This window comes from Microbispora sp. H10670 (genome assembly GCF_014161385.1).
Taxonomy (GTDB): Bacteria; Actinomycetota; Actinomycetes; order Streptosporangiales; family Streptosporangiaceae; genus Microbispora; species Microbispora triticiradicis.
This window is the reverse complement of record NZ_JABBWW010000009.1, coordinates 1-115,343: the sequence shown is the minus strand read 5'-3', so window position 1 is coordinate 115,343 and position 115,343 is coordinate 1. Positions and strand designations below refer to the sequence as shown.

Here is a 115,343-nt window from a genome sequence, read left to right as displayed (position 1 = left end):
GGCGCGGTGTTCGCGCAGCAGGTGGAGGTGGCCACCGTGCCGTCGTCCATGAGCCGCTGGTAGTAGCCGGGGACCACGCGGTCGAGCACGCTGCCCGGGTCCTGCCCGGCGGCGTGCGTGTGGTTGTAGACCACGTCCATGACCACCCGCAGCCCCGCGCCGTTCAGCCCCGCGACCATCTCGCGGAACTCCCTGATCCGCCGGTCCGGGTGGGTCGCGTACGACCCCTCCGGCACCGTGTAGTGCAGGGGGTCGTACCCCCAGTTGAAGGAGTCCTTGGCGGCCGTCTCCGCGACGCACGCCTGCTGGCGGTCGGAGTCCGGCGGCAGCGCTGCGAGGTCGCAGCCCGGCTCGGCGCGGTCCGCCGCCAGGTCGGGCACGGTCGCGAAGTCGAAGACCGGCAGCAGGTGGACGTGGGTCAGCCCGTCCTTCGCCAGGCTCCGCAACTCGGTCATCCCCGCGCTGCCCGTCTCGGTGAACGCCTTGTACGTGCCGCGCTCGGCGGCCGGCACGGTGGCGTCGGAGGCGGAGAAGTCGCGCACGTGCAGTTCGTAGATCGACGCCCGGTCCTGCCGCACCGCCGGGGGCTTGCGCAGCGCCGTCCAGCCGTCCGGCCGCAGCGCCCGGTCGTCCAGGTCCACGATCTGGCTGCGCCCCGACCCGGCCGACACCGACAGGCTGTAGGGGTCGGTCACCTCGTTCGTCACGATCTTCCCGGCGGCCGGGGCGTAGACGGTGACGAGATAGGTGTAGTACCTGCCCCGCCAGGACGGCGGGCCGGCGACGGACCACACGCCCGTGGCGTCGTCCCTGCGCATCGGGTGAACCGTCCGGCGGCCGGCCGCCGGGGCGTCGTAGAGGGCCAGTTCGACCGTCCGGGCCGTCGGCGCCCACACCGACAGCGCGCCGCCGCCGGTCGGCCCCAGAGGGGCCCTGGCGGCCGCGGCGTACAGGTCGTCGAGCACGCCGGGGATCTGCACGCCGGTGGCGGTCAGCAGCGCGCCCGAGGGCCCGCGCTCGACCGCCACGACCTGGCCGCGCAGCGCGTCGCGTACGAGACCGGCGTCGCGCGGGTCCACCTTCAGCGCGCCGTACGCCGCCAGATGCGGCCAGGCGGCCTTCTGCGCGTCGCTGAACTGCCCGGGAGCCAGCCGGATCAGGTGGACGTCGCCGGTGAGATCACCCTTCTCGTACGCGATGTCGCCCTTGGGGGAGTAGGCCAGCGCGTAGTGGTTCGCCGCCGCGACCTCGCCCTTCCAGGCCACCGTGTCGCGGTCGATCCACTGGGCCGTGGCCTTCGACAGGTCGGCGTCCGCTCCGGAGGCCGGCGGTTGCGGCAGTAGGTATCCGTCCACACCTGACAGTTTCCACGCCTCGTTGCCGGTTATCGCGAGGTCGAGCGACTGGTCGGCCTGCTGGTCCTTGACGTCGCCCTTGTGGACGATCCAGCCGAGCGACCGCGCGCCCTCCTTGAGCGGCACCTCGAAGTACACTCCGAAGAGGTCCTTCCCGGCCGGTTTCAGCGGGTCGCCCCACTCGACCGACCCGGCCGCGTCGCCCCAGAAGTGCAGGCCCCAGCCGTCGTAGTCGCCGTCGGCCCGGTGATAGTGCAGCACCGCGACGTGCCGGGCCGCCGCCGCGCTCGCGTGGACCGCGTTCTCGCCCGCGTTGACGTACGCCTCGGGCTGCCGGGCGGGGACGAAGGACTGGTCCGGCCCGGGGTCCTTCGTGTCGCCCCTGTGCACGATGTAGTTCAGCGGCGCGTCCGCGTCCTTCAGCGGCACCCGCCAGAAGGCACCGAAGGCGTCTGTGCCGTCCGGTGGGCGCGGCGAGGCCCACTCGGTGCCCGCGCCGTCGGCGAGCGCGTCGCCCCACAGGTGCAGGCCCCAGCCGTCGTACGCGCCGTCGGGGCGGTGGTAGTGGATCGTGGCGTAGCCCTGGGCGGCGGCCCGGGAGGCGTACACCCCGGGCTTCCCCTCGGTGAGCCACACCTCGCCCGTACGGGCCGGATCGACCGTCCGATCGCCCTGGTCCTTGGTGTCGCCCTTGTGGGTGATCAGGCCGACCTCGGTGGCCCCCGGCTTCAGCTTGAGCCAGGCGAAGCGGCCGAAGGCGTCCTCGCCCTCGAAGGCGACCGGCGAGCCCCACTCGACCGTCTGGTCGATGTCGCCCCAGGCGTGCAGGCCCCAGCCGTCGTAGTCGCCGCCGTCGCGCCGGTAGTGGACCACCAGGTGGTCACGCTTCACCGCGCCCGGCTCCTCCCCGGCCGGCTCCGGCCCGGCGGTCGCGGCCGCCGTGGCGCCCGCGTACCGGCCCGCCGCGTCCTTCACCACGGCCCGGTACGTGAGAGGGGTGCCCTCCGGCACGCCGGTCAGGTCGTGGAACACCCGGTAGACGCGGCCGTTGGGCGCGTCGTCGGTGCCGAGCACCCGCCACGGCGCGTCGCCCGCCTTGACGGCGAACGTGACCTGGGCGAAGCCGCCGCCGGGTACCTCCGCCGAGATCGGCACGCGGCCGTCGCCGGCGGTTCCGCGCAGTGCCGTCCCCGGCAGCGTGAGCGAGATCCGCGGAGCCGCCGACGGGGTGGCGAGGGCCCTGTCGGCGCGGTAGACGACGGCCGTCAGCGGCGGCACGGTCACGGCCAGCCTCCCGTCCGCCGCGCTCGTGAGCGTCTGCGTGCCCCCGTACACCTGGGTGAAGGAGGCCCCGGCCGAGTACGTGGGGATCTGGACGGCTCTGGCGGCCGTGCCGCTGTTGAGCGCCACCACGAACTCGACCCGTTCCCTGGCGCCGAGCCGGGAGAACGCGTACACACCGCCGTCGGCCAGCCGTTCGATCTGCGCGCCGTCCGCCAGCGCGGGATAGCGGTCGCGGAGCCGGGCCAGTTCGGCGATCGAGGTGTAGAGCGGGTGGGTGGTGACGTAGTTGTCCGCGGCGTGGGTGGCGGTGGTGCCGATGAGGTCGTCATCGAGGTAGTCGGCGGTCCTGGAGGCGAACATGGTCTGCCGGGCGTCCTTGTCGCCGCCGTCGCCGGTGAAGCCCTGCTCGTCGCCGTAGTAGACCACCGGCTGGCCGCGGGTGAGATACATGAGCTGGTGGGCCAGGCGGTCGCGGGCGAGCAGGGCGGCGTCCCCGGCCGACGGGGCGGCCTGCTTCAGAAAGTAGCCGATGCGGCCCATGTCGTGGTTGCCGAGGAACGTCGGCAGCGACGCGGCGTTGGAGTCGGCGTCGGTGAAGTAGTCGTCGGCCGCGTACAGCCTGCTCAGGCCCGCGGCGTCGCCGCCGGCCGCGTAGGAGCGGGCCGCCTCCTGGAAGCCGAAGTCGAGCGTGGCGTCGAGCGTGCCCGTGGTCGAGTAGCGGCTCTCCACGGCGGGGTCGGACGTGTAGACCTCGCCGAACATGAAGAACCTGTCGTTGCCGAGCCTGGCCGCGTACGTGTGCAGCGCGGGCGCGAAGCGCTGCCAGAACTCCAGGTTCACCTGCTTGGCGGTGTCGATGCGGAAACCGTCGATCCCGGTCTCCTTCACCCACGTCCGGTAGATGTCCGTCATGCCCTTGACGACCTCGGGACGCTCGGTCCACAGGTCGTCGAGGCCGGAGAAGTCGCCGTACTCGGAGCTCTCGCCGGAGAAGGTCGAGTCGCCCCGGTTGTGGTACATCGTCGGGTCGTTCAGCCAGGACGGCACCTTCGACCTCGCCCGCACCACCGGCGTGTACGGGAAGGACTTCGCGGTGACCTTGGGGAAGTCGTCGCGCAGGGCGTAGTCGCGGTCGTCGAAGACCCGGCCGGAGGCGTCCACGTAGGGATAGGCGGCCTTGCCGCGATAGCCGTACGTCTTCTCGGCGTAGTCGACGAGGTCGGCGGTGTGGTTGGTGATGATGTCGAAGAACACCTTCATGCCGCGCTTGTGCGCCTCCTTGACGAGGCTCTTCATCTGCGCGTTGGTGCCGAGGTGCGGGTCGATCGCGGTGAAGTCGGTGATCCAGTAGCCGTGGTAGCCGGCGCTGGCCTCCGCCCCGGTGCCCTGCACGGGACGGTTCTTGAACGACGGCGTGAGCCAGATGGCCGTGCTGCCGAGGCCCTTGACGTAGTCGAGCCTGGAGATCAGCCCGGCGAGGTCGCCGCCCTGGTAGAAGCCCTTGTCCGCGGGATCGAACCCGGTCGTCAGCCGGTCGCCGGTCAGCCCGCCGCGGTCGTTGGAGGCGTCGCCGTCGGCGAACCGGTCGGTCATCACGAAGTAGAGGCGCTCGCGGGACAGGTCCACGCGGAGCGCGTCCCGGGCGAGCTCGGCGTCCGGCGGCGCGGCGGGCGGCCCGGCGTGGCTCGTGGCCGTCCCGGCGCCGGTGTTCACGGTGGTCTTCGCGGTGGTCCCGGCGGCTGTCCCGCCGGCCGTAGGGACGGCGATCCGCGCGGTGGTGGGGGATGTGGTGAGGGACGTGGTGGCGGAGGCGGTGGCGGGAGGGGCGGCGAGGAGCGCGGCGGCCAGTGCCGTGGCCGAGAGTGCCGCGAGGGGCGCGCGCCCGCGCCGGTGCTGGGGGGTCACCATGGCCCGGAAGCTACTGTCCTGACCACGTTGGTGCAAGCATTTGCTGAAATTTCCAGAAACATTCCAGTCGCCTCGTGACCCGCCGCCGTAACAGGCGTGAAACCTGTGTCCGACACTGTTGGTGTCGCGTCGCCCGGCGCGGATGGAGGAGGAGGTGGTGGGGATGTTGCTGCGGCTGAGGGTCTCGCTCCCCGACCGGCCGGGGGTGCTCGGCCAGGTGGCGCGGGCGTTCGGGGTCATGGGCGCCGACATCCTGCAGGTCACCGTGCTGGAACGGGAGGCGGGCCGGGCCGTGGACGACTTCACCGTCTCCTGGTCGGGGGTGTTCGAGCCCGCCGAACTGCGCGACCGCATCGGAGTGGTGCCCGGCACGCGGGTGGAGGGCGTGTGGCCGACCCGGGAGGTGCCCGGCGCGAGCCTCGACTACGACCTCCTCGGCCACGTCGCCGGCGACCCCGACCGCGCGTACGTCACCCTCGTGGACGCGGTGGCCGACCTGGTCAGCGCGGAGTGGGCGGTGACCGTCGACTCGACCGGCGGCGCGGTCGTCCACGGAAGCTGGCAGGCGCCCGAGTCGGTGCCCGCGGCCGAGTTGATCCCGCTGCGCGCCACGGCGTTCGAGGAGGGCGACCTGCACCTGGTCAGCGTGCCGATGGACGGCGTCCACCTCGTGGTGGCCCGATCCCAGGGCCCGGCCTTCCACCGGGCGGAGGTCGACAAGATCGTCCGGCTGGTGGGGATCGTCTCGGTGCTGGCCGGCGGCGTCAGCCGTACGGTGTGAGCCCTGGCCCGCGGGCCGGGACGGCGGGTGGCGTCAGCGGCGGGGCGGGTCGATGCGGTTGCCGTCCATGGTGAAGAGCATGAGGCGGGAGACGTCGACGGCGACCCGGCCGTGCTCGCCCGCGCGCCACACCGGCCGGTTGCCCAGCCGGACGATGAGGTCGGCGCGCCGGTGCGTGCCCGACGTCGAGACCGGAGGCGGTTCCTCCTGCTCCTCCGGCACCGGCGATCCGTTCAGCAGGCGGCGCATCATCGACCGCGCCCTGCCGCCGCCGTTGGTGCCGTTCATCTGGCGGCGGTCCGGCGGCTCCGGCGCGGTGACGGCGGGGATCCCGGCCTCCAGGTAGGCCAGCCACTCGTGGCCGTGGTACTCCAGCGTCCTGACCCGGCCGAAGAAGGTCGGGCCCTCGGTCTTCTCCGGCACCGGGACGAGCCCGTCCGGCCGGATGCCCACGATGATCTGCATGCCGGTGTGCTGCGAGACCGCGTACGCGCGTGGATCGGTCCATGGCATGGTGATCTGATGGGGGCCGAAGTCGAGCATGATGAACTTGTTCTGCGGGGTGCGCACGGTCGCCGCCAGCAGGTTGAGCTGCTGGGAGTTGAGGAACGCGGCGGTGAAGGCGGTCGCCGGGTCGTTGTAGACCTGGGCGGGGGTGCCGAGGTCCTGCAGCACGCCCCTGTTCATGATCGCGATACGGTCGGCCAGGGTCAGCGCCTCGACCTGGTCGTGCGTCACGTAGATGGTGGTGACCCCGAGCGCTCGCACCAGTGACGAGATCTCCATGCGCAACTCGGTGCGCATGCCGGCGTCGAGGTTGGACAGCGGCTCGTCCATCAGGAAGAGGGAGGGCTGGCGCACGATCGCGCGGCCCATGGCGACGCGCTGGCGCTGGCCGCCGGACAGCGTGCCCGGACGCCGGTCCAGCGTCTCGTCGATGTGCAGCGCCCGCGACAGCTCGACGACCCGCTGTTTGGCCGCGGCGGGGTCGGCTTTGGCGATCTCCAACGGGAACGACAGGTTGCCGCGCACCGTCCGGTGCGGATAGAGGGCGCCGTTCTGGAACACCATCGCCACGTCCCGGTCCCGGGGAGCGAGGTGGTTCGCGAGCTGCCCGCCCAGCCACAGGTCGCCGGAGGTGATCTCCTCCAGTCCCGCGATCATGCGCAGCAGCGTGGACTTCCCGCAGCCCGACGGGCCGAGCAGGACGAGAAGCTCGCCCTCGTCCGCACGCAGGTTCATGCGGTCGACCGCGAGGTACCCCCCCGGGTAGATCTTCGTCACGTTGTCGAGGACGACGGTGCTCATTGCAAGCTCGTTCCTCCCGGGCAGGAGAGCCCGGATCCCCAGCCGCCGATGTAAATGATGAGGTAGTACATCGCGTCGCGGGCACTCATGTCCATACGTGTCGTGAAAGATCCGGCATCTGCCTGCAACTTGCCGTTACTCCAAACTTTCCCCTTGCTAAAGCCGCGTGTCAGGGTTATGCCGTGACCTCCCTGACGCACTCCGGGAGGGGTCAAAGGTAACGAAATTGCTGAAACTTTCTGTAAGGCCTTTCATCGCCGGTGGCCCCCTGTTACCTTCCGGTCAAATCCCCTGACCAAGGAGTGCGACACAGATGAGGCGAGTCCTCACGTCCGCGGTGGTCGCCGCGGCGCTGGCTTTGGCGGTCACGGCCTGTGGCGGCGACTCGGGCGGCGACTCGGGCGGCGCCGGATCGGCGCCCGCCGGGAGCGCCGCTCCCGCCGAGGTGTCCGGCACGGTCACCTGGTGGGACACCTCGGACGCCACGACCGAGGGTCCGGTCTTCCAGGAGCTCATCAAGGACTTCGAGGCCAAGTACCCGAAGATCAAGGTCGAGTACGTCAACGTGCCGTTCGCGGACGCGCGGGACAAGTTCAAGACCGCCGCGCAGTCGGGGTCGGGCGCCCCCGACGTCCTGCGCACCGACGTCGGCTGGGTCGCGGAGTTCGCCTCCCTCGGCTACCTCGCGCCGCTCGACGGCACGGCGGCCGTCGACAAGCCCGAGGAGTTCCTGCCGGTCCCGGCCGCGAGCGGCAAGTACAACGGCAAGACGTACGGCGTGCCGCAGGTGACCGACACCCTCGGCCTGCTGTACAACAAGGAACTGCTGAAGAAGGCGGGTTACGACGAGCCTCCGGCCACGATGGCCGACCTCAAGAAGGCGGCGCTCGACGTCAAGTCGAAGACCGGCGCGGGCGGGCTCGCCCTGAACGTGGACGCCTACTTCCTCCTCCCGTTCATCTACGGCGAGGGCGGCGACTTCGTCGACGTACCGAACAAGAAGATCACGATCTCGTCCCCGCAGAGCGTGGCGGGAGTGAAGATCGTCGAGGACCTGATCACGTCCGGCGCCGCCGTCAAGCCCGCGCTGCAGGACAGCTACACGAACGCGGAGACCGCGTTCAAGGACGGCAAGGTCGCGATGATCTTCAACGGCCCGTGGTCGAACGCCGACAACCTCGGTGGCAAGGTGTTCAAGGACGACCCGGACAACTTCGGCGTCGCTCCGGTCCCGGCCGGCTCGGCGAAGGCGGGCGCGCCGCTGGGCGGCCACGACTACACCGTCTACGCGGGTTCGAAGAACCTCGACGCGTCCTACCTGTTCGTCCAGTTCATGGACAGCGCGGAGAGCCAGGCGAAGATCGCCGGCAAGCTCGGCCTGCTGCCGACCCGCCAGTCCGCCTACAGCGCCTCCGAGGCGACGGCCAACCCGAAGATCGCCCAGTGGCAGAAGCCGATGGAGTCGGCCGTCGAGCGCCCCTGGATCCCCGAGGCCGCCTCGCTGTTCCAGCCGCTGGTCGAGGGCTACCAGAAGCTCGCGGGCGGCCAGACGACCACCGAGCCCATGCTCAAGGACGTCGCCACCGCATACCAGGGCATCCTCAAGGGCTGGAGCCTGTAGGCGATGACGGCTGACGTCGTCGCGACGAGAAGGGCCGCGCCCCGTAACGGGGCGCGGCGCCTCCTGTCGCGTCACTGGTACGCCTGGGCGATGACGGCGCCGGTCGTCATCGTGACGCTGGTGCTGGTCGGCTATCCCCTCGCCCGTGGCGTCTACCTGTCGCTGACCGACGCGACCGAGGCCAACATGGGCCGCACGATCGGGATGAACGTCATCCCGTCCACGTACGAGTTCGTGGGCCTGAAGAACTACGCCGCCATCCTCACCTCGCCCGAGTTCCTCGGCCGGCTCGCCTGGACGATCGTGTGGACGGTCGTCTGCGTCGCCCTGCACGTGGGCATCGGCCTCGGTCTCGCGCTGCTGCTCAACCGCCCGCTGCGGCTGCGGTCGCTCTACCGGATGCTGCTCGTGCTGCCCTGGGCGGTGCCGGCCTTCGTGTCCGCGTTCATCTGGCGCTACCTGCTGAACGGCGAGTTCGGGGTGGTCAACGCCATGCTGCGGGCCGCCGGGTTCGCCGGGATCGCCTGGCTCGACGACCCGTTCTGGGCGAAGGTCTCGGTGATCGCCTGCAACGTCTGGCTCGGCGTGCCCTTCATGATGCTCGCGCTGCTCGGCGGTCTGCAGGCCATCCCGCGCGAACTGTACGAGGCGGCCGAGGTCGACGGCGCCAGCCCGTGGCAGCGGTTCCGGCACATCACGCTGCCGGGCCTGCGCCCGGTGTCGAGCACGGTCGTGCTGCTCGGCACGATCTGGACGTTCAACCAGTTCCCGGTCATCTTCCTGCTGACCCGCGGAGGACCGGGCGGATCCACGGAGATCCTCGTGACGTACGCCTACCGCCAGGCGTTCGAGGGCATCAGGAACTACTCCGGCTCCGCCGCCTGGGGCCTGGTGATCCTCGCGCTGCTCGTCGTCCTGGCCACCGTCTACAAGCGCGCGCTGCGGCGGCAGGGGGAGGCGTGGTGAGCCCCGCCGCCCCCGCACCCGCCCCTGAGCCGAGCCCCGTGCCGAGCCCTGTGCCCGGCTCCGCTTCCGCCGCGCCGGCTCCCGCGCCGGCTCCCGCGCCGGCTCCCGCGCCGGCTCCCGCGCCGGCTCCCGCTCCCGCCGGGGCGTGGAGCCGCGACCGGCGCACCCCGGCCAGGTCGGCCGCCCTGCACCTCACGCTGATCGCGGCGAGCATCGTGTCGGTGTTCCCGGTCGCGTGGCTGGTGCTGACCTCGCTCAAGCCGAGGAGCGTCATCGAGACGGCCTCGGTCGCGCCGGTCGACCACCCCACCCTCGCCAACTACGCCCAGGTCCTGGGGGAGACCAGGTTCCTCACCTGGGCCGCCAACTCCGTGATCGTGTCGCTCGTCACGGCCGCGCTCGGCGTGCTGCTGTCGGCCACCACCGGCTACGCCGTCAGCCGGTTCCGCTTCCCCGGGTTCCGGTCGGTGATGTGGATGCTGCTCATCACGCAGATGTTCCCGGTGGCGATCCTCATCGTGCCGATCTACAACCTGATGGCCGGGCTCGGGCTGATCAACCAGTTCCCGTCGCTGGTCGTCGCGTACCTCACCTCCACCGTGCCGTTCTGCGCGTGGATGATGAAGGGCTACTTCGACACGGTTCCCGTGTCGATCGACGAGGCGGGCCGGGTGGACGGCCTGACCCCCTTCGGCACGTTCTGGCGGCTGATCCTGCCGCTGGCCAAGCCCGGCCTGGCGGTGGCCGCGTTCTACTCGTTCCTCACCGCGTGGGCGGAGGTCGCGTACGCGACCGCGTTCATGACGGGCGACGACAAGTACACGCTCGCGGTCGGGCTGAGCCAGTTCGTCGGCCAGCACAAGGCGGAGTGGGGCCTGCTCACGGCCGCGTCGGTGCTGATCGCGATCCCGGCGGCCGCCGTCTTCCTGCTCGTCCAGCGTCACCTCGTCACCGGCCTGACGGCCGGCGCGACGAAGGCGTGACCCAACATGAGAATCGGGGGATCCCCATGACAGAACTCGCCGTCCCGCCGCCGGTGGTCACCACCCGGTGGTGGCGCGACGCGGTGATCTACCAGGTGTACGTCCGCAGCTTCGCGGACGGCAACGGCGACGGCGTCGGCGACCTGCTCGGCGTACGCAGCCGCCTGGGCTATCTGTCCGACCTCGGCGTGGACGCGATCTGGCTGACGCCGTTCTATCCCTCGCCGATGGCCGACTTCGGCTACGACGTGGCCGACTACCGGGACGTCGACCCGATCTTCGGCTCGCTCGCCGACGCGCGGGCGCTGATCGAGGACGCCCACGGGCTCGGCCTGCGGATCATCGTGGACGTGGTGCCCAACCACACCTCCGACCGGCACCCCTGGTTCGAGGCGGCGCTGCGGGCCGAGCCCGGCAGCCCCGAGCGGGCCCGCTACATCTTCCGCGAGGGCAAGGGCGTCGCCGGCGAACTGCCGCCCAACGACTGGGAGTCGATCTTCGGCGGGCCCGCCTGGACACGGGTCGGGGACGGGCAGTGGTACCTCCACCTGTTCGCCCCCGAACAGCCCGACCTCAACTGGGAGCACCCGGAGGTGCACGAGGAGTTCGCCGACGTGCTGCGCTTCTGGCTCGACCTCGGGGTGGACGGCTTCCGGATCGACGTGGCGCACGGGATGGTCAAGGCCCCCGGTCTGCCCGACGTGGGCGCCGCCGGGCAGGCCGAGATGATCGGCGCCCAGGTCGTGCCGTTCTTCGACCAGGACGGCGTCCACGAGATCCACCGGGCCTGGCGCCGCATCCTCGACTCCTATGAAGGAGAGCGGATCGGCGTCGCGGAGGCGTGGGCGCCCTCGCCCGAGCGGCTGGCCAACTACGTCCGCCCGGACGAACTGCACCAGGCGTTCAACTTCCACTTCCTCAAGGCGCCGTGGGACGCCGTGCGCTTCCGCGAGGTCATCGACGAGTCCGTCCGCACGTCGGCGCTGGTGGGCGCGCCGCCGACCTGGGTGCTGTCCAACCACGACGTCAAGCGGCACGTCACCCGGTACGGCGGCGGCGAGCGGGGCCTGCGCAGGGCGCGCGCGGCGGCGCTGCTCATGCTCGCGCTGCCCGGCTCCGCCTACGTCTACCAGGGGGAGGAACTGGGACTGCCCGAGGTGCTCGACCTGCCGGAGCGGTACCTCCAGGACCCCCAGCGGCTGCGCGACCCCGACAGCGGCCGGGACGGCTGCCGGGTCCCGCTGCCGTGGACCGACGCGGGCGAGCCGCCGTACGGGTTCAGCCCGCCGGGCATCACGGAGAGCTGGCTGCCGGTGCCGGCCGGCTGGCGCGACCTGTCGGTGGAGGCCCAGGTCAGGGATGGCGCGTCGATGCTCAGCCTCTACCGGGCCGCCCTCGCCCTCAGGCGGGAGCGCCCGGAGCTGGGCGACGGCACGCTGACCTGGCTCGACAGCCCGTCCGGCACCCTCGCGTTCCGGCGCGGCGACACGTTCGCCTGCGTCCTGAACATGACGTCCGGATGGGTGGAGATCCCGCCCGACCGCGCCGCGGAGTACGGAGAGCCGCTGCTGGCCAGCAGCGGGCCGGAGTCCTCCGGCGGCGTGGTCCGGCTGGCCCCCGACTCCGCCACCTGGTGGACCAGGGACAATGTCTAAAGTGGTGGCCATGCACAACACGCGCCTCGCTGACATCGCTGCTCAAGCCGGAGTCAGCGAGGCGACGGTGAGCCGCGTGCTCAACGGCAAGGCGGGGGTCGCCCCGGCCACCCGCCAGGCCGTGCTCACCGCCCTCGACCTCATGGGCTACGAGCGGCCCCAGCGGCTGCGCCAGCGCAGCAACGGCCTGGTCGGCCTGGTGATCCCCGAGCTCGGCAACCCGATCTTCCCGGCCTTCGCCCAGGCGATGGAGAAGTCGCTGATCCAGCACGGCTACACGCCGATCCTGTGCACGCAGGAGCCCGGCGGCGCGCCCGAGGACGAGTTCACCGAGATGCTCCTCGACCGGGGCGTCTCCGGCATCGTCTTCGTCTCCGGCCTGCACGCCGACACGACCGCCCGGATGGACCGCTACACCCGGCTCACCGACCGCGGGCTTCCGATCGTGCTGGTCGACGGGTACAGCGACGCCATCCCGGCGCCGTTCATCTCGCCGGACGACCGGCTCGCCGTACAGCACCTGGTGGACCTCGGCCACGAGCGGATCGGGCTCGCGCTGGGGCAGCGGCGCTTCGTCCCGGTGATCCGCAAGATCGAGGGCTTCCGCCAGGCGATGGCCCAGCTGCTCGGCCTCACCGACGTCGAGAACCTCGTGCAGCACTCGCTGTTCTCGGTCGAGGGCGGGCAGGCCGCGGCGGGCGCGCTGATCGAGCGGGGCTGCACCGGCATCTTCTGCGCCAGCGACCTGATGGCCCTCGGCGCGATCCGCGCCGCCCGCGAGCGCGGGCTGTCGGTGCCGGGGGACGTGTCGGTCGTCGGGTTCGACGACTCGCCGCTGATGGCGTTCACCGACCCGCCGCTGACGACCGTGCGCAAGCCGATCGGCGCCATGGCCGCGGCCGCGGTGCAGACGCTCCTGGAGGAGATCGGCGGCACCCCGGCCAAGCACGTCGAGCTCGTCTACCAGCCGGAGCTCGTCGTCCGCGGCTCCACCAGCTCCGGCCCCCTCGTCAACCGCTGACGCCGTGCTCCCGCCTCCCGGGGCGTCCTTCCGAAGGCGAGAGGGGTGCGGGGGCGCGGCGCGGAACGCGATCTGTCCGGGCGGACGGCGGCGCGGTATGCGTATCGCGCCTCACGTGTGCTAAGTTAGACGTAGTTGCAGTTGTGGTACCCATGATGAACTTGTGTGCACCTGACGGTATGTAGCCTCAGGTGCATTTTTGTTTGCCCGGTCTACTCCGGGTGTGGGCCTATCGCGGCAACGCGGAATTCGTGACGACGCGGATTCCGGCCACACCTGTCAAGAGGAGATCGACATGGCTACCGGTACCGTCAAGTGGTTCAACGCGGAAAAGGGCTTCGGCTTCATCGAGCAGGACGGCGGCGGCGCCGACGTCTTCGCGCACTACTCCAACATCGTCTCTCAGGGCGGCTACCGCGAGCTGCGCGAGGGCCAGAAGGTGGCCTTTGATGTCACCCAGGGCCAGAAGGGCCCTCAGGCCGAGAACATCGTCGCCGCCTGACGAAACAGCGTCACGTATCAGGGCTCGCACCTTCACGGGTGCGAGCCCTCATTCGTCTCCGGCCGCCGCACGCGAGTCCGCGGCGCGGAACGCCGATCACGGCCGCGCGGCTTCTCCGGGCGGGCGGTCGCGCGCGTCGTTGACACGCAGCGCTTCGGCTAGCTGGTCTTCCAAGATGATGATCCGGCAGGCGGCTTCCACAGGAGTGCCCTGATCGACGAGTTCCCGGGCGCGCGCGGCCAGCCGCAACTGGTAGCGGGAGTAGCGGCGATGGCCGCCGCTGGAGCGTTTCGGCTCGATCAGTTTCGCGGCGCCCAGAGCCCGCAGGAACGCGGGGCTGACACCGAGCATCTCCGCGGCCGCGCCCATGCTGTAGGCGGGGTAGTCCTCATCGTCGAACCGGTCTTCGGCCCTGGGTCCGGCCGAGTCCGCAATGCTGCCGTGAGCGTGTGTGGCACCCTCGGCAGCCGAATGAGGTTGAACCATACGTTCCTTTCATCACGCGTCAGGGGGCCCCGGCACCTGTCGTGCCGGGGCCCCGAAGAGTTCAACACCATCTACCGGCCATATCCGGCCGGCCAACTGTTTTCCGCGACCGCCGTACTGGGCGGCGGCGTTGCGGGGATCGCGGATGCGTGACCGTAGACCACCTGCTTCCTGTGGAACTGCGGTACCCGAGCGGCGAGACTCAGCCGGCAACGGGCGATCCTGATGGCGTCAGCACTCCCTTCATCTCTTCTTCCCGGACCATCGTCCGGCTTCACCTGCGGCAGCGCGCCGACGATCAGGGCCTCAACCACTGCACCGGCCCGTCACACCCGGCCTTCTGCCATCGACTTCCGACTTCGTCGTACTCCGGGCAGTTCGTCGTGATGCAGATACTTCCGCTGCCCGGTCCAACCGTTCCTTACGATGCGAGAAACACTAGCCCCAGCGGGCCCAAATGTCTACTACGGCGAGCGCAGATTTTCGGTGCCGGGCGCGGCAGTCTTTCGTCGGCCTCGGTGATCTGGCAGCGTCGTACCGCTTGATCCCGCGCCGCGACCGTCCGGAGCCGACGTGACCCGTGATGATGCCGACGACCGCGTCGTCGCCGACCGCCCGCTCGACGTCCTCGTCGTCGGCGGCGCCGGCGTCGACACCACCGTCTACGTGCCCGAGCTGCCCCTGCCGTACGCCGACACCTACACCGTGCCGCCCGTCGTGGACCGGATCGGCAACACCGGCGCCGGAGTGGCGCTCGGCTGCCGCGCGCTCGGCCTGCGGGTGACGCTCGTCGACCTGATCGGCGACGACCCGCAGGGCGCGCTGATCCGCGCCCACCTCGCCGGCCGTGGCGTGGACGTCGCCTTCGCGGAGACGGCGGCGGGCACCCGGCGCAGCGTGCTGCTCGTCGGCCCCGACGGGCGGCGCACCTCGCTGTTCGACCCCCGGGCGGTGCCCGGGGAGCGGCTGCCCCGGGACCTCTACCTGCCCGCGCTCCGCGCGGCGCGGCACGTCCACCTGTCCATCACGGACTTCTCCCGGCACGTGTACGCCGACGTCCCCGCAGGCACGACGACCTCGACCGACCTGCACGACTGGGACGGGGAGGCCGAGCACCACCGCGACTTCGCGCTCTTCTCCGACATCGTCTTCCTGTCCGCCGCCAGGCTCGGCGACCGGCGCGAGACGGTCATGCGGTCGATCGCGGAGCGGGGTCGCGCGTCGCTGGTCGTCTGCACCGACGGCGCGGCGGGCTGCCATGTGCTGTCCGCAGGCGACCTGCGGCACTTCCCGGCCCGGCCGCTCCCGGCGCCGGTGGCCGACACCAACGGCGCCGGCGACGCGTTCGTCTCGGGCTTCCTGTACGGCCGCCTGGACGGCCGGCCCTTGGAGGAGTGCGTACGACTGGGCGCCGTGGCGGGGGCGCACGCGTGCACGGTGCCGGGCACCCACGAGGACCCGATCGGCCTTGACGCGCTGCTCAGCGCCTGAGAGGGCGATTCGCGAGGGTATGGCCGAGTTGCGTAGTGTAGTTGCGTGAATTTATAGCGTTACGACTGATCCGCGGGCTTGGGGCATGCTGTGATGGCGGCGTGACTGAGCGCAAGCCGTACCCAAGCGACTTATCCGACGAACGGTGGGCCCTGATCGAGCCTGTGATCACCGCGTGGAAGGCCGCGCACCCCTCGGTCAGCGGCCACCAGGGCAGATACGACCTGCGGGAGATCGTCAACGCGATCCTCTACCAGAGCCGGACCGGCTGCCAGTGGGACTACCTGCCCCACGACCTGCCGCCCCGCAGCGCGGTGTACTACTACTTCGCCAAGTGGCGCGATGACGGCACCGACCAGACGATCCACGACCTGCTGCGCTGGCAGGCGCGCGAGAAGCGGGGACGATTAGCCGACCCGAGCCTGGTGGTGCTCGACACCCAGAGTGTGCACGCGGCGGCCGGCGTCCCGTCCGACACCACGGGCCGGGACGCGGGCAAGAAGGTGCCCGGGCGCAAACGCGGCCTGGCCGTGGACGTGCTGGGCCTGGTCATCGCGGTCGTGGTACTGGCCGCCTCGGCGCACGACAACGCCGCCGGGATCGCCCTGCTGGACCGGGTCGCCGCCGCCACACCGCCCGGCAGTGTGCGTACGGCGATGGCCGACCAGGGGTTCAAGAACACGGTCGCCGACCACGGCGCCGCGCTCGGCATCGACGTTCGGGTCGTCGAGCGCAACCCCACGGACAAGGGGTTCGTCCCGCAGCCCAAGCGGTGGGTGGTGGAGCAGACCTACGGCATCCTCGCCTGGCACCGCCGGCTGGTCCGCGACTACGAACACCGCCCTGCAAGCTCCGAGTCGCGGGTGTACTCGGCGATGAGCGACGTGATGGTCCGCCGGTTGACCGGCACCTTGAGCATCTCCTGGCGCGGCGCATGACCGGCCATGAGGCGAGCAGAGTGCTGCTGGACAAGATCGACGCACGTGAGGCCGCTCTGGCCGGCGAGGCCGAGCAGACGCGCGCCCACATCGCCGAGCTCACCGCGAGACTGCGTGAGCTCGACGAGGCGATCGGTCATCTGCGGATCACCCGCAAGACCCTCCTGTCGCTCGCCGACGTCGACGACGCCGAGCCAGCCGCACCACCGTGCCAGGCCCTGGACCTGCCCATCGTGTCCAAGAACACCGAGAACATCCGCTCCAAACTCAAACGCCTGGTCAGCCGCGGCATCCTCAGGTCGCGAGCGCGTAAGGGCCGGCCGGTGTCGGCGAAGACGGTCAGGATCTGCTGGTAGGCGGGGTGATTGGGAACCGCGGCCGGCGCGGCGCATAACCCGAAGCAAACGGAACACGCGGGATCAAACGCCCTCTGAGACAGGGCAGACCGGCTGTGGGCGGCCACTCGCACGCGAGGCCGATTGACCGGTGCGGGCCGCGCGGGGTTTCCTGCACGGCCCGCCGGTAGGCCTTGGCAGATCCGCGGGCTGTGCGCAACACGATCGGGAGGAGCGGTCAGCTCGATGAGCTTCTCGGCCGCCGCCCGGTCGACGGCGAAGTCGGTCTTGCCGCCGAGGAGGTGGCCGTAGATCCGGGCGACGCTGGAGACCGTCACGTCGATTCCTCCGCCGCCTGGGAAAGCGGCCCCGGTCCCCAGCGCTCATCCCTGGGGGTGCCGGCGACCAGGATGTCGACCGGGCCGGTGGTCGCGGGGCGGGCGGTGACGGGGGTGGTGACGACCGGGTCGGCGATGAAGTCCCGCATCCAGCGGAAGCTGGCCTTCGGCGTGCGCGCCTGGGTGTCGTAGTCGACGTGCACGAGGCCGAACCTCGCCGAATACCCCCGCGCCCACTCGAAGTTGTCCAGCAACGACCAGCAGAAGTACCCGCGCACGTCGGCGCCCGCCGTCATCGCCTCACGGGTCGCGGTCAGGTGGTCGCGCAGGTAGTCGATGCGCCCGGTGTCCTCCAGCGCGCCGTCGTCGCCGTACCCGTTCTCGGTGATGTAGACGGGCGGCAGGTCGGGATAGCGGGAGGTCAGGTCGACCAGGGTCTCGTACAGGCCCTCGGGCTCCACCACCCAGCCCAGCCCGCTGGTGCGCGCGTCCTCGGGCGTGACGGTGCGCACGCCCAAATCGAACGCCAAGCGCCGGATGGGATCGGCCTCCTCGTACGGCGCCGCCTCCACGTGTAGGCGGTAGTAGTAGTTCACCCCGAGGAAGTCCACCGGCCTGCCGACGATCTCCAAATCGCCGTCCCGGCGGAAGGAGAAGCCGCTGATCCGGCCGAACGTCTCGGCCATGTCGGCGGCGTAGGCACCGCCGAAGAGAGGTTCGGTGAACTGCCGGTTGACCAGCAGGTCCATCCGGCGCGCGGCCTGGACGTCCTGCGGCGACGAGGTGACGGGAACCGTGGGCGACATGTTGAGCGTCACCCCGATCTGCTGACCGGACCTGGCCATCTCCCGCAGGCGCCCCACGGCGAGGCCGTGCCCGAGCAGCAGGTGGTGGGCCGAGGCGAGCGCGCCGTGCCCCTCCTTGGCGCCGGGCGCGTGCCGGCCCTCGCCGTAGCCGACGATGGCCGAGCAGTACGGCTCGTTGAGCGTGATCCAGTTCGACACCGACTCGCCGAGGGCGTCGTACATCACCTCGGCGTAGTCGGCGAAACGCTCGGCGGTGTCGCGGATCCGCCAGCCCCCGAGGTCCTCGAGCGCTTGCGGCAGGTCCCAGTGGTACAGCGTGACGTACGGCTCGATGCCGCCCTCCCGCAGGGCGTCCACCAGCCGCCGGTAGAAGTCCAGCCCGCGCCGGTTCACCGGCCCGCGCCCGTCGGGCAGCACCCGCGGCCAGGCAACGGAGAATCGGTAGGCCCCCGCCCCCAGGTCTTTCATGAGGCCGACATCCTCTTGCCAGCGGTGGTAGTGGTCGCAGGCGAACTCACCCGATTCGCCCCGTGCCACCGCGCCGGGCACCCGGCAGAAGGTGTCCCAGATCGAGGGCCCCCGGCCGTCGGTGTCGACGGCCCCCTCGATCTGGTACGCCGCGGTGGCCGTGCCCCACACGAAGCCGGCGGGAAAGGTCCGCGGCCGGGTGCGACTTTCCTCGATCGCCGTCATCCCTTGATCGCTCCTGACATGATTCCTCCGATGATCTGCCGGCCCAGGGCCGCGAAGACGGCCACGACGGGCACTGTCGCCAGCACCGTGCCGGTGAGCACGAGCGCGTAGTCGGTCGTGTAGCCGCTGGCCAGCGAGGAGAGCGCGACCTGCACGGTCGGGTTCTCCGGGGTGAGGACCACCAGCGGCCAGAAGAAGTCGTTCCATGCCTGCATGAACGTGAACAGCCCGAGCACGGCCGCGGCCGGCCGCGCCGCGGGCACCACCACGTGCCAGAACAGGCGCAAGGTGGAGCAGCCGTCGATCCGTCCGGCCTCCAGGAGTTCGTCCGGCACCGCGCTCGACAGGTACTGCGTCATGAAGAAGACACCGAACGCCGTGACCAGGCCGGGCACGATCACCGCCTCCAGCCGGCCGGTCCAGCCGAGCTCCGCCATGAGGATGTAGAGCGGGATGATCCCGAGCTGGTGCGGCACGGTGGTGGTCGCGATGGCCACGACCAGCAGCGACGTCCGGCCCCGGAAGCGGAGCTTGGCGAAGGCGAACCCGGCCAGCGTGGAGAACAGCACGACCGAGACGGTGACCGAGCCGGAGACGATGAAGGAGTTGAGCATCGCCTTACCGAACGCGGTCGTGTCGAAGACCCGCGCGATGTTCTCGAACAGGTGCCCGCCGGGCGTCAGGACGGGAGGCACGCGGGCGATGGCGTCGTTGTCGTGCGACGCCACGATGAGCGACCAGTAGACGGGGAACAGGGAGCCGAGCAGGACGGCGACCAGCGCCGCATAGGTCCAGAACCCGGCCGAGCGGCGCCCGCCGGGGGAGCGGGCCGCCCGCGAGCGGGGCACGCGCGCCTGCCGGGGCGCCTCGGTGATGATCGTCGTCACGTCAGCTTCTCCTGATCCGGCGGGTGACCGAGTAGTTGACCAGAGCCATGACCACGATGATCAGGCACAGGGTCCATGCGATGGCCGAGGCGTAGCCGAACTTGTACAGGCTGAACCCCTGCTCGTAGAGGTAGAGGCCGACGGTCTGGAACTGTCGGTCCGAGCCTCCCGTCGGGTTGCCCGTGCCGGCTTGGAACAGCAGCGGCTCGGCGATGATCTGGAAGCCGCCGATGGTGGACACGACGGCGGTGAAGATGATCGTCGGCCGCAGCATCGGGATCGTGATCTTCCGGAACTGGGTGAACTGGCCGGCCCCGTCCAGCGTCGCGGCCTCGTACAGATGCTCGGGGATCGTCTGCATGGCGGCCAGGTAGATCAGCGCGTTGTAGCCGGTCCACCGCCAGATGACGATGAGCGAGATGGCGATGTGCGAGGACAGGGTGCCCGCCTGCCAGTCCACCGGGTCGAGCCCCACCAGATCGAGCGCCCAGTTGACCATGCCGAAGTCGCGGCCGAAGAGCTGGGCGAAGATGATCGTGACGGCGACGATGGACGTCACGTTGGGCAGCAGCACGCCCATCCGGAAGAACGTGCGGGCACGCAGGCTGCGGTTGAGCATGTGCGCGATGAACAGGGCCGCGAGCAGCTGCGGCACGGTGGACAGCAGCCAGATGCTGACGGTGTTGAACAGCGCGTTCCAGAAGTAGTCGTCGGTCAGCAGTTCGGCGTAGTTCGCCAGCCCCACCCAGTGCCGGGTGGGCTCCAGCAGGTTCCAGTTCGTGAGCGAGACGTACGCGGTGTACAGCAGCGGGAACATCCCCACCGCGCCGAACAGCAGGAAGAACGGGGCGATGTAGAAGTACGGCGAGCCCTTGACGTCGAGCTGGTAGGCCCAGCGGCGCCGTGGCCCGGATCGTGCGAGGGTCATGGGTCCATCCCGGGGAAGGGGTGACGGCGGGCCCTTACCTCCCGCCGTCACCCGGCTTGGCTGGGCGGCTACTGCTCGATGCGCTCGACGTCCTTGAGCATCTGCTCCCAGGCCTGCGGGCCGTCCTGCTTGCCCTCCTCCACTCGGTTGATCGCGTCGCGGATGGCGGTCTGGATGTCGCCGGCCCGCGGCCCTTGGTACTGCGGCTTCAGGTTCAGCGCGGCGGTGGTGAAGACCTGCCCGACCGGGGCGTCGTTGAAGAAGGCGTTCTTCAGGTTCTTGACCTCGGGCTTCTCGTACGTCGCCACTGTTGAAGGCAGGATGCCGTGCGCCTTGAACACCTCGATCTGCTGCTCGGGAGCCGTCAGCCAGGTGATCAGGTCTACCGCCTCCTTCACGTGCTTGCTCTGCGCCGGAACCGTCAGGTAGGAGCCGCCCCAGTTGCCGCCGCCGCCGGGGATGGCCGCGATGTCCCACTTGCCGGCGAATGCCTTGGCCTGGTCCTGGATCTTCGCGAGCATCCAGGCGGGGCAGGCGATGGTGGCGAACTGACTCTTGGCGAAGCCGGTGTTCCACGCCGGGGAGCTGCCCACCAGCTTGGCCGACTCGCCGTCGGCTACGGCCTTGAGCACCTCGTCGTACGCCGAGCGGACCACCGGGTTGGTGGCGACGACCACGTGGTCGGAGGCGTCGTAGTAGCCGGTCTCGGCCTGCCCGATCATCGCGTTGAAGATCTGTGCGCCGCCGTCGAAGAAGCTGGCGCCCTCCGGCTTGTTCGCGGTGTACTTCCTGCCGGCCTCGAAGTACGACGCCCAGTCCGGCCAGAGCTTGCTCACCTCGTCGCGCTCGGTGGGCAGGCCGGCCTTCTCGAACAGGTCGCGCCGGTAGCACATGGCCAGGCCGCCGACGTCCGTCCCGTATCCGATCTGGGCCCCGTTCTTGGCCACCGACGCCTGCCACTTCCATGGCAACCACCGGTCCTTGAGCCCGTCGGCGCCGTGCTTGCGCAGGTCGACGAAGCGCTCCGGCTGCGCCCTGAACTGGGCGATGAAGCCGGTGTCGATGCCCTCCACGTCCGCCGCGCCGCTGCCCGTCGCCAGATGGGCGGCCAGGTTGCGATGGTGGTCGTTGTACGCCGACGTACGCTCGACGATCTTGATGTTCGGGTGGGCGGCCTCGTACTTGGCGTACAGGTCCTTGAACCCCATGTTCCCGAACAGGTTGAGAGTGAGGGTGACGGGGCCGTCGCCGGACGAGCCGGTCGAGCCGCCGCAGCCGGCGGTGAGCACGCCGACGGCGAGCACACCCACGAGCAGACGAAGTTTCGCAGCAGACACCGTGAACTCCTTGGCAGGGAGAAGGGGCGTGGCTGCGAGATGCGACGGTCGAGCCGCGGCAACGAAAAGCATCGACCGATACGCCCGCCATGAGACATAACAGCGGCACGCGATGTCAAATCACGAAAACGTAACGCCGATGAAATTACCGGTAACCTTGACAGACTTCCCACGATTGCGTAATTTCCTCGAAACCGGTTACATGAAACCGGTTGCAGCGAGATGTGACAGCGTTCGATCCGTGGCAACGATCAGAGAGCTGGCACGCCTGTGCGGCGTGTCCCCGGCAACCGTCTCCCGCGATTTCAACAATCCGGAGGTAGCGAACGCGAAGACCAGGACGCAGGTTCTGCGGGCGGCGCGTCAGATCGGCTACCTGCCCAACGAGTCGGCCCGCACGCTGGCCACCAAGAAGTCCTTCATGGTCGGCCTCGTGCGGGACACCGACCACCGCCGCCCCGGCTGGCGGCACCCGTTTTTCCAGGAAATCCTCGTCGGCCTGAAGACCGCGCTCAGCGGGCGCGGATATCACCTCCTCATGCTCGCCACCAGCGGGGAGAGGAACGGTGAGCGGACCGACGACGCCTTCGTGCGGGCCGTGCACAGGCACAACCTGGACGGCGTGGTGATGATCGACAGCGGCACGTGGGACCCCTCACCGCGACGGCCGGCCGGTCGGAGGGAGGCGGGCGGGCCGCCGCCGCTAGCGGCGGGGCGTACGGCGGGGCCCGGCGCGGGCGGCGGCTCGGTGACCGGCGCTCTTGCGAGGGGCGAGCGCGGCGAGTAGGTTCCGGGTACGCCGTCGAGCCCGGAAGGAGGTCAGAACAATGTCCGATGTTCTGCGCCCCGTCCGCGTTCCGGCGTCCGCGCGGATCTGATCGGGGGCGTTCCGCCTTCCCGGAGGATCATTCATGACCGATGCGGTCATCCGCCCGCTGGTCGCGGGCGAGAAAAGCCTGTTCGACTCCATGCCCGACCCGTTGCCTCAACTGCGCCAGGTCGGGCACGCCGAGGGTATCGCCGGCGGCGGCTACCGGCCCGGGAACACCTGGGTCGCCATCCGGGCCGGGCGAGTCGTCGGCCGGGCGGCCTGGCTCCTGCCGCCGGGTGCCACCTGCGCTCCCTGGCTCGAACGGTTCGACCTGAACGCCGAGCCGGAGGTGGGCGCCGCTCTGCTGCGGACCGCGCACGAGGCACTCGGCGGGCCGGGGTCGTACTACGCCTCCCTGCCGCCGCACTGGCGGAGCAGGCCGGACATCCTCACCGCGGTGCGGGCGCCGATGGCCGCGGCCCGCCTCGCCGACCTGGCCGAGCGCGGTGAGCGGCTGAGATACGCCTGGACGGGCTCGCCTCCGCCGGCGACCCCCGGGAGGTACGCCTTCCGGCCGGCCGCCGACGCGGCGGAGGTCCACGCTTTGGTGGCACGGATCGCGGAGCCCGACCTGCTGACGGGCGCCGAGATCGCGCGGGCGGTGGGCGGTGTGGACACGGCCGCCGATCCGCTGGCCTGGTGGACCGGGCCGATCGACAATTGGCGTGTGGCGCTGGACGCGGGAGAGCCGGTCGGCCTGGTCGGAACGGCCGGTGACGCCGTAGCGCCGCCGCCTGTGAGCCAGATACGGCGCGCAAGCGCGAGCGAAGAGGCGAAGGTGAGCTCGGGCCACGGCACTCCCACGTCATAACGCGCCCGCCGACGCCAGCGTCTACTGGTCGACCAGTTCCTACATGGTCATCTCCGTTTGATCGACCGATACCGAACGCCGGAATCGCGGACAGTACGAGCCGGCGCCTTCGTGCGTGGGGGAGCCGTGGCGGGCGGCGCGCGTAGTGTGGACTGGTCGTGGGATGCGAGGGCGGCGGCGTCGGACGTCTTTGTCGGACCCTCCAGGCACGATGGCCGCATGACTGAAGCACCCCCGATCGACGCGATCCCCGACGAGACCGCCTACGCCGAGGCGGTCCAGCTGGCGGCCGACGCGGCCGTGGCCTACTACGGTGACGGCACCTCCCCGCTGGACGACGACGCCTATGACCGGCTCGTCCGGGGGATCGCCGCCTATGAGAAGGCCCACCCCGGCCAGGTGCTGGAGGACTCGCCGACGGGCAAGGTCGCCGGAGTCGTGGGTGATGTCCCGCACACCGTGCCCATGCTCAGCCTGGACAACGTGTTCGGGCCCGAGGAGCTGGCCGGCTGGGCCGCCTCGCTGGAGCGCCGGCTCGGCCGTCCGGTGACCGCGTGGTCCGTGGAGCCGAAGTTGGACGGGTTGGCGGTCGCCGCCCGCTACCGTCACGGCCGCCTCGTCCAGTTGGTCACCCGCGGCGACGGGAGCGCGGGCGAGGACGTCTCACATGCGATCGGCACGATCGTCGGCCTCCCCGGGCGGCTCGCCGACCCGGTCACCGTGGAGCTGCGTGGCGAGGTGATGATGACCGCCCGGCAGTTCGAGGAGGCGTGCGCGAAACGGCAGGCGCATGACGGGACCACGTTCGCGAACCCGCGCAGCGCCGCCGCGGGCACGCTGAGGGCGCAGGACCGGCCGTACGTGTGCGAGCTGACGTTCTTCGGGTACGGCGCGCTGCCGCTGCCCGACGACACCTCCGGCCTCGCCACGCGGCTCCGGGAGTCGCCGCACAGCCAGGTGATGGACTGGGTCGCCGGGCAGGGCGTGCAGACCACGGCCGGGACCGCGGTCGCCGGGATCGTCGCGACGACGGTGGAGCAGGCGCAGCGGCGGGTCGAGGAGATCGCGGTCGCGCGGCCGGAGCTGCCGTTCGGGATCGACGGCATCGTGATCAAGGCGGATGACGCGGCGGATCAGGCGCAGGCCGGGTTCGGTTCCCGGGCGCCGCGGTGGGCGATCGCTTACAAGCTGCCGGCCGTGCAGAAGATCACGAAGCTGCTCATGGTGGAGTGGAACACGGGCCGGACCGGGGTGATCGCCCCGCGGGCGGTTCTGGAGCCGGTGGAGCTGGACGGGTCCGTCGTGACGTACGCCACGCTGCACAATCCCTCCGACATCACGCGCCGTGGGCTGATGCTGGGGGACAGCGTCGTCGTCTACAAGGCCGGTGACGTTATTCCGAGGGTGGAGTCACCGGTGGTGCATCTGCGTACCGGCGCTGAGCGGCCGATCGTGTTCCCGGAGGTGTGCCCGACCTGCGGTGGTGAGATCGACACCTCCCAGGAGCGGTGGAGGTGCGTGCGAGGCCGGAACTGCCGGGCGATCGCCTCGATCCGGTACGCGGTCGGCCGGGACCAGCTGGACGTGGAAGGGCTGGCCGACAACCGTGTCCAGCAGATGCTGGACGCCGGGCTGATCGCTGACTTCGGCGACCTGTTCTTCCTCACCCGCGAGCAGCTGCTGGGTCTGGAGCGGATGGGGGAGGCGTCCACCGACAACCTCCTGGCCGCCATCGGCAGGGCCAGGACCAGACCGCTGAGCCGGGTGTTCTGCGCGCTCGGCGTCCGGGGGACGGGGCGCTCGATGAGCCGCCGCATCGCCCGGCACTTCGGCACGATGGAGGCCGTCCGTGCGGCCGACGCCGAGGGGTTCCAGAAGGTGGACGGCATCGGCGCGGAGAAGGCGCCGGTGATCGTCGCCGACCTGGCCGAGCTGAGCGACCTCATCGACAAGCTCGTCCGGGCCGGGGTGAACATGGTGGAGCCCGATGCGGCGGCGCCCGCCGGTGACGAGGTCGGCATGACCACCCTGACGTCGGGTGAGGACGGGCCGGGTGCGCTGCCGCTGACCGGGATGACGGTCGTGGTCACGGGCGCGATGAGCGGGCAGTTGGCGGCACTGTCTCGCAACCAGATGAACGAGCTCATCGAGCGGGCCGGAGGCCGGGCGTCCTCCAGCGTCTCGGCGAAGACCTCGCTGGTCGTCGCAGGAGACGCCGCGGGGTCCAAGCGGGCGAAGGCCGAGTCTCTGGGTGTGCGGATCGCTTCCCCCGAGGAGTTCGCCGAGATGGTCGCGCAGCTGTTGTAAGCGACCCTGCTCGTCCGCCGGTGCCCCGGGGCTCGGGCTGGGATCACCGTACGGTTGTCGCACGTCGGCGCCGCCGTACCACTGACCGGACCCTTCGCTCGCGGCCCGGAAACATCACATCCACAGATAGTTGATCTTCGGCACGCCTTCGACTGGCAGGTGATCACGTAGCGCCATCACGGGACAGAACCCGTGCACTGGACAGACCTGGGCGCACCTGCTGTACCCATCAAAGTGTCTTCACGGCCAGAGCGTGGGCCTGACGAATGGCGTCCTCAAGCGCGACCTGCTGGTTGGCCAGATCGTCAGACAGCGGGAGCACGACGAGGCGGACCTCGATGAGGTAAGCACCGTGACGGGCAAGGGCGACCCACGTAGTCGGATTGGACCCTGACTCGTCCACCAGGCGGTAGGCCACGGCCTGTTCACTCGGCGGATGGGACAACGCGGTGCGCTGATATCGCGCGGACCATGTGGTTCGTCCGTCACTGAGTCGCAGGGTGTGGCATTCCGCGGGTGGATCGGCGGACAGGTGGCGCAGGGTGGAGTCGGAGGCGTACACGATCGCCTCGCTCAGGATCGGCCCTCCGAATGCGCCTTTCGTCGTGTCGACCAGGAAAGCACCGCCAAGAACGCCGTCGAGCCCCTCATGGAGCGAGTCGGTGACGCTCCAGATGCCCTGCGTCCACTGACGGCACTCGCGTTGATTCACGGGCGGGGCACCTACCTGGGTCTCCCCGATGGTGGCGATCCGCCCGGAGGTGAACGGCGCGGCCTCCGGAGGCAGTTGCTGCATGGTCTTCGCGTCGCGGAATCGGCGTAACAGCGCCCGTCGCACGAGGCCGCCGCGGCTACCCGTCGGCAACGTCACGCTGGCGGGCGGCGGAGTCTTGGGGATCTGTGGATGAAGCGACAGGCTACTTGGCCACACACGGGGGGCTGAGGATGTTGCCGGGTGGGTGCCGTCAGGAGTTTCCCCGCCACAGGCCATGACTGTGAGGCCGAGTGCGATCGCAGCGACCCTTACGCACCACCAGCCGTGCAAGGGCGCTGCGAGCTTGTGCGGCCTCATCGCAGGTTCCTTCCGTCGAGCAGACCGTACCGAGCTACACGGACCATGCGTTTGCCCTTTGCCCTTTTCGTTTGCTGAAGCGGCACGGGCCAGAGGGTGAGCGCCGTGGCACCCGCCCTCCGGTGCCCGGCACCTGACCACCACCCCAGAGCGATACCGGCAACACTTCTCGACCAGCGCCGCAACGTGACCGTCGCCGACAATCAGAACTCCCGCCGGCTCTTCTGCGGCCGCCGCAGCGACCTGCATGACCAACAATGCGATCGAGCGGCAACTCCGCACGCATCGCCACAGGTGCCATCGGTCGGCCACGGTATCTATCCGAGCCCGGCATGTGTCTTTTCGCAGGCCGGGTGAGGGCGTACCGGTTTTGTCGGGACCGGCCAGTACCTTCCGGATCATGAATGACCGTTCCCCCGACGGCGAAGCCGTGTGGGCGCATCGCAGCAGGCTGCGTGTGATACCGCGGTCCAGCCCCGCAAGCTGGCGAAGGTCCCCTTCGTCGAGCTGGCGGACGGCCGGCTGCAGGGCGTGGTGTCGAGCGGCTCGGACATCAGCCGGGTCTACGTCTCCTCCATCGCCGCGGGCACCCACAACTACAACTGCAGCACCAACAACAACCGCCCCTGCGGCGGCCTGTACGGCTCGCCTTGCAAACACCTGCAGGCCCTCACAGCCGAGGCCCTGCTGCAGTACGGCCTCGATCGCGTGGCCACGTACCTGCGGGTAGAGGTTCCGGAGGGCGCCGACCTGATCGCTTGTCTGAGCGGTGGGCACGAGCCCGCCCCCGCCGCCATGGTGTTCAGCCGCTTCCTGCGCCACCTGGCCTATCTGGAGGTGCCGGCGACCACCGTGCCGATCCCCGAGATGCACTGGTTTCCGTCCGAGGGGGCGGTGCACTGATGCTCGCCGTACAACTGGCCGGGCTGCTCGACGGCGACCCGGAGGGCACGGGGGAGGCGCTCGCCCTGGTCGACGGGTTCGACGACGCCCTGGTGCACGGCCTCGCCCGGCTCTCCGAGGAGCGGGCCGAGGCGCCGGCCGCCCTGGCCGGGACGTTCAGCGCGACCCCGATCGGCGACCGGCTGGCGGAGGCGGCGGCCAAGGTCGCCTCGGGCTCGATCACCGAGGCGCACCTGATCGCGCTCGCGGGTGGCCGGGCCGCGCTCTTCGGAGCCGTCCACGACGCCCTGCTCGCCGATCTCGACGCGGCGCTCGGACGCGAGCGTGCGCCCTGGTACCCGGCGCCGCGGTCCGAGCAGGACACAGCCGCCAACCTGCTCGGCGGAGCCCGATCCTGGCTGCGCGAACTGGCCATCACCGGCTGGCGCGGCGTCGACCACGACCTCGTCTCCGCCGTCGACCAGATCACCGAAGGGCTGACGGTCGTGCCGGGACTGCGCAGGCTCGCCGTGCTCTTGGACGGTTTCGCGGCCGAGCTGCGCGCCTCCTGCCCCATCGGCACGATGGAGCACCTGCCGGTGCGGCGCTGGGCCGACCTGTGGACCCGCGCCCTGCTGCTGGCTCAGGACGGCGTCCTGCCCGGCGAGCCCCGGCCCGTGGCCACGGTGTCCGGCCGGCTGCTGATCCTCGGCGTCGACGTGCACGAGCACGGAACCGCGGTCCAGTTCCAGGTCCACGCCGTGCTGGAACCCGCGGACGGTGGTCAGGCCCGGCTGGTGCGCACGAGTGTCACGGCGGCCAAGGTCGACACCATCGTCGGGCCCGCGCTGTGGAAACTGGCACACGATCACAATGTCCTGCTGGCCGCCCTGGCCGGCCACCTGTCCCTGGAGGTCACGGACCTGCCCCTGCTCGACGGCGGCGACGTGATCTGGCATGACGACCGGGCGTCCCTGGGCAAGCCGGCCGATCCGTTCACCACCGCGCGGCTGCACCTCGCCGGGGTGCTCGCCCCCGCGGTGCCGCCGCTGGAGCGGGTCCCGGTACGCATCGCCGAACCTGTGCTGATCGAGGGCTACGAGGTGACCGGCGACGGCTCGTTCGACCTGGGCGGATCAGTGCTCGCGGTGGATACCGCCCGGCTGCCAGGCTGCGGCCCGCTCACCCCGAAGCTGGTCGCGGGCTCCTCCGCGTGCGTCGGCCTGGTCCGCTGGGACGGCGGGCGCTGGCTGCTGCAGCCGCTGGCCGTTCAGGCGAAGGTCAAACGGGAGACCGTCGCCGTGGGCACGGGCGACTGGGCGCAGGGCCCGACCGACCCCAAGGTGGTCAAGGCCGAGGCCAGGTCGGGAGACGCGGTCGCCGTGCTGCGCGAGCGGGCCGGACGGTTGCTGCGGCAATGAACGACCACAATCCTATCGGCGACGATCTTCCCGTGCGGAATCCGGGTGAGCCGGACATAGCGGGCATCGAGGCGCCGGGCGACGACCGCGCGGCGAGTGGAGGTGTCATGACCGGTGACCGCGCTTCTCAGCAGATCGCGGCCGAGGGCGGTACCACGAGCGGCCGTGCCGTGATCGCCGGTAGCACGACGGACCGGAACCGGCGTCAGGTGCTGTACTGGCGGTTGCTCGCGCGCCTCTTCGCCCCCGAGGAGCAGCCGGCGTTGGAGACGGCGAGCATGGCGATCGCCGGGGATCTCGGGCTGCCCGCCGCGGTGCTCGATCCCTCCGTCTCGATCGAATCGCTGGTGCAGCGGTTTCCGGAGCTGGCCGCCGAGTTCCAGAACCTGCTCGCGCCGGGGGAGGACGCCCCCGGTGACGAGGTGCGCAGTGCCGCGCTGATCTCGAAGCTGCTGCTCAACGTCTTCGCCACCGGTACGGGCGACGTCACCGCCACGCAGCTCGCGACCTGGCAGCAGGACGCCGCCTGGTTCAAGCAGGCCATGTGCGGCGGACAGGGACCAGGCGCGGGGACCGGGCAAGGGACGGGCTCCGCGGCGGGACCTGGCGCGGGGGCCGGCGCCGCGTCCGGAGCGGGCCCCGGATTCGGGGCCGGTTCGGGGTCCGGGGTGGGAGCTGGTGGCGGACCCGGGGCGGGATTTGGGGCGGGCGACGGGCTCGACCCCGGGCTGGCCCGCGCACTGGCCGACCTGGAGGGCGACCTCGTCCGCCGGATGCAGCTGCGCGAGGTTCTGGCCGACCCGGCCCTGGCCAAGCGGCTCACACCGAGCATGTCACTCGTCGAGCAGCTCCTGCGAGACAAGTCGAACCTGTCCGGTGTGGCTCTGGCCAACGCCAAGGCGTTGATCCGCAGATTCGTCGACGAGGTCGCCCAGGTCCTGCGCACGCAGGTCGAGAAGGCCAGCGTGGGAGAGATCGACCGCTCGGTGCCGCCCAAACGGGTGTTCCGCAACCTCGACCTCGAACGGACGATCTGGAAGAACCTCACCAACTACAACCCCGAGGATCGTCGGCTCTACGTCGACCGGCTGTACTACCGGCGCACGGCGCGGCGTACCACTCCGGCCCGCATGATCGTGGTCGTCGACCAGTCCGGCTCCATGGTCGACGCGATGGTCAACTGCACGATTCTCGCGTCGATCTTCGCCGGGCTACCCAAGGTCGACGTTCACCTGATCGCGTACGACACGCGGGCGCTCGACCTCACCCCGTGGGTGCACGATCCGTTCGAGGTGCTGCTGCGCACCCAGCTCGGCGGCGGCACCGACGGCACGGCCGCCCTGGCCGTCGCCCACCCGAAGGTCACCGATCCCCGCAACACGGTGGTCGTGTGGATCTCGGACTTCTACGAATGGAACTGCGACGGCGTCTACGCCGGAATGGAGGCGCTGCACCGATCCGGCGTACGGCTCATTCCGGTGGGCTCGGTGAGCAGTGGCGGCCAGCAGAGCGTGAACCCGTGGTTCCGGCAGAAGCTCAAGGACCTAGGCACGCCCGTCATCTCCGGCCACATCCGCAAACTCGTGCTCGAACTGAAGAACTTCCTCGCCTAAGGAGACTTTGATGACCAATGAGATGCTCCGTGCGCCTGCCGAGGTGAAGTACGCCGAGGAGCTCGACTGGCTGGAGTCGATCGACGACGGCCCCAAGCCGTTCTCCTGGCGGCTCAGCCCGCGGATGGTCCGGCTGTTCGTGCTCGGTTCCGAGCGTTCCGACGGCCTGGACAGGGAGATCCCGCAGAAGTGGTTCGGCGACCGCAGCTTCGTCGAGCGCAGCATCGTCACACTCGCCTCCGACCGCGGCCTGCTGCTGATCGGCGACCCCGGGACCGGCAAGAGCTGGCTGGCCGAGCTGCTCGCCGCCGCGATCTGCCGCAACTCCACCCTGGTCGTGCAGGGTACGGCGGGCACCACCGAGGACCACATCAAGTATTCGTGGAACGTCTCGATGGTGATCGCCAAGGGCCAGTCGCGGGAGTCGATGATCCCCTCGCCGATCATGACGGCGATGGAACAGGGCGTGATCGGCCGGTTCGAGGAGCTGACCCGCTCAACCAGCGACGTGCAGGACGCGCTGATCTCGATCCTGTCCGAGAAGTACGTCTCCATCCCCGAGCTGGACACCGACAACACCGTGTTCGCCAGGCCCGGGTTCTCGATCATCGCCACGGCCAACAGCCGGGACCGCGGGGTGAACGACCTTTCCTCGGCGCTGAAGCGGCGGTTCAACTTCGTCCGCATCCCGGTGGTGACCAGCAAGACCAGCGAGGCGGAGATCGTCCGCTTCCGTACGACGGAGCTGCTGCGCCGGCACCGGATCGAGCTGGACGTCCCGCCCACGCTGCTGGACATCCTGCTGCAGAGCTTCGCCGACCTGCGCGCAGCCGCCGCGTCGGCCACCAGTGAGGACGAGAAGCTGGAGTCGGCCCTGTCCACCGCCGAGCAGATCGGCGTGCTGGAGGACGCCATCCTGCACAGTCACTTCTTCGGTGACCGCACGCTGCGTGCCGAGACTCTGGGCGGCTCCCTGGTGGGCTCGCTGGCCCGGCGGGCACCGGAGGACCTGGCGATCCTCAACAAGTACTGGCACGGTGTGGTCGAACCACGCAGCAAGAAGGACGGCGGCGAGTGGACGAGCTTCCTCGAGGGCGGCCGTCAGACCATCTCCACGCTGTCATGAGTACGTTCGACGCCCTGCGCGGGCAACTCCTCGCCGCCGCCGAGACGTTCTCCGGCGGCGCGGGCGCCCTGTCGGACATCCTGACCGGCATGGTCGACGACGTCGACCGGATGCTGCGGGAGGACCTCGAGATTTTCCCGGTGTGTCACCACTCGCCGGCCTCCGCGCTGGCGATGGCTCTGCGGCTGCGGGACAAGCGGCCCAAGGTCGTCTACCTGGAGCTGTGCGAGGACCTGCGCCCGCTGCTGGAGGAACTGCGCAACTGCCGGCTGCCCGTGGCGCTACAGGCGTTCGCCACTCAGCTCGACGGCTTCCCGGCCGGCTCTGGACCGCTCAGCGTCGTGGCGCCGGTCACCGAGGCGTCCGCCGAATACCAGGCGATCGCGTACGCGCTCGACACTCCGGACGTGGAGCTGGTGCTGGTCGATCGCTCGGTGGACCACGTATTCCAGTGGGAGCCCGGCGCCTCGGACGGCCCGGCCAAGTCCGGGAACGACGCCGGGAGCGAACCGGAGGACCTCGACGAGCACGGTGAAGAAGCGGCGCTGCACGGGGACTCCGTCGGCGTCGAGATCGGCGACCTGCGCCCCCGCTTCGCCGAGTTGGAGGCCCACCTGCTGCATCACGGCAAGGTCCGGCACTGGTCGGAATGGTGGGACCAGTACGTCGAGCAGCCGCTGACCGGTGCGGACTACGACACCTACCGGCAGGCTATGGCGTTGATCGGCAGCCTGTTCCGGCGGCTGCGCCCCGCACAGGACGACCGGCTGGCGATCGACGAGGAACGCGAACGCTACATGTGGACGCGGATCCGCGAGCATCTCGCCATCTCCGGAGCCGACCCGGCCGACTGCCTGTACGTATGCGGGGCCTTCCACGCCGTCAGCGAAATCACCGAGTTCGGTCTGACATCCGACGCGGCCCCCTACACGATCACGCCGCGCACCGGCACCCGCTGGCTGTACGGGCTCATCCCCTCCAGCCACTCGGCGATCGAGGCCCAGTTCGGCCTGGCCCAGGGATCGGTGTCGATCGCCGCCGCCACCTGGGCCAAGGCGATTCGGCGGGCCGGTGCCACGCCGTACCGGCTGAAGGGGCAGCAGGACAGGCGCGCCCGCGCCAAGGCGGTCAAGGCCGCGCCGCCCGCCGTCGCCGGGCCGGCCCGCGACCGGCTCGCCGGGTTCCTGGCCACCCCGCCCGTGCTGGACGACCTGGACGAGGACGAGCTGCGTGGGTGGTGCGTCGACATCGTGCGGCTGGCCCGACGCAACGGCTACCTGGCCAGCACGGCCGACGCCATCGCCGTGTTCGAGACGTCGATCTTGCTCGCCGGTCTGCGTGGCCGGGCCAGGCCCGCGCCGTACGACTTCGCGGACGCGGCGGTGACCTGCATCGAGAAGGACGCCGTGCCGGGCCGCCGGGACGTCCGCCGCCTGTGCGAGATCCTGCTGGGCGGTGACCGGATCGGCGTGGTCGGCTACGAGGCGCTGCCGCCGCTCGCCCGCGACGTGTACGACCGGCTGGAGCCGCTAGGGCTGGACCTGAGCCGGCGCACCCAGCAGCGGGTGCTGCTCGACCTGAAGGCGGACCCGGAGCTGGAGCCGTGCTCGGACGTGCTGTGGAAGCTGCGCTACCTGCTGCCCGACGACGCGGTACGGCCGATCATGGGGGCCAGGCGGCTCGGCGAGCGGCCGATTCAGGAAAGCTGGGATCTGGCGATCGGCCGGCACCAGCGGTCGATCATCGAGCTGGGCTACGAGGGCGTCACTGTCGAGCAGGTGCTGGAGCAGCGGCTACGCCGCAAGGTCTGGGAGCCCCGTGCCACCGCCGGAGACGCACTCGCGGCCGTGGAGGACGCCATCCTCTACCTCGGCAGCCGCCGGTTCGCCGACGAGCTCGGTAACCGCGCGGTCGAGTTGCTGGCCGCAGAGCGCACGGTCGACGACGCGCCCGAGGTGCTGCGCCGGATCCGGCGGCTGCTGGCCCACTTCCGGGCCACGCAACCGGAACTGCCGACTTGGTGCGAGGCGTTCGTCACGGCCGGATACGCGCACTACTGCACGCTGCTGCCCACCGCCTTCGCCGACGACGACACCGGCCTACGGCAGGTCGGTGCCATGCTCGGCTTCCTGTTCACGCTGGAGAGCCTCGCGCTGGCGCTGGGCTGCGACCGGGCCCAGCTCGAACTCGCCATACGGCAGTCACACCCGGAGGCCCCCGCCAAAGTAGCCCTGCTGTGGGCGGCCAAGACGCAGCTGGGCCTGCTGCCGCGGGACGAGTTGCGCGCCAGGTGTGATGAACTGCTGGCCAACCCGCTTGTCGTTCCCGCCTTCCCGCTCTACCTGAGCGGGTTCGTCCAGGCGCTCGAACCGGTCCCGGCCCTCGCGCCGTTCGTGGTGGAGGCGCTGTCCAAGGCGTTCGCGCGGCTGCCCGACTCCGTTCTGCTGCCGTGGCTGCCGACGCTGATCACGACGCTGCGCAGGCACGCGCAGGAGCTGGTGCCGGTGCTCGTCCGGGAGGCGGGCCGCACCTTCCCCGGTAACCTCGCCGAGCTGGACGGGTGGACGCCGCCGTGGGAACGGCCGGCCGTACCGGCCAGGCGGGCCCGCCCTGCCGCCGTACTGAGCGGGCCGGTCGCCGCACTGCTGGCCCGGCACCCGCAGGCGTGCGACACCGTGGCGGCCCTGCTCGCTTGCCCAGCCGAATGGCCCGACGTCGACGGCCCGGAGCTGGGAGGCGCCGAGGTGCGGGAGCTGCTCGCCCGTCACCACGCCACGACCGACGCGATCGCCGCCCTGCTCTGCGACTGAGTCCCCCTGTGCCGAGCCGCCGCCTCTCGATCTTATGAAGCAGGGCTTGGAGGGCTCTGCCCTTGGCAGGATCGTAGGCGGCGGCGTCCTGCCAGCAGTACCCGATTACATGTAGCCAGGCGTCGGCGAGGATGCGGGTGACGTGCGGGTGGTCCTTGCTGCGGGTGACGGCATCGGCGTAGAGCTTGGCCGCCCAGGGGCCGGCGGGAAGGGAATCGGCGGCGAAGTCGCCGACGGCACTACGGAGTTGGGCCTTCGAGGAGGCGGAGTGCAGAAATCAGGGGTAGCGACCTGCGGCTTCTTCGCCTGTTAGCGGTCCGTGACGGCCCGGAACTCCTTTTGTCCCGAATCGAGGTCTGGTTCCCGATAACCCGGACAGGCGTCAGTGCGCGCCGTCCGGGATCAGCGACGGCCTGGCCTCGACGGACCGGAGCGGGGCCGAGCCGTACCGCCGCCGCAGCTGCGCCGAGGCGCGGGCCACGGAAGTGGTGCCGACCTCCACGGCGGTGCCGTCGTGACGCGCGGTCACCGACGTGATGGGCACCCCGCGCCGGCCCCAGTAGGCGATGTCGCGGCGCACCCGCGCGGCCAGGGCGTCCAGCTCCCGCGCCGCATGGGGCGCGTAGCGCGTCTTGATCGGCGCTTTCGGGAAACGGGCGCGCAGCGCCGCGTCGAGGGCGGGCGACGGGCGCCGGTAGACGATCAGGCCGCCTCCCGTGGGCGCCAGGGCGACCCCGGCGTACTGACGGGGGAAGTCGCGCCGCAGGGCCGCGTCGACGCGGTCGGCCAGCCTCGCGAGCTCCACCTGACCGGGGTGCGGCGCACCGGAGGCGGACGGGACGTCACCCGCGGCGGCGGGGCCCGTCGACGCGCAGGCCACCGCCGTGACAGCACCGAGGGCCAGGGCCCCGAGCAGGGCGACTGCGATCCTGCGGGCTGCCTTCGCGCCGCGCCGCGCGGCCCGCGGCGCTTCACCGGCCCGGGAAGGCGCCGCGGCTTCGTCCGGCAGGCGGCCCCGCCGCTCATACAGGTCCATGTCCCCGCGCTCCTTCCCGGGCGGGCCGTCCTGCCCGCCTGTCGTCGTCAGCGTACGAGTGCGGATTGGGCGGGGCCGGCGAAACGCGCCGGCCCCGCCCCGTGCCGAGTTCCGTGCCGAACGGCTCGTACGGTCAGCCGATCTTGATCGCGATGCCCGGGAACGCGGTGGTCGCGTTGGCCCACGGCGCGTAGTAGAACCGCCAGGAGCAGATCCGGCCGCTGGTCACGTAGCCGGTGCACGGGACGGCGGCGCTGGTGTCGATGGCGGTGATGACGCCGGTCGCGTAGACCTGGGTCGTGTTGGAGGGGTTGACGAGCTCCACCGGGCCGCCGCTGTCGCCCTGGCCGGCGGCGTTGGTGTGGGCGGTCTGCTCCGCGCGGACCAAGTTGTAAATCGTGTAGCCCGTGATGATCGTGACCCCGGTCGCCGTGACCTGGCTGTTGCAGACGGTGCCGGAGTAGGCGCCCGAGGTGCACAGGTACATGCCGACGTAGCTGCTCGCGGTGCCGATGACGAGGGAGCTGAACTCGGTGGAGATGTTGCCGACGGAATTGTTGTAGACGTATCCCTGGGTGCCGGCGTTGATCAGCGCGACGTCGTAGCTGTTGTTGTCCTGGCTGATGCCGCCGATGACCTCACCGGTGGGGTCGGTGGCCGTCTGGCCGACGTCGCCACAGTGCCCGGCGGTCAGCATCTTGGTGGCTCCGCCGTAGGTCACGGCGAAGCCGGTGGAGCAGCCGCTGCCGAGGTTGGCGTTCCTCCAGGCCGCGCCGCCCCACCAGGGCGGCGAGTCGTTCCAGCGGGTGGCCAGGGCCGGGCGCTCGCCCGTCTGTACGGCGACCGGGACGCTCTCCTCCGAGATCGCCGAGCGGGCCTTGGCCGCAGTGAGCCCGCTGAGCGTCAGGCCCGAGCCGTCCACGTTGGGCGTGATCGAGGTGATCGCGCTGCCGCCCCTCTTGGCGATCCGGGCTGAGGCGGCGGCCAGCTGCTTGGCGGTGAAACGCGCGGGAAGGACGCTCAGCTTCAGGTCGCTGCCGAGCTCACCGGAGATTTCGTCGATCGACTTGGGGGTTTGGCCCTTCCAGTACAGGCGCAGCTCGCGGTTCTCGGCGGATACCACGATGCCGGCGAGGCCGCCGCCGCCCTGCTCCTGCACCGCGGCGGTGATGTGGTCGGCGGCCTGGACGAGCCGCTGCTGGGTGGCCAGCAGGTCCTTCCACGAGGCGTATCCGCCGGGCACCGCGCCCGTGGGCTCGATGGCCTGGGTATGGACTTCCTTGGCCGGGGCCGGGTCCTGGGCGACGGCCGCCTGGGTCCCGGCGATGGTCACCAGGGCGAGTCCGGCGGCGGCCGCCGCCGCGAAGCGGCTTGTGCGGGTGACCGGGGGGGACAGTTTCACGAAGGATTTCCTCCTTGTCGTTTTGTTAGGCGAATCCGGTATTTCATGAAATGAAGACCCGATCAACGCCTTGACTGGAGGGTTAACCCTTGGTACGGAGTTGACTCAACAATCCGGATATCCGGATTTTGGGCAAGTGTTATCGGAGGTGTCGATGCTGGTCATCGCTGTGGCAGCGGCGGTGCCTGGGGGAATTTACGGCTCGCTCGAAATGGCGTCTTCCGGGATGGATTTTCACGTCGAAAGCGGTGTCACCATAAAGGGGTGATCAGGAAAGGCTTCATGACATATCGGTCGATGTCGGCTGTGTTAACACGCGACCACCGGGCGATAGCGAAAAGTTATGGCCGCCAGGGGGGCGGCCCAGGGCCTGTGGCTACCTGCGGGGCTGTGGGGGACGCCCGGGTTCCCGTGGCCGTGCCGCGGTGGCGTGCCGCATGGAATCTCTGGCCTGCCGCAGTGGTGCGCCGTGCAAAGTCGACGGTGTGCCGGGTGAGTTTGCGCCCGCCGCCAGCGCTGTTCGGCGGTTGTCGCGTGCCGGGCGCCGACGCCCGCGATGGGTGGCACAGACGGTGAGCGCGGGTGTCGGGCGGCAGGTCGCGGGTGGTTCTTCCGGGCACCGTAGTTCCTGATCCGGGCTCGTAAAGAGCTTGTCGCCGGTAATGGCTGACCCGGGCACGGGCTTGATGATGTCGCCGCCAGCGGGACCAGCGGAGTAGGTCAGTCATGCTGTGGGCGGTCTGCATGAGCAGCCGGACGAGTAGGCGCCGGGTCTCGCCGAGCGTCAATGGCGCCAGCTCGGGTCCAGCCGACTGGTCGGCTCGTTGGTGGGCGGTAACCGCGGCGAGGAAGGCGTGGGCGAGCATCGCCAACGCCGAGATCAATGTCCTTGACCTGGCCGAGCTGAGCGACCTCATCGACAAGCTCGTCCGGGCCGGGGTGAACATGGTGGAGCCTGATGCGGCGGCGCCCGCCGGTGACGAGGTCGGCACGACCACCCCGGCGTCGGGTGAGGACGGGCCGGGTGCGCTGCCGCTGACCGGGATGACGGTCGTGGTCACGGGCGCGATGAGCGGGCAGTTGGCGGCACTGTCTCGCAACCAGATGAACGAGCTCATCGAGCGGGCCGGAGGCCGGGCGTCCTCCAGCGTCTCGGCGAAGACCTCGCTGGTCGTCGCAGGAGACGCCGCGGGGTCCAAGCGGGCGAAGGCCGAATCTCTGGGTGTGCGGATCGCTTCCCCCGAGGAGTTCGCCGAGATGGTCGCGCACCTGTTGTAAGCGACCCTGCTCGTCCGCCGGTGCCCCGGGGCTCGGGCTGAGATCACCGTACGGTTGTCGCACGTCGGCGCCGCCGTACCACTGACCGGACCCTTGGCTCGCGGCATGCGACCTCGTGTCGCACCTTGTCACAGCGGGCGGCGCAGCCCGTCCAGCACGAGGGTGATGACATCGTCGGCCTCGGCCCGCCATGCGGGGCGGTCATGGGCCGCACCGATGCCGTGCAGCGCCATCATCACGGCACCGGCATCCACGTCGTCGCGAACGGAGCCGTCCCGCACGGCGGCGGCCATCAGGTCGGTGACAGCCTGCTCCAGCGCCAGGCTGCCCTCGGCGAGGGCACCCGAGCGATCGGCCATGAGCGTGGCCAGCGTCCGGGCCAGGCCCTTGTGGGCAGCTATGTGGTCGACCATGCCGCGCAGGAAGGTCGCCAGAGCCTCCGCCGCGGGCAGCGTGGCCTGTAGCCGGCGGGCGCGGTCGCACAGCGCGGCGACTTCCCCGTGGTAGACCGCCTCGGCCAGCGCCTCCCGGGTGGGGAAGTGGCGGTACAACGTGCCGGTGCCCACCCCGGCCAGGCGTGCGAAGTCATCGAAGCGCAGGTCGAAGAACTCGCCTGCGTCGAAGATCTCTCGTGCCTTGGCGATCAGGACATCGCGGTTGCGTTGGGCGTCGGCCCGCAGTGGCTTGCCTGCGGTCATGAGCTACCTCGCGTTGACAAGTGGAGATGGCCTCCATATTTTGCAAAGTGGAGATTGTCTCCGAATCGATCGTACCCCACGAGGTGCAGTGTGAAGATCCTGATGTTCGGCCGAGGCGTGATCGCCACCGTCTACGGCTGGGCCCTGCGACAGGCGGGACATGACGTCGAGTTCTACGTCCGGCCGGGCCGCGCGGCGACGTACGGAGACGCGGTGGACCTCGACCTGATCGATATGCGGCGCCGGCTGTGGGGGCGGCGCGTCGTCGAGAGGTGGCCGGTGCGCTGCCGCGAGGCGCTGGAGCCGGACCACGACTTCGACCTGATCGTGCTCAGCGTGCCGCACCACCGCCTCCCGGAGGCGACGGCCTTCCTGTCCCCGCGTGTCGGCCAGGCCACGGTGCTGGTCTTCGGCAACCTCTGGACCGAGCCGCCGGCCGCGATCGGCGCTCTCCCCGTCGACCGGATCGCCTGGGGCTTTCCCCAGGCCGGTGGCGGTTTCGGCGCGGACGGCGTGCTCCGTGGGGCGCTGCTGCCGTCGGTCGTCTTCGGCACTCTCGGCCGGCCCCCGACCGGCCGTGAACGGGCCGTGCGCCAGGCGTTTCGCGAGGCCGGGCTCCGGCTCAAGGAGCGGCCTGACTTCCGCGGCTGGCTGTGGGTCCATTTTGCGTCGGACGCCGCCCTGTTCTCGCAGGGCCTGCGGCTGGGCTCCCTGTCGAAGCTGGCCGGGGCGACGGGCGACCTGCGCGAGGCGCTGCTGGCCGGCCGCGAGCTTCTGCCGCTCCTCGAGGCGCGCGGCGTCGACCTGCGCCGTCACCGGGGCGGTGTGCTGCTGTTCCGTGCGCCCACCTGGCTGACGGCCCCCGTGCTCGCCTGGCTGACCGCTCATGTCGCGTTCGCGCGCGTGAGTTTCGCGGCGCACTCCGACCCCGACGCCGAGGAGCCGCGTGAGGTCTGCCGGGACACCCTGGCCGAAGCACGACGGCTGGGCATCTCGGTGCCGCGCCTGGAAGCGGCGGAACCGAACTTCGCCCGTGAGGGGACGAGTCGAGCCTGAAGGCCCACGCGAGGTCCTAGCCGTCGTAGCGGAAGACGACGTGGCCCTGGGGAGGCCGCCGGTTGAAACCCGCGGCCAGCACCGAACCGGTGCCCGGGACGGCGACGAGGTCCGACCACTCGAAGCCGTTCGACGCGGGAGTGACGGTCTGGCGGGTCAGTTTCCGGCCGGTGTGGCGGAGGAGGTCGACGGACAAGGTGGTGTAGGCATAGGGATCCTGCCCGTCAGGCGTCGCGGTGGTCGACTGCCGGTACGAGGCCGCGAGCACACCGCCCCGGCCGTCGGGGGAGAGATCCTTGACGACGTCGCCGGGCAGGCGGATCTGCTGCCACTTCGCGCCGTCTCGGCTACCAGTGTGCCAGTGCAGTGGGACCCGCGGGGTTCGCGGCCGTCGCCCACCTGCGCCCGTCCCAGTGTTCGATCAGGGGAGCCGTGAAGTAGGAGCCGTTCCTCGGATCCAGCGTCCCGGTCCTGCGCGCGCCCACGGCCCACGCGTCGGCGGGCCCGGTGGCGGCGAGGTCGTCGACGGACGAACCGGCCCCGCCGCGCAGGCTCACCTGCCATCCCGACGCCGGATCGGCCGCCGCCGAAGCGACCGGAGCGAGGCCGACGCCGGCCGCCAGCACGAGGGCCAAAAGGGTGCGATAACCGTCCACACCAAGGAGACGGCGATCGTCGGCCCCCGGTTGCGCCTCCGAAGGTGAACAGTAGGCGTCGAGCGCCCTCGGATACGAGCCAGGCCCCACTCGACAGGAGACGCGCCGGCCGGTGCCCTCGTGAGTGAACACGGTGAGCACGCGCCGATCGTAGGCGGCGTGGAACGCTCGCCGCACGGGACCTCAAGCCGGCGACGTCCCGGCGAGGGTCACGGGGCGTTGACTTTGTCTCAAGGCATGTCTCATGATGTTGCTACAAACCTTGCGACAAAGGGGGGGGTCATGGCCCATGAACCTTTATCGGACACCGGCCCGTCGGCGCCTGCGACCGACCTGCGATTGGCGGACGCATGGCTGGCCCGGCACGGCCTGTCCGGTGCCCGCCCGACCCCGCTGCTGGCCGGCCGGCTGTCGGTCCGGAGACGCGCCCGCCTCGCCGCTCACCTCATCCTGGCCGTGCTGATCATCGCGAGCGCGCTCGCCGCGGCCTACGACCGGCTCGCCAGTTCCGCCTTCGGCGGCTTCCAGCCGCATCGACCGCTGCCGCTGCTGGTCCTGACCGCGCTGGTGGCCGTGCTGCTGCTCGCACAGTCGCTGCTCGACTGGTGGGTGCGACGCGTCGATCAGCGGGCGGGCGCGACGCTGTCCCGCAGGGCCGCCCATCCGATCCAGCCCAGCTGGCGGGCCGTGCTCGGCCTGCCGTACGCCGTCTTCGCGGTCGCCACGTTCGCCGGTGCGATGGTGCTGGCCTGGAGCGCCCTGGCCGTTCCCGACCCCACCGTGCGGCAGCCGGCCGTCGTCCTGCTGATCGGCCTGCTCGGCGTGACGGCCATCACCGCCGTGCAACTGCGCCACCTGCTGCGGCGCCCGGTCGTGGCGGAGGACGAGGAGTCGCTGACCGCCGACGTCATCATGCGCGTCGAGGACGCCCGCGATCTCACCACGCCGAGCGTGCAGTGGTCGCTGCCCATGGTGCTGCTGTTCGGCACCGCGCCCGGCTGGTGGAGCGCCGCTGCGGTCGTCAACGTGATCTTGGGCATGGTCGTGTGCGTCGCGCTCCGTGTCAGGACGCCGTCGAGCGCGACGGTGGCCCGGCGGGTGATGAGCGTCCGATGATCGTCATCGATGCGGCCTCGCCGGTGCCGCCGTTCGAGCAGCTGCGGGCCCAGCTCGCCCGGCAGATTCAGGATCGCACGCTTGCCGTGGGCACCCGCCTTCCGACCATCCGCCAGCTCGCGGCCAACCTTGGCCTGGCCGTGAACACGGTCGGCCGGGCGTACCGGGAGCTGGAGGAGGCAGGACTCATCGAAACGCGCGGGCGGGCGGGTTCGTTCGTGTCGGCCGCCGGCGAGGACGGCCTGGAGCGGGCCCGCCGGGCCGCCGCCGACTACGCGGCCGTGGTCGCCGGCGTCGGCATCGACACGGGCGAGGCGATCCGCATCGTGCAGGCGGCGCTGACCTCTGGGACGGTGACACCGGCCTCGTCATGACCGCGACCCGGCCCTGAACGGAGAGGGCCCGCACGCCGCGGGTGAGCGGCGCACGGGCCCGGAGTCCATGAACGTGTGGCCGGGTCACGGTCCACGAGCATGGCCACCGGCGTCACCGAGGGAGGGTGGCTCGGCCGGCGAGCTTGTGCGGTCGGGCGCGGGAAGGCCCCGGGCCCCGCGGCCCGCTAGGGGTCCCGGCGTGGCCGGAGGGCCGGTCGGGGATTTCCGTGCGGGCGAAAGGGGCTCAGGGACGCAGCGCCGCGGCCTCGGCGGCGAGCTTCTCGATCCTCGCGAAGTCGCCTGCGGACACCAGGCTACGCGGTGTCAGCCAGCTTCCGCCCACGCACCCCACGTTGGACAGGGCCAGATAGGACAGCGCGCTCGCGGGGGTGATCCCGCCGGTGGGGCAGAAGCGGACGTCGGGCAGCGGGCCGCTCAGCGCCTTGAGATAGGAGACGCCGCCGGCCGGCTCCGCCGGGAAGAACTTCAGCTCACGCACGCCGCGCTCGGCCAGCGTCATCGCCTCGGTGGCCGTGGCCACGCCCGGCAGGAACGGCACGCCCGAGGCGAGCATGGCCGCGAGCAGCCCGGGGGTGGTGCCGGGGGAGACGAGGAACCGGGAACCCGCCGCGACCGCGGACTCCACGTCCTCCGGCGACCGTACGGTGCCCGCACCGATCACGGCCTCCGGCACCTCGGCGGCGATCCGCCGGATCGCGTCGAGGGCGGCCGGGGTGCGCAGAGTCACCTCGATGACCGGCAGGCCGCCCGCCACCAGCGCCCGGGCGAGGGGGACGGCGCTCTCCGCGTCGTCGAGGACGACCACCGGGACGACCGGCGCGAGGTCGAGAAGGTTGCTCATCACAGCTCCACTTCGGGGAATCGTTGGGCGAGCCAGGCGGCCGCACCCGTCAGCGCCGGCTGCTCGGCGACGATCAGCGAGGTCGGGATCGCGGCGGCGTAGTCCGTCAGCGCCGGAGCGGTCGTCTCGAACCGGGCCCGGAACGCGCTGCCCGGGATGCGCGCGGCCAGCCGGGGCAGCACGCCGCCGCCCAGGTAGACCCCGCCCCGCGCGCCGAACGTCAGGGCCACGCCGCCGGCGAACCCGCCGAGCAGCGCGAGGAAGACCTCCACGGTCTCGACGCACAGCGGGTCGTCCGACGAGGTGATCTGCGCCGCCGTCAACCCGGTAGCCGCCGTCAACCCGGGCGTCGCGGCCCCGGCCGCCGTCGCCCGGGCTCCCGTCGTCACGGTACCCGCCGTCCGGGACGTCTCCCGGGCCGTCTCCTGGGGAGCCGTCCGCGCGTCCGGCGCGACGCCGCGTACGAGCGCGAGGCCGCGGTGCAGGCGCGGCAGCCCGGTGCCCGACAGCAGGTGCTCGGCGTCCACGTACGGCAGGCCGTCGGCGCGCAGCGCCCGCACGATCTCCATCTCCAGGTCCGTCACGACCGGGACCGCCACGTGCCCGCCCTCGCCGGCCACGGGCAGCCAGCCCTCTCGTACGGGGACCAGCCCCGCCACCCCGAGCCCGGTGCCCGGGCCCAGCACGGCCTTCGTCAGGCCGGGCGACGGCGGGGGGCCGCCGAGCGACACGAGATCATTGCCCGCGAGGTGGGGCAGTGAGATCGCGAGGGCCTCGAAGTCGTTGAGGAGCACCGTACGCGGGATGCCCAGGTCGTTCACGGAACCCGACCATCCCGCGTTCGTCAGCCGGTACCGGTCTCTGTCGACCGGACCGGCGATCGCCAGGCACGCGGCCCCCGGCCGAACTCCGCCCGCATGGTCTGCGAGATAGGCGGCTACGGCATCGGCAAGGCCGAGATGCTGGGAAACGTCGAGTACGGTTACCGCCTCCGGCTGCCCTCCGCGCCGGGTCACCAAACCGAACCGGGCGTTGGTGCCGCCCACGTCGGCGACCAGCCAGGGCAGGCTCACGCGGTGCCCCCGAAGACACTCGCGCCGCGCTCGGCGGGGCCGACCGTACGGCGGAAGGAGGCGAACAGGTCGCGGCCGGTGCCGGTCCACTGCTCGTCGGTCAGGGGCGCGCCCTCGGGCGTGCGTCCGGTGAGGTCGGCGAGCACGGTGAGCGTCCCGGCGGCGGAGTCGAGGCGGATCACGTCGCCGTCGCGCAGCAGCGCGATCGGCCCGCCGTCGGCGGCCTCGGGGGAGAGGTGGATCGCCGCGGGGACCTTCCCCGAGGCGCCGGACATGCGGCCGTCGGTCACGATCGCGACCTTCTGGCCGCGGTCGAGCAGCACGGCCAGCGGCGGCGTGAGCTTGTGCAGCTCCGGCATGCCGTTGGCGCGGGGACCCTGGTAGCGGACGACCGCGACGAAGTCCCGCCCGTTCAGCTCGCCCCGGTCGAACGCGGCGAGCAGGTCGAGCTGGTCGTCGAACACCAGGGCCGGGGCCTCGATGACCAGGTGCTCGGGCTTGACGGCGGAGACCTTGCTCACCGCGCGGCCCAGGTTGCCCGACAGCATGTGGATGCCCCCGTCGGGGGAGAACGGCTCGGCGACCGGCCGCAGGACGTCGGGGTCGGTGCTGGGCTCGGTCCGCTCCTCCCACACCAGCACGCCCTCCTTCAGGGTGGGAGCCGTGCGGTAGTGGCCGAGGCCGCGCCCGGCCACGGTCAGCACGTCGGCGTGGAGGAGCCCGGCGTCCAGCAGGTCGCCGATGAACACCGCCATGCCGCCCGCGGCGTGGAAGTGGTTCACGTCCGCCTGGCCGTTGGGGTACATCCGGGTGATCAGCGGCACGACCTTGGACAGGGCGGCCATGTCATCCCAGGTCAGGGTGATCCCGGCGGCGGCCGCCATCGTGACCAGGTGCATCGTGTGGTTGGTGGAGCCGCCCGAGGCGAGCAGCGCGACGACCGCGTTGACGATCGCCTTCTCGTCCACGACCTCGCCGAGCGGGGTGTACTCCGCGCCGTGCGGGGTGATCTCCACGGCCCGCCGCGCCGCCGCCCGGGTCAGCGCCTGCCGCAGCTCGGTGTGCGGGTTGACGAACGTCGCGCCCGGCAGGTGGAGCCCCATGACCTCCATCAGGAGCTGGTTGGAGTTGGCGGTGCCGTAGAAGGTGCAGGTGCCGGGGGAGTGGTAGGAGGCGGCCTCGGCGTCGAGCATCTCGCCACGGCCGATCTTGCCCTCGGCGAAGGCCTGCCGGGCCCGGGCCTTGACCTTGTTGGGCAGGCCGGAGGTCATCGGCCCGGCGGGCACGAACACCGCGGGCAGATGGCCGAAGCGTAACGCGCCGACGAGCAGCCCCGGGACGATCTTGTCGCAGACCCCGAGCAGCAGCGCCGCGTCGAACATGTCGTGCGACAGCGCGATCGCGGTCGCCATGGCGATCAGGTCGCGGCTGTAGAGGGACAGCTCCATGCCGGCCCGGCCCTGGGTCACGCCGTCGCACATCGCGGGCACGCCACCCGCCACCTGCGCCACGCCGCCCGCCTCGCGGACCGCCCGCTTGAGCTCCGGCGGGTACGTCTCGTACGGCTGGTGCGCCGACAGCATGTCGTTGTACGAGGTCACGATGGCCACGCCGGGCTTGGCCGCGCCCCGCAGGTCGAGCTTGTCCTCGGCCGGAGCGGCGGCGAAGCCGTGGGCCAGGTTGGCGCAGGCGAGCCGCCCCCGGGCCGGCCCCCGCTCGCGCAGTTCGGCCCCGGCGCGACGCACCTGCTCCAGGTAGGCCCGGCGGGTGTCGCGGCTGCGCGTGACGACGCGGTCGGTGACCTCGGCAACCACGGGGGAAACCACGGGGTCAGTCACGGAAGGTCCTCCTCGTGCCGGGCGCGGCCGCTGCGGCGGGTCCTGCTTTCGCCGGAGCCCCCTGGCGCCGGCGAGGTCGATCTCGTGCCCGGCCCGACGCCACGTCCGCTGACCGGGCGAAGGCGTCGATCTGGCACAGGAGGGACAGTATCGGGTAGTTATGCCAGTTATCAAGCCTAGTTTTGTAACTCGAAATGAATAAGTCATTGAACTTCGGTGAGCGCGTGTGCTTCACTTCTGCTTGATGTCACGTTTAGCCACTCCTGGTGAAGTCCTCCAGCTCATCCGCAGCGGGGAGGCGGTGACGCGCGCCGACATCGGCCGCGTTACCGGCCTGTCCCGGCCGGCCGTCGCGCACCGCGTCTCCGACCTGCTCCAGCGCGGGCTGATCGTGGAGGACGCCGAGGGGCCGTCCACCGGTGGCCGCCCGCCCATGCGGCTGCGGTTCCACGCCGGCGGGGGAGTCGTCCCGGTGGCCTCGCTCGGCGCCCGCCGCACCCAGATCGCGATCTGCGACCTCGCGGGGGAGGTGCTGCACCGCACCGACATCGACATCGACGTCGAGGAGGGCCCCGGCGTCGTGCTCCCCCTGCTCATGGACACCTGGGAGAAGCTGCTGGACGGCCGCGGCGACGTGGCCGGCATCGGCCTCGGCGTCCCGGCCACCGTGGAGTTCGCGGCGGGACGGGTCGAAAGCGCCCGCGTCATGGCGAGCTGGACCGGCGTGGTGATCCCGCCCGTCATCGCCGAGCGGTTCGGCGTGCCGGTGCTCGTCGACAACGACGTGAACGTCATCGCGATGGGCGAGCACCGGAGCGTCTACGCCGCCGAGCTCGACGACCTGTTGTTCGTCAAGGTCTCCACCCGGATCGGCGCGGGAGTGATCTCCGGCGGCGGCATCCTGCGGGGCGCGCTCGGCGCGGCCGGAGAGATCGGGCACATCCCGGTGCGGGACGGCGGCGGCGTGCTGTGCCGCTGCGGCAACCTCGACTGTGTCGACTCGGTGGCCAGCGGCACCGCGATCCTGCGCGACCTGCGCGCCAAGGGCCGCGACGTCGCGTCCCTCGCCGACGTGACCGCCCTGGTGCGGGCCGGCGACGCCGAGACCATGGCCGTCGTACGGCAGGCGGGCCGCTGGCTGGGCGAGGTCATCTCCGGCGCGGTCAACCTGCTCAACCCCGCCGTCGTGGTCCTCGGCGGCGACGTCGCCGAGATGTTCCAGCCGCTGGTGTCGGGCGTACGCGAGATCGTCTACCGGCGTTCCACCCAGCTCGCCACCCGCAGCCTGCGCATCGAGCGCGGCCGCCTCGGGCCGGGCGCCGGGATCACCGGCTGCGCCCTCATGGTCCTCGACCACGTGCTGTCCGCCCAGGCCGTCGACGCCGCCGCCCGCTGACTCCGCCACCCGCTGAGCCCCGGCGCGCGCCGATCTCGGACGCTTCCGCCGGCACGCCGGGCCCGGCTCCTCCGAACGGCCGGTACGACTCCGCGAGGTGGCCCGTCCGGCCGACCCAGCAGGTGAGGCCGGCCGGGCCGGGCGGCCACCATGACGCGCCCATGGACGGAGTCCGCGCACCCCGCTGATCCACCACGGTGGGAGTCGTCGTGAGACCGCCGTCGAAAGGTCATGCCGTGGAACACGCGGATCCTCCGGTTCAGCCGCTTCGCCGGCCGCCGGGCCGTACGTCCTCGCCGATCTCTCCGCCGTCGCCGGGAGGTGCGAGATGTCCCCGGAGGTGAGGCGCCGCCGGTTGGCGCGGATCGCGGTCCGCGCCCTCCTCGCGCTGGTCCTGCTCGCCGTCCTCGCGACGGTGGGGGTCTTCGCCGCCGTCGGACGGGGCGGCCCGTCTCAGACGGAGGCGCGCCTCGGGGCGGATCCCCGGCTCGAGGAGCCGGACACGTTCCCCGTCCCTAAGGTCGAGGCGCCCGACGTCGTGGGCTGGCCCGCCGGCGTGACGCCCACCGCGCCCGAGGGTTTCACCGTCACCCGGTTCGCGGGCGGGCTGGACCACCCCCGCTGGCTCTACCTGCTTCCCGGCGGCGACGTGCTCGTCGCCGAATCCGCCACCTCGCCGAAGCCCGCCGAGTCGATCGTGATGGGCGTGCTGTCCTGGCTGCGCCGCAACGACGGCGCGACGCGGCAACGGAGCGCGAACCGGATCACCTTGCTGCGGGACACCGACGGCGACGGCGTCGCAGATTTCCGCGGCACGTTCCTGGATCACCTCAACCAGCCGTTCGGCATGGCCCTGCTGAGGGCGGTGCCGCCGTACGCCGTCGAACCTGACGCTCCGCCGGGCACCGAGGCCGTGTTCTACGTCGCAAACACCGACGGCGTGTGGCGCTTCCCGTACAGGCTCGGCGACACCCGGGTCACCGCTCCGGGAGAGAAGATCCTCGATCTGCCGGCCGGCGGATACAACAACCACTGGACCCGCAACCTGTTCGCCGCCGCAGACGGCTCCAAGCTCTACGTCACGGTCGGGTCGGGGAGCAACGCGGGCGAACACGGCCTGGAGGCCGAGCGCGGGCGCGCCGCCGTGCTCCAGGTCGATCCCGGCGGAGGCGGCGCACGCGTCTACGCGTCCGGGATCAGGAACCCCAACGGTCTCGGCCTCGAACCGGCCACCGGCACGCTCTGGGCGGTCGTCAACGAACGCGACGTCCTCGGCGACGACGTGTCCCCCGACTACCTGACGAGAGTCCGCGACGGCGACTTCTACGGCTGGCCGTGGAGCTACTGGGGTCACCACGTCGACGACCGGGTCACGCCCGCGCGCCCTGACCTGGTCGCCAGGGCGTCGCGACCGGACTACTCACTGGGTGCCCATACCGCTCCCCTGGGGCTCGCCTTCTCCACGGGCACCTCGTTTCCCCCGGCCTACCGGGGCGGCGCTTTCATCGGTGAGCACGGGTCCTGGAACCGCGGAGACCCCGTCGGATACAAGGTCGTCTACGTGCCGTTCGCCCATGGCATGCCCAGCGGCAGGCCGCGGGACTTCCTCACCGGCTTCAAGCCCGGCCCCGGCGACAGCACGACCTATGGACGCCCCGTCGGAGTCGCCCTCGACAAGGCGGGAGGCCTCCTGGTCGCCGACGACGCGGGCGACACCGTCTGGCGCGTCGCCCCGCGCAGGTGACAAGCTCCGATGAGCCGTCGCCTGGTTCCACGGCCGCCTGTGCCGGACCGGCGGCGGGTCGGTGAGGGACCGCGTCGATCGCCGGGGCGGCGCACGCGCCGAGGGGTGGCACGGCCGCCAGGAGCAGGGCTCCGCGACGGGTCATCCGTCTCCGTCCTCTCCGTCCACCATGCGTGGACGTGACCTTCATCGTGGCCGCCGAGCTCTTCCGTACGCCGGCACCGGCACCGGCACGCGACCACGAGAGCGTCCCGGCCCGGGCGTGCCGCGCGGAGACGGAGATGTCGGCCGGTGGCACTAGGCTCTGTGGCGATCTTCCCTCCCCCAGGAGTCCTTCGTGCGTGAACGTGTCCGCCGGGTGATCGAGTCGCCGCGGTTCCAGCAGGCGATCACCGTGGTGATCCTGATCAACGCGGCCACGCTGGGCGTCGAGACCTCTGCCGAGGCGGTCGCCCGCTACGGCACTGTGCTGCACGTCGCCGACCACGCCGCGCTCTACGTCTTCGTCGCGGAGATCCTCGCCAAGGCCTACGTCTACCGGTGGCGCTTCCTCCGCGACCCCTGGAACGTCTTCGACACGCTGATCATCGGCGTCTCGTTCCTTCCCACCGCGGGCGGGCTGTCGGTGCTCCGGGCCCTGCGCGTGCTGCGGGCGCTGCGGCTGATCTCGGTGGTGCCGTCACTGCGGCGGGTGGTCTCCGCGCTGCTCACCGCCATCCCCGGGATGACCTCGATCGTGGTCCTGCTCGGCCTCGTGCTGTACGTCGCCGCGGTCATGGGCACCAAGCTGTACGGCGCCTCCGCACCCGAATACTTCGGCGACCTGCCGACCTCGCTGTTCACCCTGTTCCAGGTCATGACCGGGGACGGCTGGTCGGACATCAACCGCGAGGTCATGGACACCCACCCCTCGGCCTGGGTCTACTTCGTCGTGTTCGTGCTGGTCTGCACCTTCGTTGTGCTCAACCTCTTCATCGCGGTCGTGGTCAGCGCGATGGAGGAGGAGAGCCAGGAGGAACGCCGAGCCGAGCGCCGGGAGGACGTCGAGGTGCTGGCCGAGATGGCCGCCCTGCGCGCGGAGATCCAGGGCCTGCGTCAGGCCATCACCGACCGCGTCCCCTCCTGAGGAGGGGTCTCAGGGGCCCATGATCGTCGGTTGCCGGACTCCGCGCATGCGGCTTCCGACGGACGCCGAGATCCGTGCGCTGCACGAGAGACACGCGCCCTCGGAGGAGGCGTTCGACCTCGTCCACACGCACTGCGAGATCGTCTGCGCGATCGCCCTGCGACTGGCCGGCCGCGCCGGGCTCGACGTCGACGCCGAGCTGGTGCGGGCCGGAAGCCTCCTACATGACATCGGCGTCTACCGGCTCTACGACGAGGACGGACGGCTCGACCACGCGGGTTACGTGCGCCACGGGCTCCTCGGTCACGAACTGCTCCGCGCGGAGGGCCTGCCCGAGAGCCTGTGCCGGTTCTGCTCCCACCACACCGGTGTGGGGATCAGCCGGGAGGACGTGCTGCGACAGGGGCTGCCGCTGCCGCCCCGCGACTACCTCGCGGAGTCGGCCGAGGAGGAGCTCGTGATGTTCGCGGACAAGTTCCACAGCAAGACCGACCCGCCGAGATTCGTCACCGCCGACGCCTACGCGGCCCATGTCCGCCGGTACGGCGAGGACAAGGCCGAGGTGTTCGCGTCGATGCGCGCGGTCTTCGGCGTCCCCGACCTGGGGCCCCTCGCCGCCGCGTACGGCCACGAGATCGTGTGACCTGCGACGCGAGGACTTCACGGTGAGGACTACGGGGTGAGGACGATCCTGCCGAACACCTCGCCGGCGTCCATCTTGTAGTGCGCCGACACGGCCTGTTCCAGCGGCAGCACCTCGTGCACCACCGTGCGCAGCTCGCCGCGGCTCGCGGCGGCGAACTGCCCGGTCCGCACGGCCCGCCGGTCGGGTGCGGCCACGATGTCTGCGCTGAAGGTGGCGAAGGACGTCGACTTCCGGAACGCCGCCATCAGCGTCGTGCCGAAGTCCGCGGGCGGCTGCCCTCCGACGGTGCCGACGACGACCATGCGGCCGTTCGGGTTGAGCATGGCGAGGAAGGAGGGCAGGTCAGGGCCGGCCACGACGTCGATGACGACGTCGTGGCCGGCGGGAGCGTGCCGGCCGCCGTCGCCGGAGCGGTCCAGCACGTGGGTCGCGCCGAGCGCGCGCAGGCGCTCGCCGCGCTGGAGCGACGAGGTCGTGACCGCCACCGCGCCGGCGCCGCCGCGCGCCGCGAGCTGGACCGTCGCGATCCCGATGCTGCCGGCCGCGCCGCGCACCAGCACCGACTCGCCGGGCGCGAAGCGGGCATGGGAGAGGCCGAAGTGGGCCACCACTCCGGAGCTGCCGAGCGTCACCGCGTCGACGGCGGACAGGCCGGCGGGGAGGGGGACGATCTCCTCGACCGAGGCGATCGCCTGCTCGGCGTAGCCGCCGCCCAGCCCGGTGAACGCCCACACCCGCCGGCCGATCCACGAGGTGTCGACGTCGTCGCCCACGGCGATCACGGTGCCCGCCACCTCGCTGCCGGGGATGTGGCCCTTCTCGAAGCCGTAGGCGGCCAGGGCGCCACTCCGGATCATGGCGTCGACGCCGCCGACGCCGATCGCCTCCGTGGCGATCAGCACCTGCCCGGCGGCGGGAGCCGGGGCCGTCCGGTCGATGAGCGCCAGGCCTTCTGGACTTCCGAACTCCCGGATCGCGACTGCCAACACTGTCGTCTCCACCTTCTGGGATGGGCCGGTACCGGCCGGATGCTGGGAATGCTCCACGACGCGCGGCGGCGTCCGTGCTCTCGGACCGTAACGGACGCCACCGTCCACTTGACTAAAGTGAGAGCGGTGACCGACCCTCCGCCTCACATCCTGCGTTCCGACGCCCTGGACAACCGTGAGCGCATCCTCGGCGCGGCTCGCGCGCTGTTCGCCGCAGAAGGCCTGGACGTCCCGATGCGGGAGATCGCCCGGCGCGCCGGAGTCGGCCCCGCCACCCTGTATCGCCGTTTCCCGACGAAGCAGGCGCTGGTCACCGAGGCGTTCGAGGACGAGATGCGCGCCTGCCACGCCATCGTCGACGAGGGGAGTGCCGACCCGGACGCGTGGCGCGGCTTCCGCCTCGTCGTCGAGAGGATCTGTGACCTGCACGCACGCAACCGAGGCTTCACGGACGCCTTCATGGCGGCCTATCCCGGTCAGGTGGATCTCGCGGCGGGCCGTGAACGCACGCTGAACGCGATCGCCGGACTCGCCCGCCGCGCCAAGAAGACCGGTCACCTGCGCGCCGACTTCGTCCTGGACGACCTGATCCTCATGCTCTCCGCCCACCGGGGCATCCACGCGACGTCGGAGGCCGTCCGGATCGCGGCGTCCAGGCGCTTCGCCGCGCTCGTGATCCAGGCGTTCCAAGCCGTCCCTGGAACGATCACCGCCGACACGTGACGCACCGCCGGCACCCGGGAGCGTCGCTCGGGAACGGGTGAGGACGCCGCTTACCCTCTCACCAGGAGCCGGTCGATCTGGGCCTCCAGCGGGGGCGCGCCGAGGCGGTTGTCGATCTCGTCGTACGGCACGGCGGGCGGTTCGTCGACCCGGATGGCACGCAGGTAGTCGGCGAACCTCTCCAGCTTCCGCCCGTCCCTGGCGAGGCCCCGGCGCACCAGCCGTTCGCGCAGCGTGGGGCCGTCGGAGCGGATCCAGAGAAGGCGCACCTCCGGGCCGCCCAGGGCCTCCACCCACGCGTGCCAGTGCGCCGTGTCGTGCACCTGGGAGGTGAACGGGCCGCCCAGCATGACCGGGCAGCCGTGGGACCGGATCTCCCGGGCGGTCGCCGTCATCCCGTCGTACTCGAACCGCTTGACGTGCTCGTCGTACCACGGCCCTTCGCGCTCGCCCGGCGGCCTGCCGTACGCGGCGAGGGTCGCCCCGACGAAGCCGCCGTACATCGTGTCCTTGTCGAGCAGGGCGGGGACCGGGTCGAGGCGGGCCAGCAGCAGATCGCAGACCGTCGACTTGCCCGCCCCCGGCGGCCCCGACACGATCCAGACGGTGCCGGTCATCGCGGCGGGCCGTACGGCTCGATCGGCGGATCGGAGTACGGCCCGCCGTCCGCACGTGGACGGTCCCCGCCGCGCGGTCCGGCGCCGGTGTCGCCCACGCGCCGTCCCGCGCTCTCCGTCACCCGCAGGACGTACAGGTTCCTGCGGGGGTCGACCGGCACCAGCCCGTACGCGGTGTCGACCTCGTCCTCGGCGAGGTCGAGATGCCGCATGGCCGACTCCAGGGTCGCGGGTGCGGGCAGTCGCACGGTGATCAGCACATCGGCCACGGGTCCGCCTTCCCCTGTCGTTTACGACGCCGCCCGGCCGGGACCACGCGGCGGCTCTCAGGCGGCCTTGGCCGCCCGGCGGCGCAGCGCGGCGATGACGCCGGCGGCGTCGACCACGCCGTACCCGTAGTCGTGGTCATACCCTACGGCACTGCGGTCGTCGGCCGTCCGCCGCAGCAGGGTCCTGAGCTGGGCCGGTGAGAGCGTGGACGACGGCCACCGGGTGCGGACGGCGGCGACCAGCCCCGCCGCGACGGGGCAGGCCGCCGAGGTGCCGGAGTCGGGCTCGGTGTCGCCGAGCGCGCGGGAACCGGTGAAGTGGGTGTAGGCGCACAGATCCGGCTTGCGCGCGGCCAGCCGCCCGGGGCCTTGGGAGGAGTAGCCGACGCGCGTCCCGCCCGTGTCGATCCCGCCGATGGACAGGGCGCGCGGGTGCGAGTTGGCCCCGACGATGGGCCGGTCCGGGTAGGCGCACCTGCTGTCGCGGCACTGCGTGCCGCAGTTGCCCGCGGCGAACAGGATGTCCGCCCCCGCCTCGGCCAGGCTGCCGACGATCAGGTTGAACGGATGGGCGGGGTTGTCGGAGTAGTTGCCGGGATGGCCGGGCGGGAAGTCCCAGCGCGGCGAGAACGATCCCCAGCTGTTGGTCACGACGAGCGCCCGGGACCCGGCCGGCTGGGCGTCGAGGACCTCGCGCAGGTGCGCGTACGCGGCGATCGCGTCGGACAGCAGGCCGTCGAGCGTCGAACCGCCCTGCCGCCGCGACAGCAGCACGGGCACGTCGACGAGAGACGCCTTCGGCGCGGCGATGAGCGCGTCGAAGGCGCACATCGAGCCGTGGTCGACCGCGAAGTCCCCCGGCGTTCCGGAGACGCTCTTGGGGTTCCAGCTGCGTTCGTGATCGACGGTGACCTCCCGGCCGCGCGCCGCGGAGACGTACGCCGCGTTGATGCCCGTGTCGATGACCGCGAGGGGGACGCCGGAGCCGTCCAGGCCCTCGGCCGCGAGATCGGGCAGGCACAGCAGCCGCTCGACGTCGTGCCAGTCGCCCACGGGAGGGTCGCCGGCGCAGGTGAGCGTGGTCTCGATGGCCGGGTCGGCGTACACCGCGACCACGTCGCGGCGGGTCGCGGGCAGCAGTGCGATCCTGCTGGTCAGCTCGTCGTCGGCGATCTCCCCGCGGACCACGACGGAGGCGTCCTGCGGCGCCATGGAGAAGATCAGGGGCTGGTTGAGCGACAGCGGGTCCCCGCCGGGGACCGCGGGCATCGGATGGGGCACGGCCACCGGGGCGTACGAGTGGTCGATGACGATCCCGGGCAGATCGTCGGCCACGTCGGAGGCCGAGGACGGGACCGACGGGTCGGCGACGGCGGCGACCACATCGGGGGACGGACGCAACTGGATGAGTACGCGCACGACGGTTCCACTTCGTGACGGGGTGGATACGTTACGTGACAACCCTGCTGCATACCGTCGGCGCCGTCCACGGCTTCGCGGGAAATCCTCAGCGGTGCGCGGTCAGAAGCCGCACAGCTCGGCGAGGGTCTTGGCGGCCTTGTCGTTCGGGGTGGGGGTCTTCCTGCCGCCCGCGTCGGCCACGATCGGCGTACGGGACGGGGACGGGGTGGACGAGGTGGCGGACGAGGGGGACGCGCCGGGCGAACCGGAGGTGGACGCGGAGGCCGTGCCGGAGGCGCCGGCGGTGACCATGGGGGAGGCCGTCGCCGCGATGGGAACCTGGTCGGCCATGGACTCGCGGATCGCCTTCTTCGTGAGCTCCCTGATCTTGTCCCAGTCCGGGTTGCCGGTGTGAATGAGCGGCGGCACGAACTGGAGGCTGGTGATCTTGGCGCTGCGCACCTTCATGCCGAGCGGCACGAGGTGCTCCAGCAGGTCGCGGGGGATGTCGGTGCGGAACATGTGGCGGGCCGCGGCGGCGATCCTGGTGAAGTTCGCGAGGACCTTGGACGGGGTCGCCTGCTGGGCGAGCGCGCCGATGACGCACCGCTGGCGGGACATCCGGGCGAAGTCGTCGCTGTCGACCCGGGAACGGCCGTACCAGAGCACCTCCTCGCCGCTCAGCCTCCGGTAGCCGGCCCTGATGGTCCCGGCCGTGCCGAAGTGGCCGCCCCACTTGATGTCCCGCTCGACCCGGATGTCGAGGCCGCCCAGGGCGTCGATCATGGCCGCGAAGCCGAACATGTCGACCATCGCGTAGTAGTCGATGTGCAGGCCGAGCGTGTAGCCGATGGCGTCCTTCAGCGCCTGCGCGCCCCGGTTCTTGCCCCCCATGACCTGCGGGTTGTTGTCGGCGTAGTACCAGACCGAGTTGAGCAGGCCCTCTCCTTCGATGTTGAAGCCGTCGGGGAACACCTTGTGCAGGGGACTGCTCGCGGGGAAGCGGACGTACTGCAGGTTGCGCGGCAGGCTGAACAGGACGGTGTTGCCGGTCGCGACGTTCACGCTCGCCACGGTCATCGAGTCGGTGCGCACCCCGACCCGGTTGCCCGCGGCGTCCCCGCCGACCAGCAGGAAGTTGACGCGCTTGCGGCCGTCCCAGGGGTCCTCGGCCCGGATGGGGGAGGGGGTCGTGCCCTCGACCGGGGCCATCACCGCGTCGAGGGTCTGGCTCGCGGTCCTGATGTAGCCCGCGGTGACCGCGAACGGCGCCATCACCGACACGCACAGCACGCCGGCGACGATCCCCGCCACCACCTGCCCGGTCTGCGACAGCCGCTGCGGGCGGAGCGCCACGAAGGACAGGACCACCAGCGCGAACCAGGCGAGCGCGCAGACGGCCGCGCCCACCATGATGGCCGTGAGCGTGCTGGGGCGCACCACCGCGCCCGCGTTCCCCACCAGCCGCCAGGCCACGACCGCCAGGGCGGCGAGGGCGGCGCCGAACGTCACGAGCAGGGCGATCCCGGTCCGGCGCCTGCCCGCCCGCAGGTGGGCCGCGCCGGGTACGAAGGCCGAGAGCGCGGTCCAGCCGATGAGGGAGGCGGGGGTCAGCGGCGGCCCGAAGCGCGGCGCTCCGCCGCGCGGCCTCGGGGCCGGGTGGGAACCGCCCGGGGCTCCGTAGGGTCGGGGAGCCTTGGGCTCTGCCGGGGCCTGAGGGTTTCCGGAGGGCTCGTCCCGGGTCCCTGGCACCGTGTCGTCCCGGGACTCCGCCCGGGCCGCCTGGGAGCCTGACGGAGGGCCCGGCGGGGAGCCAGGGAAGGCCTCGTTCCTGAGTCTTCTCGGGATGGTCGCGTCGTGGAGATCCTCATGCGCTGCCCCAGGGGAGCCGTGAGGGGCTTCGCCGGGTGCCGCCGAGGGGCCGGGAGTGGCAGAGGAGCCGGAGGCCTCGGCACGCGCTCGCGAGGGGCCGGGGGAGCCCTCGCGCGGTCGCGACGAGCCGGTGGCCTCGTCGCGTGAAGGCGGCGGGCCGGGAGTTTTGCCGCGCTCCCCGTTCCCGCCACGCTGACCTTCGCGCCGACGCTTCCGGGAACCCCCGGCCGCGTCAGCGGGACCCCCGCCGCGCATGGCTCACCGCTCTTTCCTCCGTGGCTTGGCTAGGGATTCTAACCACCATATCCGGACAAGGTAGACGTAAACCTGGAGATAGGAGTCGGGGTCGACCGTCAGGAGACGGACGCGGAGCCGACTACCCAGGTATTGCACTGGTAGGCCATCGGCCGGGTGTAGCCCTGACGGAACCAGGCGGCGTTGCTGCGCGTGTTCCCGTGGTCGCGCGGCCCTCCCGGCGGGTCGCCCAGATGGCTGTAGGCCCACAGGAGCGTGTTGCGCCGGGTGCCGTCGATGGGATAGGTCGCGGCGACCGACCGCATGAACATGCCGCCGAAACAGGTCGCCTGCAGTTCGTGCCGCCGGCTGAGGGCCATCTTGCCGCTGCGGGAGCTTGAGTTGACCGTCTGCTGCCACCAGGAGTCGGAGATGCCCGACACGTTCTGGAGGTGATGTCCGTACTCGTGGGCCATCATGCTGATGATGATCCCGTTCCAGGAGCCGAGCGGGCCGTACTCCCGGGCCATCGCCGAGGTGGACGCGTAGATCGTGCTGTTGCTCGGGCAGTAGTAGGGCACGTTGCTGCCCGGAGAGGGGTAGTCGCCGCAGGCGCCCCTGCCCTTTCGGGCCGCGATCATGTAATGCGGGGGAGTCCAGGGGATGCCCGCCCGGGTGAGTGCCGGCGCCCAGGCGTTGCCCATGCACCTTCCCGTCTTCAGGATCAGGGCCTTGAACTGGGCGTGGTTGTAGATGCTGGCGTTCCCGGCCGGGCAGTTCGTCCTGGCCGGCGAACCGGCGCGGTAGAGACTGTTGCTCTTGGCCGTACGGTTCAGCGTGGGCGTCGTCGGACGCCTCGTGGCCTGGGACGTCGGCCTGGCGGAGGGCCTGGCCGGCGCCGCGGTGTCGTCCTCCCGGGGCTCCCGCGAAGGGAGCGGGGGAAGGCTGTAGGTGGGCAGCGCGATCGGGGAGACCGGGTCCTCGGCGCGCGAGACGCGCGCCATCGCGCTCGCGACCACGACCAGCACGAACACGAGCGCGAGCATGCCCATCAGCGCGACGATCACCGCTCCCCCGGACGACCGGCGACGGGGCGGACGCCACGCGGGCGGCGGGTAGGGGGCGGCGGGCCCACGCGGAGGCGGCGGAGGCTGCGGCGCCCGTTGCGGTCCCGGCGGAGGCGGGGGTGCCTGCTGAGGCGGAGCCGCCTGGAACGGCGCGTGCTGCGGCGCCCCCTGAAAGGGCGCTCCTTGGGGTGGTGCCCCTTGGAACGGTGCTCCTTGGGGTGGCGCCCCCTGGAAGGGCGCTTGCTGCGGCGGCGCCCCGTGGAACTGTTGTCCCTGCGGCGGTGCGGCCGGGAACGCCGCCGCCTGCGGTGGTCCCTGGAACGGCGCGCCCTCAGGTGCTGGGTAGGGCGCACCCTGAGGAGCCGGGTAGTAGGGCTGTCCCTGGGGCGGCGCTCCCTGGGGTAGGCCCTCTAAATGGTGGCCCGCGCTCTGCGGCGGTGACGGCGGCGGTGCTGCGGGGGATTGCGGATAGGACGGCATGGGGGGCGGGTTCCCATAGGGCTGCCGACCCTGACCGTAAGCGTGCGCGGCGGCCGGGTCCTGCCGATCCTGGCCGGGAGCGTGCGCGGCCGGGTCCTGTGGGTTCCGCCGAGGGGCGTACGCGGCCGGGTTCCGCGGAGGCGCCGGGAAAGAACCGTTCGGAGGAAACCCGCCGGAGGCCGGGGGCTGCGGAACGGGTGGATAGGGGGCGCCCTGGGGCGGGCCGCCGTATGGGGCGGCCTGCGGGTGACCGCCGTACGGGCCGGGCGGAGGATGGGCGCCCGGCGGATAGGCGACGCCCTGAAGCGGTCCGCCCTCCGGATAGGGAATGCCGTTGCCCTGTCCGCCTTCCGGATGCCGTCCGCTTTCCGGAAAGGGAATGCCATAGGGCTGTGGGCCGTCCCAATCACCCGTTCCGGTTGGCCCGGTCCAACCCCCGTTCGGGTAAGCCGCGCCGATTTGTGCCCCGGATTCCGGTCCGGGGGTCCAACCGGCCGATTCCTCCGGTTGCGACCCTGAAGGCGGGCCCGAAGGCGGCCCTGAATAGGGAGAAGACCCCCCGGGCGGCTGCTGGGGAGGGTACTGCTGCGCCACGACTTTGCCCCCTTCGTGGATTTGGGGCAGAAGGATACTCGTTTCTCATCCATCACGGATGTAGCAGATACCGGGCACAATCCGTAATCGGCCGACGTGATCTCTGCGATGTTCCGGAATCGCCGGGCTCGTCTGCCCTAGCGTTTTTGGCATGAATCTGCAGCAGCTCCGTTACGTGGTCGCCACTGCGGAGCACCGCACCATGACCGATGCCGCCCGATCGCTCTATATCGCGCAGCCCGCTCTGTCGCGCGCGATTCGCGACCTGGAACGTGAACTCGGAATGACGCTTTTCGCGCGTTCCGGCCGTGGGGTCGTCGTGACGGCCCAGGGCCGCCGGGTCGTGAAGCTGGCTCGCGAGGCCCTCGACGCGGTGGCCGAGATCGAGGCGTTCGCGACCCAGGGCCACTCCTCCGGGGCCGAGTTACGGATCGCGTCCACTCCGAGCCTGGAGCCCGGCCTCGCCGGGCGCCTATTGCCCGCGTACGCCGCCGAGCACCCCGGGATACGAGTGCAGATCGTGCGGTGCGAGGGCCGGGAGGCGGTGGTCAGCGCGGTCCGCGAACAGCGTGCCGACCTCGGCCTGACCGACCTTCCGGTGCCCACCGACCTGGTGAGCCATCCCCTGGAACGCCAGGAGATCGTGCTGATCTCCCCGCCCGGCCTCGACCTGCCCGATCCCCTCCCCGTGACGCGGCTGAACGGCATGCGGCTGGTGCTGCCCGCTCCCGGCAGCCCGCGCCGCAGGGAGTTCGACCAGATCTTCGCCACACACGGGGTTCGCCCGATCCCGGCCGTCGAGTCCGACGAACGCCGCGGCTGGCTCCGCGCCGTACGGGAGGGCCGGGCCTCGCTGCTGTGGTACCGGGGCATGGCCGAGCAGGCGGTCAGGGCCGGACTGGTGGTCCGCTCGCTCGACCCGTCGCTGCGTAAGATCATCGCGGTGGTGCACGCGCGGCGGCGGCTGCCCGCGATGGCGCAGGACTTCCTCGCCCTGGCCGAGGGCGGCTCGGCGGCGTGACCGCGCCTCTTCCTTTGTTTGGATCGTTCCACTCTTTCCGAACAGAGGGCGCGCGGACCGCGCCTCCGCCGCCCGGCGCCGGAGCGGAACCCGGGGAGCCGGTTTAGTAGGGTGACGGCGATGCCGAACTCGCCGAAACCCGCCGCGGTGCCCGGCCCGCCATCCGTACTGCGCCTGCGCGGCCGTGCCTTCGGTCCCGGCGACTTCGCGGTGATGGCCGTGGTCAACAGGACTCCCGACTCGTTCTACGACAGGGGGTCGACCTACGCCTTCTCCGCCGCCGTGGACGCCGCCTCCCGCCTCATCGCGGACGGGGCGGACATCGTGGACATCGGCGGCGTCAAGGCGGGTCCCGGCACGGACGTCGACCCGGCCGAGGAGATCCGCCGGGTGGCCGACGTCGTCGCGGCGGTACGCGAGCGGCACCCCGAAGTGATCATCAGCGTCGACACCTGGCGGTCGGAGGTCGCCAAGGTCGTCGCGGAGGCGGGGGCCGACCTGCTCAACGACACCTGGGGCGGCGTGGACCCCGGCCTCGCGGAGGTCGCGGCGGCGTACGGCGTCGGCCTGGTGTGCGCGCACGCCGGGCGGGTGGAGCCGCGCACCCGGCCGCACCGCATCGCGTACGGCGACGTGGTGGCCGACGTGATCGCCTACACGACGGCTCTCGCGGAGCGGGCGGTCGCGGCGGGGGTCCGCCGCGACGCGATCCTCATCGACCCCGCCCACGACTTCGGCAAGAACACCTGGCACTCGCTGGAGGTCAGCAGGCGGCTCGGCGAGATGACCGCCACGGGCTGGCCGGTGCTCGTCGCCGTCTCCAACAAGGACTTCGTGGGCGAGGCGCTGGGCGGGCTCCCGGTCGGGGAACGGCACGCCGGCACCCTGGCGACACTCGCGGTCTCCGCGCTGCAGGGCGCGCGGGTCTTCCGGGTCCACGACGCGGCGAGCGCGCGTACGGCTCTCGCCGTGGTCCGCCGCCTCGCCGCCGCCCGTTCCTGAGCCGCCCGCTCCGCGTCGCTCAGCCCTGAAGGGGCCCGGCGACTCCGATCACGCGGGCGGGGAGTAGGTCACGGACAGGAAGCGGAGGAGGATCGCCTCACGGGTCGCCGCAGGCAAGGCGTCGAGAATCGCGTTCACCACCGCCATCTCGGGCGCCGTCGCGGGCGCCGTCCCGGGCTGCGCCGCCGGGCCGTCCCCGGCCGGCAGGCCGAGGGCGATCCCCGCCGACGCGGCCAGCTCGGCGAACGTGGCGTCGTCCAGCGCGTCGAGATCGAGGGACGCGATGAGCTCGGGCAGGCCCTCGGGCACCTCGGCGGGCCCGCGCCGCCGGGCCGCCTCGGCCGCCTCCTCGATCACTTCCAGCATCGCGTCCACCCCCGCCAGCGTCACGCCGGTGACCGTGATGTGGATGTTGGCCGGGATCCCGGCGTACGACAGTTGCGGCTGGAGGAACCAGCCCCGCCTGCGCGCCTCGTCGGCGAGCACGAACACGTCCACCTCCGGCGACCCGGCGATCGCGACCAGCGCGGCCTCCGGCTCGCCCAGCACCCGCAGGCCGGGGATCTTCCGCACGCCCTCGGCCAGCCGCCGGGTCGCCTCCAGCGTCCGGCGGCCCAGCTCCCGGTAGCCCTCCCGGCCGAGGGCCTCCAGGGTGGCCCAGGCCCCGCCGAGCGGCCCGGCGGAGCGCGAGCTCTGCACGGTCGCGTTGACGATCGTGTATCCGGGCCAGGCCGCCGAGGCGAAGTAGGCCCGGCGGCGTAGCTCCGCGTCGCGGAAGAGCAGCACCGACGCCCCCTTCGGCGCGTACCCGAACTTGTGCAGGTCGCAGGAGATCGAGGTGACGCCGGGCACGGCCAGGTCGAACGGCGGGATGGCGGCCCCCGCCTCGCGCAGCCACGGCAGCAGCCACCCGCCCACGCAGGCGTCCACGTGGCACAGCACGCCGCGCGAGGCGGCCAGCGCGGCGATCTCGCCGACGGGATCGACCACTCCCTGGGGGTAGGACGGCGCCGAGACCACGGCCAGCGCCGTGCGCTCGTCCAGCGCGTCCCCGAACGCCGGGACGGAGGCGCGGTAGGTGACCGGATCCACCGGGACCGGCACGATCTCCATGCCGAGGTAGTGCGCGGCCTTGTGGAACGCGGGGTGGGCGGTCACGGGCAGCACGACCCGGGTGGCGCCGGGGCGGGCGTCCCGGGCCGCCTTCACCGCCAGCATGATCGACTCGGTGCCGCCGCTGGTGAAGATCCCGGGCGCGCCGGGCCGTCCGAGCGTCTCGGCGACCGTCCCGACCACCTGCCGCTCCAGCGCGACCATGCTGGGGAAGGCCGTCGGGTCGAGCATGTTGACCTCGAGCATCTCCGCGTACGCCCGGTGCGCCGCCTCGTGCACCTCGGGCAGGCCGGTGTCGTAGACGTAGGCCGTCACCTTGCCGCCGCGGACCGGCAGGTCGGCGGCCCTGAGCGAGCTGAGTTCGGCGAGCAGTTCGGCGGCGGGCCTGCCGTGGTCGGGAAGCATCGGTCTCCTATCGGGCGGTCTCAACGTGCCAGGGGGAGCCGCACGACGGCACGCAGTCCGGGGGAGGCGTCCTCCAGGTGGACCGTACCGCCGTGGGCCTCGACCGTGGTGCGCACGATCGCGAGACCGAGCCCCGCGCCGCCGTCGTCGCGGCTGCGCGCGTCGTCGAGCCGGGTGAACCGGTCGAACACCCGATCCCGGTCCTCGGGCGGGATGCCCGGCCCGTCGTCGGTGACGGTCAGTTCGGCGACGCCGGCTCCTGCGGCTCCTCCGGTTCGCACGCCGAGCCGGACGGCCGAGGCCGCGTGGCGCAGCGCGTTGTCGACCAGGTTGGTGAGCACCCGCCGCAGGTCCAGCTCGTCGCCGAGCACCACGGGCGGCGAGCCGGGGGCGGCGTCGGAGCCGGGGCCGGATCCGAGGTCGAGATCGAGGCCGAGGTCGTACCGCTCGGCGGTGCGGCGGACCAGGACGCCGAGGTCGACCGGCTCCCGCCGGCTCAGCCGGCCCTCGTCGAGCCGCGCCAGGGCGAGCAGGTCCTCGGCGAGACGGGACAACCGGAGGGTGTCCTCCAGCACGCCCTCCGCCGTCTCGGTCCAGTCCTGCCCCTCCGGATGGCTGAGCGCCACCTCCAGCTGGAGCCGGATGCTCGCGAGCGGGCTGCGCAGCTCGTGCGCGGCGTCGGAGACCAGCGCCCGCTGTCGGGCCTCGGCCTCCTCCAGCCTTCCGAGCATGTCGTTGAGGGTCGTGGCGAGCGCGTGCACCTCGTCACGCGCCTCGGGCACCGGCAGCCGCCGCGATCGCGCCGTGCCGCCCACGGCGGCGGCGCCCCGCCGCAGCAGCGCGATCGGCCGCAGCGTGCGCCCGATGACCAGCCACGAGGCCGCCGCGAGCAGCGCGAGCAGGAGCGGCATCCCGGCCAGCAGCACGTGCCCGGTGGTCACCAGGCTGCTCTCCACCTCGGTGAACGACCGCGCCACGATCACCGTGACGCCGTGGTCCGCGCTGAGCACCCGCACCCGCAGCGGTCCCGGCAGCGCGTACGGCCGGCCGTTCACGAACTGGGGGGCGCCGGTGCGCGCGGCCGACTCCCGCGCCCGCGCCGGCAGCAGCGGGACCAGGCGGTCGGTGTCGGACGTGGCGTCGACGATCCGCCCGTCCGGGCCGAGCACCTGGACGATCGTGTTGTTCACCGAGGTCACCGGGTCGGGCAGCCGGCCGGCGTCGGACAACGCGACGATCTCGCGGCCTCGCTGGTAGACCTGGTCGTCGATGTTCCGGATCAGGGACTCGCCGAGCACCACGACGAACACGTACGCCGACACGGCGAGGGCGAGCGCCAGCACGGCGGTCGCGGTGGCGGTGAGCCGGAACCGCAGGCTCCGCCGCCGCCACCACACGACCGGGCCGCCCGTCCGCCCCGGTTCCCCGGGCCGAGCGGGCTCCGGTGCCGCCGGCCGCGCGGGGTCTGATTGCCCGCGCCGCGCGGGCCTGGTGGCGGCCGGCGTCGCCGCGGCGGACGGGCCGGGTGCGAGCGGGTGCGCGGGCGGATCGGGCACGGTCAGCCTCCGTCGCCGGAGAGCCGGTATCCGGCCCCCCGCACCGTCCGCAGGGCGGCGCGGCCGAAGGGCGCGTCGATCTTCCTGCGGAGATAGCCGACGTACACCTCGACCACGTTCGGATCGGTGTCGTAGGTGTCCCACACGTGCTCCAGGATCTCCGGCTTCGACACCACCTCGCCCGGCCGCCGCATCAGGTACTCCAGCAGGGCGAACTCCCGGGGCGTCAGTTCGATCGGGGTGTCTCCCCGGGTGACCAGCCGGACCGCGGGGTCGAGGGACAGGTCGCCCGCGCGCAGCACCGCGGGCCTGCGTCCGCCGCCGCGGCGCAGCAGCGCCCGGATGCGGGCGACCAGCACCACGTAGGAGAACGGCTTGGTGAGGTAGTCGTCGGCGCCGAGGTCGAGCCCGTCGGCCATGTCGTACTCGCCGTCCTTGGCCGACAGCATGAGGATCGGCACCCAGTTCTCCTCCGCGCGCAACTGCTTGCACACGTTGTAGCCGGACAGGCCCGGCAGCATGATGTCGAGCACGACCGCGTCGTAGTCGCCGGCGCGGGCGAGGTGCAGGCCCTCGTTCCCGTCGTGCGCCAGGTCGACGGCGAACCCCTCCGCCTGCAGCCCGCGGCGCAGCGCCTCCGCCATCCGCCGCTCGTCCTCCACCACCAGAACCCGCATTGCCCCATAGTGGACCATTTCGCCGATGGCGCGGAGCGGCGCCTGAGAGGGCTCTCAGCCGGTCTCAGCGTCGGCTCAGGAGTGGTCCGGCAGTCTCGGGTTGTCAGGTTTTCCGCCCATAGTTGGAGATGTGAGATGGCGAAGAAAGCTCGTGTCGTGAGGTGGGGGATTCCGGTGGCGGCGGCGGCCGTGGTGGCCGCGGCCGTGGGGGCCGGCCCGGTGATCGCGTCGGTGGGCGGCGAGCCGTCCCTGCCCGACAGGACGGCGGAGCAGCTGCTGGCCGATGTGGCGCGCACCTGGCAGCACGGCCCGATGCCGCAGATGTCCGGCACGATCGTCGAGACCGCGTCGCTCGGCCTGCCCTCGCTGCCCGGCCTGTCCGGGCCGGGGCCGTCCGGGGCCTCGCCGGTGTCCCTGCTGTCCGGGTCGCACCAGCTCAAGATCTGGTACGCGGGGGAGAATCGGTTCCGCATCATGCTGCCGGGGGAGATGAGCGAGACCGACCTCATCGCCGACGGCGACAAGGTGTGGCTGTGGGACAGCGCGGCGAACAAGGCGACCCGCCTGACCGCCCCGGCCGCCCCCGGCGGGACGGCCACCCCCTTCCCGCTGCCGTCCCGCCCCGCGTCGCTGCCGGCGACGCCGGAGCAGGTCGCGCGGGAGGTGCTGAAGGCGGCCGGGACCGACACCGCGATCAGCGTCGGCGACGACGTCACGGTCGCCGGGCGGGGGGCCTACCAGCTCGTGCTGACCCCGAAGTCGTCCGACTCGCTGGTCAGGGACGTCCGGGTGGCCCTCGACGGTGAGACGCTGATGCCGCTGCGCGTCCAGCTGTACGCCAAGGGGGCCGCCGAGCCGGCGTTCGAGGTCGGTTTCGAGACGCTGTCCTTCACCAGCCCCGCCCCGGAGAACTTCGCCTTCACGCCCCCGCCGGGGGCGAAGGTCGAGCAGGGGGTGGACCTCCCCGCGGCGGGCCACCGCCCCGAGACGGCCCCCGGCGCGCACGACGGGACCCGCGTCGTCGGCTCGGGCTGGGACAGGGTGCTCGTCGCGCCGCTGCCCGCCGCCACCGACGAGAAGCGGGACGAGCGGAAGGGCGGCGGACCCGACGTGGCGGCGCTGCTCGGCGGCGTCCGCTCCGCGGCCACGCCGGTGAGCGGGGAGTGGGGCAGCGGCCGGCTGCTGCGCACCAAGGTCGTGTCGATCCTGCTCACCGACGACGGCCGGCTGCTGGCCGGCGCCGTGACGCCGGACGCCCTCTACCGGGCCGCCCGGTGACGGTGGGCACGCGCTCGGGGGCGTCGCGCAAGGACGCGGCGGCGCCCCCGCCCTCTCCGGAGGGCGGCGCGCACGCCGTCGTCACCACCGGTCTCACCAAACGCTTCCGGGGTGGTCAGCTCGCCGTCGACGGCGTCGGCCTGGCCGTGCCGCGGGGATCGGTCTACGGTTTCCTCGGCCCCAACGGCTCGGGCAAGACGACGACGATCCGCATGCTGCTCGGCCTGGTGACCCCGACGTCCGGCGCCTGGTCGTTGCTCGGGGCGCCCATGCCCGGCGGGCTGGCCCGCGCGCTGCCGAGGGTCGGCGCGCTGGTCGAGGGACCGGCCTTCTATCCGTACCTGTCCGGTGAGGCGAACCTGCGCCGCTTCGACGCGGCCGACCCCGGCGCCGACCCCCGTACGGCGCGGGCCAGGATCGGCGCCGCGCTGGAGCGGGTCGGGCTGACGGCGGCGGCCGGCAAGCGCTACCGCGCCTACTCCCTCGGGATGCGCCAGCGCCTGGCCATCGCCGCCGCGTTGCTGGGGCCGCGCGAGCTGCTGGTGCTCGACGAGCCGACCAACGGCCTCGACCCGCAGGGCACCCGCGAGGTCCGCACGCTGATCAGGGAGATCGCGGAGGACGGCACGACGGTCTTCGTCTCCTCCCACCTGCTGGGGGAGGTCGAGCAGATGTGCGGCCACGTGGGCGTCATGCGGGCCGGCCGGCTCGTCGCGCAGGGCCCGGTCGCCGCCCTACGTGAGGCGGGCGCGGCCCCGCGCCTGCGCGTGGAGACCCCGGACGTCGCCGTGGCGGCGGCCGCGCTGTCCCGGGCCGGGCTGGACGGTGTGCGCGCCGCGGACGGCGAGGTCACGGCGCACGCCGGGGAGGAGCCGCCCGAGCGGATCTGCGCGCTGCTCGTCGGCGAGGGCGTGGCGGTGCGGGGGTTCGGGGTGGTCCGTCCCACGCTGGAGGAGGTCTTCGTCGGGCTGACGGGGGAGGGGTTCGATGTCGAGGCATGAGACCGGGACAGCCGCGCCGGAGGCACGGCCGGGGGCGCGGCCGGTGGCGGAGGAGCGGGCGCCGCTCGACGAGGCCACGCCCGGCACCCCGGGCGGCGCGTCCGAAACGGGGGCCGCGCCGCGCCCGTCGTCCGTGCGGCACATGGCGCGGCTGCTCACCTCCGAGGCCGGGCTGACGTTCCGCCGGCCACGCAACCTGGCGATGCTCGGGGTGCTCGCGGTCGTGCCGGTGCTGATCGGCGTGGCGGTGCGCCTCGCGTCGGACGACACGGGCGGTTCGATCGTCGGCCAGATCGCGGGCAACGGGCTGATGCTGACGTTCGCCGCCTTCGCGATCATGCTGCCGATCGTGCTGCCGCTCACGGTGGCGGTCGTGGCGGGCGACGCCGTGGCGGGCGAGGCCGCCCAGGGGACGCTGCGTTACCTGCTCGTCGCCCCCGTGGGACGGGCCAGGCTGCTCGCGCTCAAGTACGCCAACGTGGTGGTCTTCTGCCTGGCCGCGTGCGCGCTGGTGGCGCTGTCGGCGCTGGCGGCGGGGCTGGTGCTGTTCCCGGCCGGGCCGGTGACGCTGCTGTCGGGCACGACGGTTTCGGCGTCCGCCGCCCTGCTGCGCATCGGGGTGGTCGTGCTGTACGCCGCCGCCGGGATGGCGGCCCTCGGCGCGGTCGCGCTCGCGGTCTCCACGCTGACCGAGGCGCCGATCGGGGCGGTGGCGGCGAGCGTCGTGACGGTGGTGGTCAGCCAGGTCCTGAGCGCGGTCCCGCAGCTCGCCGCCGTACGGCCGTTCCTGCTCACGACCTGGTGGGGCGCGTTCGACGGCGCCCTGCGGGCGCCGATGGACGTCGACCGGATGGGGCAGGGGCTGCTGGCGTTCGCCGCCTACGTCCTGGTGTTCGGCTCGGTCGCCTGGGCGCGCTTCACGAGCAAGGACGTCACCGCCTGACCGGTGGCCCCCGCGCGAGCGGTCGTAGGTGATCGGAAGGTACGGCGGTAGGCGTCCGGAGGCACGCCCACCGTGCGGTTGAAGTGCCGGCGCAGGGTCGTCGCGGTGCCCATGCCGGTGGCCGCCGCGATGGCGTCGACGGTCTCGTCCGTGGTCTCGAGCAACTCCTGGGCGTGGCGGATCCGCTGGGTCAGCAGCCAGCGCAGCGGGCTGGTGCCGGTCACCGACCTGAAGTGGCGGGCCAGATTGCGCGAGCTCATCCGCGCCTGGCGGGCCAGGTCCTCCACGGTCAGCGGCTGGTCCAGCCGTTCGATCACCCAGGGGAACAGCGCGGCGAGCGGGTGGTTGCCCGGGGCGGGCACCGGGGTGGTGACGAACTGGGCCTGGCCGCCGTCCCGGTGCGGGGGCACGACCAGGCGGCGGGCGACCGCGTTGGCGATCGACGAGCCGTGGTCGAGGCGGACGATGTGCAGGCACAGGTCCATGGCCGCGGCCTTGCCGGCGGAGGTGAGCACGCTGCCGTCGTCCACGTACAGGACGTCCGGGTCCACCCGCACCTTCGGGTAGCGGGCGGCCAGGTCGCCGGTGTGCGCCCAGTGCGTGGTCGCGCGCTTCCCGTCCAGCAGGCCGGCGGCAGCCAGCACGAACGCGCCCGTGCACAGGGAGGCCACGCGCGCGCCCGCCTCGTGGGCCGCGCGCACCGCGTCGACCAGAAAGGCGGGCGGCTCGACGTCGACGTCCGCCCACCCCGGGACGATCACGATGCCGGCGTGCCGGAGCCGGTCGAGACCGTGATCGGGTTCCAGCAGGAACCGCCCGGCCCGCACGGCGCCGGGCCCGCAGACGACGAGGCCGTACCAGGGATCGGCCAGGCCGGGGTCTGTTCCGAAGACCTCGTACGCCAGGGACAGCTCGAAGTGCAGCATCCCGTCGGTGACGGCCAGCGCGACAGTGATCACGTCCGAAATTGTACGGATAACGGCGTTCCGGACACTCACGGTGGCACGCCCGCGATCGTCAGGATGTTCCCGATGGATCGCAGCGGATCATGAAATAGAAGGAGCAGCCGTGGAGCCGGGACTCAGGGTGGCGGTGTTCGGCGCGTACGGGCACACCGGACGGTTCGTGGTGGCACACCTGCTTGAGCGCGGGTTCGTGCCGGTTCCGTCCGGGCGCGACGCCGGCAAGCTGACGAAGCTGGCATCCGAGTCCGGGCTGGAGACCCGTCAGGCGTCCGTCGACGACCCCGCCTCGCTCGACCGCGCGCTGGCCGGCGTGGCGGCGGTGATCAACTGTGCCGGTCCCTTCGCCACGACGTCCGCCCCCGTGATCGAGGCCGCACTGCGCGGGGGGATCCCGTACGTGGACGTGGCCGCCGAGATCGAGGCCAACGCCGACACCTTCCGGAACTTCACGGACCGCGCCCGCGCCGCGGGAGCGTTGATCGTCCCCGCGATGGCCTTCTACGGCGGCCTCGGCGACCTGCTGGCGACGGCCGCGATGGGCGACTGGAGCGCGGCCGACGAGGCGCACGTCGCGTACGGGCTGAGTGGCTGGCACCCGACCGCCGGGACACGTGCCGCGGGTGCGGTCTCCGAGCAGCGGCGGGCCGGCCGGCGCGTCCGTCACCGGAACGGCCGGCTGGAGTACCACGACGACGACCTGCCGACCCTGGAATGGCCCTTCCCCGGCCCGATGGGACCTCGAGCCGTCATCGGGGAGTTCACGATGGCCGACGTCGTCACCATCCCCAGCCACCTGTCCATCCCCGATGTGCGCACCTACATGACGGTGGAGGCGGCCAGGGACCTGTCGGCCCCGGAGACACCGGCGCCGGTTCCGGTGGACGAGCGTGGGCGGTCCGCGCAGACCTTCCTCGTCGACGTCGTCGTACGCTCCGGCGGGACCGAACGGCGCGCCGTGGCGAGCGGCCGGGACATCTACGCCGTCACCGCGCCGCTCGCGGTCGAGGCGGTCGGCCGCGTACTCACCGGACAGACCCGGGCCGTCGGCGTCGCCTCCGCCGGCGAGGTCTTCGACGCCCCCGATTTCCTGCGCGCGCTGTCCCCGCACATATCCCTGGAACCGCGTCCGTAGCGAGCAAATCGTCCGTGTCGGCATCATCGCCGTTCACAAGTGATGACCTTGACCGCTCTTTGTCGCTAGTGTTGCCGCGGACCTCTCACCCAAGGTGGTGTTCATGCGGCACTTCTTCGGGCTGCTCCTGGGCGTTGTCGTCGCGGCGGCTCTTCTCGTCGGTGGTGGATGGGCGTCTCAGGAGGCGGTGCGAGGGGCCGTGCAGAACGTGGACCCCGTCAGGGACACGCGGATGCTGATCGCCCTGGGTGTCATGGTCGTCGTCGGCCTGCTGCTCGGGCTGGTGCTGGTCACCCGCGTGTCGCCGCTGTCGACGTTCGTCCCGTCGATGGCGCTGCTGGCGTGGACCGTGGTCTACCTCCTCGACGTGTCGCGCGCCGCGAGCCTGGTGCCCACCGGGCCCTCGGTGCACGCGGAGCTGCTGCAGGCCGGTCGGGGCGCGCTCACGCTGCTGTCGACCGGCGTGTACGCCCTGCTCGGCATCGCGTTGTTCCTCCCGGTGCTCATGCCGTCCCGCTGGTCCCGCCCGGAACGGGAGGAAGAGGAGGAGTACGAGGAGACCCTCGGCTACTGAGGTAGAGGTCGGTCACCACTTCCTCGATGGACGTCCGGCCGGGGACCAGCGCCCGCAGGTCGTCGAGCGTGCCGTCGAAGGCCAGGCTGCCGTGGTCGATCAGCAGCACCCGCCGGCACAGCCGCTCCACGTCGCCGAGATCGTGCGTGGTCAGCAGCACCGTCGTCCCGTGCTCCGCGTTGCGGCGCCGCAGGAAGTCGCGCACCTCCGCCTTGCTGACGACGTCGAGCCCGATCGTCGGCTCGTCGAGCACCAGCACGGCGGGGTCGTGCAGCAGGGCGGCGGCGATGTCGCCGCGCATCCGCTGCCCCAGGCTCAGCTGACGCACCGGCGTCGTGAGGAAGCCGCCGAGATCCAGCAGGACGCAGAGCTCGTCCAGCCGGTCGCGGAACACCTTGCGATCTACTTTGTAAAGGAGCCGGTTCAGCTCCAGGCTGTCCCTCAGCGGCAGATCCCACCACAGCGTGGTCCGCTGGCCGAAGACGACCCCGATCCTGCGGGCGAGGGCCGTGCGGCGCCGGGCCGGGTCGAGGCCGTCCACCCTGATCCGGCCCGAGGTGGGGGCGAGGATCCCGGTCAGCATCTTGATCGTGGTGGACTTGCCCGCGCCGTTCGGGCCGAGGCAGGCGACGAACTCCCCGGGCGCGACGTGGAAGGACAGGTCCCGTACGGCGTGCACGACCCGGCGGCGCACCCGGAAGACCCGGCCGAGCTCCGCCGCGTCGATCACTGGTCCACCTCGGTCATCTGGTCAGCTCCCCGTTGATCGGTATCGGCGGATTCCCGCCCGCCAGGCGAGCGCGGCCACGGCGGCCAGCGCGAGCGCGGCGGCGGGGGACAGCAGGCCCGTCCAGGACGGCAGGCCGAGGGGGTCGGGCCGGTCGAGCACGTAGAGCCCCGGCCGCCAGTTGACGAACGCCAGCGGCAGCACGTACGTGAGGCCCTGCACGATGCGCGGGTCGTAGACGCTCAGCGGATACTGGTTGAGCATCGCCCCGCCGTAGGTGAACGCGTTGGCCACCTCGGGCGCGTCGGTGAGCAGGAACTGCAGCGCGCCGCCGAGGGTGAACATCGACGTGAAGATCACGATGCCTGAGACGACCATGACGGGCACCATCCAGGCCCTGCCGAGCGGTATGTCCAGCCGGGCCAGGGCGACGCCGAGCACCGCCGCCGCCATGACGACCCGGCCGATGCGGTGCGGCCCGAAACGGTCGGCGGCCACCTGCGCCCAGGTGGCGACCGGCCTGACCAGCATCACGTCGAGCGTCCCGGCCTTGATGTGCTGACTGATCCGGTCGACGTTGCCGAAGAGCATGTCGGAGGTCGCGAAGGCCAGTTCCGACGTGCCGTACAGGAACATGACCTCGGCCGGTCCGAACCCGGCCAGGGAGTCGGTGTTCGCGAAGATCACCCAGATCACGGCGATGTCGAGGCCGCCGATCACGAAGGCGCCCGCGGCCATGAGCGCGAACGAGACGCGGTACTGCGCGGCGGCGCGCGTCCAGGCCCAGACGAGCAGCGCGTACGTCCTGATCACCGGCGCTCACCCACCCTGGATCACGACCTTCCTGCGGGCGGCCCGCGTCAGCAGCGCCCCCAGTGCCAGCAGGACCGTCGCCCACAGTGCCTGGAAGGCCAGGGCGTGCACCGGCTCGGCCGTGCCGAGGTAGACGTCGGAGGGCGCCTGCGCCATCGCCGCCCACGGCAGGGCGCGGGTGAGCGAGCCGAACCATCCGGGAAAGATCGTCAGGGGCAGCATGAGCCCGCTGAAGAACGTTGTGAGCACCAGCGAGAGCGTGGCGAGACCACGGTCGTCCATGACCCAGCAGGACGCCAGCGCGACCAGGTAGCGCCACCCGAAGCTCACCACCACCCCGAGCGTGACGCTCGCGAGGAACGCGGCCGGGGCGCGCGGGGCGACGATGCCGAACAGCGCCGCGCCCGCGAGGGCGGGCGGGACGCTCCGGGCGAGGAAGAGGAACGCCGCCCGGCCCAGGTCCTCCGACAGGCACCACAGTTGCAGGGGCGCCGGCCGGACCAGGTCGAGCGCGACGTCGCCGCTGCGGATCCGCTGCGGCAGGTCGAGCCCGACGCCGAACAGCTGCATCGGGCCGATGCACGCCTGGGTGAGAAAGCAGAAGGTCACGGCGTCCGCGACGGAGTACCCCCCGAGGCCCGGCCGAGCCTGCCACAGCGCGATCAGCACGTACGCGCGCAGCACCCCGAAGACGGTGTTGGTGAACGCCCCGGCCAGGGCCGCCGGCCAGTAGGCGGCATGCCTGCGGAAGCCGTACCAGGCCAGCCGGGGATAGAGGGGAAGCGCCGCGCCGCTCGTCAAACTCGCCTCCACGCCGCGCGTTTTGCGAAAACTTTACCGGGAGTCCGCGATTCCCGTGGACTGAGGGCGTGAGCTGGGGCAGCGGACCGTTTTCGAGCCGTTGTCGGGATCTCCGCGTGGGGAACCCATGACCTGCGGATGTTACCTTGTCGTAACATTGTCGCAATGGGGATGAAACCTACCTAGCGGTAGAACAGATTGCCTAACTGGGAATATCCCTTTTAGGAGGCTTGCATGGTAGATGAGCTTAATGTTGATATTCGTCCGGAATATCCGGTCAGCTGGCAGGCGGCCGCGATCAACGGCGTGCTCCGCGGCACCATGAAGCCGATCTCGACCCTACTGGTCCGCAACACCACGGGGATGGCGGTGGCCAGCCGGCTGATGTGCCTCGGCGAGCGCGTTCCCGGCATCCTGCCCGGCCACGTGTCCGTCGTCCCCGACGGCTTCGGCTCGTGCACGGGCGAGTGGGTGCACGGCGGGCCGTACCTGGACGAGCGGAAGGTGGTGCTCTACTTCCACGGCGGGGCCTACTTCGTCTGCTCCCCGGCCACCCACCGGCCGATCACCTGGCGGCTGTCGGCCGCCGCGGGCAGCCCGGTCTTCTCCCTCGACTACCGCCAGGGGCCCGTCCACACCCTCTCCGAGTCACTGGCCGACGCGCTCCAGGCGTACGAGTGCCTGCTGGACCTCGGGTACGCCGCCAAGGACATCCTGCTGGCCGGGGACTCCGCAGGGGGCCACCTCACCCTGGCCACCCTGCTGGCCCTCCGCGACCGGGGCATGCCCCTGCCCGCCGCCGGCGTCTGCCTCTCCCCCTGGACCGACCTCAGCGAGAGCCGCCGCCGCGTCAACGTCTGGTCCGACCCCATGCTCCCCGCGGGCCGCGTCGACTGGCTGGCCCGCCGCTGGACCGACGGCCTCGACTGCCGCGACCCCCTCGTGTCCCCCGTGTACGGCGACTACACCGGGATTCCCCCGCTGATGATCGTCACGGGCTCCACCGAGGTCCTGCGCGACGAGGCCCGCCGCGTCGCCCTCAGCGCCCGGGAGAACGGCGTGCAGGTCACCTACGAGGAGTGGACCCGCATGCCGCACATCTTCCCCCTCCTCGCCGACGTCCTCCCCGAGGGCCGCCTGTTCTTCGAGCACGTCTCCCGCTTCCTCGACGCCGTCCGCGACCACCACGCCACCACCGCCGCCCCCGAGGCCGCCTGACCCCGGCAGATCCGGGGTCCGCGTTCTCACAGTCCCTGGCTTTTCAAGATCTGTAGCAGTCGGTTCACGGCGTGGGTGAGAGGGATGGCTTCCTGCTCGATCCGGCGGAACGGGGTGGAGCCTGCGGTCGCGATGGTGTCGTACGCGATGCTCTCGGCTTCGGTGAGGTGCGGGAGGTTCGCCGGTGACGGCTTGATGGGGCGGCCCGCCCTGTCGTGGTTGACGCCGTGCTCGGAGTAGTGGTGCAGGTCGGTGGCGTCCATGAGGATGGAGGTGACGGGCTTCGGCGGTGCGCCGTCGGGGGTGGGCTCGGCCAGCGCGGCGCGGAACCGGTCGAGGATCGTGTAGCCGTCCGCGTCGATGTCGCCCCAGTAGACGACATGGTCCGCCGCGCGGATCCACGGCACGTTCGCGAGCAGGGGAGCCGCGGCCTTGCCGCCGCCCTCGACCACGATCGTGTCCTTGACCGGCGGGAACCAGAGGCGGGAGTCGCGGTTCTCGACCACGAGGACCACGCGTGGGCGGTAGGCGATGTCGTGCACGTCACCGGTGGTCCAGGCGTCGTGCCTGCGGCGGCCGGACGCAGCGTGGTCAGGGTCGACGTAGGTCAGGTGCATGACGGTCGGCCGGGGCCGGACTTCCCCTCGCACATCGCGTCCGGCGACGTCGCGCAGTAACGCGCCGTGGGTGTCGAGCCATTTGGTGTGCATGCCGGGGACCGGGAGTTGCCGCAGGGTCCACGCGCCGGCGTCGGGGTGCCGGCGTAGCCAGGTCACGGCACTGACCAGAACCTCCACGTCGACGGCCGGAAGACGGCAGACGGCCCGGAGCGTGGCCGGGGTGAGGATCGCTCCGGCGGACCGCAGCGCCGACGCGAGCGCACGGGCACGGTCGATGTCCACGGCCGGAGGTTCGGCACCGGTACGGGTGTCGGCCATGAGCGAGACGGCGCCGTCCAGGTCCGCGATGAGCGTGGCGGGGAAGTCGCCGGCGACTCCTCGGATGGTCACCGCCTTGAGGACGAGTTCCACACCGGAGGGGAGCCGGCCGGCGAACTCGCGCCACTGCATGTGCCACTCGTGCCAGGCGGCGTGCCCGAGTCGCTCGACGGCCTTGCCCGTCGACACGCCGGGGCGGAGCGGAACGGAGAACACGACCTGGTCGCCGACGCCGAGGCCCGCGCACACGGCTTCCGCCCACTTCTGGTCGATCTTGCGGCGGACGGCCTCGACGGCGTCCTTCGGGGTGACGAGTACGCTCATGCGTCCGGAACACCGACCAGGGGTTTCGCCCAGGACCGGCCCTGGGAGTTCTTGAGAATCAGGTACTCCGCGTCCACATGCGGCTCGATCGCGCTGTGCTTGTCGTTGGGGGCGCCGATGACGAGCTGGAAGCCGAGACCACGCCACGCGCCGATGGCCCGGCCGGTGAAGTGCGCGTCCGCCTTGATCAGCGCCTCGTCGAGGAAGACGGGGGCGTAGCGGGGGCGGTCGGCACCCGCGTCGCCCAGTTGGTACCGCAATGCGGCCCCGACGATGAACGCGACCAGTTCCTGCGACTCGCCGCCGGACTTCTCGCCGATGTGGTCGTACACGGCGACGTGTCCACCCTCGAGATCGCGTTTCTCGGCACTGATCCGAACATGGTTGCGCACGTCGACGAGGTCGGCGAAGTCGGGCGCGGTGCGTCGGATGCGGTCGATCACCTTGGCCATCCGGTGATAGGCGCGTTCCCGGTCCTCGTCCGTCGCCGCCTGGTCGATGAAGGCGCGTACTTCGCGCAGTTCCTTGCGGAATCGGGCACGCACCGTGGAGTGGCTCTCCTGCGGGTCGATGCGCAGCCGGTGCCTGTCGTCAGCGAACGGCAGTTCGGCGAGGATGCGGTTGACCGGGTCGATCCGGTCGCGGATCTCCCGGACAGCGGCGGCGAGTTCGCTGTCCAGGCCGGTGAGGTCGTTGCCGGACAGTTTGAGCAGGCTGTCCCGCCACTCGTTCTCCAGTTCGTGCAGCCCGCTGGTCTCCAGGTCGGTGAGCAAGCGATCGAAGTCGCGGTACGAGTCGTCCGCGTCGATGCCGGGGTTCGGGTTCGGCCAGCGCTCGACGAACGTCGAGAACGTGTCGAGCAGCGCCTTCTTCGACCTGCCGATCGCCTCCGCCGCGGTCTGCCGGTCGGCGCGGAGCCGCTCGGTGGCCCGTTTGACCGCCGCGTCGAACTCCGCGAGCGCACCCGCCGGGGCGGTGCCGTCCGGGTCGCTGTCGAACAGCGCCTCCAGGTAAGCCCGATGCTCCTGACCGACATCGGCGCCTGTCTCCGCGGCCGTGTCGAGGGCCTGCTGTGCGCGGTCCACCTCGTCGACGGTCGCCTGCCAGGACTCACCGAGTATCCGCACGTTCTCCTTCTGCCGGCCGACGCGTTCGGTCAGTTCCCTGGCCTGCTCCTTGAGTTCGTCCACTTGGCGCTGCATCTGGTCGATGCGCGGATCGCCTGCGCGGATTTCGTCGACGATGCGGTTCCAGCGGTCCCGTTCCGCCGTGACGGACTCGACGTCCACCTGGTCCCAGGACAACTCGGTCAGGATCTGGTAGGTCATGCGTCTGGTTTCGACCGAGTCGAGGTCCTCCTCCGCCTTCGTCGCCCGGGCGACAGCCTCGTCACGGCGTTCCCGCGCAAGGCTCATCCGGTTCTCAAGGTCGGCGAGCAACCTGGTGTTGGTGAAACCGAGCAGGTTGGCGCGGCCGTGGCCGCCGTGCGCGCCCCGGCCGCTCTCCGACGTCTGGCCAGTGATCGTGAGTGCCTTGGGGTACTGCCCCAGCAGCCTGGGTGTCTCGACGCAGACGAAGTCGAACCGACGGGCCAACTCGCTCTTGAGCCAGGGGGTGAACGGCGACGGCCGGTAGTCGAGCCGGCCGGGGAGCGTCTTGTCGTTCAGCCCGACTTCGTCCCGCAGACCGGTACGCACGCCCTCGAACTGGATACGCCGGGCGGTCGGCACCGCGTTGATCGCTTCGCGGAACGAGTTCAGCCGGCCGATGTCGATCAGCATCCGCGTGGCGAATCCGCCGAGCGCCAGGTTGAACGCCTCGCGCCACGGCTCGAACTCCGTCCGCACCTCGATCAGCTCGCCGACGAACGGCAGGTCGTCCGGGCTGAGCCCGGCGGCCTCGGCCAGCGCCGCGCGAGCCACGTGCAGCTCGGTCGGGATGTTGCCCCGCCGGTTCCTGACCGCCTTGTGCTCGGCGAGCAACCCGGCCAGCTCGCGGTCGGCGTCCTTCTTCTCCGACCTCGCGTCGGCGAACCGCTCATGGACGGCCCTCCTGGCGTCGGCGTCGGCCAGCGACCGATGCGCCGTCTCGACCAGTGCGGCGAAGTCATCGCCGTTCGACACGCAGGCGCCGATCGTGGCGAGCGCCCGGTCCAGCCGCTCCCGCGAGCGTTCGACATCGGCCAGTCGCTGCTCCACGCCGCGGATCTCCCGGAGTGCGGTGTCCAGACGGTCACCACCGGACGCGCGAAGCGTGTCAGCCACCCCATCACGCTGTACTTCGGTCGCCTTGACCAGGGTGGTGGTCTCCGACAGTTCATCCTCGGCTCGGCGGTGCCGCTCAGCCAGGTCCTTCTCGGCGGCGCGCAGCAGGTCGAGCCGGCGTTCATGACGCCACAACGCGGCAGGGGACGACGTGTCGGCGAACGATCCGACCTCGTCGATGAGGCGTGACCGGTCCAGTGCCTCGTCGATGGTGCGCCGGTGTTCGCGGATCGGGGTCAACGCCTTCACCTGCTGGCGGGCGGTGATCATTCTGGTCCGGGTGCCGGACAGTTCGTCGAACTGCTGCACCACCGCGTCCGCCGTGGCCAGTGTGGACGGCTCCTCAAGGACCATCGTCTTGTAGAGAGCGTCGACGGTGGTGATCTGCTGACCGGCCTGGATCCGGCCCAGCAGCGCGACCGCCTTGTGCCCGTCGCCCGCGGCGCCGATGCCGAGCGTGGTGTGGAGACGCGCGGTGAAATCGCGGTCGGTGTCGAAGCACTTCAAGCCGGTCGCCTCGACCTCGGCACGCGCGAGCTTCCTGTTCGCCGGGCCTTCCAGCGTGCGCAGATCGTACGAGCGGTCACAGGTGGCGCGCACCGCCACGACTTCGTCGAGGCTGCGGGCGGACGACGGGACATACCAGGCCCGGAGCGCGGTGAACTCGGCGCCGGTGTGGTCGGCCCATGTCATCGCGATGGCCGACCAGGTGTCGCGGCCGTCCCCGCGCAGCACCCGCGACCTCGTCTCGCCGTCGGTCCGGGACTCGTCGAGCTTGCCGCGCGCGTAGGAGAGGATGTTGCGCTGGTCCTTGCCCCGGGGCCTGCCGACCACCCCGCCGTTGGAGGCCCCGTTGAAGGGAGTCGTGTGCGGCATGAGCAGCGCGATGTAGGAGTCCATCAGCGTCGACTTGCCGGATCCGGAACCTCCGCTGAACAGGGTGGCGCCGGGTGCGAGTCGCAGGTGGTGATATCCGTCGTAGCCGCCCCAGTTGACCAGTTGCAGGGCCCGCGCCACCCACTGCTGGCCCCGTGACGCCGCCGGGATCAGCCCGAACAGCGTGTCGATCATGCTCACGCCGTGGCCTCGTTCTGTCCGCGCAACCACTGCTCCAGTTCGGCGAGCCTCGCGGTACTCAGCACGACCTCCACCATCGGGGTGATCCGATAACGGCCTGCGGACTCCTCCGTGAGCAGACCTTCGGTGACCAGCCGCTGCACCGCGTTGCGGACCTCCTGCTGGCCGCGGGCCAGATTGTGGTCGTTCGGATCGAAGTAGGTCAGCACGGTCTGCTCCAGCTCCTCGATGTCCACCCTTGCGGACGCCTCGCCCGTGCCGCGCTCCCGTTGGAAGACGGTCCGCAGGTGCACCAGCACCAAGGTCTCGGCCCGGGTGTAGGGGTCGTCCTTGAGCAGGATCGGCACGTCCAGTTCCGCCGAGCGCACCTGCTGCTTGTAGGCGACGCCGCGGTCGTGGTCGACCACGAGCCGGACGAACAGGTCGTGCATCCGCGATTCGATGATCTGCTGGTTCTCCAGCAACGTGCGCCACTGCGCGGGGTTCTTCTCGGCCAGCAGGAACCTGCGCCGCAACAACTGGACCAGCACCCGCCGCACGTCAGCGTCCAGCGTGCCCGCGTCGCCGGCGTACAACTCGGCCGGATCGTCCTCCATCGAGATCGGGTCGATGAACCCGGTCCGCGTGTCCGCCGACCAGCCGTCGTCGGCGCCGTCCGGCTCACTCATCGCCACCGCTCCTGTCCGCGCTCGCCGCGCTCGCCGGGTTCGCCGCCACCACACCGCCGAGAGCGAACCGTCGCCGGGTCCGGTCGGGCCGGACCGTGTCGACCACCGCGACCTCGGCCGTCTCGGTCATCCCGGCGTCGTGGGCGATTTCCAGCAGGCCGAGCAGGTCGACCGGCCGCCGGATGTCCTCGCCCGCCGCGCGGAACGCGGCTATGACGTCCACGCTGTCCGCGTCACCCGCGAACGACGCCAGGTGCGCGCGCAACTCGGCGTACCGAGGGCCACCCCATGCCCGGGTGTCCGCGGCCGGCATGTCCTCTGCCTCGTCCCATTCCGCCAACGGCGGGGGCGGCTGTGGTGGCCGCAGGTCGCTCGTCCGCTGCCGCAAATTTCCGACGTCGGCAACCGGCAGGCGACGGAGCGGCTCGACGGCCTCGCCGCGGCGTGAACCGGGAACCCACTTGTGGAGACCGGACATCACGTCCCTCAGGAGTTCGTCCACCTGGCGATCCCGCATCGGATCGTGGTTGCGGACCTGAGTGGTGATCACATGGGAGGCCTGCCGCTGCGCGGTCAGCACCTCCTTGACGCCCTGCTCGATCCGGCGCGAGATCTCGGTGAGCTCCCGCCGCTGCTGCTCCGGCAGCAGACCGGTGAACCGGTGGCGCAGCACCGTGCGCAGCTGGTTCCACAGGTCCTCGATCTGCGCCGGGTCGCCGATCAGACGCAACGCCCCCGCGAACGCACGGCCCTCCGGTGTCGCGTCCAGGATGCGCCGGCCGCGGGCCAGGTACTCGCGGAGCACCTCACCGGTCGGCCGCGCATCGTGCCGCAACTCCGCGACGACGTCGCGCTGGATGGCTTTGATCGACTCCGCCACACGGGCGAAGTCCGCAGGCAGTTCCCGCGCCAGGTGCAGCACGTTCTCGGCCGCCTCAAGCAGCTGCTCGTCCTCGACGGTCTCGACGACGCCACCCTGCTCAAGCCGGGTGAGCTCCTTCTGACGGTGCTGGATCTCCTCGTGGAGGCGCGCTATCCGGGCCATCACGTCCGGATCGGCGTCCTGCGCGAGTCGCTCGATCGCCTCCAGCAGGGTCCTGACCCGGGACTCCGACACCCTGGTCCGCGCTCCGCCGACCCGCCCGGCGACCTCGAGCGCACCGACGCCGTACGCGGACAGCCGGTACACCTCGACGTCGTCGTCGGACACCTGCCGCACCAACCAGCCGGCCTGCACCCACTGCCTGCACAGGTCCCGTGCGTTCCCGGTGGGCAGCGGCTGGTTGTCCTCGTCGCCGTAGCCCGCGGCCCGCAACTGGTCGAGAGCGTCGTTGATCTCCGCGTGCGAGTCCGCCACCGCCACCTTTGGCCGCTCCGCGGTGAAGACCATCGCCAGCACCGTCACGACGAACGGCGCGTGCGTCTGGTGGAGCAGGGCGAGCATCGGATTCTGGAACGCCCGGAGCGCGCCCTGGTAAGCGCCTTCTACACCTCGTGTACCCATCGCCATGTAGCGTACGACCGGGGTACGACAAGGGGCGCCTGCGCCGCGATTCGGTGAGTGCCCCCAGCAAGGGACCCAGAAGTAGGGAAACTGGAGAGACCCCGTTTGGCCAGGTCGTTCGTGCTCGACAGCTCACAGTTGAGGCGGTCAGGCCTCTTCCCAAGCGTCGTGTCCGCACGCTTCGAGCCGTGGCGGAGGGGTGAACACGATGACGTCGTCCCCCAACCGCTGGATCCGGCGGACGTCGACGGGCAGCGTGCTGCTGTCCGCTTCGATCGCCGCGGCCGTCTCGTTCCGTCACATGCATGAGCTGGCGCTCGCTCATGGAGAGAGCACGCTGACCGCTGCGCTCGTACCGCTGTCGGTGGACGGTACGGTCGTCAGCTCGTCCATGGCGCTGTTGCTGAGAGCCGGTACGGCCGGCGGGGCGGGGTCCTCCCGTGGACGTTGCTTATCGTGGCGTCTCACGAGGGCGGAGAGGTTCAGAGAGCAGCCTGGAGGTGGGCACTGGCAGACCGAAGTCCGGACGGCTCGTTGCCCAGTGGTGCAGCGATTTCTCGGAGATTTGCACAGAGTCCCCGCTGGGGTCGGCTTGTAAGGAGTGCGGGACTCGCTGGTCAGCTAGATCATCACGTTGAGCCCTGCAGCACGCGCACCATGGAATGCTTCTGGCCATAGGTAAGGACGTGCCGGGCTCTGGCGACCAGACTCTCCACACATTTGATCGTGCCCATGGGGGTTCGAATGGGTGGGGGGACATGCTTAATACGTACATACCCTTCGCGGCGTCCACCACGCTCGTTCTCCCTGGTCGGGAGGGCTGACCGGTGGGGGAGCCAAGCACTCACGCTGTTCGCCGCATCCAACGTAGGACGATCGCGGGTGTCGCGCTACTGGCGCTGATCGCGGGCGTCGTGTCGTTCAGGCACATGCACGAGCTGCGCCTGCGTCACGGTGAGGATCACCTGGCAGCGGTGCTCATCCCGCTCGCGGTCGACGGCCTGATCGTCGTCGCCTCGATGTCCATCATGTTGGCTAACCGCTCCGGCTCCCGTGGCGGCGTCCTGGCCTGGAGTCTGCTCGTGGTCGGCAGCCTGGCCAGCCTCGGAGCGAACGTCTCCATCGCGGAACCCAGCCTGATCGGGCGCATCACCGCCGCCTGGCCGTCCCTGGCCTTGATCGGCAGCTACGAACTCCTGATGTCCCAGATTCGCCGCTGCGCAGAAGGCCGGGCAGAACCTCAAGAGTTGCCTGCTCTCCCCCCTGATCTTGCCGCCCATGCGGAAGCTGAACATGTCGAGCTACAAGACGGCCAGGAGAAAGACGCCATCGTGGCTGAGCCCAAGGGGGGCGGCCGGGTGCTGCAGAGAGCGGCCTGGCAGTGGGCGCAGCAGAACCGTCAGGAGGACGGAGACCTGCCCAGCGGCGTCGCCATCGCCCGGGCCTTCGCCCGCAGCCCTCGCTGGGGCCGCCTGGTCAAGAAGGCCGGCCTCGCCGGCGAACTGGCCTGATGCCGAGCGATGGCCTGGCGCCAGACCAAGCAGCACAGTCCCGGTCACTGGGTGTCGACGGCCGCGCGGGCGGGCGGAGGCGATGAGATCTCTCGTAGGACGGACCGCGGTCAAGGAGTACTCGGTCCGCGGTTCGTCCCTGGCAGCCTCGATCACGGTGGCGAGGGCGGCTTCCACCTAGGTTCGGCCGCGCGCTCGAAGCTCAGGCGCTCCGTGACGTGCCGGGCCGCCGTAGAGGGCCAGTACGGCGTCCACGCCGTCGGGGGCGGTGAACTCGCGCAGCCTGAAGTCTAGAAGATCGTCCGGCGGAAACGCAGTGTCGCCACCGACGCGCTTGGCCTACTCCTGGCGGTGACCGTCTGCGCCGCCTCGGTCTCGGAGAACCACGCCGGAACCCGAGTGCTTGACCAGGCCAAAGCCGCTCATCCCACGATTGCCAAGACCTGGGTCGACGCCAGCTTCAAGACCCAGTTCGCCGAGCATGCCGCAGCCCTGGGCATCGACGCCGAGATCGTCCCCCGCGAATCCGACATCAAGGGCTTCCACCTGCTGAAACGCCGCTGGGTCATCGAACGCCAACGATGATCCACATTGCGATGATCGACAACGTCAGTAAGCGCGTAACCGGCGAAACTACACCAACCTGGAGAGGGACGTACTAGGACGAAAAGTGCAAATCTAACGCCCTCTTAGGAGCCGGTAGCTCCCAGCCGCTCCAGCGACCCCTTCATCGGCAGGGCGGACTAAACGGAAGTTCCGGTATGTACTGCTGCCACTGCTTCAAAGTGAGGACGCCGGCCGTGGTGGCGCAGATCCGCTGGATGGCCTCGCCGAGGTTCAGATGGGTGAGTTTGATGGTGCGGTCGTCCCCCGCGCTGGCCAGGGTGTGCCCGTCGGGGCTGAAGGCGGCACCAAGGATCGGGCCGATGTGACCGGCTCTCAGGGGCTTGCCCCGCGGCGTGGCACGGGCTGGATCGGAGACGTCCCACAGCATGAGTGTTCCGTCGTCGCCCGTGCTGGCCAGGGTCAGCCCGTCGGGGCTGAAGCCCACCCATCGTACCGGGCTGCTGTGCCGGGTCAGCGGCTGTCCCAGCGCGTGGGGGTGCGCCGGGTCGCGGACGTCCCACAACTGGACGGTGTGACCGACGCCGGCCGTCGCCAGAAGCGCGCCGCCGGGGTTGAAGGCGCCCCACAGGATGCCGCCGGTGTCGCCGGTCGCGATCGTGGCCATCGGCTGGGATCGTCCTCGGTTACGGACGTCCCACAGCCGTACCATCTGGTCTGCGCTGGAGGCGGCCAGGACGTGGCCGTCCGGGCTGAAGCCCGCCCAATGGGCCGGGCTGATCTGACCCGTCAACGGCTGCCCCCACGCTTTCGGGTGCGCCGGGTCGGACACGTCCCACAGCCGGAGCGTGAAATCGGGGCCATCGGTGGCGAGGAGGTGACCGGCCGGGCCGAACGCCAGCGCGTGCGGGGGATCAGCCGCGCTTGTCGGGATCGATCCCAGTGATCCGGGGTTCGCGGCGTCGGACACGGCCCACAGGCGCACGGTGCGGTCGTCGCCGGTCGCGGCTAGGGTACGGCCGTCGGGGCTGTAGGCGATTTGGTCGACGGCGCCGGGCGTGGTGAGCGGCTGTCCGAGCGGTTTGGGGTGCGAGGCGTCGGACAGATCCCACAGTCGGACCGTCCGATCGTTGCTTGCGCTGGCCAGGGTGTGTCCGTCGGGGCTGTACGTCACCGCGTTGACGGTGCCGGTGTGGCCCGCCAGGAAGGTCCGTGGGAGGTTCCACAGTCGTACGGTGCGGTCGACGCTGGCGCTGGCGAGGGTGCGCCCGTCGGGGCTGAAGGCGGCCCAGACGATGAAGCCGGTGTGGCCGGTGAGCGGTGCGCCCAGGGCGGCCGGGTGGGCGGGGTCGGTCACGTCCCACAGCCGTACGGTGTTGTCGGCGCCGCCGGTGGCCAGGGTACGCCCGTCGGGGCTGAAGGCCACCGCGAGGATGGTGTTGGTGTGACCGCTCAGGGGACGCCCCAAAGCAGCGGCGTGCGCGGGGTCGGACACGTCCCAGAAGCGCACGTTGTTGTCGTTGCCCACGCTGGCCAGGGTCCGGCTGTCTGGGCTGAAGGCCACCGCGTAGACGGCGTCGGTGTGGCCGGTCAGGGGCGGTCTCCACGGTGAGGGATGGGTCCGGTCGGTCACGTTCCATAGGCGGATGGTGTGGTCGTGGCCGGCGCTGGCCACCGTGCGCCCGTCGGGGCTGAAGGCGGCCGAGGCCACGGGGTCGGTGTCGCCGGTCAGCGGCCGGCCGAGAGGGGCCGGGTGGGCCGGGTCGGTCACCTCCCACAGCCGCAGGGTTCGGTCCTGACTGGCGGTCACGAGGGTTCTTCCGTCCTTGCTGAAGGACACCGAGAACACGTAGTTGGTGTGACCGGTCAGCGGGGGTCCCCATTGTCTGGGGTGCGCGGGGTCGCGGACGTCCCACAGCCGCGCTGTCAGGTCGCGGCTCGCGCTGGCCAGGGTGCGGCCGTCTGGGCTGAACTGCAGCCAGTACACCCAGCTGGTGTGGCCGGTCAGCGGCCGGCCCAGAGGCGTGGGACGGGCTGGGTCGGACACGTTCCACAGCCGGATCGTGTTGTCGCGGGCACCGGTGGCCATGGTGCGCCCATCCGGGCTGAACGCCACCGCGTACACCGGTGCGGTGTGCCCGGTCAGTGGAGTGGACAGGGGCACGTTCCGGGTGTCGAGCAGGCTGGTGACCGCCTCCCGATTGGGCCGGATGCGATACGCCGCCAAGTCCAGTTCGGCCGCGAGGGACGGGTCGGTGGTCCGGACCTGGTCCGCTTCGGTCATCACCTGCTCCGCCACGGCCCGGTCGCGCTCGGCCCGCGCCTCGGAACGCTGCTGGAGCGCGATGACTGCGGCGGTCGAGGCGACTAGGGTGAGTACGGCCAGCAGAGCGACGGCGGTACGGCGCAGTGTGGCCGAGCGGCTGTGCTGCCTGACCGAGGCTGCGAGGAACCGCTCGACCCGCCTGGTCAGCAGGACGTCGTCGCGATGACGTTCGGCCCACTCCATGGCGACGGCCAGACGACCGCCGCGATAGAGGGCGGCCGGGTCACGGTTCTCTGCCTCCCATGCGGCGGCGGCCGCTGTCAGCTGCTGGTGCACCAGCAGTCCGGCACGGTCCTCGTTCATCCAGTCGCGCAGGCGCGGCCAGGCGTGGAGCAGTGCCTCGTGGGTGATCTCGACGGTGTCGGTGTCCAGCGTGACGAGGCGGGCATAGGCCAGGGCGTCCAGGACCTCATCTGTGTCGTCCCGGCTGGTGTCGAGGTCGGCGCGGCGCAGACGCCGTTTGGTGTCGTCGGTGCCCTCGCCGACGGCGACGAGCCGGAGGAAGATCCCCCGCGCGAGGTCCTGCTGCCGCGGGGTCAAACCGGCGTACACGGTCTCGGCGGTCTGCGCAAGGGCGTTCTTGATACCACCGGCGGCCTCGTAACCGGACAGTGCCAGAGTGTTGCCGCGGCGGCGGCGCCATGTCTCCCGCAGCGCGTGTGAGACCAGGGGGAGCACGTTCGCCTGCCCTGCGGCGTCGGCGACGACCCGCGCCAGCAGGGCGCCCTCAACCGCGCACCCGGCCCGCGACGCGGGTTTGGTGATCGCCTGACGCAGTTCCTCGGTGGACATCGGGCCGACCAGCAGTTGGGCGCCGCCGAGCGCCTCGACGAGATCGGGCTGCTCGGCACAGCGGGCATAGAAGTCAGCCCGGACGCCGAGGACCACCCTGGTCCGGCTGTTGGCCGCCCGGGCCGCGGTGACCAGCACGTCGATGAACCGCTCACGCTCACGGGTGTCGCGGCAGAGCGTGAAGACCTCCTCGAACTGGTCCACCACGACCAGCATCTCGCTGTCGGCCGGGCGGTCTGCCAGGATCTGCAACGCGGTCAGATGCAGGGCGCGCGACTCCTTCGCGAGCTCATCGTGGAGCGAGGTCGCCGACCCTCCGCTCAGAGCGGCCAGCCGCGCCGCGCACTCCTCGAGCGGGTGTGGGCCCGGCGCGAACAGCAGGATCGGCCACCCCGCGGTCGCGGACCCCCCGCCGCCGATCGCGGGAAGCAGCCCAGCCCGGAGCAGTGACGACTTTCCCGATCCGGAAGCACCGAATACCACAAGGAATCGAGACTGCCGTACCCGGGAAACCAGATCCTCAGTGAGCCGCTCCCTGCCGAAAAACCAATCCGCGTCCTCCGGTTGGAACGCCGCCAGCCCGGCATAGGGCCCACGAGCCCCGTCGTCGGAGGTCATGGGAACGGAATCGGCGGGAACCGAGGCCGCGCCTCGCGCTGCCAACGCCCGCCATCGATGCTCCCATTCCGACGGATCACCGCCACAGGCTCGTACATAGGCGAGCGTGACGGCCAGGCTGGGCAGTTTCCTGCCCGACGCCGCATCGGCCAACGTGGTCGACGAGTAATGGGCGCGAGTGGCCAGCTCCCGATAGGGAAGGTTGCCTGCTTTGACGCGTAACAAGCGCAGGTCGGCGGCGAAACTCGTCAACTCGCTGCCGTCGTCGTCCAAAGGTCGCTCGGACCGTGGCATTCCCGCCTCCCCGATTGACTCGGTTGGAAAACTATTGTCCGGAATCTGTTGTCAGGCGTCCACCCCCCGACACCGGACAACCGGCCTTGAGTACAACGGGGTCACGGACGGCCGGTTGCAAATCTCGCCGCCGCCCACCGATCAGCGCGACGGCAAGACCGGGGACGCCCAGTAGAACGAGAGGGAAATGAGACGAGACAGATCACCCTCCGCCGCTCCGGCGGGCGCGGCTGTGGCCCGATGGACGCGAAGGCGGCGCCCTGTTCATCGGCGTGGTCGCCCGGTTATCCGCGTCCCGGCAGCGTTTCATGTCGGACGGACCGGAAGGGTCGAAGTGGCCAGCCGGCCCGGATGACTCTCTCCACGCGCGTCTGAATGCTCAGAGCAGAAGGGATCAAATGGTGAACGTACGTAAGCGACTCGCACTCGCCGCGGTGGTCATGGCGATGGGCGCCGGACTCGGCACTGCCGTACCTGCACAGGCGGAACAAACGTCAGCACTCGCAGAGTCGACGCGGTCAGAGGGCTACACCTACTCCTGCTCTAAGGGTGGGTTCACCGGAAGTCTCTACGTGAACTTCTCACGCAAATCGAACGGGGGGATCTATCGGATAAACTGGTTACAATACCGCATAAACAAGGGCCGAAACCATGGCGGCAACCACGCGAACGTTGCCTGGTGGGACGGAAGCACTGCTCCCGCAACGGTAAGGAAGACCAGCAACGGAATTCAGGACAACCGGTGGCACCGCCTCAGTGGCCGATATTATTCCAGCGGTTACAGTTCGTCCTTCACTTTCATCTTCGACAAGAGCCGGGCAAGTGATCCGCGCTGCGGAAAGGTCGCCAACCTACGGTGACCTGGGCATCAAGGGTGCCCGCCCTTCAGGGCGGGCCCCGGGCGCACCCGGCCCGCCGGTCTGTCGCCCGGCTGCATCCCCCCGCCTGCGTAGCAGACGTCTCCAGACTGTCTCGCTTGGAAAGGGGGGCGGAACGGCATCAGCTACATCGCGGAGAGGAATATGGACATGACCGTCACCCCCACCCGCCTGCGCACCTCCATCGCCACGCTGGCCATCGCAGGGGCCGCATCCGCTGGCATCTCACTCGCCACCCCCTCGGCGAGTGCCGCCTCCCGGGACGTCACCGTCGGATCGACGAGCGCGGATTCCACAACGACCCAATCTCTGACGCCGCGGGCCCGGGCGGCGCAGCAGCTCGGTATGTGCGTCTGGATCGGCAAGCCATACGGTCAGAAGTTCAGTGGAAAGTGGCATGTCGTGGGCCAGGGAGGCGCTACCTGCGGCAACGGACTCGGCGTCGGCCGGGGCTTCATCGAGGTCACACTCCAGCAGAAGCGCGCCTGGGGATGGGACGACCGTCAGAAGAAAACCCTCTGGGGTGCCGGGACGGCACATCCCAAAGCCAAGTGCCGCGACTTCGGCTGGTACACCTGGCGAACGGTGGTGAGCATCTACGGCCGGAGCGGGAGGAACTACTCCCTCGAGGGGAGGAAGACCTCCCCTACCTGGCGGACCCGCTGCTAGGGGCCTGTACGGAGTTCAGATCTCTAGAAGGTCTGATGGCTTCGGATCCACAAGATGGCCCCGCGGAGCCCGTGGCGAGGGCGGCCAGCTCGCGGACGAAGACCTCCTCGGGCTCGACCAGCGTGGGCCGAGGGGAGGGTGGGCAGCGTGTGTGGCGCTCCATCTTGAGTGCCGGCAGTAGAGAGCACGGACGGTCGGCTACCCAGGGAGTGGTGTGGTGGAGACGGTCGGCTACCAGGACTTTCCCGCGCTTTATCGCGCGGCCGATGCCAGTTCGCTCAAGGGCCAGCGGCGTCATCTCGCTGTGACGAGGTTTCAGCTCGGCGCGCTCGTGACCGCGGCTGCCTTCGGTGTGTTCGTGTTACGGGCCGCGGGCACGGATATGGCCGCTGTCGTGTCGTCGGTGGCCTTCGGGGCCGCGCTCGTCAGTGAGGTGTACCTACTGAAGGAGCGCCCTGACCGGCAGTGGTACGCCGGGCGTGCCGTGGCCGAGTCGACGAAGACCCTCACCTGGCGGTACATGGTTGGCGGCAGCCCCCTCGGGACGATGGAAGTCACCGAGGAGCAGGCGATCGACCGGCTGCTCGCGCGCTTCGCCGAGATTGAGTCCGACGTGGAAGGGGTTTTGCTGACCCCTGACCGAGGCGACCCGGAACAGGTGACGGAAGGCATGCGCCGGGCCAGGAAGCTGTCGCTGGAGGAGCGCCGGGAGTCCTATCTGCGGGCGCGGATCGGTGACCAGCAGGAGTGGTACGGGAGAAAGGCGCGCTGGAACGAGCGCAGGGGCACGCAGTGGTCGGTCGCCCTGGCCTTCCTGGAGCTGCTGGGTCTGACCGCCGGGGTGCTGAAGGCCGTGGGCCTGATCGACATCGATCTCCTCGGTGTCGTCGCCGCGCTGGCGGCGGCCGGCGCGGCGTGGGTGCAGGCGAAGCAGCATCAAAACCTGGCTACCGCCTATGCGGTGGCGCACCATGAGCTCGCGACGATCGCCTCGCGGGTGCGGCTGATGCGGACGGAGGAGGAATGGGCGAGCTTCGTGGCGGGATCGGAGGACGCGATCTCGCGCGAGCACACGCTGTGGCGGGCGTCGCACGCATGAGGCGGCCTGGGACGTTCCGGAGTTCTTACGACGCGTTCCTGTCCTACAGTCATGCGGCGGACGGCATGCTCGCACCCGCTCTACAACACGGTCTGCACCGCCTGGGTAAGCCCTGGAATCGTGTCCGCGCGTTGCGGGTCTTCCGTGACCAGGGCAGCCTAGCGGCCAACCCGGACCTGTGGACGACCATCGAGGAGGCGCTGAAGAACACCCGGTTCTTCATCCTGCTGGCCTCACCCGAGTCGGCCCGATCGGTATGGGTGCGCCGCGAGATCGCCTTCTGGCAGGCCCACCGCGGCCCCGCCACGATGCTGATCGTCCTGACCGGCGGCGAGATCGTCTGGGAGCACAACGAGACCGATTTCGACTGGGAGCGGACGACCGCGCTGCCCGACATCCTCCAGGGCTGGTTCAAGGCGGAGCCGCTCTGGGCGGACCTTAGGTGGGCCTCCTCGGAGCCGGAGCTGTCTTTGCGGCACGGCGGATTCCGCGAGGCGGTCGGCATGCTGGCGGCCGCCGTCCACGGCATTCCCAAGGACGAGCTGGACAGTGAGGATGTGCGGCAGTACGCCATGGCCGTACGGCTGCGGCGGCTGGGCGTGACGGCGCTGGCGGTGCTTCTCGCGCTCGCAGTGGCGATGGCCTACAACGCGAACGTTCAGCGTCTTGAGGCGGAGAAGCAGCAGCGGCTGGCTGAGGATCAGAGGCACCTCGCAGAGGAGCAGCGCCGCCTCGCAACGGTGCGAGCTCTCCAGGCGGAGGCCCAGAATCTCCGCGACGCTGATCCTCGCACCTCCATCAGACTCAGTCTTGCCGCTCTGCGCATCAAGCCGACGCCCGAGACACAGGAGGGACTGCTCGCCACACTGCAACGCACCCGGCTGGCAGGCAGCTCCGTGGCAGGCGCAAGGAAAGCGGACGTGGCCGGCTTCAGCAGGGACGGCACCCTGCTGGCCACGGCAGACACCGGTGACGACGACCACGCCGTCTACCTGTGGGACACCAGCGACGCCGCCCGTCCGCGGCAACTGGCCAAGCTCTCCGGCCATGCCGACCCAGTGAGCAGCCTGGCCTTCAGCGCCGACCATCGCTTGCTTGTGACCGTCGCCAATGCCATCGGCCAGGAGCGCAGCAGCCTGACGCTCTGGGACCTCGCGAACCGGACCCGGCCACGGCGCGTGCAGAGCTGGACACACCTGGACGACGCCCAAGCGGCGGCCTTCAGCCCGGACGGCAGGACGATGGCCGTCGTCGCGGGCTCGGCAAAGGGCACCCTGGAACTCTGGGACGTGGCCAAGCCATCCGCCCCCAGTCGATTGACGAGACCGGTCAAAGCGTTCGACGCACAAACCGTGGTGTTCAGTCCTGACGGACGCACGCTCGTCACCGCCTCCGGGGTCATCACCGCCAAGGACGACTCCCTCTCCCCTGGATCCTTCACCCACCACACCGGCTGGACCGTGTGGGACGTCAGCGATCTCCGTCACCCCAAGGCGGTTGCCCAGCGTCCGCTGTTCGGCGGAACCGCCAGCTTCAGTCCCACCGCACCCGTCCTCGCCGTCACCAGAGCCAACCGTCTGACGCTGTGGGACCTCAGCGAACCGAGAAATCCGCGTCAGCTGACCGCCCTCGACCACAAGGAGCAGCTCGAATCGGTCGCGTTCAGCCCCGACGGCCGTTTCCTTGCCGCCGGCCTGCTGGACAACACGGCGATTCTCAGAGATGTCAGCGACCCGGCTCACCCCGGAAAACCCATCCCGCTGGGTCTGCATGAGCAGCCGGTCGGTGCCATCGCGTTCAGCCCCGACGGCCGGACCGTCAACCTCGCGGACAGGTCCGGCGCGATCACACGCTGGCTGGTCACCAGCCGAGCCCCACACCGAGCGGCGACCCTCCCCGCTGGCGCCTTTCCCACAGCATCGGCGTTCAGCCCCGACGGCCGCACGTTCGCGGTAGGAGGATACGACGGAAAGGTGCTGCTCTGGGACACCTCCGATCCCGCACATCCCCGCAAGAGATCACAACTGACCGGCCACCTCCAAAGAGCTGAAACGGTCTCCTTCAACCGTGACGGCACCGTGCTGGCCGTCGGCAGCAGCGCCGGCTCCATCGGGCAGAAAGGGAAGATCACCCTATGGGGCACCTCCGATCCCGGTGCCCCACGCCGGCTGGCCGAGATCTCACCGAAGTCGGGAGTGGAAGCCGTGGCGATCAGCCCCCGGGGACCGATCCTGGCAGTGGCCGGTGGCGAACTCTGGAGCCCCACTTGGGTCGGCCTGTGGAACATGGCCGACCCGAGAAAGCCAGTGCGGACAACGCTTCTGGATCCATTCGAGTCTTTTGGCTTGAGCACTCCCGCGGTCTTCGGGCCGGATGGCACGACGCTGGCCCTCCCCGACTCGTTATGGGACGTGTCGAACCCCTCGGCCCCCGTCCTGCTGCCTATTCAGCACGGTCCGGACTCCAGCTCTCCCCTCGACGAGAGCTACTCGTATGCTGCATTCCGCGCCGACGGGCGCGAGATGGCGACGGCCAACTCGTCCGGCATATCCCTGTGGTCGGTGAATCGTGTGGGCGGGCCACGGTTGCTGTCCTCGGTGCCGGCGCCCGACATCTCAGCGCTGGACATCCATCCCCAGGGCCGCCTACTCGTGACTGGAAGCACAGCGGGCCGCGTGGTTCTCTGGCATGTCAGCGGCTCGGCGCCGCCGACTGCGATGACCGTGCTGACGGACACCACCGCGGAGATCGCTGATGTGCGGTTCAACCGCGACGGACAGACGCTCGCCGTCACGATCGACTCGGGCACGGTGGAGCTCTGGAAGCTGGGAGCTGCCCCGGCCATCGCCGCCGACCCGACCGGCATGGCCTGCACCATTGTCGGGTCCGGCCTGTCCCAGGACGACTGGGAAGACGACGTGCCTGGCCTGCCCTACGAACGCACCTGTCCGTAGTGGCGCGACTGGACCGCCGGCTTGCTTGACCGGCGCGGCTGGGATGAATTGGCGGCCACCGGCGAGTGGGCGTGACGAAACGCTCGGGTCTGCCGGTGGGGGAGTTCGTGGTGAGGGCGGCCGGCCGGCTCGCGGGCGAAGACCTCTTCGGGCTCGACCAGTGTGGGCCGGGGCCGGGGGGGCAGCGTGCGGCGCTCCACCACCTCGCGGCAGATCTCCTCCGGCTCTGTGGCGCGCGTGTGTAGGAGGCTGGGACGGCGAATTCGGCCGGGCCGGTGCCATTGGCGGCTGTGTGGGTTTCCTGGCCGTGTGATCGCCGTTCCAGGCGGGCATGCGCTGCGGCCCCCGGGGCTGGCGGTCCTCGCGGGCCAAGCGCCGGGCCAGTTCCACCACCTCGGCCTTGCGGGCGGCGTTGGCCGCGTTGATCACCTCGGTCAGCCAGGCGTGCCGTACCGATCGCGGCGACGGCGGGCGAGAGCGCCAGGCGTAGTAGCCCGACTCCGACACACCCATGACACGGCAGCACACCTGCACCGGCAGCCCTTCACCGGCCATCACCGCGATGGCCTCGAACCGCCTTTTGGGGACACCACCTCTCGCAGCAGCTCACTGGCCCGCCGTGTCACTGCCAGTTCGGTCTCCAGCTCGGCGATCCGGCGCCGGGCGGCCACCAGCTCGGCCAGGTCGCTGGAGGTGATGCCGGGCTCCAGGCCCGCGTCGATGCGTTCTTGTCTGCGCCAGTTGTAGATGGTCTGGTCGCTGATCTGCAGATCGGCGGCCACCTGCTGCACGGTCCGGCCCGCCTTCAGCAGGTCCAGGACTTTACGACGGAACTCGGGGGGATAGCTCCTCGGCATGCTGACCTCTCTCGGGGGTCCAGGCATGCCAGTCAACCAAAGGGACTCCACGAAAGCCGGTGAACATCATCAGCCTCCATCAAACTCGGCGCGGTTCAGTTTGCACAGATGCAGACCCAGTGAGCGCTCCCCGAGGGCGTCGCCGCACGGTTGGCTATCGCTCATGGACGGTACGGGCAGTAGCGCTGCTGGACAAGCACGGCAGGCGTGCCGGCCCTGCTGTTCACGTCTCGGCCTCACGCCATCAGGGCACTGTGGCCTCCGAGAAGCCTTGACCGGCCGCTTCTGTGGCGAATGGGACCTGTGTGACCTGGGGCTTTGCTCGCGCCTTACTTTGGGGTGCCATTGGGCTTACCTCTCATGCCGCTTGTGGTCAGTTGACCGCATGGCGCGTTCCAAACGGCCACAGTTGCTGTGCGGCACTTCCGCGAGAGAGGGAGCTTCCGTATGGCACGTGGCGGAACGGGCCCCCGGAACGGTATGCCACCCGGGGTGCGCCCGCTGACCGTGGGCGACCCGGTGATCATCGGGGCCTACCTGCTCCTCGGCCGGCTCGGCGCCGGTGGCATGGGCGTGGTCTACCTCGCGGAACATCCCGGCGGCGGATACGTCGCGCTGAAGACGCCGCACCCGGTCCACCTGTCGGACCCGACGCTGCGGGCCCGATTCGCCGAGGAGGCCGAGTTCTCCCGGCGGGTGGCGCCGTTCTGCACCGCCGCCTTCGTCGAGGACGGTCTCGACGGCGACCGCCCCTACATCGTCACCGAGTACGTCCCCGGCCCCGCGCTCTCCCAGGTCGTCTCGGCGTACGGCCCGCTCACCCCCGACCTCGCGTACGGCGTGGCACTCGGCGCGGCCGCCGCCCTGGCGGCGACCCACGAGGCGGGGCTGGTCCACCGCGACCTCAAGCCCGGCAACGTGCTGCTGTCCCCGCGCGGGCCGTTCGTCATCGACTTCGGGATCGCTCGCGACCTCGACGTCGCGATGTCGCACACGCAGGCCGGGCAGATCATGGGCAGTCCGGGGTGGGTGGCGCCGGAACGGCTGCGGGGCCGTCCCGCGATCCCCGCCTCGGACGTCTTCTCCTGGGGGTGCCTGGTCGCCTTCGCGGCGACCGGGCTGCATCCGTTCGGCGCGGGCGACCCCGAGACGCTGACCCGGCGCATCCTGGTGGAGGAGCCGCGGGTCTCGCCGGTGCCGAGGCTGCTGCGGGACGACGTGGCGGCGGCGCTGCGGCGTGACCCCGCCGAACGTCCGGACGCCGCCCGGCTGCTGGCCTCCCTGCTCGCGGCGGGCGGCGTCCACACGACCGCCGACCCGCGGCGGGCGGTCGCCGCGGTGCTGGAGGAGATCTGGCAGCCCGTGGCCTACCCGGCGGGCGCCCGCGGAACGGCCGCCGTACGCAGTCAGGACGGCCGACCGGATGGCGAACGACCGCCGCCCGGCAGGGCCGGGCGGCGGCGGGCGGCCCAATCGACAGCGCGGTCGACGGGCCGGTCGAGGGCACAGGCGGGGGCGCAGGCCTCCCACGCGGGGTTCGCGGCGCTCGCGACCGTCGCGATCGCCGCGGTGACGGTGGTGGCGGCGGGCACCGGCGCGGCCCGCATGGACCGCACGGCGGACCCGCCGCCCGCGCGGCCCGTGGTGATCCCCGAGGACGGCGCCACGCCGCCGCCGGACGTGCTGAGCACCTCCCGGCCGCCGGTGCTGCCCGTCAGCGCCCGCCGGCCGAGGGCGACGGTGACGGCGACGCGGACGATGCCGCCGTCCGCGCCGGCGACCCCGGACGAGCAACGGGCCACGGCGGTGCCCTCGCCGCCGTCGGACGGCGGGACGCTGCGTCCCCCGCCGGAGGGGCACTGTGCGCCCGGGCGGCACGGAGACTGCGGTCCCGGGCGGCCCTCCCCGCCGGAGCAGCCGAGTTCTCCGCCGCCGTCGCCGGGGATCACCACCGAGCCGCAGTGGGGGGACGGGGAGTCGCCCCAGCCGAGTCCGGGCCAGCCGACGGCGAGCCAGTCACCGGCCGGCCAGCCGCCGGGGGTCGTCGCCACCCCCGCGCCGTCTTGGCCCTGAGCCGTCCACTTCCTGGGACGGCGTCGTGAGCAGGCGCGTCCATGCCCCATGCTTTGGGGTCATGGACGCAGCTCTCGAACTCGACGACGTGACCGTTCGCGTGGTCGGCCGCACCCTCGTGGCCGCGGCCGACTGGCGGGTGGAGCACGGCCAGCACTGGGTGATCCTCGGGCCCAACGGCGCGGGGAAGACCACGATGCTCTCGGTCGCCGCGGCCGTACGGCACCCGTCCTCCGGGACCGCGACGGTGCTCGGGCGGCGGCTCGGCCGCACCGACCTGCGGGAGCTGCGACGGAGCATCGGCCTGGTCGCCGCCAGTCAGCGGCTGGTGGACGAGACGCTGCTGGAGGAGGAGGGCGCGACGGCCCTCACCGTCGTCCTCACCGGGCACACGGGGACGAGCGCGCCGCTGTGGGACCGGTACGGCGACGAGGAGCGCGAGCGGGCCCACCGCCTGCTGGCCGACCTCGGCTGCAAGGACCTCGCCGACCGGAGGTTCCAGGTGTGCTCACAGGGGGAGCGGGGCCGGGTGCGCGTCGCCCGGGCGCTGATGGCCGACCCCGCGATCCTGCTGCTGGACGAGCCGTTCGCGGGCCTCGACCTGCCGGCCAGGGAGGACCTGATCGAGGCGCTGGAGGACCTGGCCCGGGCCCGGCAGGGCCTCACCACGGTGATGGTCACCCACCATCTGGAGGAGGTGCCCGCCACCACCACGCACGCGCTGCTGATGCGGGACGCCCGGATCCTGGCCGCCGGTCCGGTCGGGGAGGTGCTCACCGAGACGCACCTGTCGGACTGCTTCGGGCGGCGGCTGCGCATCGACTCCCTGGACGGCCGCTGGTACGCCCGCGCGCCGCGCTGAGCCGTGCCGGTTCAAGGCGTGCCAGTCGAAGGCGTGCCGCTGGTGGGGGCGGGCCCGCCGCGGCTCCTGCTCCCCTTCGTACGGGTCCTCGTGAGGGCGCTCGTACAGAGGTGAGAGAGTCCACGGCGGGCCCCGGCTGCCGGCCCGGTGCGGGCCCGGTGCGGGCCCGGTGCGGGCCCGGTGTGCGCCGGCGCTCCCGCTTCCGTCAGCGGGTCGCGGCGAACTGCGCCTCCTCCGTGGAGCCCTTCAGGGCCGTCGTGGAGGAGTCCGGCGCGACGGCCGTGCTGACCAGGTCGAAGTATCCGGTGCCGACCTCCCGCTGGTGGCGCGTGGCGGTGTAGCCGCGGCGCTCGGCGGCGAACTCCGCCTCCTGCAGTCCCACGTACGCCGTCATGCCCTCGTCGGCGTAGCCGCGGGCGAGGTCGAACATCGAGTAGTTCAGCGAGTGGAAGCCCGCCAGGGTGATGAACTGGAACTTGTATCCCATGTGCCCCAGCTCGCGCTGGAACTTGGCGATCGTCGCGTCGTCCAGGTGCCCCCGCCAGTTGAACGACGGCGAGCAGTTGTAGGCCAGCATCTGGTCGGGGTACTCCCGCTTGATCGCCTCGGCGAACTCGCGCGCCACGTCGAGGTCCGGGGTGGAGGTCTCCATCCACAGCAGGTCGGCGTACGGCGCGTAGGCGAGGCCGCGGGCGACGCAGGCGCCGACCCCGTTGCGGACCCGGTAGTAGCCCTCGGCCGTGCGGTCCCCGGTGGTGAAGGCCTGGTCGCGGGGGTCCACGTCGCTGGTCAGGAGCGTCGCGGCCTGGGCGTCGGTCCGCGCGATGACCAGGGTGGGGACGCCCGCCACGTCGGCCGCCAGGCGGGCCGCGTTCAGGGTCTTGACGTGCTGGCCCGTCGGGATGAGCACCTTCCCGCCGAGGTGGCCGCACTTCTTCTCGGAGGCGAGCTGGTCCTCCCAGTGCACGCCCGCGGCGCCCGCCTCGATCATGGCCTTCATCAGCTCGAACGCGTTGAGCACGCCGCCGAACCCGGCCTCGGCGTCGGCCACGATGGGCGCGAGCCAGTGCGGCGCGTCCTCCTCGCCCTCGGCCCAGGAGATCTGGTCGGCCCGCAGCAGCGCGTTGTTGATCCGGCGGACCACCGCGGGGACCGAGTTGGCCGGGTAGAGGCTCTGGTCGGGGTAGGTGTGACCGCTCAGGTTGGCGTCGGCCGCCACCTGCCAGCCCGACAGGTAGACGGCCTTGAGGCCCGCCTTGACCTGCTGCACCGCCTGGTTGCCGGTCAGCGCGCCGAGGGCGTGGACGTAGTCCTCACTGTGGAGCAGGCGCCACAGGCGCTCCGCGCCGAGCCGGGCCAGCGTGTGCTCCTCTCGCACCGATCCGCGCAGGCGGACGACGTCCTCGGCGGAGTACGTCCGCCGGACGTCCCGCCATCGCGGGTCGGTGTCCCATTCGTGCTGTAGCCGCTCGGCGGCCGAGGTGAGCCGATCCGACATCCCGTTCACTCCCTTGTTGCGTACTCCGTCGTCACCTGGGGCTTGCTTCCGAGTTTGTGTCGATATCAAGAGACCAGGCAAGACGGCTTGCTCGGAAAGAGTGAGGATTTTTCTCGTTGCGATGAAACTGGCGAGTATTCCATTGCGAAGAAGTGTCAAGTTTTCCCTATGGACTAGACCAATACGTGTACGGAAGATCACTTCGGCGTGGAAGAATCGCGGATTTTCCGCGTAGGATCGGGGCATGACCTCCGCGCTGGGCGAAGAACCGCTGTCTTTGACGCACGAGCTCGATCTACTGGCCTTCGGCCAGCGGCTCAGGCACCTGCGCAAGCAGCGCGGCCTGACGCTCTCCGAGCTCGGCGACCGCGTCGGCCGCGCGCCCAGCCAGCTCTCCCTGCTGGAGAACGGCAGGCGCGAGCCGAAGCTGTCGCTGCTGAAGTCGCTCGCCGCCGCGCTCGGCGTGCCGGTGGAGGAACTGCTGCGCAGGCAGGCGCCGAACCGGCGGGCGCAGCTGGAGATCGCCCTGGAGGAGGCCCAGCGCGACCCGCTGTACGCGAGCCTCGGGCTGAGCCGGCTCAAGGTCTCCGCGCGGGTGCCCAACGACGTGCTGGAGCACATCCTCGGCCTGTACGAGGAGCTGCGCGCCAGGGAGGCCAAGGGCACGGCGACGCCGGAGGAGGCGCGGGCCGCCAACGCCGAGCTACGGCGGACGCAGCGGGAGCTGGGCAACTACTTCGAGGAGATCGAGAAGGCCGCCGCCGACGCGCTGACGGCAGTGGGCTACCGCACCGGCGCGTTGTCGGAGAGCACCGTCCAGGCGCTGGTGTCCCACTTCGGGTTCGCCGTGCGGTCCGCGCCCGATCTGCCGAGGTCGGCCCGTTCGGTGACCGACCTGCGCAACCGCCGTATCTACGTCAAGCGCCAGCAGCTCGGCATGCACACGCCCCGGACCGTGCTGCTGCAGGCGCTCGGGCACATCGCGCTCCAGCATCACCGGCCGCGCGACTTCGCCGACTTCCTGCGCCAGCGGGTGGAGGCCAACTACTTCGCCGCCGCCGTCCTCGTCCCCGAGGCCGCGGCCGTGCCGTACCTGCGGGAGGCGAGGCAGGACCGCGCCCTGTCGGTCGAGGACCTGCGCGACGTCTTCGCGGTGTCCTACGAGATGGCCGCCCACCGGTTCACCAACCTCGCCACCCGCCATCTCGACCTCGTCTGCCACTTCGTGCGCAACGACGCCGGAGGGATCATCTACAAGGCGTACGAGAACGACGGCATCGTCTTCCCCGCCGACGAGCAGGGGGCGATCGAGGGCCAGCGGCTGTGCCGGCAGTGGTCGGGCCGCCAGGTGTTCCACTCGCCCGACCGGTTCTCGCTGTACTACCAGTACTCCGACTCGCCCACCGGCACGTACTTCTGCGTCGCCCACGTGGACCCGTCGCAGGAGAAGGACTTCGCCATCACGCTCGGCGTGCCGTACCGGGAGTCGCGGTGGTTCCGCGGCCGGGAGACCACCCACCGCACCAGGTCGAACTGCCCGACCGGCGAGTGCTGCCGCCGCCCGCCCGCCGAGCTGTCGCAGCGCTGGGAGGGCTACGCCTGGCCCTCGGCCCGCGCCAACTCCCACGTGCTGGCCGCGCTGCCGCCGGGCTCGTTCCCCGGTGTCGACGAGGCCGACGTGTACGCCTTCCTCGAACGCCACGCCACCCAGGCCTGAGCCGCCGTGGCGTGGGTCGGGAGACGCACGGGTCGTTGCTGGAACTCGTCGGCAGGCATGTCGCGCCGGAGCGGTAGCGGGATTCCCCTGGGTCGACTGCCGTCAGTCCCGGACGGCGGCGCGGACGAACGCCATGAGGTGCCCGCGCAGCGCCTCGCGGCCCTCGGGGGTCGTCGCGTCCTCGCCGGCCGTGATCCTCGCGAGCTGCGGCATGGCGCTCGGCCACATGGCCATGCCGATGAGCGTGAACAGCGTGCGGGCCATCGCCGCGTCGGGCTCCCGGCCGAGACCCGCGGCCAGTGAGACGGTCTTCGACCGGCACTTGTCCACCCGGCGCTCCTGGCCCGGGAGCAGGGCGTCCTCGCTCCGGTAGTGCAGCGCCTCCCACATCATCAGCCGTACGACGTCGGGGTGGGCGGCGTAGTAGTCGAACAGCCTGCTCACGTAGTCGGCGGGGTCGTCGCCGGGCATCGCGACGGCCTCGGTCATCTCGTCCAGCGCCGCCGCTACGACGGTGTCGAACAGCTTCTCCTTGCTGCCGAAGTGACCGTAGATCCGCTCCTTGTTGACCCCCGCCCGGTCGGCGATGCGGTCCACCCGGGCGCCCGCCACGCCGTACGCCGCGAACTCCGCGCGCGCGGCCTCCAGCAGGGCGGCCTTGGTGGCGGCGGTGGGGTCCTTGACGTCTTTTCGGGGCGGCATTCGGCCTTCCTCCGTGTTCATGAGCGCGATGGACGGTGTTTCAGGAGCCGAGGGTGTCCGAGAGCTGACGCGCCCAGCATACCGAGCCAGCCACCAACTAGTTGGTTGACATCCAACTGGTTGGTTGGCTACCGTCCCCAGCCATGAGCACATCGACGTCCGCCCTCCGCCCACCCGCTGCCGCCGCCACGGCCTACGCGCCGCCGCGACGCACCGTGGCCGCGTTCGTGCCGGCCGGGCTCCTCGCCACCGGGCACCTCTACGTCGTGATCCCCCTGCTGGCCCGGATGTCGGCCGAGTGGGGTGCCCCCGCCGCGGTCCTGACCTGGCTCGTGAGCGCGTTCGGCCTCGGCTACGCGGGCGGCTTCCTGCTGTTCGGCCCGCTGTCCGACCTGTACGGCAGGCGCCGCGTGATGACCTGGGGCATGGCGGCCACGGCCGTGACCACCGCATCGGTCGCGTTGAGCCCCGGACCCGGGGCGGCGCTCGCCCTGCGGGTGGCCGAGGGAGTCACCACCGCCGTCTTCGCCCCCACCACGTTCGCGTACATCGCCGAGCGCGTCGAGCCCCGCCGCCGGGCCGTGACGATGACCTCCGTGGTCAGCGCGCTGTTCGCCTCGGCCGTGGTGGCCCAGCTCGCCGGCAAGGCCCTCGCCGACCTGCTCGGATGGCGGCCGGTGTTCCTGCTCGGCGGCGCCGCGTTCGCCGTCATGACCGTGGTGCTGCGGCGGGTGATGCTGCCCGACACCGCCAGTGGAGCGGGCGGCAACCCCTACGCCGCCGTGCCGGTCCTGCTGCGCGACCCGCGCCTGGTGCTGATGTACGCCGCCACGCTGACGGTGCTCGGCGCGTTCGTCGCCCTCTACACCGCGCTGCAGCTGGAGGGCCCCGCGGGCATCGCCGGCGACCCCTCCGCGCTGCTGACGTTGCGGGCCACGGCGCTGCCGGCGATCGCCGCGATCCCGTTCGCGACGCCGTACCTCACGCGGTTCTCCCCGGCCCGCCGGGCGGCGGTGATGCTCGGCGCCGCCGCGGTGATCGCACTGGTGGTCGGCCTCACCGCCCCCGGCGTCGCGGCGCTGGCGGTGCTGCTGGCCGCCTTCGCCTTCGCGATCGGCGTCACCGCCCCCGCCGTCATCGAGACCGTGGGCCTGCTGGCCGGCCCCGCGCGGGCCACCGCCGTCTCCCTGTTCACGTTCTTCCTGTTCACCGGGGCGAGCCTCGGCCCGGTCGCCGCCTCGGCCGCCGCGCCGTACGGCTTCGCCGTCCTCATGTACGGCGTGGCGGGGGTGCTCGCGCTGGGAGGAGGACTCGTCCTGATCGCGTCGTCCGGCCGCCGCATAAGGTGAGCCTTGTCGGATGCGGCGGACGGGGGGAGAGCGCGTGCTGCCTGAGGTGGAGGCCTGGCTGGCCCGGCGTACCTCGTCGGCGGCGGACTGGCCGGTCCGCGCCCTGCTGTCCGCCAAGGGGGACAGCAGGATCTCGGTGGTGCTGCCCGCCAGGAACGAGGCGGAGACGGTCGGGGAGATCGTCGCCGCCGTCCGCCGCGAGCTGGTGGAGGCCGTCCCCCTGGTGGACGAGCTGGTCGTGATCGACTCCCGGTCGGCGGACGACACGGCGGTGCGGGCGTTACGCGCCGGCGCGAAGGTCTTCGCGCAGGACGAGATCCTTCCCGAGCTGCACGACCCGCGCTACGACGGCAAGGGCGAGGTGCTGTGGAAGTCCCTCGCGGTGACCACCGGTGACCTGGTGGTGTTCGTCGACGCGGACCTGCGCGAGTTCCGCACCTCGTTCGTGACCGGCCTGCTGGGGCCGCTGCTGGCCGACCCCTCGGTCGCGTACGTGAAGGCGTGCTACGACCGGCCGCTCCTCGGGGCGGCCGAGCCGAACGCGGGAGGCAGGGTCACCGAGCTGGTCGCCCGGCCGCTGCTCAACCTGCACTGGCCGCTGCTCGCGGGGTTCGTGCAGCCGCTCGCGGGCGAGTACGCCGGCCGCCGCGCGGTCCTGGAGCGGGTGCCGTTCGTCACCGGGTACGGCGTGGAACTGGGGCTCCTCATCGACCTGCTCGACCAGGTGGGGCTCGACGCCCTCGCCCAGGTCGACCTGGGCCGCCGGATCCACTCGCACCAGTCGACGGAGGCGCTCGGCCGGATGGCCGGGCAGATCATGCACACCGCGTGGGCCCGTCTGGAACGCCAGGACCGGATCATTCCGCTGCACGAGCCGTCGTCCCGGCTGGTGCAGTTCGAGCGCGGCCACGCCGGGCACCGCGCGGTCACCCGGGACGTCGCGGTGGCCGAGCGGCCGCCGATGGAGACGGTCCCGCAGTACGCGTCCCGCCTGCGCTGAGTGGCGCCCCCTTGGAGTGTTACCGTTGGTAACACTGTGGAGAGGAGAGGCCCCCGATGACCTTCTGCCCCGAGTTGAGCGACGACGTCCGCGAGGTGCGCGACTGGGTCCACGAGTTCGCCCGGGACGTCATCCGACCCGCCGGCGCGGAATGGGACGAGCGTGAGGAGACACCCTGGCCGGTGATCCAGGAGGCCGCCAAGATCGGGCTGTACTCGCTGGACTTCTTCGCCCAGCAGTGGTTCGAGGAGTCGGGGCTCGGCCTGCCGGTGGCGTTCGAGGAGCTGTTCTGGGGTGACGCCGGGATCGGCCTGTCGATCGTCGGCACCGGCCTGGCCGCCGCCGCCCTCGCCTCCAACGGGACCCCCGAGCAGATGGGGGAGTGGCTGCCCGAGATGTTCGGCACCCCCGACGACGTCAGGCTCGGCGCGTTCTGCTCCTCAGAGCCGGACGCGGGCAGCGACGTCGGCGCGATCAGGACGCGGGCCGTCTACGACGAGGCGACGGACGAGTGGGTCCTGAACGGCGTGAAGACCTGGGCGACCAACGGCGGCATCGCCTCCGTCCACGTCGTCGTGGCCTCGGTCGACCCGTCGCTGGGCACGCGGGGTCAGGCGTCCTTCGTGGTCCCGCCCGGCGCTCCGGGCCTGTCGCAGGGCCAGAAGTTCAGGAAGCACGGCATCCGCGCCTCGCACACGGCCGAGGTGATCCTGGACGACGTACGGGTGCCCGGCCGGTGCCTGCTCGGCGGCAAGGAGAAACTGGACGAGAGGCTGGCCCGGGTACGCGCCGGCGCGCGGGCCGGTGGGCAGGCCGCGATGCGCACCTTCGAGACCACCCGCCCCACGGTCGCCGCGATGGCCGTCGGCATCGCCCGCGCCGCCTTCGAGTACGCCCGCGACTACGCGGGGGAGCGCGAGCAGTTCGGCCGCAAGATCGGCGAGAACCAGGCCGTCGCGTTCCTGCTCGCGGACATGGCCACCCGAGTGGACGTCGCCCGGCTGATGACCTGGCGGGCCGCCTGGATGGCCCGCCAGGGCCGGCCGTTCGAGCAGGCCGAAGGATCGATGAGCAAGCTGGTCGCGAGCGAGACCGCCGTCTGGGTGACCGAGCAGGCGATCCAGATCCTCGGCGGCGCCGGCTACACCCGCGAGCACCCGGTCGAGCGCTTCCACCGCGACGCCAAGATCTACACCATCTTCGAGGGCACCTCCGAGATCCAGCGTCTCATCATCGGCCGCGCCGTCACCGGCCTCCCCGTCCGCTGATTACGCCTTGGCCGCCATCCACCCGGCTGCCACGGTGGCGTCCAGGTCCCGGCAATCCGCGCGGGTCAGTGGGCTGTGGTGGGGCGGCGCCACAGTGAGCCGGACCGGCGGCCGGGCAGTGCGACGGTCGTGATGTGTTCGAACCCGCACCGGGCGTAGTACGCCTGCAGCGGGATCGCCTCGCGGGCGACGTTGAGCCACACCCACGGGAAGCCCTGACGGCGGGCGTGCTGGACCGTCCACTCGATCAGGAGCCGGCCCAGGGTGCCCGACGGCGGAGTGGGGACGTCCCAGCCGGGCGGCTGGTGCGGGTGGGGGCGTACGACGGCGAGCCTGTGCAGGATCAGGGCCTTGTCCTCGACGGGGTCGAGGCCGGCCGCGCCGAACTCGGGGTCGGGGCACTGGTCGACGGCCAAGGTGGCCTGCGGCCAGCGGCCGGAGTGCTCGACCAGCCGGATCGCGCCACTGGTGATGCCGGGGGTGACGCGGTCCAGGCCGAACCCGGCCTTGGGCCAGCCGTCGCCCTGATCACGCTCGTATATCCAGGCGGCGGAGGCGTTGAGCAGGGCCAGGACGGTGCCGGCGTCGTCAGGGCCGGCTTGGCGCATGGTGTACGGCGGGGGCAGGGCGGGCACCAAGCCCTGATATGGCCGCAAGGCCGCTCCCTTGGTCACGTCTGTGGCTGGGCGTGCGAACAGCTTGCCATGTGGTGGCGAGAAGCCGGGGCTCGTCAGCCGGCGGCGTCAGAGGAGATTCCGCCGGCCAGGAACTCGTTCAGGGTCGCGATGATGATCTCCCGCGCCTCCGGGCGCGCGAGGGCGCGCGGCTGCAACGACGGGTATTTCTCGTAGTCGGCGGATTCGAGCTGGTCGCGGAGACGGGCCGACCCCGGAAGGACGCTGAGCTTCCCGGCGAGCCGTGCCATGCGTTCACGCGATGCGCCGTGATGGCGTACGGACCCGAAGTTGACGGCCAGGACGGACTTCGCGGGGCTGGTGTAGACGCTCTGAGCGCGAGGGCCAACGCCCGATCCATGATCTCGCGCGTGACCCAGTGGTCAAGGGCCGCCACGGCCTGGGACCAGGCGGCGCGGTAGAGGTCGGTGACGTCGAAGGAGCCGACCGCGAGCCGCTCCAGATTGCGGCCGCCGCCGACGAGTTGCCGGGCGTACTCGAGGTTTCGCTGGAACTGCTCGAAATGCCTCGTTCCACTTTCATGCCGTGCGGGTTCCGCGGATAGCGCCCGGGTGGAGGGATTCGCGGTGGTCCGGGGTCTCCGCCTATAGCGGGTGAAACGAGGGCGTACGGGTAGGAAGGGAGACCGGGCCGGGGGAGTGTGGGGAAGCGGCCGATGACGACGGCGTTCATCCTGTGGGGCGGCGGCAGCCTGGGGGCCGCGCAGGTCGGCATGCTCCGCGCGCTCACCGCTCATGGCATCCACGCCGACATGGTGGTCGGCGCCTCGATCGGGGCGCTCAACGGCGCCTACTACGCCTCCCGCCCGGATGCCGAAGGAGTGGAGGAGCTTGCCCGGCTGTGGCTGTCGGTGAGCGGCCACGACGTCTACCCGGTCAGCGGGCCCGACGTGCTCCGCACGCTGGCGGGCAACCTGCCCTTCCACCCCTTGCGGGGAGCTCTGCAGGCGCTGGGCGTGCTCAACTACACCTTCCCGCTCAATCCGGCCACGCTGGCCGCGGCCGTGCTGGGCCGTCGCAACTACCTGTTCGACAACTCGGCCCTGCGGCGGTTCCTCGAACGCGTTCTGCCGATCCGCGCCCTGGAGGAGACGCGGACGCCGCTTTCGGTGCTCACCGCGGACGTCCGGACGGGGCGGCCGGTGGTGCTGTCGCACGGGCCCGCGCTGCCGGCTCTGCTGGCCAGCACCGCGATCCCGGCCCTGTATCCCACCGTGACGATCGGCGATCGGATCCTCATGGACGGAGGCGTCGCGGACCTGACCACCCTCGACTACGCGGTGGACGCGGGCGCCGACGAGGCGTACCTGCTGGCGCCCGGATTCACCTGCCGGACGCGCCGTCGACGGCGATCGCCATGGCCCTGCACGGATACAACCTGCTCAGCGAGCAGCGCGTCAGCGCCTCGATCAGGCAGAACAGGCGGCGGACCCGCCTCCACGTGCTGCCGCCGCTCTGTCCGGTCGAGGTGCTGCCCGTCGACTTCCGCGCCACGGCCGACATGATCGAACGTGCGACCCTGTCGGCCACCCACTGGCTGGAGCGGCGTGAGCCGCACCCCGCACTCGCCCGCTCGGTCCCCCGCACGAAGCGGATCACGGCCCGTACCGGCCCGGCTGAATCTACAACGTAAAGGCAGAGGCGTTGTCGCCACCGGAAAGCTGTTCGTGCAGCCGGCGCGCCTGACGGACGAGTTCGCTCACCCGGCGCCGACCGGCCAGTTCGGCGATGACGGGGAGATCGCCCCGGGCGTCCGCCCATTCGGCGACGTCGGCGGCGAACCCCATCAGCCGGGTGTGCACGGAGGTGGCCCGCCCGCCGGGGCCCGGCAGGTAGCCGGGCAGCAGGCCCCGCAGGATCTCCCACACCTCCCGGTGCGCCCCACGCTCGGCCGCCGCCCGGAGCGCCTCCACGAGCCCGCTGAGACTGTCGGGCCCGCGTGCCAGCAGGACGGCGGCCTGCCTGCCGAGTTCCTCGCCGGGCAGGCCGCCGGTGGCGGCCAGGCGCAGCAGCGGCCCTACGGCTCCGCCGGCCGGGCCCGCGAGCAGGTAGTGCGCCATGATCAGCGCGACGCCCTGCCCGGCGGGGCCGTCGGCCGTGACCAGCAGTTCGAGGTCGGCGAGCGTGGGCTTGTTGAGGGGCCAGAACGAGTGCAGTGTCCAGGCCTACCGGGCGGCGGCCAGTTCGCGGTGCCCGGCGAGCACCGCGAGCAGCCGTTCGCACGCCTCGTCGTGGAACCGGGGAGTGAGCAGATCGCCCAGCACCTCTTGGTACTCCGGTCCGCACACGAACTCCGAGAAGACGCGGACGTCGCCCTGGTGGGTGCCCCAGCGCAGGATCACCTCCGGTTCGGCGGGGCGGTCGGTGAGCCACCGGGCGACCGTCCGCCCTGCCGGGCTCGTCAGAGCCGCGGCACGCGCGGCGACCTCGCCGGAGACGGTACGGCCGACCCGGAGCAGAGCCTGCCGCAGGTCCAGCGGCAGCGCCTCCACGCCGTCGCGCTCGTGGCCCTCGATCCGCTCCACCAGCGCTTCCGGATCGAGGAGCCCGTTCGCGCGGGTGGGCGTGCCGAGCAGGTACGACGGCAGGCGGCCTTCGAGTTGGGCCTGGTAGACCTCGGCGTACCGCATGAGCGTCCACACCCTCGCGCCCGCGCCGTGCTTCATGTCCGGGAGCCGCTCCGCGACGGTCTCCGTGCCCTGCGGGTGCGCCCGGCGCCACGCACCCGGTTCGGTCAGCTCCTTCGCCATCGCCGCGGCCCAGTCGGCGGTGTCCCACCAGGGTGTCCACGGGTGGCTGCGACTCCAGTGACGGGCGAGCGGAGCCAGCGCGGCGAGCAGCCGGTCCCGCTCGGCGTCGGTCCGGTGCCGGGCCGCCAGCCGTACGAAGCCGTCCAGCCATCTCTCGTTGGCGAGCCAGTCGTACTCCGACAGCGTGATCCGGGCCAGTTCCTCCGGCGTCCCGGGGGCGGGCGGCATGCGCGCGGGTTCCGGGACCGAGGGGAGCGGCACGGGGACGAACCGAGCGGGCTCCGGCTCCGGCGCGACCTCGCCGCCGAAGACCGCCGCCAGCCGCGCTCCCTGGTGGGCGGGCAACGCCGCGACCGCGTCCCTGATCATCTCGGCGCCCACCGGGGTGAACCGCTCCGCATGCTTGGTCGCCAGCTTCACGGCCCGCTCCCGGGCGTCACCCGACGCGGTGCCCAGTGCGGCGGCCAGTGCCATGGCCAGCGCGGGGGCGTAGGCGTCGACGTCTCCGGCGGGGTCCTTCAGCAACCGGTCGAGCCAGATCAGCCCGGCCCGCACCAGGCTGCCCTCGGCACGGAACAGCAGCGCTTCGACGGCCTCACCCGCCTGCTCGGGCGGGATCGGCCCCAGGCGGCGGATCTGCCGGAGCGCGAGGTCGGCCACGTTGGCCGCGGCGGCCGGGAGCAACGCCAGATAGTCACGCACGTACGGCGCGATCTCCTCGGGCGAGGGGTCGAGCCGGTCGTGCAGGAGGACGAAGAAGCGCTGGTCGGCGGCTTGGCCGCCGCGCAGGAACCGGCCGCGGCACCCGTCGAGCAGGGCGTCGCGCTTGATCCGGCCGTCGCGGGCCATGGCGGCCAGCGCGGTGGGCCAGTTCCGGTGGGCACGGAGCAGCCTGCCCACGCCCTCGGCCCCGAACAGCCTCGGCAGCATCGCGTCCAGCAGCGGATCCGCCGGCAGATCGCCCGAGGGGGTCGCCGCGACCCAGGCGAGGGTGAGGGGATCGTGCTCGGGGGGCTCGGCTCCGCTCTCGCGCAGCAGCCGCAGGGCCAGCCGTACCCGCCGGTCGGGCCGCGGGCGGGTGCCGCGCAACCGCCGCGCCAGCCGTACGGCGAGATCCCTGCGCCATTCCAGCGGCCTGGCCGCCACGACCGCGGCGATCAGCGGGACGTCGTCGGTGTCCGCGGGCTCCCACCCGCGGTCGAAGTCGCGCCTGTTCAGCCAGGTGGCGACGGCCGCGGCGCCGGGGAGAACCGCGGCGCCGGCGACCCGCATGGGCTCGATCCAGCGGTTCCCCACCTGTGGTTCGTCCATGGCGTCGGCCTCGGCGAAGTCGTAGACCGATCGGCCCGTCCGCGCCGCCCGCTCGTACAGCTCCTCCCACAGAGCCTGACGCGCCTGCTCCCGTTTCCTCTCCTCGCGCACCCCGGCCTCGCGGGCGGCGGGAAGATGTCCGGGCAGTTCCCGCGCCACCTCGCGGCGCGCGTCGTCGTCGAGGTCCAGCACGGCGGCCGCGACGGCGGAGGCGTCGCCGGCGGCTATTCCGGCACGGACCGCGTCCCAGGGGTTCGTCATGATCGGCACCCTAGAAGCGGGCACCGACAAGATCGGTTCGCGGCGCGCGGCCACGAGGTCGCCGATGTGGGGAACCACCCCTCGCCTGGGCAAGTACGATCGTTCCGTGACCGAAATGACCGAAACGACGCCAGGCTGGCTCGCCCCCGAGGACATCGAGTCGGTGCGGGGCCGCATGCCGATCCTGTACGTGGACGCCGTGCCCGTGCGTGTGGACGACACGGGCACCGTGACCCGTGTCGGCCTGCTGCTGCGGATCGGCCCCGACGGAACCGTGAGCCGGGCGCTGGTTACCGGCCGGGTGTACTACCACGAGCGCATCCGCGACGCGCTCCTGCGTCACCTGGAGAAGGACCTCGGGCCGGTGGCGCTGCCGAGCGTGCCGGTCTCCCCGGCGCCGTTCACGGTGGCCGAGTACTTCCCCACGCCCGGGGTCACGCCGTTCCACGACCCGCGCCAGCACGCGGTCTCGCTGGCCTACATCGTCCCGGTGCGCGGCGACTGCCGGCCCCGGCAGGACGCGCTCGACCTGGAATGGTTCACGCCCGAGGAGGCGGCCTCCCCGATCGTGCAGCAGGAGATGACCGGCGGCCAGGGCGTGCTGCTCAAGCAGGCCCTCGCCCACGTCGGCCGGCTGACCTGACGCGGAAGCCGCCGGGCCGGCCGCCCGTACGAGTGATCAGCGACGGCCGGCTCTGTCGTCGGCGTCCGGCGAGGCGCCGATGACGCCGGCGAGCCTGGACGGCAGCGGATAGGGCCGTTCGGCGGGCGGCGCGACCGCACCGGCGCGGATCGCGCCGAGGGCGGCGGTGATGTCGGCGATGGAGACGATCCACTCGTCGACGTAGCGGTCCACGGCCTCCCCGGACAGGCCGATCTGGATCGACCGGTACGGCAGCGGGTGCAGCCGCGCGTCGCGCTCGGGATCCCATTGGATCCGGACGGGACTCTCGCGAAGGCGGGTGGCCCACGTCCTCTGGTCCTCGCCGGGACCGGGATGGCTGGGACATGAATGGGCGAGCGCCCACTCGAACCCGTCCCGGCTGACCTGTATGGCGAGCACGCGGGTCTGACCCGGTTTCGCCGCCCAGCCGCTGCGATACATCATCCAGTGGAACGAAGGCTTGACCCAGGTCATCCGTTCGCGCTTGAACGGAGGCACGAACCGCTGCGCGGCGACCGCCCGGTCGGCGACGGCGGGGTCGTGCGCCTGGTAGACGGTGACGGCCTCCTCGGTGTAGGCGGCCCGGATCTGCCGGTAGGGAACTTCCATCTCGCCGAGTCTCGTCAGTCCCGGCCGACGTGGGCAACCGGTTATCGCCGATGGGCGAGGGCCAGGAGATGGCGGGCCAGGGCGAGCGCGCCGAGGAGCGCGACGAGCGCGCAGACGCCCGGCCAGCCGGCCGCGTCCCAGACGCGTACGCCGAGCCAGGATCCCGCGCTGCCGCCGAGATAGGCGCAGGTCATGTAGGCGGTGTTGAGCCTGCCGCGGGCGTCGGGACGCAGGGCGTAGACCCGGGCCTGGTTGGCGACCATGCCGCACTGCATGGCGACGTCGAGCAGCAGCGTGCCGAGAGTCACCGCGGCCAGTCCGGGCACGCCGCCGAGCGACCCGGCGGCGAGGACCGCCGCCGACATGAGCACCCCGAGCATGCAGACGAGATTCACCGGGTCCGGTCCCACGCGGTCCACCAGGCGGCCGGCGACGGGGGTGCACAGCATGGTCGCCACGCCGACCAGGGCGAGCATCCCGACGGCCCGGGCGTCCAGGCCGTACGCCGGGCCGGTGAGCAGGAGCGCCAGGCAGGTCCAGACGGCCGAGAAGCCCGCGAAGACGGCCGCCTGGTAGACGCAGGAGCGGCGCAGCTCCGGCTCGGCATGGAGCAAGCGCAGCGGTTCGGCCAGGAGCGCGGGGTACGGCTGGCGGGAGGACGCGGCCGTGACCGGCACCGTGACGGCCAGCGCCACCGCGAGGAACAGCGCAAGGGCCGCGGCGACCAGGTACGGCGCCCGCCAGCCCAGCCATTCGCCGAGGCCCCCGCTGAAGGTGCGGGCCAGCAGCATGCCGCCGGTCGATCCGCTCAGCAGGGTGCCGATCACCGCTCCCCGGCGGCCGGCGGCGGCCAGACCGGCCGCCAGCGGGGCGACGACCGGCGCGGCCACGGTGGTGAGGCCGACCAGAGCGCTCGCGGCGACGAGGGGCGGCAGGGCCGGCGCGCAGCCCGCGGCGAGCAGGCCGAGGCCGGTCAGCGCGAGCAGGGAGACGAGGAAGGGGCGGTGCGGCACACGGTCGCCGAGCGGCACGAGCAGGACTATCCCGGCCGTGTAGCCGGCCTGGGTGGCGGTCACCACCAGGGCGCCCGCGTCGGGGGGCAGGCGCAGCCCGGCGGCGACCAGCGGCCCGATCGCCTGAGGGAAGTAGACGTTGCCCACGGCCACCGCGCAGGTCACGGTAAGGACGACGAGAATCCGGCGGCTCATGCCCCGGCCACCGGCCTGCCCCGCCGTCGCCCGGTCGCGCCGCTCACGGCGACGGCCGCAGGTGGTTCAGAGGGTGTGGAGGTCATGGACCGAAGTCCACGCCGAGGGTCTTCCCCCGCCAATCGATGTAGCGTATGACTTAATGATCAGTTTCGTGCTCGGCGTGGAGGACCTCGCGGACACCAGGTTCGCCCTCTCGCCTCTCACCGAGACGGTGCTCAGCCTGCGGGTGCTCCGCGATCCGGGCCTGTCTCCGATGCATCTCCCGTGGCGCGGGTCGGTTCTCGGCAGGATCGGCGGGCTCGACACGGGCCTGCTGATGTCGCTGGTGGCGAAGAGGCACACCCTTCCCGGCTTCCTGACGCCGAGGCCCGCGACCTTCGACCCGGACTTCGAGGAGGAACTGGCGGTCGTGGGCCGGACCTCTCCCGATCTGGTCCGCCGTGACCTGCTCGCCGCGCACGCGCCGGATCCGCTGCCCGGGCCGCTGCGCGACGCCGCCGGCGGCGACGACGCGCCGGTCGCCCGTCTCAGGGACGCCGTCTGTGAAGTCCTGCGCCGATACTGGGAGATCGCGGTGAAGCCGCTGTGGCCACGGGCGCGGCTGGTGCTGGAGGCCGACATGACCTACCGGGCGCGGCAGCTGGCCGTGGGCGGCGCCCGCCTGCTGTTCGCGGGCATGCACCCCAACCTGCGATGGGAGGACGGGGTGCTGCACATCGACAGAGTGATCGGTGGCTTCCGCGTCGCGGCGGCCGGCCGTGGGCTGCTGCTCGTCCCTTCCGTGTTCGCGCACAAGCCCGCGCCCCCGGTCATCCCGGAGGAGCCTCCCTCGCTGGTCTATCCCAGCCGTGGCCTCGCGACGCTCTGGGCGCCGGAGCCCGTCCCCGCCGGCGCGGCTCTCGTGTCGCTCCTCGGCGCGCCCAGGGCGCGGCTGCTCGGCCTGCTCGGCGAGCCGCTGCCCACCGTCGAGATCGCCCGCCGCCTCGGGGTCACGCCGAGCGCCGTGTCCCAGCACCTGCGTGTGCTGTACGCCACGGGCCTGGTCACCCGGGCCCGCGACGGGCGGAAGGTCCTGTACCGCCGCAGCTCCCTGGGAGACCGGCTGACCGGCGCCGTCCGTCCGTGAGCCGGGTCATCGCCGCGCGTGCGCGTCGCTGCCCGTCCTGGTGTGGAGGAGTTCGGTGAACAGGTCGTCCCACAGCGGCATGACGTTCTCCGGGGCGTACTCCCGGGCGGTGGCCGCGGCGGCGGAGCCCATGCGCAGGCGCAGGTCACGGTCGGCGATCAGCCGGTTGAGCGCCGCGGCGAGGGCGTCCACGTCCGCGGCCGGCACGAGGAGGCCGTTCTCGCCGTCGGTCAGCACGTCGCGGGGGCCTGTCGGGCAGTCGAAGGCGACGATCGGCAGGGCGTGGGTCATCGCCTCGATCATGACCATCGGCAGTCCTTCGAAACGGCTGCTCAGCACGTAGACGGAGGACCTGGCGAGCTCGTCGTCGAGGCGGTTGGTCCGGCCCATCAACGTCACGTGGGCGGACAGCCCGTGCTCGCCGATCAGCGCGCGGAGCGCCGCCTTCTTCGGGCCGGTGCCGAAGATCCGCAGCCGCCACTCCGGATGCTCCCTGGCCACCTGGGCGAACGCCGGGAGCAGCAGGTCGAAGCCCTTCTGCTTGACCAGGCGGCCGGCGGCGACGATCACCGGGTGGTCCTGCCGGGACGGCGTCTGGTTCACCGAGTGGACCGCGTTGGGGATCCGCACGATCCTCGTGCCGGGCAGCATCGCCTCGTAGTCGCGCCGGTCGCTGTCCGTCAGCACCGCGATCGCGTCGAACGCGCCGTAGTATCGCGCGATCTCCGCGCGCAGCGTCTCGGGATAGCTGCCGAGGTTCATGTGCTCCTGCGCCACCCGTACGACGCCGGGGCCGGCGCGGCGCGCGGAGATGAGGTTCAGCGCCGGGCGGGTGGTGACGAGGACGCCGTCCTCGACCGACGCGACGTAGTCGATGGCGGCCTTCTCCACGCGTTCGGTGAAGTAGGCGGCGGCGTACTCGCCGAACGGCACGATCTTGCCGCGCAGCCGCCGCCAGACGCGGCGGCCGAGGGAGTCGGTCCGCACGCCCGCGCGCTGGTCCACCAGTGTGCGGAGGGTGACGGCCGGGTTCAGGCGGAACTGCGGCTCGTCCCGGCGCCGCACCACGCTCACGATCTCCACCTCGTGGCCGAGCGCGGCCATCGCGTTCGCCTGGTTGACCACGGTGCGGATCGTGCCGCCCATGCCGTAGGCGTGCAGCAGCATGTAGCGGATCTTCACCGCTCGTTCTCCTTCGGCAGGTAGCCCCAGCTCCGGCAGATGGGTTTCAGCAGGTCGGGTATCTCGTCCGGGCCCGGCAGGTCGCGTCCCGGCTGGACCCGGCCCGACCGGATCTTGTCGCTCCAGTCGCCGAGGCCCTTCTGCACGACCTTCTGCTCGCCGTACGCGAGCATGCCGGGCTCCCAGGGGATGCCGAGGAAGTCGCAGATCGCGCGGGTCGTCTTCTCCGGCTCGGCGGTGAGGTCCTCGTACCGCACGGTCAGGCCGGTGAGCGCCTTCCTGGCCCGCTGCACCGCCTTCATGTAGCGCAGCGCGTCGGACGCGGCCTCCTCACGGGTGCGCTTGACCGGGTCGGCCTCGTACCAGGAGGCCGCGATGGACGCGGGGTGACGCAGCAGGAAGATGTACCGGGCGTCGGGCCAGCAGGCGGCGATCCGGGCGTGGGCGAAGGCGTTGGCGGGGGTCTTGTCCACGATCGTCCGCTTGCCGCTGCGTACCAGTTCCCGGTGGAGCACCCGGTCCCACAGCATGTGCTCCAGGTCGGCCTGGTTGTGGCCGAGGGCCTCCATGGCCTTGCGGGAGAGCGTCGTGCCGAACCCCACCGTCAGCCTCCTGACGTGCAGCTCGTGCGGGGCGTGCAGCTCGGGGTGGGCGTTCAGCATCGATCGCAGCAGGGTGGAGCCCGACCGTACGGGCGACATGACGAACACCGGCGCCACCAGCAGCCGATCCGCCCGCGGGTCGGCCGGCGGGCGCACCAGCTCGTCCGGCGCGGGGGCGGGGGCCCGCTCCTCAGGGGACGACGTCGCGGCGGGCCGGGCACGGGTGAGCTGGACTCCGGTGAACTTGACGAGTGCGCCGTTGATCCTCCGCTGCCATGTCATGGCCTGCGACATTACCCATGGATCCGGGGAATTCCCTGAGAGTCCACCCCCTGGCCAGCTCGTATCTCCCGCGTCGTCACATCCGTGACCCGCCTGCCGTGCGTTCGAGTGCTCTCAGCTTCGCTCCGTGCCGGGGGTCGAGGAGCAGGCGGCACGTCTCGCTCTCCAGCACGCACACGAAGCGGCGGAAGCGCGGAGAGGAGCGCCGCATGGGATTGAGCACTCCGTCGACGTCGAGCAGTACGAGCGCCGTCACGTCCCGACCCTAGTACTACAGCCAGGTTTTGTGATCTATAGTTCTAGATCATGTCGGATGAGCTGACCGCGGGCGACCTTCAGGAGTGGGTGGCCGGGCTGGATGTGTTGTTCGCGCGGGTGGCGGGACGGTTCGGGCGGGTGGAACCGCGCGGGCAGGCGCGGGCGTACCTGCTGGGGCTGCTGGCTCCGATCGAGCGCAAGAACGGCTGGCAGCTGGCGGAGGCGGCCGGGGATGCGGCTCCTGATCGCATGCAGCGCTTGTTGAACAGTGCACGCTG

General features: G+C 71.4%; 95 protein-coding genes and 3 pseudogenes (1 of these 98 running past the window's edge). 51 read left to right on the top strand and 47 right to left on the bottom strand.

The annotated features are described in order from the left end of the window. Positions 1–4,547, bottom strand: partial view of a pullulanase-type alpha-1,6-glucosidase gene (gene pulA, locus HHX33_RS15610; RefSeq protein ID WP_259402506.1) — the 5' portion only. The gene continues 1,270 nt to the left of window position 1, outside the view; 4,547 of the gene's 5,817 nt are visible here — the first part of the coding sequence; the start codon lies at positions 4,545–4,547; the stop codon falls past the left edge of the window. Between the two features lie 163 nt (positions 4,548–4,710). Between pulA and HHX33_RS15605 the strand changes: the two genes are divergently transcribed. Further along, positions 4,711–5,328, top strand: a complete 618-nt coding sequence (locus tag HHX33_RS15605) for an amino acid-binding protein (RefSeq protein WP_182875314.1) — start codon at positions 4,711–4,713, stop codon at positions 5,326–5,328. A gap of 33 nt (positions 5,329–5,361) precedes the next feature. On the opposite strand, the gene HHX33_RS15600 is transcribed toward HHX33_RS15605, so the two are convergent. Further along, a complete protein-coding gene (locus HHX33_RS15600) occupies positions 5,362–6,636 on the bottom strand; it encodes an ABC transporter ATP-binding protein (RefSeq protein ID WP_182875233.1) in 1,275 nt (424 codons plus the stop codon). 313 nt (positions 6,637–6,949) lie between these two features. Here HHX33_RS15600 and HHX33_RS15595 point away from each other — a divergent pair, with 313 nt between their 5' ends. The 6 genes from HHX33_RS15595 to HHX33_RS15570 all read left to right on the top strand — a co-directional run bounded on the left by HHX33_RS15595 (position 6,950) and on the right by HHX33_RS15570 (position 13,384). Next, positions 6,950–8,257, top strand: a complete 1,308-nt coding sequence (locus tag HHX33_RS15595; RefSeq protein WP_182875232.1) for an extracellular solute-binding protein — start codon at positions 6,950–6,952, stop codon at positions 8,255–8,257. Between the two features lie 3 nt (positions 8,258–8,260). Beyond that, positions 8,261–9,223: a carbohydrate ABC transporter permease gene (locus HHX33_RS15590; RefSeq protein WP_182875231.1), complete on the top strand. Its 963-nt coding sequence runs from the start codon at positions 8,261–8,263 to the stop codon at positions 9,221–9,223. Further along, entirely contained in the window at positions 9,220–10,206 is a 987-nt protein-coding gene (locus tag HHX33_RS15585; protein ID WP_310741391.1) for a sugar ABC transporter permease, read from the top strand. The genes HHX33_RS15590 and HHX33_RS15585 overlap by 4 nt, the downstream gene beginning before the upstream one ends. A gap of 26 nt (positions 10,207–10,232) precedes the next feature. Further along, positions 10,233–11,861 carry a glycoside hydrolase family 13 protein gene (locus tag HHX33_RS15580; protein WP_182875230.1) on the top strand — a complete coding sequence of 543 codons (1,629 nt, stop codon included), beginning with the start codon at positions 10,233–10,235 and terminating at the stop codon, positions 11,859–11,861. A 10-nt stretch (positions 11,862–11,871) separates the two neighbouring features. Further along, positions 11,872–12,882, top strand: a complete 1,011-nt coding sequence (locus HHX33_RS15575) for a LacI family DNA-binding transcriptional regulator (protein ID WP_182875229.1) — start codon at positions 11,872–11,874, stop codon at positions 12,880–12,882. 295 nt (positions 12,883–13,177) lie between these two features. Then, positions 13,178–13,384: a cold-shock protein gene (locus tag HHX33_RS15570; RefSeq protein ID WP_114034115.1), complete on the top strand. Its 207-nt coding sequence runs from the start codon at positions 13,178–13,180 to the stop codon at positions 13,382–13,384. 96 nt (positions 13,385–13,480) lie between these two features. Here HHX33_RS15570 and HHX33_RS15565 read toward each other — a convergent pair whose 3' ends face one another. Continuing rightward, entirely contained in the window at positions 13,481–13,753 is a 273-nt protein-coding gene (locus HHX33_RS15565) for a MerR family transcriptional regulator (RefSeq protein ID WP_182875312.1), read from the bottom strand. Positions 13,754–14,443: 690 nt separating this feature from the next. Here HHX33_RS15565 and HHX33_RS37225 point away from each other — a divergent pair. The 3 genes from HHX33_RS37225 (at position 14,444) to HHX33_RS36065 (ending at position 16,655) form a co-directional block, all read left to right on the top strand. Continuing rightward, a complete protein-coding gene (locus HHX33_RS37225; RefSeq protein ID WP_182875228.1) occupies positions 14,444–15,361 on the top strand; it encodes a carbohydrate kinase family protein in 918 nt (305 codons plus the stop codon). A gap of 101 nt (positions 15,362–15,462) precedes the next feature. Then, positions 15,463–16,299 (top strand): IS5 family transposase, encoded by an 837-nt coding sequence (locus HHX33_RS15555; protein ID WP_182875227.1) that lies wholly within the window; start codon positions 15,463–15,465, stop codon positions 16,297–16,299. Then, positions 16,296–16,655, top strand: a complete 360-nt coding sequence (locus tag HHX33_RS36065) for a hypothetical protein (protein ID WP_182875226.1) — start codon at positions 16,296–16,298, stop codon at positions 16,653–16,655. The genes HHX33_RS15555 and HHX33_RS36065 overlap by 4 nt, the downstream gene beginning before the upstream one ends. 260 nt (positions 16,656–16,915) lie before the next feature. Here the strand turns inward: HHX33_RS36065 and HHX33_RS37220 are convergent. The 5 genes and pseudogenes from HHX33_RS37220 to HHX33_RS15525 all read right to left on the bottom strand — a co-directional run. Beyond that, positions 16,916–16,972 (bottom strand): annotated as a pseudogene (locus HHX33_RS37220) (hypothetical protein); the annotation flags it as partial. Further along, positions 16,969–18,471, bottom strand: a complete 1,503-nt coding sequence (locus HHX33_RS15540; protein WP_182875225.1) for a GH1 family beta-glucosidase — start codon at positions 18,469–18,471, stop codon at positions 16,969–16,971. The gene HHX33_RS15540 and the pseudogene HHX33_RS37220, both read right to left, overlap by 4 nt. After that, a complete protein-coding gene (locus HHX33_RS15535) occupies positions 18,468–19,358 on the bottom strand; it encodes a carbohydrate ABC transporter permease (protein WP_182875224.1) in 891 nt (296 codons plus the stop codon). Before HHX33_RS15535 ends, HHX33_RS15540 begins: the two co-directional genes overlap by 4 nt. Before the next feature lies 1 nt (position 19,359). After that, entirely contained in the window at positions 19,360–20,286 is a 927-nt protein-coding gene (locus HHX33_RS15530; protein WP_182875223.1) for a carbohydrate ABC transporter permease, read from the bottom strand. Between the two features lie 68 nt (positions 20,287–20,354). Then, positions 20,355–21,623 carry an extracellular solute-binding protein gene (locus tag HHX33_RS15525; RefSeq protein WP_239101359.1) on the bottom strand — a complete coding sequence of 423 codons (1,269 nt, stop codon included), beginning with the start codon at positions 21,621–21,623 and terminating at the stop codon, positions 20,355–20,357. A 241-nt stretch (positions 21,624–21,864) separates the two neighbouring features. On the opposite strand from HHX33_RS15525, the gene HHX33_RS15520 reads away from it, so the two are divergent. From HHX33_RS15520 to ligA, 3 genes are all read left to right on the top strand, one after another. Then, positions 21,865–22,410, top strand: coding sequence for a LacI family DNA-binding transcriptional regulator (locus HHX33_RS15520; RefSeq protein ID WP_182875221.1), 546 nt, complete (start codon positions 21,865–21,867; stop codon positions 22,408–22,410). A gap of 124 nt (positions 22,411–22,534) precedes the next feature. Further along, positions 22,535–23,305 (top strand): acetyltransferase, encoded by a 771-nt coding sequence (locus HHX33_RS15515; protein ID WP_182875220.1) that lies wholly within the window; start codon positions 22,535–22,537, stop codon positions 23,303–23,305. A 219-nt stretch (positions 23,306–23,524) separates the two neighbouring features. Then, positions 23,525–25,612, top strand: a complete 2,088-nt coding sequence (gene ligA, locus HHX33_RS15510) for an NAD-dependent DNA ligase LigA (RefSeq protein ID WP_182875219.1) — start codon at positions 23,525–23,527, stop codon at positions 25,610–25,612. A gap of 229 nt (positions 25,613–25,841) precedes the next feature. On the opposite strand, the gene HHX33_RS15505 is transcribed toward ligA, so the two are convergent. Beyond that, entirely contained in the window at positions 25,842–26,483 is a 642-nt protein-coding gene (locus tag HHX33_RS15505; protein ID WP_182875218.1) for a hypothetical protein, read from the bottom strand. A 633-nt stretch (positions 26,484–27,116) separates the two neighbouring features. Between HHX33_RS15505 and HHX33_RS15500 the strand changes: the two genes are divergently transcribed. From HHX33_RS15500 to HHX33_RS15480, 5 genes are all read left to right on the top strand, one after another. Continuing rightward, positions 27,117–27,587 (top strand): hypothetical protein, encoded by a 471-nt coding sequence (locus tag HHX33_RS15500; RefSeq protein WP_182875217.1) that lies wholly within the window; start codon positions 27,117–27,119, stop codon positions 27,585–27,587. Next, positions 27,587–28,987 carry a hypothetical protein gene (locus HHX33_RS15495; RefSeq protein ID WP_182875216.1) on the top strand — a complete coding sequence of 467 codons (1,401 nt, stop codon included), beginning with the start codon at positions 27,587–27,589 and terminating at the stop codon, positions 28,985–28,987. The genes HHX33_RS15500 and HHX33_RS15495 overlap by 1 nt, the downstream gene beginning before the upstream one ends. Before the next feature lie 107 nt (positions 28,988–29,094). Then, positions 29,095–30,600: a VWA domain-containing protein gene (locus HHX33_RS15490; protein WP_182875215.1), complete on the top strand. Its 1,506-nt coding sequence runs from the start codon at positions 29,095–29,097 to the stop codon at positions 30,598–30,600. A 10-nt stretch (positions 30,601–30,610) separates the two neighbouring features. Beyond that, entirely contained in the window at positions 30,611–31,726 is a 1,116-nt protein-coding gene (locus tag HHX33_RS15485; protein ID WP_111697253.1) for an ATP-binding protein, read from the top strand. Then, the gene (locus HHX33_RS15480) at positions 31,723–34,536 is read left to right on the top strand and encodes a DUF5682 family protein (RefSeq protein WP_182875214.1); all 2,814 of its coding nucleotides are present in this window, start codon (positions 31,723–31,725) and stop codon (positions 34,534–34,536) included. The genes HHX33_RS15485 and HHX33_RS15480 overlap by 4 nt, the downstream gene beginning before the upstream one ends. Before the next feature lie 382 nt (positions 34,537–34,918). On the opposite strand, the gene HHX33_RS15475 is transcribed toward HHX33_RS15480, so the two are convergent. Next, complete coding sequence (locus HHX33_RS15475; RefSeq protein ID WP_182875213.1) at positions 34,919–35,572, bottom strand: hypothetical protein; 654 nt, start codon at positions 35,570–35,572, stop codon at positions 34,919–34,921. A 133-nt stretch (positions 35,573–35,705) separates the two neighbouring features. Next, on the bottom strand, positions 35,706–36,974 hold the full coding sequence (locus tag HHX33_RS15470) for a S1 family peptidase (RefSeq protein ID WP_182875212.1): 1,269 nt from the start codon (positions 36,972–36,974) through the stop codon (positions 35,706–35,708). Positions 36,975–37,718: 744 nt separating this feature from the next. Here HHX33_RS15470 and HHX33_RS15465 point away from each other — a divergent pair. Then, complete coding sequence (locus tag HHX33_RS15465) at positions 37,719–38,252, top strand: BRCT domain-containing protein (RefSeq protein ID WP_259402504.1); 534 nt, start codon at positions 37,719–37,721, stop codon at positions 38,250–38,252. Positions 38,253–38,380: 128 nt separating this feature from the next. On the opposite strand, the gene HHX33_RS15460 is transcribed toward HHX33_RS15465, so the two are convergent. Continuing rightward, positions 38,381–38,950 carry a TetR/AcrR family transcriptional regulator gene (locus HHX33_RS15460; RefSeq protein WP_182875210.1) on the bottom strand — a complete coding sequence of 190 codons (570 nt, stop codon included), beginning with the start codon at positions 38,948–38,950 and terminating at the stop codon, positions 38,381–38,383. A 90-nt stretch (positions 38,951–39,040) separates the two neighbouring features. On the opposite strand from HHX33_RS15460, the gene HHX33_RS15455 reads away from it, so the two are divergent. Next, on the top strand, positions 39,041–40,006 hold the full coding sequence (locus HHX33_RS15455) for a ketopantoate reductase family protein (RefSeq protein WP_182875209.1): 966 nt from the start codon (positions 39,041–39,043) through the stop codon (positions 40,004–40,006). A 16-nt stretch (positions 40,007–40,022) separates the two neighbouring features. Here HHX33_RS15455 and HHX33_RS15450 read toward each other — a convergent pair whose 3' ends face one another. Both HHX33_RS15450 and HHX33_RS15445 read right to left on the bottom strand, forming a co-directional pair. Beyond that, positions 40,023–40,274 (bottom strand): hypothetical protein, encoded by a 252-nt coding sequence (locus tag HHX33_RS15450; protein WP_182875208.1) that lies wholly within the window; start codon positions 40,272–40,274, stop codon positions 40,023–40,025. 79 nt (positions 40,275–40,353) lie between these two features. After that, entirely contained in the window at positions 40,354–40,662 is a 309-nt protein-coding gene (locus tag HHX33_RS15445) for a hypothetical protein (protein WP_182875207.1), read from the bottom strand. A 339-nt stretch (positions 40,663–41,001) separates the two neighbouring features. Here HHX33_RS15445 and HHX33_RS15440 point away from each other — a divergent pair, with 339 nt between their 5' ends. Together HHX33_RS15440 and HHX33_RS15435 are read left to right on the top strand one after the other, a co-directional pair. Then, a complete protein-coding gene (locus tag HHX33_RS15440; protein WP_259402503.1) occupies positions 41,002–41,778 on the top strand; it encodes a hypothetical protein in 777 nt (258 codons plus the stop codon). Then, complete coding sequence (locus tag HHX33_RS15435; protein ID WP_182875205.1) at positions 41,775–42,152, top strand: GntR family transcriptional regulator; 378 nt, start codon at positions 41,775–41,777, stop codon at positions 42,150–42,152. Before HHX33_RS15440 ends, HHX33_RS15435 begins: the two co-directional genes overlap by 4 nt. A gap of 244 nt (positions 42,153–42,396) precedes the next feature. Here the strand turns inward: HHX33_RS15435 and eda are convergent, their stop codons facing one another. The 3 genes from eda to edd are packed head-to-tail and all read right to left on the bottom strand — an operon-like array spanning position 42,397 to position 45,925. Further along, positions 42,397–43,014: a bifunctional 4-hydroxy-2-oxoglutarate aldolase/2-dehydro-3-deoxy-phosphogluconate aldolase gene (eda, locus tag HHX33_RS15430; RefSeq protein ID WP_111697242.1), complete on the bottom strand. Its 618-nt coding sequence runs from the start codon at positions 43,012–43,014 to the stop codon at positions 42,397–42,399. Then, positions 43,014–44,087, bottom strand: coding sequence for a glucokinase (locus tag HHX33_RS15425; protein WP_182875204.1), 1,074 nt, complete (start codon positions 44,085–44,087; stop codon positions 43,014–43,016). The genes eda and HHX33_RS15425 overlap by 1 nt, the downstream gene beginning before the upstream one ends. Then, positions 44,084–45,925, bottom strand: a complete 1,842-nt coding sequence (gene edd / locus HHX33_RS15420; RefSeq protein ID WP_310741390.1) for a phosphogluconate dehydratase — start codon at positions 45,923–45,925, stop codon at positions 44,084–44,086. Before edd ends, HHX33_RS15425 begins: the two co-directional genes overlap by 4 nt. 244 nt (positions 45,926–46,169) lie before the next feature. Here edd and HHX33_RS15415 point away from each other — a divergent pair, with 244 nt between their 5' ends. The 4 genes from HHX33_RS15415 (at position 46,170) to HHX33_RS15400 (ending at position 50,834) form a co-directional block, all read left to right on the top strand. Continuing rightward, positions 46,170–47,321 (top strand): ROK family transcriptional regulator, encoded by a 1,152-nt coding sequence (locus tag HHX33_RS15415; RefSeq protein WP_182875202.1) that lies wholly within the window; start codon positions 46,170–46,172, stop codon positions 47,319–47,321. A 328-nt stretch (positions 47,322–47,649) separates the two neighbouring features. Continuing rightward, positions 47,650–49,065: a PQQ-dependent sugar dehydrogenase gene (locus tag HHX33_RS15410; RefSeq protein ID WP_182875201.1), complete on the top strand. Its 1,416-nt coding sequence runs from the start codon at positions 47,650–47,652 to the stop codon at positions 49,063–49,065. A gap of 337 nt (positions 49,066–49,402) precedes the next feature. Beyond that, positions 49,403–50,191, top strand: a complete 789-nt coding sequence (locus HHX33_RS15405; protein ID WP_182875200.1) for an ion transporter — start codon at positions 49,403–49,405, stop codon at positions 50,189–50,191. A 46-nt stretch (positions 50,192–50,237) separates the two neighbouring features. Next, entirely contained in the window at positions 50,238–50,834 is a 597-nt protein-coding gene (locus HHX33_RS15400; protein WP_182875199.1) for an HD domain-containing protein, read from the top strand. 29 nt (positions 50,835–50,863) lie between these two features. On the opposite strand, the gene HHX33_RS15395 is transcribed toward HHX33_RS15400, so the two are convergent. Beyond that, positions 50,864–51,826: a zinc-binding dehydrogenase gene (locus HHX33_RS15395; RefSeq protein WP_182875198.1), complete on the bottom strand. Its 963-nt coding sequence runs from the start codon at positions 51,824–51,826 to the stop codon at positions 50,864–50,866. Between the two features lie 126 nt (positions 51,827–51,952). Here HHX33_RS15395 and HHX33_RS15390 point away from each other — a divergent pair, with 126 nt between their 5' ends. Beyond that, positions 51,953–52,549, top strand: coding sequence for a helix-turn-helix domain-containing protein (locus tag HHX33_RS15390; protein ID WP_310741389.1), 597 nt, complete (start codon positions 51,953–51,955; stop codon positions 52,547–52,549). A 50-nt stretch (positions 52,550–52,599) separates the two neighbouring features. Here the strand turns inward: HHX33_RS15390 and HHX33_RS15385 are convergent, their stop codons facing one another. The 5 genes from HHX33_RS15385 to HHX33_RS36050 all read right to left on the bottom strand — a co-directional run bounded on the left by HHX33_RS15385 (position 52,600) and on the right by HHX33_RS36050 (position 58,009). Next, positions 52,600–53,166 (bottom strand): AAA family ATPase, encoded by a 567-nt coding sequence (locus tag HHX33_RS15385; protein ID WP_182875196.1) that lies wholly within the window; start codon positions 53,164–53,166, stop codon positions 52,600–52,602. Continuing rightward, positions 53,163–53,435, bottom strand: a complete 273-nt coding sequence (locus HHX33_RS15380; protein WP_307801173.1) for a hypothetical protein — start codon at positions 53,433–53,435, stop codon at positions 53,163–53,165. Before HHX33_RS15380 ends, HHX33_RS15385 begins: the two co-directional genes overlap by 4 nt. A 57-nt stretch (positions 53,436–53,492) precedes the next feature. After that, positions 53,493–54,854 carry a S8 family peptidase gene (locus tag HHX33_RS15375; protein ID WP_182875195.1) on the bottom strand — a complete coding sequence of 454 codons (1,362 nt, stop codon included), beginning with the start codon at positions 54,852–54,854 and terminating at the stop codon, positions 53,493–53,495. Between the two features lie 102 nt (positions 54,855–54,956). Further along, on the bottom strand, positions 54,957–56,588 hold the full coding sequence (locus HHX33_RS37215) for an LCP family protein (protein ID WP_182875194.1): 1,632 nt from the start codon (positions 56,586–56,588) through the stop codon (positions 54,957–54,959). A gap of 473 nt (positions 56,589–57,061) precedes the next feature. Then, a complete protein-coding gene (locus HHX33_RS36050) occupies positions 57,062–58,009 on the bottom strand; it encodes a neutral zinc metallopeptidase (protein WP_310741388.1) in 948 nt (315 codons plus the stop codon). A 1,225-nt stretch (positions 58,010–59,234) separates the two neighbouring features. On the opposite strand from HHX33_RS36050, the gene HHX33_RS15360 reads away from it, so the two are divergent. Together HHX33_RS15360 and folP are read left to right on the top strand one after the other, a co-directional pair. Next, positions 59,235–60,104 carry a LysR family transcriptional regulator gene (locus HHX33_RS15360; RefSeq protein WP_111697233.1) on the top strand — a complete coding sequence of 290 codons (870 nt, stop codon included), beginning with the start codon at positions 59,235–59,237 and terminating at the stop codon, positions 60,102–60,104. 120 nt (positions 60,105–60,224) lie between these two features. Further along, a complete protein-coding gene (folP, locus tag HHX33_RS15355) occupies positions 60,225–61,106 on the top strand; it encodes a dihydropteroate synthase (RefSeq protein ID WP_182875192.1) in 882 nt (293 codons plus the stop codon). Between the two features lie 48 nt (positions 61,107–61,154). On the opposite strand, the gene HHX33_RS15350 is transcribed toward folP, so the two are convergent. From HHX33_RS15350 to HHX33_RS15340, 3 genes are read right to left on the bottom strand one after another with little or no spacing between them, the layout of a single operon-like run. After that, entirely contained in the window at positions 61,155–62,624 is a 1,470-nt protein-coding gene (locus tag HHX33_RS15350; RefSeq protein WP_182875191.1) for a pyridoxal phosphate-dependent decarboxylase family protein, read from the bottom strand. Positions 62,625–62,644: 20 nt separating this feature from the next. Next, complete coding sequence (locus HHX33_RS15345) at positions 62,645–64,180, bottom strand: ATP-binding protein (RefSeq protein ID WP_310741387.1); 1,536 nt, start codon at positions 64,178–64,180, stop codon at positions 62,645–62,647. A gap of 2 nt (positions 64,181–64,182) precedes the next feature. Next, entirely contained in the window at positions 64,183–64,857 is a 675-nt protein-coding gene (locus HHX33_RS15340) for a response regulator transcription factor (RefSeq protein WP_111697230.1), read from the bottom strand. A 135-nt stretch (positions 64,858–64,992) separates the two neighbouring features. Here HHX33_RS15340 and HHX33_RS15335 point away from each other — a divergent pair, with 135 nt between their 5' ends. From HHX33_RS15335 to HHX33_RS15325, 3 genes are read left to right on the top strand one after another with little or no spacing between them, the layout of a single operon-like run. After that, complete coding sequence (locus HHX33_RS15335; RefSeq protein WP_182875190.1) at positions 64,993–66,135, top strand: LolA family protein; 1,143 nt, start codon at positions 64,993–64,995, stop codon at positions 66,133–66,135. After that, positions 66,132–67,136, top strand: a complete 1,005-nt coding sequence (locus tag HHX33_RS15330) for an ABC transporter ATP-binding protein (protein ID WP_310741386.1) — start codon at positions 66,132–66,134, stop codon at positions 67,134–67,136. Before HHX33_RS15335 ends, HHX33_RS15330 begins: the two co-directional genes overlap by 4 nt. Then, positions 67,123–68,079, top strand: a complete 957-nt coding sequence (locus HHX33_RS15325) for an ABC transporter permease subunit (RefSeq protein ID WP_259402502.1) — start codon at positions 67,123–67,125, stop codon at positions 68,077–68,079. The genes HHX33_RS15330 and HHX33_RS15325 overlap by 14 nt, the downstream gene beginning before the upstream one ends. Here HHX33_RS15325 and HHX33_RS15320 read toward each other — a convergent pair. After that, a complete protein-coding gene (locus HHX33_RS15320; protein WP_182875189.1) occupies positions 68,016–69,038 on the bottom strand; it encodes a helix-turn-helix domain-containing protein in 1,023 nt (340 codons plus the stop codon). The genes HHX33_RS15325 and HHX33_RS15320 overlap by 64 nt on opposite strands. A 109-nt stretch (positions 69,039–69,147) precedes the next feature. Between HHX33_RS15320 and HHX33_RS15315 the strand changes: the two genes are divergently transcribed. Both HHX33_RS15315 and HHX33_RS15310 read left to right on the top strand, forming a co-directional pair. Beyond that, complete coding sequence (locus tag HHX33_RS15315; RefSeq protein WP_182875188.1) at positions 69,148–70,176, top strand: saccharopine dehydrogenase family protein; 1,029 nt, start codon at positions 69,148–69,150, stop codon at positions 70,174–70,176. 103 nt (positions 70,177–70,279) lie between these two features. After that, complete coding sequence (locus HHX33_RS15310) at positions 70,280–70,750, top strand: hypothetical protein (protein ID WP_111701258.1); 471 nt, start codon at positions 70,280–70,282, stop codon at positions 70,748–70,750. Here the strand turns inward: HHX33_RS15310 and HHX33_RS15305 are convergent. From HHX33_RS15305 to HHX33_RS15295, 3 genes are read right to left on the bottom strand one after another with little or no spacing between them, the layout of a single operon-like run. After that, positions 70,680–71,480, bottom strand: a complete 801-nt coding sequence (locus HHX33_RS15305; RefSeq protein WP_182875187.1) for an ABC transporter ATP-binding protein — start codon at positions 71,478–71,480, stop codon at positions 70,680–70,682. The genes HHX33_RS15310 and HHX33_RS15305 overlap by 71 nt on opposite strands. Positions 71,481–71,501: 21 nt before the next feature. Further along, positions 71,502–72,290, bottom strand: coding sequence for an ABC transporter permease (locus HHX33_RS15300; RefSeq protein WP_111701221.1), 789 nt, complete (start codon positions 72,288–72,290; stop codon positions 71,502–71,504). Between the two features lie 6 nt (positions 72,291–72,296). Next, entirely contained in the window at positions 72,297–73,091 is a 795-nt protein-coding gene (locus HHX33_RS15295; RefSeq protein WP_182875186.1) for an ABC transporter permease, read from the bottom strand. Positions 73,092–73,325: 234 nt separating this feature from the next. On the opposite strand from HHX33_RS15295, the gene HHX33_RS15290 reads away from it, so the two are divergent. After that, positions 73,326–74,309: an alpha/beta hydrolase gene (locus HHX33_RS15290; RefSeq protein ID WP_182875185.1), complete on the top strand. Its 984-nt coding sequence runs from the start codon at positions 73,326–73,328 to the stop codon at positions 74,307–74,309. Between the two features lie 26 nt (positions 74,310–74,335). Here HHX33_RS15290 and HHX33_RS15285 read toward each other — a convergent pair whose 3' ends face one another. Genes HHX33_RS15285 through HHX33_RS15270 form a run of 4 tightly spaced genes read right to left on the bottom strand, consistent with a single transcriptional unit; the run spans position 74,336 to position 81,084 of the window. Further along, a complete protein-coding gene (locus HHX33_RS15285) occupies positions 74,336–75,571 on the bottom strand; it encodes a DUF3322 and DUF2220 domain-containing protein (protein WP_182875184.1) in 1,236 nt (411 codons plus the stop codon). Then, complete coding sequence (locus HHX33_RS15280) at positions 75,568–78,906, bottom strand: ATP-binding protein (RefSeq protein WP_259402518.1); 3,339 nt, start codon at positions 78,904–78,906, stop codon at positions 75,568–75,570. Before HHX33_RS15280 ends, HHX33_RS15285 begins: the two co-directional genes overlap by 4 nt. Before the next feature lie 2 nt (positions 78,907–78,908). Beyond that, positions 78,909–79,580 carry a DUF4194 domain-containing protein gene (locus HHX33_RS15275; RefSeq protein ID WP_182875182.1) on the bottom strand — a complete coding sequence of 224 codons (672 nt, stop codon included), beginning with the start codon at positions 79,578–79,580 and terminating at the stop codon, positions 78,909–78,911. Continuing rightward, the gene (locus HHX33_RS15270) at positions 79,573–81,084 is read right to left on the bottom strand and encodes a DUF3375 domain-containing protein (RefSeq protein WP_182875181.1); all 1,512 of its coding nucleotides are present in this window, start codon (positions 81,082–81,084) and stop codon (positions 79,573–79,575) included. The genes HHX33_RS15275 and HHX33_RS15270 overlap by 8 nt, the downstream gene beginning before the upstream one ends. A gap of 208 nt (positions 81,085–81,292) precedes the next feature. Between HHX33_RS15270 and HHX33_RS36040 the strand changes: the two genes are divergently transcribed. The 3 genes and pseudogenes from HHX33_RS36040 to HHX33_RS36035 all read left to right on the top strand — a co-directional run. Further along, positions 81,293–81,682 carry a DUF2637 domain-containing protein gene (locus HHX33_RS36040; RefSeq protein ID WP_310741385.1) on the top strand — a complete coding sequence of 130 codons (390 nt, stop codon included), beginning with the start codon at positions 81,293–81,295 and terminating at the stop codon, positions 81,680–81,682. Positions 81,683–81,911: 229 nt separating this feature from the next. Then, positions 81,912–82,595: a DUF2637 domain-containing protein gene (locus HHX33_RS15260; protein ID WP_310741384.1), complete on the top strand. Its 684-nt coding sequence runs from the start codon at positions 81,912–81,914 to the stop codon at positions 82,593–82,595. A gap of 294 nt (positions 82,596–82,889) precedes the next feature. After that, positions 82,890–83,257, top strand: a pseudogene (locus tag HHX33_RS36035) (transposase); the annotation flags it as partial. 65 nt (positions 83,258–83,322) lie between these two features. Here HHX33_RS36035 and HHX33_RS37210 read toward each other — a convergent pair. Beyond that, positions 83,323–86,895, bottom strand: coding sequence for a hypothetical protein (locus HHX33_RS37210; RefSeq protein WP_396784875.1), 3,573 nt, complete (start codon positions 86,893–86,895; stop codon positions 83,323–83,325). Positions 86,896–88,211: 1,316 nt separating this feature from the next. Here HHX33_RS37210 and HHX33_RS15245 point away from each other — a divergent pair. The 3 genes from HHX33_RS15245 (at position 88,212) to HHX33_RS15235 (ending at position 92,789) form a co-directional block, all read left to right on the top strand. Continuing rightward, a complete protein-coding gene (locus HHX33_RS15245; protein ID WP_182875178.1) occupies positions 88,212–88,736 on the top strand; it encodes a hypothetical protein in 525 nt (174 codons plus the stop codon). 217 nt (positions 88,737–88,953) lie between these two features. After that, positions 88,954–89,835 (top strand): DUF4231 domain-containing protein, encoded by an 882-nt coding sequence (locus HHX33_RS15240; RefSeq protein ID WP_182875177.1) that lies wholly within the window; start codon positions 88,954–88,956, stop codon positions 89,833–89,835. Further along, positions 89,760–92,789: a TIR domain-containing protein gene (locus tag HHX33_RS15235; protein WP_310741383.1), complete on the top strand. Its 3,030-nt coding sequence runs from the start codon at positions 89,760–89,762 to the stop codon at positions 92,787–92,789. Before HHX33_RS15240 ends, HHX33_RS15235 begins: the two co-directional genes overlap by 76 nt. A 554-nt stretch (positions 92,790–93,343) precedes the next feature. Here HHX33_RS15235 and HHX33_RS15230 read toward each other — a convergent pair. Continuing rightward, a complete protein-coding gene (locus tag HHX33_RS15230) occupies positions 93,344–93,646 on the bottom strand; it encodes a transposase (protein WP_182875175.1) in 303 nt (100 codons plus the stop codon). Positions 93,647–94,138: 492 nt separating this feature from the next. Here HHX33_RS15230 and HHX33_RS15225 point away from each other — a divergent pair, with 492 nt between their 5' ends. Together HHX33_RS15225 and HHX33_RS15220 are read left to right on the top strand one after the other, a co-directional pair. Next, on the top strand, positions 94,139–95,719 hold the full coding sequence (locus HHX33_RS15225; RefSeq protein ID WP_182875174.1) for a serine/threonine-protein kinase: 1,581 nt from the start codon (positions 94,139–94,141) through the stop codon (positions 95,717–95,719). 61 nt (positions 95,720–95,780) lie between these two features. Next, positions 95,781–96,581, top strand: coding sequence for an ABC transporter ATP-binding protein (locus tag HHX33_RS15220; RefSeq protein WP_182875173.1), 801 nt, complete (start codon positions 95,781–95,783; stop codon positions 96,579–96,581). A gap of 205 nt (positions 96,582–96,786) precedes the next feature. Here HHX33_RS15220 and aceA read toward each other — a convergent pair whose 3' ends face one another. Further along, a complete protein-coding gene (aceA, locus tag HHX33_RS15215; protein WP_182875172.1) occupies positions 96,787–98,079 on the bottom strand; it encodes an isocitrate lyase in 1,293 nt (430 codons plus the stop codon). Between the two features lie 244 nt (positions 98,080–98,323). On the opposite strand from aceA, the gene HHX33_RS15210 reads away from it, so the two are divergent. Next, on the top strand, positions 98,324–99,796 hold the full coding sequence (locus HHX33_RS15210; RefSeq protein ID WP_259402501.1) for a helix-turn-helix domain-containing protein: 1,473 nt from the start codon (positions 98,324–98,326) through the stop codon (positions 99,794–99,796). 102 nt (positions 99,797–99,898) lie between these two features. Here the strand turns inward: HHX33_RS15210 and HHX33_RS15205 are convergent, their stop codons facing one another. Next, positions 99,899–100,498, bottom strand: a complete 600-nt coding sequence (locus HHX33_RS15205) for a TetR/AcrR family transcriptional regulator (RefSeq protein ID WP_182875171.1) — start codon at positions 100,496–100,498, stop codon at positions 99,899–99,901. 143 nt (positions 100,499–100,641) lie between these two features. On the opposite strand from HHX33_RS15205, the gene HHX33_RS15200 reads away from it, so the two are divergent. Genes HHX33_RS15200 through HHX33_RS15190 form a run of 3 tightly spaced genes read left to right on the top strand, consistent with a single transcriptional unit; the run spans position 100,642 to position 104,115 of the window. Then, a complete protein-coding gene (locus tag HHX33_RS15200) occupies positions 100,642–101,847 on the top strand; it encodes an MFS transporter (protein WP_182875170.1) in 1,206 nt (401 codons plus the stop codon). A gap of 34 nt (positions 101,848–101,881) precedes the next feature. Continuing rightward, positions 101,882–102,847, top strand: coding sequence for a glucosyl-3-phosphoglycerate synthase (locus HHX33_RS15195; RefSeq protein WP_310741382.1), 966 nt, complete (start codon positions 101,882–101,884; stop codon positions 102,845–102,847). 56 nt (positions 102,848–102,903) lie between these two features. Further along, positions 102,904–104,115 (top strand): acyl-CoA dehydrogenase family protein, encoded by a 1,212-nt coding sequence (locus HHX33_RS15190; RefSeq protein WP_182875168.1) that lies wholly within the window; start codon positions 102,904–102,906, stop codon positions 104,113–104,115. A 65-nt stretch (positions 104,116–104,180) separates the two neighbouring features. Here HHX33_RS15190 and HHX33_RS15185 read toward each other — a convergent pair whose 3' ends face one another. Continuing rightward, entirely contained in the window at positions 104,181–104,750 is a 570-nt protein-coding gene (locus HHX33_RS15185; RefSeq protein WP_182875167.1) for a GNAT family N-acetyltransferase, read from the bottom strand. A 95-nt stretch (positions 104,751–104,845) separates the two neighbouring features. Beyond that, positions 104,846–105,040: a hypothetical protein gene (locus tag HHX33_RS15180; protein ID WP_182875166.1), complete on the bottom strand. Its 195-nt coding sequence runs from the start codon at positions 105,038–105,040 to the stop codon at positions 104,846–104,848. Positions 105,041–105,465: 425 nt separating this feature from the next. Here HHX33_RS15180 and HHX33_RS15175 point away from each other — a divergent pair, with 425 nt between their 5' ends. After that, entirely contained in the window at positions 105,466–106,314 is an 849-nt protein-coding gene (locus HHX33_RS15175; RefSeq protein WP_182875165.1) for a patatin-like phospholipase family protein, read from the top strand. Positions 106,315–106,431: 117 nt separating this feature from the next. Here HHX33_RS15175 and HHX33_RS15170 read toward each other — a convergent pair whose 3' ends face one another. Beyond that, positions 106,432–106,869, bottom strand: a complete 438-nt coding sequence (locus tag HHX33_RS15170; RefSeq protein WP_182875164.1) for a hypothetical protein — start codon at positions 106,867–106,869, stop codon at positions 106,432–106,434. 105 nt (positions 106,870–106,974) lie between these two features. After that, a complete protein-coding gene (locus HHX33_RS15165; protein ID WP_182875163.1) occupies positions 106,975–109,131 on the bottom strand; it encodes a DUF6493 family protein in 2,157 nt (718 codons plus the stop codon). A gap of 115 nt (positions 109,132–109,246) precedes the next feature. Between HHX33_RS15165 and HHX33_RS15160 the strand changes: the two genes are divergently transcribed. Next, on the top strand, positions 109,247–109,774 hold the full coding sequence (locus HHX33_RS15160) for an NUDIX hydrolase family protein (protein WP_111699495.1): 528 nt from the start codon (positions 109,247–109,249) through the stop codon (positions 109,772–109,774). Positions 109,775–109,810: 36 nt separating this feature from the next. Here HHX33_RS15160 and HHX33_RS15155 read toward each other — a convergent pair whose 3' ends face one another. Further along, a complete protein-coding gene (locus tag HHX33_RS15155; protein WP_182875162.1) occupies positions 109,811–110,404 on the bottom strand; it encodes a DUF4291 domain-containing protein in 594 nt (197 codons plus the stop codon). A gap of 41 nt (positions 110,405–110,445) precedes the next feature. Further along, positions 110,446–111,612, bottom strand: a complete 1,167-nt coding sequence (locus tag HHX33_RS15150) for an MFS transporter (RefSeq protein WP_182875161.1) — start codon at positions 111,610–111,612, stop codon at positions 110,446–110,448. Between the two features lie 142 nt (positions 111,613–111,754). Here HHX33_RS15150 and HHX33_RS15145 point away from each other — a divergent pair, with 142 nt between their 5' ends. Continuing rightward, positions 111,755–112,741: an ArsR/SmtB family transcription factor gene (locus HHX33_RS15145; protein WP_182875160.1), complete on the top strand. Its 987-nt coding sequence runs from the start codon at positions 111,755–111,757 to the stop codon at positions 112,739–112,741. A gap of 6 nt (positions 112,742–112,747) precedes the next feature. Here HHX33_RS15145 and HHX33_RS15140 read toward each other — a convergent pair whose 3' ends face one another. The 3 genes from HHX33_RS15140 to HHX33_RS15130 form a co-directional block, all read right to left on the bottom strand. Continuing rightward, positions 112,748–113,923, bottom strand: a complete 1,176-nt coding sequence (locus tag HHX33_RS15140) for a glycosyltransferase family 4 protein (protein ID WP_182875159.1) — start codon at positions 113,921–113,923, stop codon at positions 112,748–112,750. Next, positions 113,920–114,807: a sulfotransferase family protein gene (locus HHX33_RS15135; RefSeq protein WP_182875158.1), complete on the bottom strand. Its 888-nt coding sequence runs from the start codon at positions 114,805–114,807 to the stop codon at positions 113,920–113,922. The genes HHX33_RS15140 and HHX33_RS15135 overlap by 4 nt, the downstream gene beginning before the upstream one ends. A gap of 76 nt (positions 114,808–114,883) precedes the next feature. Next, the gene (locus HHX33_RS15130; protein ID WP_182875157.1) at positions 114,884–115,063 is read right to left on the bottom strand and encodes a hypothetical protein; all 180 of its coding nucleotides are present in this window, start codon (positions 115,061–115,063) and stop codon (positions 114,884–114,886) included. Between the two features lie 50 nt (positions 115,064–115,113). Between HHX33_RS15130 and HHX33_RS15125 the strand changes: the two are divergent. Beyond that, positions 115,114–115,343: pseudogene (locus tag HHX33_RS15125) on the top strand (IS701 family transposase); the annotation flags it as partial.

Excerpts from the sequence above, each read along its gene's own strand:
- HHX33_RS15200 (WP_182875170.1), top strand. The coding sequence starts at position 100,642 with ATGAGCACATCGACGTCCGCCCTCCGCCCACCCGCTGCCGCCGCCACG.
- HHX33_RS15155 (WP_182875162.1), bottom strand. The coding sequence starts at position 110,404 with ATGGAAGTTCCCTACCGGCAGATCCGGGCCGCCTACACCGAGGAGGCC.
- HHX33_RS15175 (WP_182875165.1), top strand. The coding sequence starts at position 105,466 with ATGACGACGGCGTTCATCCTGTGGGGCGGCGGCAGCCTGGGGGCCGCG.
- HHX33_RS15275 (WP_182875182.1), bottom strand. The coding sequence starts at position 79,580 with ATGAGTGAGCCGGACGGCGCCGACGACGGCTGGTCGGCGGACACGCGG.
- HHX33_RS15150 (WP_182875161.1), bottom strand. The coding sequence starts at position 111,612 with ATGAGCCGCCGGATTCTCGTCGTCCTTACCGTGACCTGCGCGGTGGCC.
- HHX33_RS36065 (WP_182875226.1), top strand. The coding sequence starts at position 16,296 with ATGACCGGCCATGAGGCGAGCAGAGTGCTGCTGGACAAGATCGACGCA.
- HHX33_RS15340 (WP_111697230.1), bottom strand. The coding sequence starts at position 64,857 with ATGCGGGTTCTGGTGGTGGAGGACGAGCGGCGGATGGCGGAGGCGCTG.
- HHX33_RS15530 (WP_182875223.1), bottom strand. The coding sequence starts at position 20,286 with ATGACCCTCGCACGATCCGGGCCACGGCGCCGCTGGGCCTACCAGCTC.
- HHX33_RS15570 (WP_114034115.1), top strand. The coding sequence starts at position 13,178 with ATGGCTACCGGTACCGTCAAGTGGTTCAACGCGGAAAAGGGCTTCGGC.
- ligA (WP_182875219.1), top strand. The coding sequence starts at position 23,525 with ATGACTGAAGCACCCCCGATCGACGCGATCCCCGACGAGACCGCCTAC.
- HHX33_RS15590 (WP_182875231.1), top strand. The coding sequence starts at position 8,261 with ATGACGGCTGACGTCGTCGCGACGAGAAGGGCCGCGCCCCGTAACGGG.
- HHX33_RS15600 (WP_182875233.1), bottom strand. The coding sequence starts at position 6,636 with ATGAGCACCGTCGTCCTCGACAACGTGACGAAGATCTACCCGGGGGGG.
- HHX33_RS15190 (WP_182875168.1), top strand. The coding sequence starts at position 102,904 with ATGACCTTCTGCCCCGAGTTGAGCGACGACGTCCGCGAGGTGCGCGAC.
- HHX33_RS15435 (WP_182875205.1), top strand. The coding sequence starts at position 41,775 with ATGATCGTCATCGATGCGGCCTCGCCGGTGCCGCCGTTCGAGCAGCTG.
- HHX33_RS15595 (WP_182875232.1), top strand. The coding sequence starts at position 6,950 with ATGAGGCGAGTCCTCACGTCCGCGGTGGTCGCCGCGGCGCTGGCTTTG.
- HHX33_RS15475 (WP_182875213.1), bottom strand. The coding sequence starts at position 35,572 with ATGGACCTGTATGAGCGGCGGGGCCGCCTGCCGGACGAAGCCGCGGCG.
- HHX33_RS15540 (WP_182875225.1), bottom strand. The coding sequence starts at position 18,471 with ATGACGGCGATCGAGGAAAGTCGCACCCGGCCGCGGACCTTTCCCGCC.
- HHX33_RS15605 (WP_182875314.1), top strand. The coding sequence starts at position 4,711 with ATGTTGCTGCGGCTGAGGGTCTCGCTCCCCGACCGGCCGGGGGTGCTC.
- HHX33_RS37210 (WP_396784875.1), bottom strand. The coding sequence starts at position 86,895 with ATGACCTCCGACGACGGGGCTCGTGGGCCCTATGCCGGGCTGGCGGCG.
- HHX33_RS15280 (WP_259402518.1), bottom strand. The coding sequence starts at position 78,906 with ATGATCGACACGCTGTTCGGGCTGATCCCGGCGGCGTCACGGGGCCAG.
- HHX33_RS15160 (WP_111699495.1), top strand. The coding sequence starts at position 109,247 with ATGACCGAAACGACGCCAGGCTGGCTCGCCCCCGAGGACATCGAGTCG.
- aceA (WP_182875172.1), bottom strand. The coding sequence starts at position 98,079 with ATGTCGGATCGGCTCACCTCGGCCGCCGAGCGGCTACAGCACGAATGG.
- HHX33_RS15575 (WP_182875229.1), top strand. The coding sequence starts at position 11,872 with ATGCACAACACGCGCCTCGCTGACATCGCTGCTCAAGCCGGAGTCAGC.
- eda (WP_111697242.1), bottom strand. The coding sequence starts at position 43,014 with ATGAGCAACCTTCTCGACCTCGCGCCGGTCGTCCCGGTGGTCGTCCTC.
- HHX33_RS15230 (WP_182875175.1), bottom strand. The coding sequence starts at position 93,646 with ATGCCGAGGAGCTATCCCCCCGAGTTCCGTCGTAAAGTCCTGGACCTG.
- HHX33_RS15290 (WP_182875185.1), top strand. The coding sequence starts at position 73,326 with ATGGTAGATGAGCTTAATGTTGATATTCGTCCGGAATATCCGGTCAGC.
- HHX33_RS15270 (WP_182875181.1), bottom strand. The coding sequence starts at position 81,084 with ATGGGTACACGAGGTGTAGAAGGCGCTTACCAGGGCGCGCTCCGGGCG.
- HHX33_RS15385 (WP_182875196.1), bottom strand. The coding sequence starts at position 53,166 with ATGACCGGCACCGTCTGGATCGTGTCGGGGCCGCCGGGGGCGGGCAAG.
- HHX33_RS15180 (WP_182875166.1), bottom strand. The coding sequence starts at position 105,040 with ATGGCACGGCTCGCCGGGAAGCTCAGCGTCCTTCCGGGGTCGGCCCGT.
- HHX33_RS15495 (WP_182875216.1), top strand. The coding sequence starts at position 27,587 with ATGCTCGCCGTACAACTGGCCGGGCTGCTCGACGGCGACCCGGAGGGC.
- HHX33_RS15485 (WP_111697253.1), top strand. The coding sequence starts at position 30,611 with ATGACCAATGAGATGCTCCGTGCGCCTGCCGAGGTGAAGTACGCCGAG.
- HHX33_RS15350 (WP_182875191.1), bottom strand. The coding sequence starts at position 62,624 with ATGCTTCCCGACCACGGCAGGCCCGCCGCCGAACTGCTCGCCGAACTC.
- HHX33_RS15165 (WP_182875163.1), bottom strand. The coding sequence starts at position 109,131 with ATGACGAACCCCTGGGACGCGGTCCGTGCCGGAATAGCCGCCGGCGAC.
- HHX33_RS15205 (WP_182875171.1), bottom strand. The coding sequence starts at position 100,498 with ATGCCGCCCCGAAAAGACGTCAAGGACCCCACCGCCGCCACCAAGGCC.
- HHX33_RS15245 (WP_182875178.1), top strand. The coding sequence starts at position 88,212 with ATGGACATGACCGTCACCCCCACCCGCCTGCGCACCTCCATCGCCACG.
- HHX33_RS15235 (WP_310741383.1), top strand. The coding sequence starts at position 89,760 with ATGGGCGAGCTTCGTGGCGGGATCGGAGGACGCGATCTCGCGCGAGCA.
- HHX33_RS15410 (WP_182875201.1), top strand. The coding sequence starts at position 47,650 with ATGTCCCCGGAGGTGAGGCGCCGCCGGTTGGCGCGGATCGCGGTCCGC.
- HHX33_RS36040 (WP_310741385.1), top strand. The coding sequence starts at position 81,293 with ATGACGTCGTCCCCCAACCGCTGGATCCGGCGGACGTCGACGGGCAGC.
- HHX33_RS15170 (WP_182875164.1), bottom strand. The coding sequence starts at position 106,869 with ATGGCGCACTACCTGCTCGCGGGCCCGGCCGGCGGAGCCGTAGGGCCG.
- folP (WP_182875192.1), top strand. The coding sequence starts at position 60,225 with ATGCCGAACTCGCCGAAACCCGCCGCGGTGCCCGGCCCGCCATCCGTA.
- HHX33_RS15210 (WP_259402501.1), top strand. The coding sequence starts at position 98,324 with ATGACCTCCGCGCTGGGCGAAGAACCGCTGTCTTTGACGCACGAGCTC.
- HHX33_RS15145 (WP_182875160.1), top strand. The coding sequence starts at position 111,755 with ATGATCAGTTTCGTGCTCGGCGTGGAGGACCTCGCGGACACCAGGTTC.
- HHX33_RS15490 (WP_182875215.1), top strand. The coding sequence starts at position 29,095 with ATGACCGGTGACCGCGCTTCTCAGCAGATCGCGGCCGAGGGCGGTACC.
- HHX33_RS15285 (WP_182875184.1), bottom strand. The coding sequence starts at position 75,571 with ATGAGCGTACTCGTCACCCCGAAGGACGCCGTCGAGGCCGTCCGCCGC.
- HHX33_RS15480 (WP_182875214.1), top strand. The coding sequence starts at position 31,723 with ATGAGTACGTTCGACGCCCTGCGCGGGCAACTCCTCGCCGCCGCCGAG.
- HHX33_RS15515 (WP_182875220.1), top strand. The coding sequence starts at position 22,535 with ATGACCGATGCGGTCATCCGCCCGCTGGTCGCGGGCGAGAAAAGCCTG.
- HHX33_RS15415 (WP_182875202.1), top strand. The coding sequence starts at position 46,170 with ATGTCACGTTTAGCCACTCCTGGTGAAGTCCTCCAGCTCATCCGCAGC.
- HHX33_RS15135 (WP_182875158.1), bottom strand. The coding sequence starts at position 114,807 with ATGACATGGCAGCGGAGGATCAACGGCGCACTCGTCAAGTTCACCGGA.
- HHX33_RS15400 (WP_182875199.1), top strand. The coding sequence starts at position 50,238 with ATGCGGCTTCCGACGGACGCCGAGATCCGTGCGCTGCACGAGAGACAC.
- HHX33_RS15335 (WP_182875190.1), top strand. The coding sequence starts at position 64,993 with ATGGCGAAGAAAGCTCGTGTCGTGAGGTGGGGGATTCCGGTGGCGGCG.
- HHX33_RS15360 (WP_111697233.1), top strand. The coding sequence starts at position 59,235 with ATGAATCTGCAGCAGCTCCGTTACGTGGTCGCCACTGCGGAGCACCGC.
- HHX33_RS15325 (WP_259402502.1), top strand. The coding sequence starts at position 67,123 with ATGTCGAGGCATGAGACCGGGACAGCCGCGCCGGAGGCACGGCCGGGG.
- HHX33_RS15310 (WP_111701258.1), top strand. The coding sequence starts at position 70,280 with ATGCGGCACTTCTTCGGGCTGCTCCTGGGCGTTGTCGTCGCGGCGGCT.
- HHX33_RS15565 (WP_182875312.1), bottom strand. The coding sequence starts at position 13,753 with ATGGGCGCGGCCGCGGAGATGCTCGGTGTCAGCCCCGCGTTCCTGCGG.
- HHX33_RS15580 (WP_182875230.1), top strand. The coding sequence starts at position 10,233 with ATGACAGAACTCGCCGTCCCGCCGCCGGTGGTCACCACCCGGTGGTGG.
- HHX33_RS15460 (WP_182875210.1), bottom strand. The coding sequence starts at position 38,950 with ATGACCGCAGGCAAGCCACTGCGGGCCGACGCCCAACGCAACCGCGAT.
- HHX33_RS15465 (WP_259402504.1), top strand. The coding sequence starts at position 37,719 with ATGAGCAGCCGGACGAGTAGGCGCCGGGTCTCGCCGAGCGTCAATGGC.
- HHX33_RS15220 (WP_182875173.1), top strand. The coding sequence starts at position 95,781 with ATGGACGCAGCTCTCGAACTCGACGACGTGACCGTTCGCGTGGTCGGC.